The organism is Burkholderia sp. HI2714 (assembly GCF_002223085.1).
Lineage (GTDB): Bacteria > Pseudomonadota > Gammaproteobacteria > Burkholderiales > Burkholderiaceae > Burkholderia > Burkholderia lata_D.
Map to the genome: position 1 here is coordinate 56,516 of NZ_NKFM01000055.1, position 113,386 is coordinate 169,901.

The following is a 113,386-nucleotide window of genomic DNA, read 5'->3' on the forward strand; positions in this document are numbered from 1 at the left end:
AATTCCGCTCTTCGGCGACCGCGACGAAGTAGCGGAGGTGTCTCAACTCCATGTTCGATGCCTCCCGCGCAACGATCCGGCGTTCAACCCGGGCCGGATGATGTCGTCACGATACCGCAGGCGGCGCAAACCGCCACGCGCGCGGCCCCGCGCCGCCCAAAGCAAAACGGGAAGCCCGCGGGCTTCCCGTTGTTCGATCGCCGCCGCGACACGGCGGCGCGACGCGCCGTCCGTCACACCTCGGTCGCGTAGAGCGCGTCGCGCTGCGCGTCGCTCAGCGAGTCGAGCGGCACGTCCGGCAATTGGTAGCAGATCATCGTGCCGTACAGCTCGGCGAGGCAATTGCTGCCGGCGTCGAGCGCGTAGCCGTCCTCGCCGTCCGGCGCCGGCGGGTACACTTCGCGCCACGCATTGATCGCGGCTTCGAGTCGCACGATGGAAACGGGTCCGGCCTTCCGCTCGGCGGGTGATGCGCTCATGGATTCCTCTGGGTTGCGCGCTCCGCGGGCCGTATCGGCCCGGATGGAACGATGAAAACGCCGGGCGTTTCGCCGGCCGCCGCATGTCGCGCGCGCCGGATGCCGATCCGCGCGGCGCGCCTCGCGCCGGCCGGGCCGTGGCCCGGTAGGGTCGGGCAATATAACCGGCTTTGACCCCGTGCAGGCAAAAGCCGGGCAAAAAAAACGGGAAGCGCGAGGCTTCCCGTTTTCGTCGTACGTCACGCGACCACGTGCCGCGCCCGCGTCAACCCGCGGTTTCGCGGTTCGCCACCGGCTGCCGCTGCGCGCCGCGGCTCGCGGCGATCCACGGCGCGATTTCCATGTCTTCGTAGCGCACGAAGTGGCTCTTCTTCAGGAACCGGAAACCGAGCCACACGACGAGGAACAGCGGAATGCCGACGTAGGTCGCGGCGACGCCCGCCCAGTCGATCCGGTTCGCGAGGAACGCCTGATAGTCCTGCCCAAGCGCGATCACGAGGCACAGCACGAACGCGAACAGCGGGCCGAACGGGAACCACTTCGACTGGTACGGCAGCTGGTCGAGCGCGTAGCCCTGCTTCACGTAGCCCTTGCGGAACCGGTAGTGGCTGACCGCGATGCCGAGCCATGCGATGAAGCCGGTCATCCCCGACGTGTTCAGAAGCCACAGATACACGGTCTTGTCGCCGTACAGCGACGTGAAGAAGCACAACGCGCCGACGGCCGTCGTCGCGTACAGCGCGTTGCGCGGCACGCCGCCCGCCGACAGCTTCGCGAAGATCTTCGGCGCACGGCCTTCGGTCGCGAGGTTGTAGAGCATCCGCGTGGATGCGTACATGCCCGAGTTGCCGGCCGACAGCACGGCCGTCAGGATCACCGCGTTCATCACGCCGGCCGCGAACGCAAGGCCCGCGTGGCGGAACACGAGCGTGAACGGGCTCACGCCGATGTCGGTCACGTCCGTCTTCAGCAGGTTCGGGTCGGTATAGGGAATCAGCACGCCGATCACGAAGATCGCGAACACGTAGAACAGCAGGATGCGCCAGAACACTTGGCGCACCGCGCGCGGGATCGTCGTGCGCGGGTTTTCCGATTCGCCGGCCGCGACGCCGATCAGCTCGGTGCCCTGGAACGAGAAGCCGGCGATCATCGCGACACCCATCAGCGCCGGCAGGCCGCCCGCGAACGGTGCGTCGCCGATCGTCAGGTTGCCCCAGCCATTGCTCGGCGCGCCCTTCAGAATGCCGAAGATCATCAGCAGGCCGACGCCGATGAACGCAACCACGGTGACGACTTTGATCAGCGCGAACCAGTATTCCGCTTCACCGAAGCCGCGCACGGTCAGCGCGTTGAGCAGGAACATCACGCCGAGGAACGCCGCGCTCCACCACACGCCCGGCACGTCCGGAAACCAGTAATGCATCACGAGCTGCGCGGCGACCAGCTCCACCGCGATCGTCACGGCCCAGTTGTACCAGTAGTTCCAGCCGAGCGCGAAGCCGAAGCCTTCGTCCACGTATTTCGCGCCGTAGGTCGCGAACGAGCCCGACACCGGCATGAACGCGGCCATTTCGCCGAGGCTCGTCATCAGGAAATAGACCATCAGGCCGATCGCCATGTACGCGACCATCGCGCCGCCGGGGCCGGCCTGCGAGATCGACGCGCCGGACGCGACGAACAGGCCCGTGCCGATCGAGCCGCCGATGGCGATCATCGTCAGGTGGCGCGCCTTCAGCGCGCGATGAAGCTTGGGTGGGTTCGCTGACGAACCGGATGGGTCGGATTTCGGAATTGCGGACATAAACGAGACGAACGTTGAGCGGGCCGGCATCCGTAGCCGGCGCATGCGGAATCGGAGCGCGGTGCGCGTCCTGCGATGCATTCGATGCGGCCCCGATACGCGTTGCGCGGCGGGCGCCTGCGGCGAAGCGCGGATTCTACCTGATTCGTCACGAGGAGAGCTCAGGTGGAGCCGCCCGCCGCCGCCGCGGAGATTTTGCAGAATCAAGGGGTTGGCCGCGTCGGAGCGGGCCGTCGTCGCGGTCGGCTCAAAAACCCCGCGCCGTGGATGGTTATTTGATTCTCCGATCCGCCCGGTGTTTCGCCACTGTCCCGTCGCAATCCGCCCGATACCGCGCCGGCATGCATAATCGCCGGGTAATCGCGGGATTATTCAGACAATACAACCGATATCGACGATTGATTCAAATCAAATCACCCGCATGACAAGCGGTAACGATGCGTAATGGTTTGGAATCGCCGGTATCCGCATGCATGTTTTGCATGTGCAGGCGAATGTCCGGAATTCGCGCGATAATGCGGCCCGATTCAAAATAAACAGCGTACGGAATCGCCCACGACGCGAAATCCGCCGCCCGCCCCCATCGAGGATGAAGTCATTCACGCTGCCCGCCGCGCTGCGCCGCCATACCGCGTCGATCGTGGCACGCATTCTGTCGCCCCGCGGCGTACTCGTTGCGGGGATCGTGCTGCTGATGTTCAGCTGGGGGCTTTCCACGTCGCTTTTAATCGAGGCGCGGCGCGATGCATACGACCATGCGGTCGAAAATGCACGCAACCTGATGCTGCTGATCGAACGCGATATCGCGCGCAATATCGAGCTCTACGATTTGTCGCTGCAGAACGTCGTCGACGGCATTACCGATCCTGAACTGGCGACGCTGCCCCCGCACCAGCGCCACCGGCTGCTGTTCGACCGCGCGGCGACCGGCGAGTATCTCGGGTCGATCTTCGTGATGGATGCGCACGGCAATATCGTGATCGATTCGAGCGCGTCGCCCGCCCGGCAAGGCAATTTCGGCGACCGCGACTATTTCGCCGTGCATCGCGACCAGCTCGCCCAGGGCCTCTACATCAGCCGGCCGTATGCGTCCCGGCTGCGCGGCGGCGCATTGACGATCGCCCTCAGCCGCCGGATCAGCCGGCCCGACGGCGCCTTCGCCGGCATCGTCGTCGGCACGCTCAGCATCGACTACTTCCGCGCGCTGCTCGACGGCCTGGCGGTCGGCAAGCACGGCAGCGCGGCGATCGTCGAGGACAACGGCACGCTCGTGTCGCGCCTGCCGTACGACCCGCACGTGGTCGGCCTCGACCTGCACAACTCGCCGCTGTTCATCGAATCGCAGCGCGCCCGCGACGGCGCGCTGACCGGGGTCGGCGCGATCGACGGCATCCGGCGCATCTATGTTTACAAGCATCTCGCCGCCCTGCCGCTGATCGTCGACGTCGCGCCCGCCGAGATCGACATCTATGCGTCGTGGCGCCACCGCGCGATCTGGACCGTCGTGCTGATGTGCCTGTTCACCGGATTCATCGCGTGGGGGTCGCTGGCGCTGTCGCGCGAACTGAAGCGCCGCCAGGTCGCCGAATCGAAGCTGTACCGGCTCGCGCACACCGATGCGCTGACGGGGCTCGACAATCGCGGCACGTTCGACACGGTGCTCGCGAAGGAGGCGCAGCGTGCGTCGCGCAGCGGCCGCCCGCTGTCGGTGCTGTTCGTCGACGTCGATCACTTCAAGGCATTCAACGACTATTACGGCCATCCGGCCGGCGACGACGTGCTGCGGCGCGTCGCGCAAACCGCATCGCGCTGCCTGCGCCGCGACAGCGATCATGTCGCGCGCTACGGCGGCGAGGAATTCGTCGTCACGCTGCCCGACACCGATGCGCAAGGCGCGCTGACCGTCGCCGAGGGCATCCGGCGCGCGATCGCGGCGCTCGACATCGAGCACGCGAAAAGCCCGTACGGGCGCGTCACGGCGAGCATCGGCGCGGCGACCGCCACCGACGGCCGCGTGAACGCCGCGACGCTGCTGCGGCGGGCCGACGAGGCGCTGTACCGCGCGAAGTCCGGCGGCCGCAACCGCGTGCTGGAGGCGCAGCCGAGCACCGCCGGCGCATGACATCGACGTGACGTGACGTGAAATCGCGCGGCGGCCGGCCGGGCCGGATGACCGCGCGGTGGACAGGTTTCCCGCGTTCGGTTAGCGTGACTTCTGCTGCGCACGCGGCGCGGCGCCGGCCCGCGCAGGCCGCCGTGCGCATTCCGGCCACTCCCGTTCCGCCATGACCACCCCGCTCCCTACCCGGCTGCCGCCGCTCCTGCGCAACGCGCTCCGCCCGCTGCTCGACCCGTACCGCCGCTACCGGCACGCGAAGCTGATCCATGCGGCGCGCGTCTCGCTCGCGATTCTCGTGTCGATCGCGCTGTCCACCGGCCTGAACGTGCCGCACGGCGAGTGGTCGACGATCACCGTGCTGATCGTCGTCGGCGGGCTGCAGCACCACGGCAACATCCGCAAGAAGGCGGCCGAGCGCGCGCTCGGCACGTCGATCGGGGCGCTAGCCGGGCTCGGGCTGATCCTCCTCTACTCGTTCCTGCACGCGCCGTTCGCGATCTACCTGCTGATGGCCGTCGGGTGCGGTATCTGCGCGTATCACGCGATCGGTAAGGCCGGCTACATCGCGCTGCTGTCGGCGATCACGATGGTGATCGTCGCCGGGCACGGCGACAACGAGATCGTCGACGGCCTGTGGCGCGCGGTGAACGTGCTGGTCGGCATCGCGATCGCGCTGGCGTTCTCGTTCGCGTTACCGCTGTATGCCACTTACTCGTGGCGCTACAAGCTCGCCGACGCGCTGCGCGCGTGCGCAGCCGTGCATGCGCGGCTCGCGGGCGACCGCCAGGTCAGCGACGACGCGCACCTGAAGGAAATGGCCGCGCTGAGCGCGCTGCTCGTGCAGTTGCGCTCGTTGATGCCGTCGGTGTCGAAGGAATGCGATATCCCGGTCACGCAGCTCGAGGCGATCCAGCGCGGCCTGCGCCTGTGCATCGGTTATCTGGAGATCCTGTCGAGCGCGGTACCGGCCCGCGACGACCTGGCCGCCCGCGAATACATGCGGATCGAAATGAAGGCGGTGAACCGGCGCATCCGCGACACGGTGGTCGGCGCGAGCCGCGCACTCAAGTTCGGCACGCCGAGCCGGCTCTCGCCGCGCCGCCAGCCGACGGACGTGCCGCACGACGCGCCGCCGCCGCAGTTGTCCGGCTACGTGTCGATCACGGCCAAGCTGGCCGGGGAAGTCGACCAGTTGCGCGAAAAGCTGCTCGACACCGCGCAGTCGTGGAACATCTGACGTCGGCGGGAATCCGCGCCTCGCGCGCCTGCCTTTCATATGCCTTTCGGCTCGGCACATCGGCATCCTGACGGCGGGCCGCCCCGTCCGTCAGCCGATCCGGCCCCGGAAACACGGTCCGCGGCCGGGCTCGTCGATGCCTGTTTCTGCCGCGATGTCGCACCGGCGAGTGCGGTGTTCTCCACCCGGTTAACCACCCGCCAGGCCCGCCGCGACAGGCCCGACGACGGTTCCGCGCGAAAATCAGCCCTTGCCCCAACCTCCCGGACAGCCGATACTCGCATATTCCGCGAAATACGATCCCACCGGCTTCAATCCACGGTAATTCCTATGAGCACGATTCTCGAAAGCCTCCCGACCGGCCAGAAGGTCGGTATCGCCTTCTCCGGCGGCCTGGACACCAGCGCTGCACTGCACTGGATGAAACTCAAGGGCGCCGTCCCGTACGCATACACGGCGAACCTCGGCCAGCCCGACGAAGACGATTACGACGCGATCCCGAAACGCGCGATCGAATACGGCGCAGCCGGCGCCCGCCTGATCGACTGCCGCGCGCAGCTCGTCGCCGAAGGCATCGCGGCGCTGCAAAGCGGCGCGTTCCACATCACGACGGCCGGCGTCACGTACTTCAACACCACGCCGATCGGCCGCGCCGTGACGGGCACGATGCTCGTCGCCGCGATGAAGGAAGACGGCGTCAACATCTGGGGCGACGGCAGCACTTACAAGGGCAACGACATCGAGCGTTTCTACCGCTACGGCCTGCTCGTGAACCCGGATCTGAAGATCTACAAGCCGTGGCTCGACCAGACATTCATCGACGAGCTCGGCGGCCGTGCCGAAATGTCCGAATTCATGAACCAGGCCGGTTTCGCGTACAAGATGTCGGCCGAGAAGGCCTACTCGACCGATTCGAACCTGCTCGGCGCGACGCACGAAGCGAAGGATCTCGAAAGCCTCGAAAGCGGCATCAAGATCGTGAACCCGATCATGGGCGTTGCGTTCTGGCGCGACGACGTGAAGATCGCCGCCGAAGAAGTGACGGTGCGCTTCGAAGCCGGCCAGCCGGTCGCGCTGAACGGTGTCGAGTTCACCGACCCGGTCGAGCTGCTGCTGGAAGCGAACCGCATCGGCGGCCGCCACGGCCTCGGCATGAGCGACCAGATCGAGAACCGCATCATCGAGGCGAAGAGCCGCGGCATCTATGAAGCCCCGGGCCTCGCGCTGCTGTACATCGCGTACGAGCGTCTCGTCACCGGCATCCACAACGAAGACACGATCGAGCAGTATCGCGAGAACGGCCGCCGCCTCGGCCGCCTGCTGTACCAGGGCCGCTGGTTCGACCCGCAGGCGATCATGCTGCGCGAAACGGCACAACGCTGGGTCGCACGCGCGATCACCGGCGAAGTGAAGATCGAACTGCGCCGCGGCAACGACTACTCGATCCTGAGCACGAAGTCGCCGAACCTCACGTACCAGCCGGAACGCCTGTCGATGGAGAAGGTGGCGTCGACGTTCTCGCCGCGCGACCGGATCGGCCAGCTGACGATGCGCAACCTCGACATCACCGATACGCGCGACAAGCTGCGCGTGTATTCGCAAGTCGGGCTGCTGACGCCGGGTGAGGCGTCGGCGCTGCCGCAGATCAAGGGCGACGAGAAGTAAGTCGCTTCGCTCGACGCCGTATCGCATCGATGGATGCGGTACGGCCGGGCAGGCTGTGTGGGCGTATCCGCTTCGCGCACGCAACCTGCCGCTTCCCCGCCTCTCCTCCGCCTTTCTGCTTCTCCTGCCGCAATCGCATCGCGTGACGTACCAACGGCACAGCATCGCCGCACCCGTCATGGCAAGCTGCGAGCCTTCCGATTCCTGCGCTCCCCCATGACCGCCCTTACCGTCATCCACCTGAACGGCCCGATCAACAGCGGCAAGACGACGATCGGTCTCGCACTCGCGCGCGTACTGCCCGACGCCCGCTTCATCGACGGCGACGATCACGATGCGCCCGAAGACGCGCCGTTCGACGTGCAGTGGGCGATTGCGCTCGAACGTCTCGTCACGCAGATCACGAACGCACGTGAGCGTCATCTGGTCATCGCCTATCCGATCGGCGAAACGGAATTCGAGCGGCTGCGCGCCGCCTGCGACGCGCGCGACGCGCGGCTGTTCGTCGTGACGCTCGCGCCGCCCGAAGCAGTCGCGGCGTCGAATCGCGGCACGCGTGCGCTGACGGACTGGGAGCGGAACCGGATCGCCGAGATGTATCGCGAAGGCTATGCGTCACGGCCGTTCAGCCAGATGGTGCTCGATACGTCCGATGCGACACCCGATGCTTGTGCGGCGCGTATCGCACAACAAGTCGCGGCGACGGAGTCGTAACCGGCACACCTGCCCGCGCCCTTCACCTCGGCACGCGGATACCTCACATCAGCCAGCGACAAACAACTTCTCCGGCCAGAATAGGAAAACGTTTACTCTTCCGACACTTCTTGCTAGCATCGTCCTCGATCGGCCTGAGCAGTTTAACGGAAAGCCGATCGCAAGCCTTGAAAATCCCGCAATTCCCGGCATCACTGTTCCAGCTTTCGAGCCTTACCTGCTTTCTGTATTTTGGAGTGCTTTCTACGGGCAACCGATCTCGCTTCGACGATCAAGCGCCTCAATAGGAAAACGTTATCCACAACGTGGCGCCCAGCCACGGACCATCAGAGAGAGACACCATGAAGAACAGGATCATCCCGTGCGTCGTCGCCGTTCTGTCCGTTGCGTGCCTGTCCGCGTGCGGCGGCGACGATCCGGCCAGCCCGGCCGCCGCCGCGCGCCAGCAGGCCACCGCGATGGCGCTCAGCCCGTCGAACCCGCCCGGCTCGAACTTCAACCTCGCGCCGTTCACGCTGCAGTTGCCGACCGGCTCGTCCGGCAAGGTCGACACCGTGAGCGGCTCGTCGCTCGCGGGCGGCTACGTGAACCCGACGTATTTCTATACGGACGGCAGCGACGGATCGATGGTGATGATGGACCCGACGCAGGGCTGGACGACGTCCGGCTCGCTGCATCCGCGCACCGAGTTGCGCGAGAACGCGATCTGGCCCACCTCCGGTACCAACCGGCTGAACGCGACAGTGGCCGTCACGCAGGTGCCCGATCACACGACGATCGGCCAGATCTTCCAGGGCACCGGCCCGAGCAAGCCGCTGTGCGAGCTGCAATTCACGTCCGGCGGCGTCGTGCAATTACTGCTCGAAAGCACCAACCAGGGCGGCAAGTCGACGACCACGCCGATCACCACGGTCGGCGTCGGCAAGAAGTTCAGCTACACGCTGAGCCTGAGCGGCACGACGATCACCGTCACCGCGAACGGCACGACGAAGACCTTCACGATGGATTCGAGCTTCGATGGCGAAAGCTTCTACTTCAAGGCCGGCGACTACGACCAGACGGCCGTGTCCGGCACGCCGCTGACGACGCCCGGCACGATCGTGAAGTTCTATGCGCTGACGCTCACGCATAGCTGATCGCGCGGCACGATGCATGAACGCCGGGCAGGTTCGCGACGCGCGCCTGCCCGGCTATCCGGTGCTTACGAGTGATGCCGCACCCCCGGCACGACCGCTTCCCTCGCGCCCTTGCGGCTCAACATCAGCGTGACGACCGCCGACACCGCGAGCGTGCCCGCCACCACGTAGAGCCCCGCCGCATACCCGCCCGTCACGTGCTTCTACCAGCCGATCGCGAACGGCCCGACGAACCCGCCGAGATTGCCGATCGAGTTGATCATCGCGATGCCCGCCGCCGCGCCGGCGCCGGACAGGAACGCGCTCGGCATCGCCCACAACGGCGCCTTCGCGGCGCTGATTCCGATGTTGACGACCACCAGCGCGAGCACGGTCAGCAGCGCTGTGCTCGCCTGCCCCGCGAACACGAAGCCGATGCACGCGAGGACGCACGGAATCACGACGTGCCACGTGCGCTCGCCGGTGCGATCCGAATGCCGCGCCCACACGATCATCGCGACGACGGCGGCGATGCTCGGAATCCCGGTGAGCAGGCCCGTCTGCAGCGCGGTGAAGCCGAACTGCTTGACCATCAGCGGCGCCCACAGGCCGAGCGTGTACAGCCCCGCCGACGTGCCGAAGTAGATCAGCGCGAGCGCCAGCACGCGCGGGTCGCGTAGCGCCTGCCACGCGCCGGCCGTGTGCCCGGCATCCGTGTGGCGCGCGTCGGCTTCGGCTTTCAGCTTCGCGACCAGCCAGTCGCGCTCGTCCGCGCGCAGCCACGCGGCCTTCGACGGCGCATCGGTCAGGCACCTGAGCACGACGAAGCCGAGCACGAGCGCCGGCAGCGCTTCGACGATGTACAGCATCTGCCAGTCGGCGAGCCCGAACATCGGCGGCATCTGCATGATCGCGCCCGACAGCGGCGAACCGATCGCGGTCGAGATCGGCGCGGCCGCCATGAACCACGCGGCGGCCACCGCGCGCTGCTTCGCAGGAAACCACAGGCTCAGGTACAGGATGATGCCGGGGAAGAACCCTGCTTCGGCCATGCCGAGCAGGAAGCGCAGCACGTAGAAGCTCGTCGGCCCGGCCGCGAATGCGGACACGGCCGACACGATTCCCCACGTGATCATCACGCGCGCGATCCAGATGCGCGCGCCGACGCGATGAAGAATCAGGTTGGACGGCACCTCGAACAGGAAGTAGCCGATGAAGAACAGGCCGCCGCCGAACCCGAACGCGGTCGGCGACAGGCCAATCGCCTTGTTCATCGTCATCGCGGCAAATCCGACGTTGACGCGATCGAGAAAGCTGACGAAGTAAAGCAGCATCACGAACGGAATGATGCGCCACATCAGTTTCCGCGCGACGCGGGTTTCCAGATCCGCTTGCATGTGTCTCCTCCTTCGAGGTCGAGCCGTCGAGTCGTACTCGGCGTATGAATGCTCGCCGGCGCCGCGACGAAGCGCGTGGGCCGGCGCGCCCGGCTCGCGTCGGGTGCGCGAGTCGCGGGGCAGGAACATCCGGGGACGATGAACGGGCGCCGCCCGGTAACCGGTTGCGCTCGCGCGCCGCCGCGGGTCGCTGGCCGCTATGTCGCGGGCCACCTGCCCATCGCCGCGCTCGTCGTCAGGCGGCGACCGCCGCGTTCGCGACGCGCTCGCACACAGCCGCCGTCACCTGCACGGTCGTCGCGCTGCCGCCGAGATCGCGCGTATGCAGCGACGGGTCGGCCGTCACCGCCTCGATCGCCTGCATCACCCGCGCGGCGGCGGCCGTTTCGCCGAGGTGCTCGAGCAGCATCACGACCGACCAGAACGTGCCGACCGGATTCGCGAGCCCCTTGCCCATGATGTCGAACGCGGAGCCGTGGATCGGCTCGAACATCGACGGATAGCGGCGCTCGGGATCGATGTTGCCGGTCGGCGCGATGCCGAGGCTGCCGGCGAGCGCAGCCGCGAGATCGCTGAGGATGTCCGCATGCAGGTTGGTCGCGACGATCGTGTCGAGCGACGCCGGCCGGTTGACCATGCGCGCGGTCGCCGCATCAACGAGCTCCTTGTCCCACGTCACGTCGGGAAATTCCTGCGCAATCTGCTTCGCGATCTCATCCCACATCACCATCGCGTGCCGCTGCGCGTTGCTCTTCGTGATCACGGTCAGCAGCTTGCGCGGGCGCGACTGCGCGAGCCGGAACGCGAAGCGCATGATGCGTTCGACGCCGGCACGCGTGAGGATCGACACGTCGGTCGCGGCCTCGATCGGATGGCCCTGGTGCACGCGGCCGCCGACGCCCGCATATTCGCCTTCCGAGTTCTCGCGGACGATCACCCAGTTCAGGTCGTCGGGCCCGCAGCGCTTCAGCGGCGCGTCGATGCCGGGCAGGATGCGCGTCGGGCGCACGTTCGCGTACTGGTCGAAGCCATGGCAGATCTTCAGGCGCAGCCCCCACAGCGTCACGTGATCGGGCACGTCGGGGTCGCCCGCCGAGCCGAACAGGATCGCGTCCTTGCCGCGCAAGGCGTCGAGGCCGTCGGCCGGCATCATCGCGCCGTGCCGGCGGTAGTAGTCGGCGCCCCAGTCGAAATCCTCGAACTCGAATGCAAAGCGGTCGCTGCCGCGGGCCAGCGCTTCCAGCACCTGCTTGGCCGCAGGCACCACTTCCTTGCCGATCCCGTCGCCGGGAATCGTTGCGATACGGTAGGTCTTCATGCGCACATCCTCGATTGATCGTCAGCGTGGAAGCACTTTACCGAACCGGAAGTGTGGGAACCGGTGCTAGACTCAAAGCATCTTTAACCTGGATTCACGAATCCCGACATGGCGGATACCGTTCAGCCGGCCGATCTCGGCTTCTTCTCGACGCTGGCCGCGTCGGGCAGCCTGAGCGCGGCCGCGCGCGAACTCGGGCTCACCGCGGCGGCCGTCAGCAAGCGGCTCACGCAAATGGAGCGGCGCGCGGGCGTGACGCTCGTGAACCGCACGACGCGGCGAATGATGCTGACGCCCGAAGGCGACGTATATCTCGACTATGCGCGCCGGATCCTCGACCAGATGGACGAACTCGGCGAACTGCTCGGCAGCGCGAAGCAGCGCCCGAAGGGGCTGCTGCGCGTGAACGCGACGCTCGGCTTCGGGCGTAACCAGGTCGGCCCCGCGATCTCACGCTTCGTCGCGCGTTATCCGGAGGTGTCGGTACAGCTGCAGTTGTCGGTGATGCCGCCGCCGCTCACCGACGACGCGTTCGACGTATGCATCCGCTTCGGCGAGCCGCCCGATACGCGGGTCGTCGCGCGGCGGCTCGCGCCGAACCGCCGGCTGCTGTGCGCGGCGCCCGCCTATCTCGCGCGGCACGGCACACCCGTCACACCGCACGACCTGACGCGGCACAACTGCATCGGCATCCGGCAGGGAGACGAGGGTTACGGAATCTGGCGCCTGACGAGCGGGCGCGGCGCATCACGCCACACGGAGGCCGTGCGGATCAACGGCAACCTGACGACGAACGACGGTGAGATCGCCGTGAAATGGGCGCTCGACGGGCACGGGATCCTGATGCGTGCGGAATGGGATCTGCGCGACTGTCTCGCCGACGGCCGCCTGGTCGTCGTGCTGCCCGACTACGAGACGCCGAGCGCCGACATCTATGCGGTGTATGCGCAGCGTCACCAGATGTCCACGCGGATTCGCGCGTTCGTCGATTTTCTGGCGGACGAGCTGGGGCAGTGATCGGGACGCACGAAACGACGTACGTCGATTCAGGAGAGACCAACGTGCGGCTCGGTCAAAAGAGCCAATATTTCAGCTATTTCGTCAAAAAATCGCCAGAATATTGACACTTTCATATGAGCCGGCAGCGCCCGGCCGCCGCCGTCCGCTTCGCCACGGCAACCCGGCGGGATCATCGATCCGCTTCCGCAATCTCGTCGGTCAAGAGAGCGCACCCACGACGATTGCGAACCGTTGACCGCGCCTGACTCGACACTTGCTGGTCAAGCTGCGGCCATCTGGGCGTCCACCTGATCAACCCTGTCCGCGGCGCCCACCGTCGGCCGCCACACCCGTGCGGTGATCATGCCCGCATGGCCGCTCACCGCCGCCTCGAAACGCTCGCCGATCCAGTCGACGAACGCGCGCACACCGGGCGACACATGCGGCCGCTTCACGTAGACGGCCGACACCGCGATCGCGTCGGGCCGCCAGTGCGGCAGCACTTCCCGCAACCGCCCCGCGTCGATCAGCGGCTGCGCGGCGACGCGCGGCGGCTGGATCAGCCCGAGGCCGTGCATGCCGCACGCCAGATACGCTGGCTCGTCGTCCACGCTGACGATCCCGTCCATCCGCACCTTGCGCACCGCGCCATCGACGAGGAAATCGAGTTCGGCCGTGCGCTGCCCCGGCACGGACGACATGCCAACCGCGCGATGCGAGGCCAGATCGTCGAGCGTGCGCGGCACGCCGTGGCGGTCGAGATACGCGGGGCTCGCGCAGGTCACGCGCTCGAGCGTGCCGAGCCGGCGCGCGACGAGCGATGAATCGGGCAGTTCGCCGAGCCGGACACTGCAGTCGATCGCATCGCCCACGCGATCGGCCGCGCGCCCGGATACACCCAGCGTCAGCATCAGATCGGGATGCCGCGCATGAAACGCGCCAAGCGCCGGCAGCACGATCGCGTCCGCGACCGCCGCCGGCAGCTCGACGCGCAGCGGCCCGCTTGGATGCAGCGCGGCGCCGCGAATGCTGGCTTCGAGTTCGTCGACATCGGCCGTGATGCGCACGCAGCGCCGGTAATACGCATCGCCTTCGGGCGTCGCCCGCAGCGCGCGCGTCGTACGCACCAGCAAAGGCATGCCGAGCGCCGTTTCGAGCTCCTGCACGGTCCGCGTCGCGGTGGCGCGCGAAATGCCGAGCGCCTGCGCCGCACGCGTAAAGCTGTTCATTTCGACGATGCGCGTGAAGATGCGCATCGCGCGGATCGGATTGTCCACCGGACACCCCTGCATGTTTGCCGCATGCCGCGGCGCGCTTGCGCGCCGTGCATGCGTATCGAGGAACGCCGCGCCGCCGGCGCGGCAGAGACGGTTCAACCGTTCGCCGCCACGGCGCCGCGCGCCGGTTGGTCGAGCAGCCGCTGCGCCAGTGCGAGCGCGTCGTCGCGGGTGGCTGCCGCGTTCAGCGGATAGCCCCACACCTTTTCAAACGCCCCCGAAAATGCGTTGAGCGCCACGCGCCGCGCTGCGTCGGGCTCGATCGCGATCATCGCGGGGATCCACTCACGCGACTGCGCGCGGTTGGCCTTGCTCCACTTCGCGAGCTGCTTGCGCAGTTCGTGATCGTCCCCGCCGCGCTCGTCGCCGGACGGCGCATCGTCGGTCAGCAGAACGAACGGTTCGCGACGCGCCAGCAACGCGTCGAGCTCGGCAATCAGGCGGGCGGGATCGGTGTGCGTCGAACCGGTGTAACGCAACCAGACAAACGGGAATTCAGTCGTGACGATTTGCATGTCGGCCTCCAGATGAGAACGATTCTCATTTTATGGATCGAGGCCTGCGGCGTCATTTATCGTCCCGGCCAACCGCTTGCTCAATCCGGCCAATCGCGCATGCACGAAGGCGCGGCCTTCATCGTTCAGCGTTGCCGGTCGGTCAGGAATTGCGTCGGCGACTTGCCGGTCGCCTTGCGGAACATCGTCACGAAGCTGCTCGCGCTCTCGTAGCCGAGATCGATCGCGATCTGGTGCACGCGGCGGCCGGTCGTCAGCATCCGCAGCGACAGCGCGACGTGCAGCCGCCGGCGCCAGTCGCCGAGGCTCATCCCGAGCTCCTTCGCCGCGAGCCGCGTCAGGCTGCGCTCGCTGATACCCACGCGCCGCGCGAGTTCGGCCAGCGGCGACTTGTCGGCCGGATCGTCGAGCAGATGGTCGATCAGCTTGCGCAGCCGGCGATCGGCCGGCATCGGCAGGTACAGATCCTCGACCGGTGCCGCGACGAGTTCGTCGAGCAGCGTCGCCATCAGCCTCCCCTGCGGCCCGTCGACGTCGTACAGGCTCGGGAAGCTCGCCGCCTTCAGCAGCAGCTCGCGCAGCAGCGGCGACACCGACAGCGTGCAGCAGCGCGCTGGGAGGTCTAGCGCGGCGTCGGGTTCGACGAGCACCGCGTAGAACGTCGCGCCGGCCGAGCCGCGTGCTGCGTGCGGAACGTCGCCGGGAATCCACACCGTGCATTGCGGCGGCGCGCTCCACACGCCGCCGTCGATCTCGCAGTAGATGACGCCGCTCAACGTGTAGAGCAGCTGCGCCTGCGGATGGCTGTGCCGTTCCAGCCGCCATTCGGGCTCGACGACCGAGCCGCCGAACACGACGAGCGGACGCGGCACGTGGAAGACTTCGTCATCCGCTGCGGGATCGGTGGTCGGTGGAAGCTTGCGCATGAAACGGTGGACGATGGAGGAAGCCGGACGCGCTGCCCGCGCGTCCTTTCGTGCTTATACCAGAAAGGGGCCGGTGCGGCCCTGCCGCCGGGCCGCTGCCCGAGCTGCGTCTGCAGTCGGGCGGCGAAACGAATACAATGCCCCGATCCCCCGCCGCTGCGCCCACCTGCCGGAGCCGCCATGTTCGACCTGACCATGCTGACCACCTTCACGGCCGTCGTCCTGGGCCTGTTCCTGATTCCCGGCCCCGCCGTGCTGCTCGTGCTGAGCCGCACCGTGCAGGGCGGCCGCAAGACCGGCATCCTGACCGGCCTCGGCGTCGCCAGCGGCGATTTCGTGCATACGCTGTTCGCGGCGGTCGGCCTGTCGGCGCTGCTGATGACGTCGGCGCTCGCGTTCAATGTCGTGAAGGTGGTCGGCGCCGCGTACCTGATCTATCTCGGCGTGCGCGCGCTGATCGATAAGCCATCCGATCCGTCGCTGCCGAGCGTGTCGCCCGTCACGCCGCTCAAGGCATACCTGCAGGCGATTCCCGCGGAAGTGCTGAACCCGAAGACCGCGCTGTTCTTCCTCGCGTTCATGCCGCAGTTCGTGCATCCGGAACGCGGCTCGACGTTCGTGCAGTTCGCGGTGCTCGGGCTGATCTTCGTCGTGCTCAGCTCGCTCTACACGACGCTGATCGCGTGCTCGATCCGCCCGCTCGGCCGCATCGTGAAGCGGCTCACGTGGCTCACGCGCTGGCAGGGGAAGATCATCGGCTCGATTTTCATCGCGCTCGGGCTGCGCGTGGCGGTGCAGCAGCGCTAGGCGGGCGCGGCCGCATGACGTCTGCCGCCGCGCCCGCCGGCGAAGCCCTCTACACCGACCCGCGCCTCGTCGCGCTCTACGACCTGTTCAACGCAGGCGACCAGGACTTCGCGTTCTACGCCTCCGTGATCGGCGCCGCGCGGCAACGCATCCTCGATCTCGGCTGCGGCACCGGCACGTTCGCGCGCCGGCTCGCGGCGGCCGGGCATGATGTCACCGCGATCGATCCCGCGGCGGCGATGATCGAATACGCGCGGCGCCAGCCCGGCGCCGACGTCGTGCACTGGCTCGCATGCGGGCTCGACAGCCTGCCGCCCGGCGCACCACCGTTCGATGCGGTCGTGATGACCGGGCATGCGTTCCAGTGCCTGCTGACCGACACGGAAATCGACGCGACGCTGCGCGGCGTGAGGCGCGTGCTCACCGACGGTGGCCGCTTCCTGTTCGACACCCGTAATCCGCGCATCCAGCCGTGGCGTAAATGGACACCGGAACATTCGGCACGCAGCGTCGAGTCACGCGATGCGGGCATCGTCGATCTTCATCATGCGGTGCGCTCGGTGGAGGGCGCGATCGTGACGTTCGACACGCACTACCGCTTCCGTCGCGACGACACGGTGCTGACGAACACGAGCCGGCTGCGTTTCATCGCGCAACCCGACCTGCAGGCGCGCGTGATCGCAGCCGGATTCATGTCGGCCGACTGGTACGGCGACTGGCAGCACGCGCCGTTCGACGACGCGACCAGCGCGGAGATCGTCGCGATCTGCCGCGCCTGAGTGCGTGCGCGTGCTGCTACCGCGTCAGCCCGCCACGGGCAGCGTGTCCACCGCATACGCATGCCGCAGCGTGCGGCCCAGCACCGGATCTTCCAGCTCGACCTCGAACCGCTCGGCCGGCCGGATGCCGCCGATCGCGGCGAGCGTGCCGCACAGCATCGCAGTGCCGTCGACGAAGCGGCCGTCATGGCGCGCGAACTGCGCGAGCAGATCGTCCGGCGCACGCATCGCGGTCACCTTGCCTTCCTGATACAGCACGCGCTCGCCGTTGATCGTCGCGTATGCGCGCAGCACGAGCTGATCCCAGTGCCCGGCCACGTCGTCGAATTTCCACAGCGTGTTCGCGCACGGCTTGCCGCACATCTGCTTCGACACCGTGATCCCGTAGGTCTCGACCTCGCGGTCGGTGTGGTCGGACGCGATGCCCACGAAAGTCTCGCCGCCGTCGCGCACCAGCACGAATTCCGCTTCGCCGCTGCTCTGCCCGCCCGATACCTGGATCACAGACGACGGATCGAGGCGATCGGCCGCGACGCGGTAGAACACGGGCGTCGTCGCCGGGCGCTTGACGCCGAGTGCCTCCAGCTCGCGGATGTGCTTCTCCATGGCGACCGTGTCGCGGCCGGTCCAGCCCGCGATCACGAGCGTGTCGATCGCGATCACGCGCTCGGTGCGGCCGTCGCGACCGTCGATCGCGAACGTGATGGTTTTCATCGAATGCTCCTCGTGGCGGGCAGCGCACGCGCTGCGCGCTGCCGCCCGCCTTGTGTCGTTATCGGCCATTCTTACGCCGGGTCGTAGTAGTGGATCTCCAGCAGCACGCAGCCGCCGTTCGACTTGAACGGGCCGTGCCACGCGCCGGGCGGACGCACCGCGTACGTGTAGCCCTTGAACGGCGTACCGCCGTTGCCGTGCTCGTCGTTGCCGACGGTCAGGTCGCCCTCGACGAGAAACACCTCTTCCCAGTAGTCGTGCACGAACGGCTTCTTCGTATGCAGCCCGGCCGGCAGGCGCAACAGGCGCGTGCGGCTGCCGCGCTTGCGCTCGGTGTCGAGCGCGCCGGACAGGATCAGTTCCTGCGCACCGGACGCCGGGTCATAGCCCTCCGGCAGCCGCCAGTCGCGCTGCATGTCCAGCGTATGAAATTCGTCGTGAAGCTTGTTGATGGCCATCTGTCTCTCCTGTGGCGATAGCGGGTGAGTCGGACGCACGGCGACGCATCAGGCGGCATGCGGCGTCGACAGTTCCTGGTTCAGCGAATAGCTGCCGAGCATCGAATCGACGAGATGCGACGCACGCTGCCAGTCGTACGTGCGATACGCGTGCCCCTTCGTGACGAACGACGCGCCCGCATAGAACAGCTCGTACTGGTTGTGGCGCGACGCGAATTCGGAGCCGACCGCATCCCACGCGAGCTTGAAGAACTTCACGCGTTCCTCGGACGAACACACGGGCGACTTCTGCGTCTTCTCGATGATGCGCAGCAGGTCTGGGTTCTCGAAGTCGCGCACGCTCGACGGCAGCATGATCATTCCGCCGCCGGCGAGCTCGCGCAGCGTGTTGAGCACCTTCGAATAGAGCTGCTGCGTGACGACCTGCGAGCCGTACAGCATGGTGCGGTCGGGCACGTAGAAGCCGTTGACGACGGTACCCTTCGCTTCCATCCCGTAGACCCAAGCCTCGACCATCGACGCTTCGGCCGCGAGCTGGCCCAGCGTTTCGCGCACCTGCGGGAACGCATTCGTGCCGTTGACCTCGGAGATCTTCAACCCGAGCCCGACGAGAAAGCGCAGCTTCGTCATCAGCCGCACCTGGCATTGGTAGTTCTGGTACACGTGCGCGGGCGTCGCGTGGAACTGCTTCGCGCACATCGCCGTGTTGCCGGCGACGAAGATCCGCTCCCACGGCACCTTCACGTCGTCGAAATACAGCACCGCGTCGTTCTCGTCGAAGCGGCTCGACAGCGGGTTGTCGAACACCGACGTCGCGTTCTCCTCGTACGACTTGCGCGACAGGATCTTCATGCCCTTCGCGTTCATCGGCACCGCGAACGACAGCGCGTACATCTCGTCGCCTTCGCGCAGCGGCTGGATGCAGCTGCAGAACACCTCGTTCGCCATGATCCCGCTCGTCGCGAGCATCTTCGCGCCGCGCACCGTGATGCCTTCGGCATCCTGATCGACGATGCCGACCGCGAGGTACTTGTCCTCCTGCTCGTGCGCGGACTTCGACTGGTTCGCCTGCGGATTCACGATCGCGTAGGTCAGGAACAGGTCGTTGTCGCGCGCATAGCGGTAGTAGTCGCGCAGCGCGCCCGCGCGCGCCGGATCGTATTGCTCGAATACGTCGGCGCCCATATACATACCCGACAGGCACGACGCGACATGGTCAGGCGAGCGGCCCATGAAGCCGTAGTGCAGCTCCGACCACGCTTCCAGCGCGGCACGGCGTTCGACGAGTTCGTCATAGGACGTCGGCAGTTGCCAGATCCGGCTGACGCGGTTGCCCGAGTCGGGCGAGACGAACGTCATCTTCTCGACGTGCTCGTCGCGCGCCTGATAGTCGTACAGGCTCGCGTAGCTGCGAATCGAATTGCGGAATGCCGCATGCGCGGTCACGTCGCCGACCGGCTGGCCGTTCAGGTAGACCTGTCGTCCGTCGCGCAGCGACGCGATGTGCCGAGTCCCGTTCTTGATCATGATGTCCTCCAGGGTGGAATGAAGCGTGGGTTGCATTCAGGTCGACGGCGCGTGCATACCGTCGAGCGTGCGGTAGCGGCCGCCGAAGAAGATCAGCGGGCGCCCTTCCGAACGCGCGCAGTGCCGCATCACGCGGCCGACGAAGATCACGTGGTCACCGCCGTCGTACTGCGCATAGGGTTCGCATTCGAATGTCGCGAGCGCGTCGGGCAGCAGCACCGCGCCATCGTCATCGGCTGCGTCGGCACGCCAGCCCCACTTGTCGCCGTTCGCTTTCGCGAAACAGTTCGACAGGTGTTGCTGCGTCTCGTCGAGCACGTTGACCGCATAGCCGCCCGCGCCGGCCAGGTCGCCGAGGCTCAGGCTGCGACGGTCGACCGAGAACAGGATCAGCGGCGGATCCAGCGACACCGAATTGAACGACGCGACCGTGATGCCGATCGGCATCCCCTCCTTGCGCGGGGCGGTAATCACCGCGACGCCCGTCGCGAACATCGACAGTGCCGTACGAAAGCGCCGCTGCGCGTCGGCGCCCGCGCCGGTTCCGGCCTGGTTCTCGCTCATCTCGTCCTCCTTGGGTTGCATCGCCGGATTCCGCAGTCGAATCCGGCCCAACAAAGCACCGTTATTTAGCTTTATTATTTAGCTTTTATTAAATGTAAACACAAAGGCGGGTTCAAGCTGTCGTAAACCCTGACCTTGAAAGCTTTGTTTGAAAGACAACCCTACTGACGGGATGGATGTTGCGCGGCGTCCGTGAATGTCCACGTACACTGCGGCTACCCTGTTCCCCGGTGCATTCGGGCACCGCGGGAGACACCGTTTTCCGGAGCCGCATCGATGCAATCCCGTCCGATCTACATGGACTACAGCGCGACGACGCCCGTCGATCCGCGCGTGGTCGACAAAATGGTGCCGTTCCTGCACGAGCAGTTCGGCAACCCGGCTTCCCGCAGCCATAGTTACGGCTGGGAGGCCGAGCAGGCCGTCGAGGAAGCGCGCGCACACGTCGCCGCATTGCTCGGCGCCGATCCGCGCGAAATCGTGTGGACGTCCGGCGCGACCGAGGGCAACAACCTCGCGATCAAGGGTGCGGCGCACTTCTACCAGGGCAAGGGCAAGCATCTCGTCACCGTGAAGACCGAGCACAAGGCCGTACTCGACACCTGCCGCGAACTCGAACGCCAGGGCTTCGACGTCACGTATCTCGACGTGCGCGAAGACGGCCTGCTCGATCTCGATACGGTGCAGCAGGCGCTACGCGCCGACACGATCCTGGTGTCGGTGATGCTCGCGAACAATGAAACGGGCGTGATCCAGCCGGTGGCCGAGATCGGTGCGCTGTGCCGCGCGCGCGGCATCGTGTTCCATTGCGACGCGGTGCAGGCGGCGGGCAAGATTCCGGTCGACGTGAATGCGCTGAACGTCGACCTGCTGACGGTGACCGCACACAAGGTCTACGGCCCGAAGGGAATCGGCGCGCTGTATGTGCGCCGCAAGCCGCGCGTGCGGATCGAAGCGCAGATGCACGGCGGCGGCCATGAGCGCGGGATGCGCTCGGGCACGCTGCCCACGCACCAGATCGTCGGGATGGGCGAGGCGTTCCGGCTCGCGAAGGAAGAGATGGAGGAAGAAAGCCGCCGCGTCGGCTCCTTGCGCGACCGGCTGCTGGCCGGCCTGTCGACGCTCGACGAGGTCTACGTGAACGGCGATCTCGCCCGCCGGATTCCGCACAACCTGAACGTCAGCTTCAATTTCGTCGAAGGCGAATCGCTGATCATGGGGATCAAGGGTGTCGCGGTATCGTCAGGCTCCGCGTGCACGTCGGCATCGCTGGAGCCGTCGTACGTGCTGCGCGCGCTGGGCCGCAGCGACGAGCTTGCGCACAGCTCGATCCGCTTCACGCTCGGCCGCTTCACGACCGAAGCCGAAGTCGACAGCGTGATCGCGCAGGTGCGCGACACGGTCGGCAAGCTGCGTGAGCTGAGCCCGCTGTGGGACATGCATCTCGAAGGAGTCGACCTGAATACGATCGAGTGGGCCGCGCACTGAGCACAGCCGAAGCGTCAGGCCGGCCGGCGATCGCGAGCGGGCCTGACGCTCGCGCGCGTCAGCCTTTTTCCTGGCGCGCGATCAGGTGGGCGAGATCGAGCGTCGCGCGATCGCCGTTGGTGACGAGGCGGTCGATCACCGAGCAGAGCGCCTTGAATTCGGTCTTCGTCACGCCCTCGAACAGCACGTTGTTGATGCGCTGCTGCGTATCGGCGAACGCCTTCAGCAGCTTCGAGCCGGCCGGCGTGACCGTGAGCCGCATCTTGCGCTTGTCGTCGGGGTCCGAGCGTTTGTCGATCAGGCCGAGCTTCTTCAGCTTGCCGGTCTCGATCGTGACGAATGCGCCGCTCAGGTGCAGGTGATCGGCGAGACGGTTGACGGTCACGACATCGTCGTGCGACAGATGCGAGACCGAGACGAGCAGCGAATACTGGATGCCGGTGAGGCCGATCAGCGAGCCGAAGCCGTCGCGCACCGACAGCAGGCGGGCCGCGAACGGCAGCAGCCCGTTGATCAGGTGGCGAAATTCCGTGTCCGTGCCGTCGATCAGGCAGGCCGGGTTGGTAATGGTCAGAACGGACTCCTCTTGCTGCTTGGCCATGACTTCGACGCTCCGTACGGTCATGCGAATTTAGCTTTGAAACGAAATTATACGGCAAAGGCACATCCGCCCCTGGCCAGGCCCGGCCGGCGAATGTGTCCCGATTTCCCGATACAGGAGGCGCGTCCATGCCCTTTCCACTTCATCCCGCGTCGGTTCGCGCGCTGCTCGAATGCTATCTGCGCGCGAAGGACCTGAACCGGCCCGCGCTGATCGCCGATTGCTTCGCGGCCGACGCCGAGCTGAGCTTTTCGCTCGCGAACGACGATATCGATTTTCCGCCGCGCGTGACGGGTGCGGCCGCGATTGCACGCACGCTGGTGGAGGAATTCGGCGAGCGGTTCGAGCGCTGCCGGACGTATTACGTCTGCACGGAACCCGAAGTCGACTCACAGGGCGCCAGCGGGATGTCGTGGCTCGTCGTGATGCGGCAGAAGGACAACGGCGCGTTGCGGATCGGGCATGGCACGTACCGCTGGCAGTTCGCGGGCAACGGCGAAAGCGAAGGCGCCGCGCGGATTGCCGCGCTGCATATTCATATCGCACGAATGGATACGATCGACGATCCGCAGTCGGTGAAACTCGATGCGCTGCACGCGGCGTTCGGGTATCCGTGGCTGCCGGCGCACGCGTTCGCGCGCGGGCTCGCGGATGTCGCGGCAGCGCAACCGGAATGGACATTCCTGGCGCCGTTTCACGAGGCAGCGGCGGCGTAACCCATCCCGATCGATGGCCGCGTGCCAGGCCCTCCGGCAGCACGCGTCGCCCGCGCCGCCGTACTCGTCATGCCCCGCCGAGCGCCTGCCGCACCCCGTCCCAATCCAACCCGAATCGCGCGAGATACTTGCGCAGCCGGTCCGCATCGTTCGGCTGCTTCTTGCTCTGCCGCGATACCGCGAACAGCGTGCGCCCGGCTTCCGACAGGCTGGCCGACACGCGGCACACGTCGAGCACGCGTTCGAGCTGCGCACGGTCGAACAGGTCGAGGTCCGCCGCGCGCGCACCGAACACTGTATCGACGCATGCATCGGACGCACCCGCGCCGCCCGGCGACGACCACGTGCGCGTCAGCCGTTCGACTTCCTGCTCGGCGAGCGCTTCGGTGATCCGCCCGGCATCGGCCAGCGTCGCCATCCGCGTGACCGACGCGGACAGCTCGCGGAAGTTGCCGGCCCACACCGCGCGTGGCGACGCGGCGAACGCGAGATAGCGCCGCTTCGCCTCGACGTTGAACCGCACCTGCTCGCCCTGCTCGCGGCCGAAACGGTCGAGTTCGAATTCGAGGTTCGGCTCGATGTCCTCGCGCCGCTCGGCCAGCCCCGGCAATTCGTATGTCCACAGGTTGATCCGCGCGTAGAGATCCTCGCGGAACGTGCCGGCCACCACCATCTGCCGCAGGTCGCGGTGCGTACCCGCGATCAGCTCGAAATCGCTGGTCGCCTCGACGTCCGCGCCGACCGGCAGGAAACGCTTCTCCTCGATCGCCTTCAGCAGCATCGCCTGCTCGTCGAGCCCGAGCTCGCCGATCTCGTCGAGAAACAGCAGGCCGCCGTCCGCCGCGCGCAGCAGCCCGGCCCGCGCCGACTGCGCGCCCGTGAACGCGCCCTTCACGTGACCGAACAGCGTCGACATCGCCGCGTCGCCGCGCAGCGTCGCGCAGTTGATCTCGATGAACGGCCCCGCGAGCCGATGACGGCCACGCTTCAGCTCGTACACGCGCTTCGCGAGAAACGACTTGCCGGCGCCGGTCGGCCCGACCAGCAGCATCGGCGCGCGCGAACGCACGGCCACGCGTTCCAGTTGCTCGATCAGCGCGTTGAAGCGCGCGTTGCGCGTCGCAATGCCGGCCTTCAGGAACGACACCGTTTCGTCGCGTTCGCGCGTGAAACGCTGCGCGATGCGGTTGTAGCGCGACAGGTCGAGATCGATCACCGACATCGTGCCGGGCCCGCTCGGTCCTTCGTCGGTCTTCTGCGGCGGCGCCGTCTGCGCGAGACGCGCAGGCAGGTAGCGCGCCTCCGCCAGCAGGAACCAGCAGATCTGCGCGACGTGCGTGCCCGTCGTGATGTGAATCAGGTAGTCCTCGCGGTCGAGATCGAACGGATAGGCGCGCGCGAAATCGTGCAGCGTGGCGTAGACCTCCTCGAAATCCCACGGATCGCGAATCTCCATCGGGATGAGCCGCACGTCGGTGTGCGGCGACACACGCTCGAGATCCTGCTTCACGCGGTTCGCGAGACGCGCGTAGCTTGGCGCGTGCAACAGTTCGAGCCGGTCGATCGGCGTGTCGCGCTGCTCGCACAGCGAAATCGTCGGCCGCCAGTTGCGCCAGCGGCGCTGCGAGCCGCCGCCCTGGTCGAGCACGGTACCGAGAAACCCGATCGCAACAGTCTTTCGCATGTTTATCTCATAGGATAAGAAGCGATCCGATTGTATCGAATTTTTCTGATTAAGCCACCGCCGGAGATTCAGATCCATCCCGGACTAAAAATAATTTTCCCTTTTACTTCAATGGCTTGAGATTTTTATCGAGCACCGAGTCACCCGCTGGCACGCTCCTCGCTAAATAGAAAGCGCCGGATGTCCCGCTGGCCCACGAGTCAGGGTTCACCAAGCCCTGCTGGTGCGCCGCCGCCGAACCTCGTTCGTCGCGGCAGCGCATGTCGCCATGGGCAGACGAAGGCAAACGGGCGCGTACTGGAACTTCGCCCGGGTTCGAGTCCCGGGGCGCCCTCCGTTCGGTAGCTCATTTGGGTAGAGCAGCCGGCGCAAGCCGGTGTGTAGCGGGTTCGAATCCCGCTCGAACACTGTCCGCAAGGACAGTCTCTTGATAGAAGCAGTACCCGCCGGTGCGGGCCGCAAGGCCCGCCGCGCGTCGGACCGGTTGCGGTTCCGCGCGATCGGCCGGACGGCCGCACGGCCCGCGCGAAGGCGCACGACGACGCAATGCAGGATGCGTCGCCGCGCACTTCGACGCGGGGCCAGCGCGCCGCCCGCCCGGTTGCGTCGCCCCGCGATCCGCACGATGCGTGTCACCCGGCGGTCATTGAAGAAAAGGACAAGAATATGTGGATGCGACATGTTGTGAAAAAGAACGAACGCGCGCTGCTGATGAATGAGGGCGATTTCGTGAAGGTGCTGGAACCGGGCGTGTTCAAGGCCTTCGACCCGCTCAAGCGTTTGTCGGTGCAGACCGCGCGTCTCGACGCGCCGCTCGCCGACGCGGCACTGGCCGATTACCTGCGTCACGACGCGCCCGACGTGCTCGCGCAGCACTTCGTCGCGATGGATCTCGCCGATGATGAAGCGGGCCTGCGCTACGAAGACGACGTGCTCGTCGAGATCCTGGCGCCGGGCACGCGCCGGCTGTACTGGCGCGGCCTGACCGCGCATCGTCTCGAACGCGTCGATCTCGCGCAGGACAGCATGCTGCCGGCCGCGCTCGTGAAGCGCATCGCGCAACCGGCGCTGCGTGCACGCGGCGTGGCGGGCCTGACGGGCGTGCTGCTGGCGCAGGTGCCGGCGTACCACGTCGGCGTGCTGAAGATCGACGGCAAGATCGAGCGGTTGCTGGACGCGGGCGTAGAGGCGTTCTGGCGCTTCAACCGTGACGTCGCAGTCGAACTCGTCGACCTGCGTTTGCAGGCGATCGAAGTCGGCGGACAGGAAATCCTGACGCGCGACAAGGTCGCGCTGCGGCTGAACCTGTCGGCGACGTGGTGCTATGCGGACGTGCTGCATGCGTTCGGCCAGCTGCAGAAGCCGGTCGAGCACCTGTATCGCGAGCTGCAGTTCGCACTGCGGTCGGCCGTCGGCACGCGCTCGCTCGACGAACTGCTGGAAGACAAGCAGTCGATCGACGACGTCGTGATCGCGCAGGTGCGTGCCCGTCTCGGCCATTCCGGCGTGGACGTGCGCAGCGTCGGCGTGAAGGATATCGTGCTGCCGGGCGACATGAAGACGATCCTCGCGCAGGTGGTCGAAGCGGAGAAATCCGCGCAGGCGAACGTGATTCGCCGCCGCGAGGAAACGGCGGCCACGCGTTCGCTGTTGAACACCGCGAAGGTGATGGAAGAAAACCCGACCGCGCTGCGGCTCAAGGAGCTGGAAACGCTCGAGCGCGTCGCGGAACGGATCGACCGCATCTCGGTGTTCGGCGGTCTCTACCAGGTGCTGAACGGACTCGTCAGCATCAAGGGCGCGCAATGAATGGACAGGCACGGCGCACGCGCGCCGTGCCTCGTGAACAAAGCAGCAAGGTGATGAACATGAGTGAAATGGATTACCAGGTCATGGAACTGGCCAACGGCAAGCCGGTGAAGATGTGGACGCAAGGCGTCGCCGTTGAAGACGAAGCACGCGCGCAACTGCGCAATACCGCGCAGATGCCGTTCATCTTCAGCCACGTCGCGGTGATGCCGGACGTCCACCTCGGCAAGGGCTCGACGATCGGCAGCGTGATCCCGACGAAGGGCGCGATCATTCCGGCCGCGGTCGGCGTCGACATCGGCTGCGGGATGATGGCCGCGCGCACGACGCTGACGGCGTCCGACCTGCCGGATTCGCTCGCGGGCCTGCGCAGCGCGATCGAACGCGCGGTACCGCACGGCCGCGCGCCGGGCCGCCGCGATCCGGGCGCGTGGGGCGACCGCACGCCGGCCGCTGTAACCGAATCGTGGAAGTCGCTGCAGCCGGGCTTCCAGCGGATCGTCGACAAGTATCCGAAGCTGGAAAAGACGAACCACTACGCGCATCTCGGCACGCTCGGCACCGGCAACCACTTCATCGAAGTGTGCGTCGACGAAGCGGACCACGTGTGGTTCATGCTGCACAGCGGCTCGCGCGGTGTCGGCAATGCGATCGGCAGCCTGTTCATCGAACTCGCGCAGGCCGACATGCGACAGCACATCGCGAACCTGCCGGATCGCAACCTCGCGTATTTCACCGAGGGCAGCCGGCACTTCGACGACTACGTCGAAGCGGTCGGCTGGGCGCAGGACTACGCGCGCCGCAACCGGCAGGCCATGATGGACGCAGTGATCGGTGCAGCACGCGGCGTGATCGCCAAGCCGTTCGCGGTCGACGAACACGCGGTGAACTGCCACCACAACTACGTGCAGCGCGAACACCACTTCGGCGAAGACGTGCTCGTGACGCGCAAGGGTGCGGTGTCGGCGCAGAAGGGGCAGCTCGGGATCATTCCGGGCTCGATGGGGGCGAAGAGCTTCATCGTGCGCGGGCTCGGCAACCCGGACAGCTTCTGTTCGTGCAGCCACGGCGCGGGCCGGACGATGAGCCGCACCGAAGCGAAGCGCCGCTTCACCGTCGACGACCAGGTGAAGGCAACCCAGGGCGTCGAATGCCGGAAGGACGCGGGCGTCGTCGACGAAATCCCGATGGCCTACAAGGACATCGACGCGGTGATGGCGGCCCAGCGCAGCCTCGTCGAAGTGGTGCATACGCTGCGCCAGGTGGTGTGCGTGAAAGGATAGCGCGGTGCGCGGCCGATAGCCGGCGGCCGCGCACAACGAAAGGGAAACGACAACAATGAGAACGGAAAAAATGACGCCCGTGCGCAGCGCGCATCCGGTCGATCCGACCGTGCGGGCGCGCGTGATGGCGGAGCTCGCGGAAGTCGAGCGCCGTCACGACGTGAGCGTGCTGTTCGCGTGCGAATCGGGCAGCCGCGGCTGGGGGTTCGCGTCGCCGGACAGTGACTACGACGTGCGCTTCGTGTATGCGCACCGGCGCGACTGGTACCTGAGCGTCGAACCGCAACGCGACGTGATCGAGCGGCCGCTCGACGACGAGCTCGACATCAGCGGCTGGGAGTTGCGCAAGGCGTTGCAACTGCTGCGCCGCTCGAACCCGACGCTGCTCGAATGGCTCGACTCGCCCGTCGCGTATCGCGAAGACGCGCGCTGGGCGCCGCCACTCAGGTCGCTCGCGTCGGCGTTCTTCTCGCCGGTGCGCGGGCGTCACCACTACCTTGCGATGGCGAAGAAGAACTTTCGCGGCTATCTGCAAGGCGACACGGTGCGTTACAAGAAGTACCTGTACGTGCTGCGGCCGCTGCTCGCGGTGCGCTGGATCGACATGGGGCTCGGAATGCCGCCGATGCGCTTCGCGGATCTCGTCGACGGCACCGTGCACGAGCCGGCGGTGCGCGCGGAACTCGACGCATTGCTCGCGCTGAAGATGAGCGCGAACGAAAGCGGGTACGGGCCGCGCCGGCCGGCGATCCACGCGCTCGTCGAGACGATGCTCGCCGACGCCGAACACGATCGCGAATACAAGCGGCCGTGGGGCGACGTGGCGATGCTCGATGCGTTCCTGCGCGACGTGGTCGACGGTCGATGAAAAGTGAACGGCGCGATGCCTCTGGGTGTCGCGCCGTTTTCCGCATCCGCACTTGTCCGATCAATGCAGGCCAGCAATGATCATGCCCGCGGCCTATACGTCGTCGTCACGATCGCAGTCCCACTGCGGCGGTATACTCGATGCCGTTCGCCACAGCGCGCCGCCGCATGCGCCGCAGCCTTCGACCTGCCCCGCTTGCTGACGATGCGCTTGCAGCCCGACGTCTTCCGCCCGCCCATCCACAGTCGATACGAACCGTCATGTCGCACCGCCTTTCGCTCGCCATCGCCGCCCTCCTCGCCGTTTCCCCGATCGTTGCCCAGGCTCGCCCGCTCGCGCGGCCGCCAGTCGAACGCGATTTCAAGAACTGGTCGGTCGTCTGCGACAACGGCAACCGTTGCATTGCCGAAAGCCACGCCGACGATATCGACGACGCACGCACCCGCCTCATCCTGCGCGTGACACGCGATGCCGGCCCGGACGCGCAAGCCTCGCTCGACCTCTACGCGTCGGCGCCGCTGGACCTGCGCACCGCACGCGTGGATGGCCGCCCGTTCGATGCAATGGCGGCCCAATGGCATGCGTTCGGCGGCAAGCCGGACGACGACGAAGCACACCCGTTCCGGGTCCGGACCACCGATCCGGCAACGGTTGCCGCATGGCTCACCGCGTCGCGCAATGCGCAACTGCTGAGCTTCGGCGATCCGGCGTCGGCCCAAACCGCCCGCACGCCGTTGACGGGCTTGAATGCCGCGCTGCTGTTGATCGACGACACGCAGGGCCGTGTCGGCACCGTCACTGCACTGCTGCGCCCGGGCACCCGGCCCGCGTCGTCGGTGCCGGCCGCGCCGGCACTGCCGCCCGCCGTCACGCCGGCACCGGCCGTCGCGAACCTGTCGACCGCCGAGCAACGCCCGCTCGTCGACGCGGTGTTCGCGAAGTTCGGCGGCGACGTGAGGCAATGTGCGGCCAATGTCGAAGACGAAATGTCGGCGAGCGATCGCCGGAAGGCATCGCGCGCCGTGGCGATTTCCGCCGACGAAGCGCTGGTCGCGATACCGTGCCAGACCAGCAGCATGTATAACCACACCGACCTGTGGTATCGCGTGCGACGGACGGCACCGTTCACGCCGACGGCGATGAATTTCGGCGAGAACGCGAACGCGGGACTCGATTCGGCGTCGTTCACGAACGAACTGACCGAGGCCGGCTACGATCCCGCCAGCGCGACGCTGTCGAGCAAGGTGAGGCTGCGCAGCGCCGGTGATTGCGGTTCGACCGCCTCGTGGATCTTCGACGGCCGGCGCTTCATGCTCGGCGATATCGCCACGCACGGCACGTGCAACGGCCTGTTCGACGATCAGTGGCCACGCCTGTATCGACGGGCCGATGCGGCAGGAAACCACTGACGCACACATCGCACCGAAACACACCGGCAGAGATAACGCATAACAAACCGAGGGGCCGAACCATGCATCACCCGTTCATCGGCGCGTCGCGCCACGCGAGCGCGCCGTGTGGCACACGCGACTGGCGCGGCGCGCTTGCGTTCGCGCTGATCGCCATCACCGCATTCATGTCCGCGCCGGTGCGTGCGGCAAACGCCAACGATTCGGTGGAAATCCCGTTCTGGTCGCGGAACTGGACCGGCACGATCGGCAACCGGCATGTCGAAGTCACGTTGTCGCGCGTGGCCGACACGGTATCGGGCTCGTACTGCTACGCGCCCTGCACGTCCGACAAACGCTATCGGCTCGCATTGAAGGGAACGCTCGACGCGCACGGTGTCACGCTGTCGGAACGCGACAGCGGCGCGAAAGCGAACGCCGATCGCGTGACGGGTACGTGGCGCACTGCATCCCTCGACAACGCCGTGACCGGTACGTGGACATCGCCGGACGGCAAACGCACGCTGCCCGTCTCGCTCGCACCGAAACAGGACGGCAGCCCGTTCCCTTACGAGATCCGCCTCATCGCGGACAAGCTGCCGGACGACAGCGGTTCGTGCAACGACCCGCCGCACGTTTCCGCGATTCGCCTGTACGATCGCGGCCGCCTCGTGCAGACACTGCGGACCGATTCGCAAGGCACCTGCGGGCTGCCCACGCCCGAATTCGCCGACGTGAACTTCGACGGCTGGCCCGACCTGATGCTTGCGCAAGGGATGGGGGCGAGCCCGAACATTCCGTACCAGACGTGGATATACGATCCGAAGACGCGGCATTTCGTCGATGCGCCGCAAGGGCTGCAGGGCATCACGTCGCCGGACTTCGATCCCGCGCACCGGATCATCTGGACGAGCTGGCGCGCGAGCTGCTGCGAGCATGGCGTGACGACCTACCGCTGGCAAGGCAACGACGTGAAGGAAGTCGACACGGCCAGCAGCTACATGCTGCCCGTGCTCGACGGGAACACGCGTCGTTATTGCTACGTCGTGCCCGGCTACGGCGACGGTTACATCGAGTTTCCGCAGCGCATCGAGCAGACCGACACCGGGCTGCGCTCGACGCTGGGCAACCCGAAGGATTGCGAAACGAGCGACTCGCCGTCGACGACACGCGCCTATATCGACATATGGAAGCCGGGCTCACCCGGCCACGCGCCGACGCTGGCACGCACCGAAAAGGTCACGTGGAAGCGCACGCAAACGCGCGCCGGCATGAAGTTCTGCCCCGAGATGCCGTTCTACGACAACGGCCGCATCCGCCGCATCGTGTTGCGCGACGATCCCGACCAGTGCGAAGAGAAGCATCCCGACAAGAACTAGCGTGCGGTACGACCGCACGCGTGTACCGCCATCACATTACGCGCCGACGATCGAGATCGAGAACCCGTCCCAGCCCTTCTGCCCGACCGTCTGCACGGCGGTCGTCGTGAGATTCGGCGCGGCCGCGAGACGCGCGAACCCGTCGCGCACGCCGACCACGTCGGGTTCGCGATTGTCCGGATCGGCCACGCGCCCGCCGCGCACGACGTTGTCGACGACGATCACCGTGCCGGGCCGCGACAGCTTCAGCGCCGCGTCGAGATAGACCGGGTTGTTGTCCTTGTCGGCATCGATGAAGATGAAATCGAACGGCGCTTCACCCGCGTCGATGAGCCGCGCGAGGCTGTCCTTCGCGCTGCCGACCACCACCGTCACGACTTCCGCGAACCCGGCACGCGCGATGTTCTGCGTCGCGACCTTTGCATGCTCCGGGTTCAGTTCGAGCGTCACGAGCGTGCCGCCCGGCGGCAACGCGCGTGCGAGCCAGATCGTGCTGTAGCCGCCGAGCGTGCCGACCTCGAGAATCCGCCGGGCGCCGCGGATCGTCGCGAGCAGTTGCAGCAGCTTGCCCTGGTTCGGCGCGACGTTGATCGCGGGCAGCCCCGCTGCGTCGCACGCCGCGAGCGCGGCGTCGAGCGCATCGTCGGACGGCACGAGCGTCTCGGAGAAATACGCATCCACCTGGTTCCAATGATCCTGATTCATCGAGCCCCCCTTGTTTGCGGAACAGGCATTTTATGCGCCGCATTGCCATAAGCAACAAACCATTCGTTCTAAGGACAGTTGCGCACGTGCTCCTATAATCGCTCGACCATCACAACAACAGACGGAGCACCCATGACCGATCAGGCCGCATCGAACTGGCGCCTCGAAACCATCGCCGTACACGGCGGTTATCGTCCCGACCCGACCACGCGCGCGGTCGCCGTACCGATCTACCAGACCGTTGCGTACGCATTCGACGACACGCAGCACGGCGCCGACCTGTTCGACCTGAAGGTCCAGGGCAACATCTACACGCGGATCATGAACCCGACGACGGACGTGCTCGAGCAGCGCATCGCCGCGCTCGAGGGCGGCATCGGCGCGCTGGCGCTTGCATCGGGGCAATCGGCCGTCACGTATGCGATCCAGACGATCGCAGAAGCCGGCGACAACATCGTGTCCGCGAGTTCGCTGTACGGCGGCACCTACAACCTGTTCGCGCATACGCTGCCGCAATACGGAATCACGACGCGCTTCGCCGATCCGCGCGACCCCGCGTCGTTCGAGCCGCTGATCGACGCGCGCACGAAGGCGATCTTCGCGGAATCGGTCGGCAACCCGCTCGGCAACGTCACCGAGATCGCCGCGCTCGCGGAAGTCGCGCATCGCCACGGCATCCCGCTGATCGTCGACAACACGGTGCCATCGCCGTATCTGCTGCGCCCGTTCGAGCACGGTGCGGATATCGTCGTGCATTCGCTGACGAAGTATCTCGGCGGGCACGGCACAAGCCTCGGCGGCGCGATCGTCGATTCGGGCAAGTTCCCGTGGGCCGAGCATGCGGACCGCTTCAAGCGGCTGAACGAGCCCGACGTCAGCTATCACGGTGTCGTCTACACGGAAGCGTTCGGGCCGGCCGCCTATATCGGCCGAGCGCGCGTGGTGCCGCTGCGCAACATGGGCGCGGCCATTTCGCCGTTCAATGCGTTCCAGATCCTGCAGGGCATCGAAACGCTGGCGCTGCGCATAGAGCGCATCAGCGACAACGCACTGAAGATCGCGCAGCACCTCGCGCGCCACGAAAACGTCGAATGGGTGAACTATGCGGGCCTGCCCGATCACCCCGACCATCCGCTCGTCGCGCGCTACCTGTCGGGCCGCGCGCCGGGCATCCTGACGTTCGGCGTGAAGGGCGGACGTGACGGCGGCGCGAAGTTCCAGGACGCGCTGAAGCTGTTCACGCGGCTCGTCAACATCGGCGACACGAAGTCGCTCGCGACGCACCCGGCATCGACGACGCACCGGCAACTGTCGCCGGCCGAACTCGCGAAGGCCGGCGTGAAGGAGGAAACCGTGCGGCTGTCGATCGGCATCGAGCATATCGACGACCTGCTCGCCGACCTCGACCAGGCGCTCGCGCAGCTTTGACGGAAACGGGCGTGCCGGCTTGCCGGTGCGCCCTGCATCGACAGTGTTGACCTTGAAGCGGCTTCAAGGTGTTCAATCCCCGGTTGATGCCGGGGTAACGCTCGGCGTGTACGAACCACCCGTATCGTGCAGCGGGCCGCCGGACGCCGAGCCCGCTGCGGTACGCCAACCGTCCGAGAGGCCTCATGACACCGACCGCGAAGCTCGCGCTGCTCACGTTACCGCCCTTGCTGGCGGCCTGCTTCGGCGCCCTCGCGGCTGCGTGGCGCGCCCCCGGCCCGAAAACGTCGAGCGTCATCCAGCATTTCACCGGCGGCATCGTGTTCGCGGCCGCTGCGCTCGAACTGCTGCCGCAGGACCGCGCGCATGCGCTGTTTCCGGTCGTCGTCGGCTTCGTGCTCGGTATCGCGCTGATGCTCGCGATCCGTGCGCTGTCGGGCGCGATCGAGACGCGCTTCGAGGAGGCGCGGCTGCCCGTAAGCCTCATCATCGTTACGGCGATCGACCTCGTCATCGACGGCCTCGTGCTCGGCATCGCGTTCTCCGCCAGCGACGAAAGCGGCATCATCCTGACCGTCGCGCTGACGCTCGAGGTACTGTTCCTCGCGCTGTCGGTCAGCGCGGCGCTCGCAGCCGCCGGCATCGGCCGCCTGCTGTCGATCGTCGTACCGGTCGGGCTCGCGGCGCTGCTGAGCATCGCGGCCGTGGCCGGCAACGCGGCATTCGCCGGACTTCCCTCCAATATCTACGCCGCGCTGCTCGGGCTGGGTACCGTCGCGCTGCTGTACCTCGTCACCGAAGAACTGCTGGTCGAAGCGCACGAGGTACCTGAGACGCCGTTCGCGACCGCCGCGTTCTTCATCGGCTTCATCGTGTTCTTCCTGATCGAAGGATCGGTGAAGGCCGGATAAGCCGGGCGCGACGGTGCGCCGGCTACCACGTCGTCGCGCCCGCCGGATAGGTATCGACGATGCGCGTGCCGTTGACGGGCGTCACGCCTTCGTTGCGCAGCGCGGCCCACAGGTCGATCGCATGTTCGCGCGACTTGCGGCTGCCGTCGTCGGTCAGCAAGTTCAGCGCGATCACTTCGTCGCGTGTCGTCAGTTGCAGCTGCTCCTTCAGCTTGCGTGACTGATGCGATGCGGTGCGGACGTCGCCGAGCATGATCCGCTTCTCGGCCAGAGTCGAGTCGCCGCCCGCATTCGCCGGCACCAACGTCAGCCAGCCGTTGTCGACTTCGCATTGCCCGCGCGTGAACGTCGCGCTCCACTCGCCGGGCGGCACGGCCGCGAACTCGCAGCGCATCCGCTCGTTCGCGCGCCGGCCCACGTCATGCGCCGACGCGTGCGACAACGCTCGCTCCGGCCAGCCGGCCGCCATCGCGGCCGTCGACATCAGGCACGCCGCGAGCACGATTCCTTTCGCGAAGTGGCGCATGGCACTCTCCTCTTGGTATGGGGGTGCGGCTGACAGGCACCGCGCCGGTCGGCCGCGAATGAACGGTCAACGAACCGCAAAACGGTTGTCGTGCGCATCGACCAGCGGCGCCATCTCCCCGCGATGCATCGTCGCGCGATGGATCTCCTGGTTGCGCGCGATGGCGGCCGGGCTCGCCGGGTAGTCATGATTCGGACTCTGGATCACGCCGCCATGGCGCGCCTTCACCAGTTCCTGACGGACCTCCTGCCGGGTCTTCTGCTGCGCGGCCACTGCCTGAGAAAAGGCCGCCATCGACAGTGCGGCAGCAGCGATGACGATCATCGGTCGCGGATTGTTCATGTTGTTCGCTCCTTGCTTGGAAAGCCGTGACAGGAGCGTTCACTTTGAGCCGTCGGCGGTGCGGAATCGTGATCGCAGCATGACGGTTTCGTCACACGCGAACGGCGAACAGCGCACGCTCGACGGCGGCACGCAAACGGCGCAAGCGTCGATCGGCTCGTATGGGTATGGCGGAACGCGCACGCAGGGCATCGTCAATCTCGGGTTGCGCCACCGGTTCTGATCACGACGGCATGACGCTCGCCGTGTGACAAAAATTTCATGTTCCGATCAGGTTCGCGAAGCGTCGCATCGCTACGATCGGAAACGCAACGGGCAGCGCCCGTTCCAGACCACGCAAGCGGGTCGCTGCCGCACGGCACGTCACGCGTTGGGCCCGGACACGTCGAGTGCCGGGCCTTTTTTTGGGGCCGCGCCCCCGGTGATCAGGGCGTCGAATTTCGCTGCGGAAACAGGCACGTATGCGTCTTCACATACAGGTTCGGATTGCCGCAGCGATGCCCGGCGTAGTCGATCTGCTCGCCGGGCATGAGGTCGGCCGGCACCGGCTTTTTCGCCGTGGCGGGCGCGGTCTGCGCAGTTTGCGCGGTGCCGGAATGTGTCGATGCGCAGCCCGCGAACAACGGGACGATCAGGACTGCGATCAAGGCTAGGCGGATGGCGGGGCGAGGCACTTTTCGGTCCTGTGTGAAAGTCAGAACAGGGCCGCACGCTCTCCATACAGCTATCGCGAACGGCGTGAATGCCGCCAGCCGCGTCGGCCATCGGCAGGCTTCATGTTCCGCTTCCCGCTCATCGCGCCGATGACGCGAACATGACGAATGCGTCATGCCGGTCGCGTCCGAACGGCGCCTCTTCACATCACGCAATCTGACGCATTTTTCATCTCGCGACCACGATCACGCACGGCTGCTTTCGCATACTGGGTCCATGGTTCGCCACCTGGCGGCCCTGATCAAGGAGAGCACTCGATGAAAACCGCAAAACTCGCCGCACTGTTCGTCACCGCCACGCTGTCGCTCGGCATGGCCGCGCAGGGCGCATTCGCGCAGACGCAAACGCAGGGCAAGACCCGCACGCAGGTCGTCAATGAACTGAAGCAGGCGCAGCACGACGGCGTCGTGCCGGTGAGCAAGACGCAGTACCCGCCGACCGGCGAACTCGTCGCTCGCAACAAGGAGCTTCACGGGATTTCGGTGCATGGCGGCGAGAAGAAGCCGCAGACCGACAACCACGACAACCTGACCGCGCAGAAATGACGCTCGGTCATACGACCACGGGCAGCGCGCCGCGCGCGGCCGCCTCATGGCGAACGCGCGGGCGTGCCCGCCGACGGTGTCAGGTATGGATGGCCGCCGGCTGGTTCAGCTCGGCCGGCCGCCGCGGAAAGCGCAGCCAGAACGTTGTGCGCCGGCCCGGGTCGCTGTCGACGCCGCATTCGCCGCCGTGATTGTCCATGATCGACCGGACGATCGCGAGCCCCAGCCCCGTCCCCTGCGCCGAATTGTGCCGAGACGGATCGACGCGATAGAAGCGCTCGAAAATCCTTCCGACATGCCGAGCCTCGATGCCGGGCCCCGTATCCGACACCGCGATCGTCGTCGCACCGCCCTGCTCCACGCAATCGATCGTCACGATGCTGCCGCGCGGCGCGTAGGCCAGCGCATTCGACAGCAGGTTGCTCAGCGCACGCTGGTACAGCGTCAGATCCGCATCGACCCACGCATGGCCGTCGACCTTCACCGTCACGCCGGCATCCTCCGCCAGCGGCTCGTAGTAGCCCGCGACGCGCCCCGCCTCTTCCGACGCATCCAGGCGCCGCACGCTGATTGACGTGCCGGCCTGTTCCGAACGCGCCAGGAACAGCATGTCCTCGATCATGCGCGACAACCGCTGGTATTCGTCGATGCTCGATTCGATCACGTTCCGGTATTCATCCGCGCTGCGCGGCTGCGACAGCACGACCTGCGCGGCGGCCTGCAGGTTCGTGAGCGGCGTGCGCATGTCGTGCGCGAGATTCGACGAGAACTGGCTCAGCCGCGTGAACGATTCGTTCAGCCGCTCGAGCATGCCGTTGAACGCGTGCTCGAGCTCCTTCAGCTCGCCGGCCGTATCGAGCGCCGGCAGCGGATGGGCGAGCCGGCTGGTCGACATCTGCTCGGCGCGCGCCGCGAACCGCCGCAGCGGGCTCAGCCCGAGCGCCGCGATGCCGTATGCGATCACGGCCGCGAGCACCACGCCGAACACCTCGATCACGACGATCGTATAAGCGTGCGTGCGCAGCAGCAGCACGTCGGCGCTGCGGTCGTACTGCACCACGACGCGCACCACGGGCGCACTTGCGCCCGCGCCGGCCAGCGGCACCTTCGTCACCAGATACTGGTGCCGCGCGCCGGGCGGCGCGACGCCGACCGGCACGCGCCCCGCATCCAGCGACATCAGCGGCCCATACGGGCGGAAACCGGGCGTGCCGACCAGGCGCGTCCCCGTGGCATCGAAGATCGCGAGATCCATGTTCGGATGACCATGCAGCTGGTCGATCCAGATGTCGGTGTTGCGCGCGACGTCGGCCGTCGAGCGCGCTTCGGCCAGGTGCGCACCCAGCGCAGCGGATATGCCGGCCATCTGCTCGGCCGCCGTCGTGTCGACGCGATTGCTCAGCGCCTCGTACAGCGCGACGCCGCTCGACGCGAGGATCACCGACGTCGACAGGATGATCAGCGCGGTCAGGCGTCCGCGCAGCGTGCGCGGCGGCAGGCGCGCGATCATGCCGCGCTGCCGCCGCGCGCCTCGAGCACGTAGCCCATGCCGCGCACGGTGTGGATCAGCTTCGGGTCGTACGCGTCGTCGATCTTTGAGCGCAGGCGCCGGATCGCCGAATCGACGACGTTCGTGTCGCTGTTGAAATTCATGTCCCACACCTGCGACGCGATCGTCGCGCGCGGCAGGATCTCGCCCTCGCGGCGCATCAGCAGCCACAGCAGCGCGAACTCCTTCGCGGTCAGCAGGATCGTGTCGCCCTGCCGCGTAGCCTTGCGGCGCGTCAGGTCGAGTTCGAGGTCGGCCACGCGCAGCGTGTTCGAATCGCGCGGCTGGCCGCGCCGCAGGATCGACTTGATGCGCGCGGTCAGCTCGACGAAGTCGAACGGCTTCGCGAGATAGTCGTCGGCGCCGAGTTCGAGCCCCTTCACGCGATCGCCGACGTCGTCGCGCGCGGTCAGGAACAGCACGGGCGTCGACTTGCTGCGCCGCAGGTTCTGCAGCAGCGTCCAGCCGTCCTGCCCGGGCAGCATCACGTCGAGCACGAGCAGGTCGTACTCCTCGGTCTCGGCCTGATGCTGGCCCGTGATGCCGTCCTCGACCCAGTCGACGACATAGCCGGCTTCCGTCAGCCCCTTGCGCAAGTACGCGCCCGTCTTCGGTTCATCCTCGACAATCAGAATTCGCATCACGCATTACCCTTGAAGAAACCCAGCCGGCGCAGCACGCCCGAGCCGAAGCCGCCGCGCAACGCCGCGCGCCACGACACCGCATGGCTGACGCGGTACAGCACCGGCAGCACCAGCAGCGTCAGCGCCGTGGACGACAGGATACCGCCGATCACGACCGTCGCGAGCGGGCGCTGCACCTCGGCGCCGGTGCCGGTCGCGAACGCCATCGGCAGGAAGCCGAGCGACGCGACGAGCGCGGTCATCAGCACCGGCCGCAGCCGCGTGAGCGCGCCTTCGCGCACGGCGGCCTCGAGCGGCATCCCTTCGTCGCGCAGGTTGCGGATGAACGAGATCATCACGAGCCCGTTGAGCACGGCCACGCCCGATAGCGCGATGAAGCCGACCGCCGCCGTGATCGACAGCGGAATCCCGCGCAGCCACAGCGACACGACGCCGCCGCTCAGCGCGAACGGAATGCCGGTGAACACGAGCAGCCCGTCCTTCACGTTGTTGAACATCACGAACAGCAGCACGAACACCATGAACAGCGCGAGCGGCACGACGAGCTTCAGGCGCTCGCTCGCGCTTTGCAGCTGCTCGAACTGCCCGCCCCACGACACCCAGTAGCCGGCCGGCACGCGCACGTCCTGCTGCAGTTGCTCGCGCGCGTCGGCGACGAACGAACCGACGTCGCGCCCGCGCACGTTCGCGCTGACGACCACCCGCCGTTTGCCGTCCTCGCGGCTGATCTGGTTCGGGCCCGGCGCGACGTCGATCGTCGCCAGTTCCGCGAGCGGCACGTACGGCGCCGCCGCGAGCGGCGCGCTGGCGCCGGCCGCCGGTGCGGGCAGCGCGATCGGCAGCCGCTTGATCGCCTCGATGTCCGAGCGCAGCTCGTCGGGCAGCCGCACGACGATGTCGAAGCGGCGGTCGCCCTGGAACAGCGTGCCGGCCTTCTGCCCGCCGACGGCCGCGGCCACCGAGTCCTGCAGGTCGGCAACGCTCACGCCGTAGCGCGCGAGCTTGTCGCGATCGAGGTTGACGGTCAGCACCGGCAGGCCGGTGGTCTGCTCGACCTTCACTTCGGACGCGCCCGGCACCTTCTGCAGCGCGGCCGCGATCTGCTCGCCGGTCTGGTTCAGCACGGCCATGTCGTCGCCGAAGATCTTCACGGCGACGTCGCTGCGCACGCCCGAGATCAGTTCGTTGAAGCGCAGCTGGATCGGCTGCGAGAACTCGTAGGCGTTGCCCGGCAGCTCGGCGAGCGCTGCCTCGATCTCGCGCACGAGCTGGTCGCGCGGCTTCTTCGGGTCGGGCCACTGGTCGGCCGGCTTCAGCATGATGTAGCCGTCCGACAGGTTCGGCGGCATCGGGTCGGCCGCGATCTCGGCCGTGCCGGTGCGCGCGAACACGCGCTCGATCTCGGGGAAGCGCGCCTTCAGCGTCTTCTCGATCGACTTCTGCATCTCGACCGACTGCGACAGGCTCGTGCCGGGAATCCGCAAGGCGGCAACGGCCAGATCACCTTCGTTGAGGCTCGGGATGAACTCGCTGCCGAGCCGCGTGGCCAGCCCGAGCGTGGCCAGCACGATCACGCCCGCGCCGATCATCACGCGCGCCGGGCGCGTCATGAATGCGGCGAGCGCCGGCTCGTACGCGCGCCGCGCCCAGCCCATCAGCCGGTTCTCCTTCTCCTCGACACGCTCGCCGATGAAAAGTGCGACAGCCGCCGGAATGAACGTGACGGTCAGCACCATCGCGGCCGCGAGCGCCATCACGACGGTAATGGCCATCGGGTGGAACATCTTGCCTTCGACACCCGTCAGCGCAAAGATCGGCAGGTACACGACCATGGTGATCAGTTGCCCGAAGATCAGTGCGCGACGCGCTTCCTGCGACGCACCGAACACTTCCGCGAAGCGCTCGTCGCGTGTGAGCGGCCGGCCTGCGGCGGCCTGCGCATGCGCGAGCCGCCTCACGCAGTTCTCGACGATCACCACCGCGCCGTCGACGATGATCCCGAAGTCGAGCGCGCCGAGGCTCATCAGGTTCGCGCTCACCTTCGCGTTCACCATGCCGGTGAAGGTCATCAGCATCGACAGCGGGATCACGAGCGCGGTGATCAGCGCCGCGCGCATGTTGCCGAGGAACAGGAACAGCACGGCGATCACGAGGATCGCGCCTTCGAGCAGGTTCTTCTTCACCGTCGCGACGGCCTTCTCGACGAGCACCGTGCGGTCATACACGGGAATCGCCTTCACGCCGGGCGGCAGCGTGCGGTTGACTTCCTGCATCTTCGCGGCGACGGCCTTCGCGACCGTGCGGCTGTTCTCGCCCATCAACATGAAGACCGTGCCGAGCACGACCTCCTCGCCGTTCGACGTCGCCGCGCCGGTACGCAGCTCGCGGCCGATGTCGACCAGCCCGACGTCCTTCATCCGCACCGGCACGCCGCCGACGTTGGTCAGCACGATGCTGGCGATATCGTCGACGGTGCGCGCCTGGCCCGGCACGCGCACCAGATACTGCTCGCCGCGCTTCTCGATGTAGCCGGCGCCGACGTTGTCGTTGTTGCGCTCCAGCGCGCGCACGACGTCGGCGAGCGTCAGCCCGTACGACATCAGCTTCGCCGGATTCGGCGCGACGCGGTATTCCTTCACGTAGCCGCCGATCGAGTTGACCTCGGTCACGCCGCGCACGTTGCGGAGCTGCGGTCTAACGACCCAGTCCTGCAGTTCGCGCAGGTCGGCCGCCGTATAACGCGTGCCGTCGGGCTTGCGCGCATTGGCGTCGGCTTCGACGGTCCACAGGTAGATCTCGCCGAGGCCCGTCGACGTCGGCCCCATGGCGGGCGCGATACCGGCCGGCAGCTTGTCTTTCGCTTCCTGGATGCGCTCGTTGACGAGCTGCCGCGCGAAATAGATGTCGGTGCCGTCCTTGAAGATCACCGTGACCTGCGACAGCCCGTAGCGCGAGATCGAGCGCGTCTGCTCGAGGCCCGGCAGGCCGGCCATCACGGTCTCGACCGGATAGGTGATGCGCTGTTCGGCCTCCAGCGGCGAGTAGCCGGGCGCGGCCGTGTTGATCTGGACCTGTACGTTGGTGATGTCGGGCACCGCGTCGATCGGCAGTTTCTGGTAGCTGAACACGCCGAGCGCGGCCACGGCCGCGACCGCCAGCATCACGAGCCAGCGGTGCGCAATCGCAAAGCGGATCAGGCGCTCAAACATGACGGGATTCCTTGAAACGGGGCACGGTCACCCTCGACGGCCGGGCCGCCCGGCCGGTCATCCGGCGGGCCGGAAAGCGGACCGCATAGTGGGCCGCATAGCGGGCCGCGAGTCGTGCAACGGCGCACAAGCAACGCTCATTCATGCTCCGCGCTCCCCTTGCCGAGTTCGGCCTTCAGCACGAAGCTGTTCGAAGCCGCGTATTCCTGGCCCGGCTTGAGCCCCTTCAGCACTTCGGTCGCCCGTTCGTCGCGCCGCCCCGTTTCGACGGCCTGGGCGACGAAACCCTTCGACGAGCGTACGAAGACGGACGGTGCGCCGTCGACGTCCTGCAGCGCGTCGCTCGCGACCGCGAGCGGCACGCCCTGCTTGCCCGCGTCGACCGACACGTTCACGAACATCCCGGGCCGCCACACGCCGTCCGGGTTCGGCAGCACGACGCGCGCCGGCGCGGTGCGCGTCTGCTCGCCGAGCAGCGATCCGACGTACGCGATCGGGCCGCTCGAACGCGATTCGAACGCGGTCGCGACGACCGTCGCGTCGCGGCCGACGCGCACGTCGTTCAACCGATGCGCCGGCACGGCCATCTCGGCCCATACCGTCGACAGGTCGGAGATCACGAACATGCTGGCGTCGGCGGCGATCGCTTCGCCCGGCGTCGCGTGCTTCTCGACGATCGTGCCCGCGAACGGCGCGCGCAGTTCATAGCGGTTCAGCGCGCCCCCGCCGACCGGCGCATTCAGCGCGGCGAGCTTCTGCCGCGCGTTCTGCACGGCGATCTCGGCTTCACGCAACTGCACCTGCGCCTGCTGGTAGTCCTGCTCGGCCGAGATACGCTCTTTCCACAGCGTGCGTTCGCGCTCGTAGGTCGCGCGGGCGCCCGACAGCCGGCGCTCGGCCGTCAGCAGCTCGCTGCGCCGGTCGGCGAGATCGGTGCTCGCGATCACGGCCAGCACCTGTCCCTTCGCAACGTTCTGCCCGAGCGACACCGACACCTGCTCGACGATGCCGGCCACGCGCGGCACCACGTGCGCGGTGCGATCCTCGTTGAACTTGATCTCGCCGGGGAGCTGGAACGGCGTCGCGATCTGCGCGGGGCCGGCCTTTTCGAGCGCGATCTTCGAGGTCGCCAGCTGCGCGTCGGTCAGCGCGATCGCGCCGTCGGCGCGCGCAAACGGGAACGATGCCGATTCATTGCCCGCCTTCACGTCGATCGTCGCGTCGAACACGTGCGGCTTGCCGATCGACTGCGCGGATACGAACTTCTGGCCGGCCGCGTCGAAACGCAACGGTTCGTGCGTGCGGTCGTAACGGACCAGCGTGCCGGACACGGTGACGCCCTTGTCAGCCGACTTGCCGTCGACGAACGGATAGACGATGAGGCGCGCATCGCCGGGCTTCTCCGTCATCACGATTTCAACGGACAGCCTGCCGCGCTTGAGCACGACGCCGCCGCGCTCGCCGGCGGCTTCGGCGGACGAAGCGGCTGCAGCCGCCGATGCGGTCGCGCCGTTGCCGCCGCCGTTGCGCGTGACGCCGAGTGCGCCGATGACGATCCCGGCACTGCCGAGCACGACCGCCGCGATGATCAGGATTCTGCTGCGTGACATGGTGATCCTTCAGGTAAAAGAGGCGTCCGTTGCGCTATTGCGCGACCGGTGCAAGCGACGCGAGCGGCGTACCGACGAGGCGGCCGATGTCGGCGCGGGCCGCATGGGCATCGGCGAGCGCACGCACGTATTGCGACTGGCCCTGGAACAGCGTGCGCTGCGCATCGAGCACGTCGAGGAAGCTGAACTTCCCAAGCTCGTAGCCGCGCGACATCGCATCGAGTGCGAGGCGCGCGGCCGGCAGGATGTCGGCCTTCAGCCGCTGCGCTTCCTGCGCGGCGGCTTCGAAATTCGCGTACGCCTGCGTGAGGTCCAGCCGCAGGCGCGTGCGTTCGCGATCGAGATCGGCATTCGCGCGTTCGGCCTTGTGCGTCGCCTCGAGCAGCGCGCCCTTGTTCGTGTTGAACAGCGGAATCGGGATCGACACGCCGACCACCGCCTGGTTGTCCGGTACGCCGCCCGTGGTCACGCGCTTCACGCCCGCACTGATCGTCACGTCCGGAATGCGCCGCGCGCGTTCGAGCGACACGGCCGCGTTCGAGCGCAGCATCTCGGCGCGCGCGATCCGCGCAAGCGGCGCATCATCGAGCTGCGCGGTCAGCGCGGACAGCGGCTCGACCGGCGGCACGGCTTCGAGATCGCCCTGTACCGCCAGCCGCCCGTCGCGTGCTTCGCCCATCACCGCGTTCAGCTTCTCGCGTGCGACCTCGACACGGCCGCGTGCGGTCACGACTTCGATCTGCACGCCGGCCGCCGCCACGTGCGCCTTGGTCGCCTCGACCGGCGACACCTTGCCGGCCTGAGCCCGGCGGCTCGCGAGATCCGCGGAGCGCGCGGCGATCGCGGCCGATTCCTCGGTCACCTGAAGCTGGCGCTGCGCGGCGAGCAGCCCGTAGAACGCGGCGATCACGTCGGCGCGCACGATGGCGCCCTGCTCGTCGAGCGATGCATTGGCCGCTTCCCTGCCGTACGACGCGACATCGAGCCGCGCACTGCGCTTGCCGCCGAGTTCGATCGTCTGGTTGATCAACGCGGTCGACGTGCGTTCGGCGCGACGAAACCCTTCCTGCAGGAACGACACTTCGGGATTGGGACGCGCGCCGGCCTGCATCAGCGCACCGGCCGACGCATCGACGTCAGCACGCGCGCCGCGCAGCGCCGGATTGTTCCGGGCCGCAACCGATAGCGCATCGGCAAGCGTCAACGCGTTGGAAGGGGGCGCGTCGGGGGGCGGTGCGCTGATCGGCGCGACGCTGCCGGAGGCAGCCGGCGCCAGCCCCGGCGACAGCGACGGCTGCGCATGCGCCGTCGCGGCCATCGCGAAGACGATGGCCACGGCGAGGTTGAGCTTGAGCATGTTCGGTTCTGCGGTAACGGTTCGCGACCGATGCTACGGTCCGGCCGCAGTGCGAACATGAGGCGAAGATGATATTTCCGTCATGTTGGGGGCGTTGTACTCGCCGAGCCAGCATACGTATCCGCCCAGATAGCCATCTGTACGCGACGTCCAACCGCTCCCGACAATTCGATCCGATCAAGTCAAAATCCCAAATGTGACTTGCATTTCGAAATTTCGAACCGGTTCTATGGACATCTTTACTTGAACAGACGACTGTTCAAGGTTCCGGGAACACGAACGTAACGATGCTGGCCCATGCCCCAATGATGAGGACACACTCACCGGATTCGTGATCTACGGCGAAGATTTATTTTCAGAATAAGGAGCCGGAATCAGCATGAGAATTTTTATCTCGGCACTCATCGCACCCATTGCAACGTCGTTCTTTTTCTCCACAAATGCTGCAGCAGAATGCCAGGGATCACAAAATCTGCCGTCACAGCAATTTTTCGTGACCTTCTCACCCAACAGTCACGAAGTCTCCAAATCCGAACGAACGCGAATTGAACGATGGGTTTCGGCAATGAATGCCAAGTATCCAATTCAAAACTGGATCGACATCATTGGCAGTGCATCAAGAAATGAAATTGGCGCCGATCAACTTGCAACGAAACGTGCTTCCGCGACGGCGAAGGTGGTCATAGACGGTGGCCTGATAAACGCGCCACTCCAGATCAAAACGCAAATTTATCCAGCCAATAGCACAACCGAGTCAACATCGGACGCCCGCGAGGTCACCGTTCAAGTGAGCCCCGGCTGCCCCGACAACTGCTGTACGGGCCATTGACATGAACGCCGCGGCGCTTGCGTTGAACCCCACACATCCAGCGCTTTCGTGCGACGGCCCATCGGATCTATCCGGGCGAGATTTCGATGTTCGAATCGAAAATGATTCGAGCGAAATTGAGGCTATCCGGGGGGTCTCGGGAATCAAACGGCCCCTTGCTTCACCCGCCGGCGCTGCACGAGCCAATCAAGCAATTGCCGTCCGTCGCGCTCGCCGAACCAACGCGCGTGGCCGATCAGGTAGCCGTCGTACGCGATGTCGACGATGGCTGGCGCATCGATGATGCAGCCGAAATAAGCGACCTCCGACAGCGCGAACTCCGTATGCACGATCGGCAGCAGCGCGACCAGCGCCGCGTAGGCTTCGTCGCTCAGCGGTTCGAGCGATTCGTACCCGTCGAGCAGCGCATCGATCTGCGCATACTCGACGCGGCGCGCATCGGCCGGCGCCATCCAGTCGACCGTATTGCGCTCGATCGCGAGCGCGAGATCCATCACCGCGCAGGTGCGATCCGACAGCCCGAAATCCAGCACGGTCCGCACCTGCGCGCCGGATCCCGCCTCGGTCCACAGCAGGTTCGACGCATGCCAGTCGCCATGTGTCCACAACGGGGTAAGCGCGGGCAGCAAAGGCACGAGACGTGCGTGATACGGGCCGATCGCGTCGGCCACGTCGCCGCGCCAGTCACGCGCACCGAGCGCGCGCACGAGCAGCGGCTGCGCGTCGACCCAGCGTTCGAGCGCGCCCGCCAGATCGGCGGACGACAGCACGCGAAAGCTCGACAGCAGCGTCCGCACGGGCCGCGCCGGCGCATCGTAGCCGGCCGACGCGCGATGCAGCTCGGCCAGCGCGCGGCCGGCCGCGTATGCGTGCGAAGCATGCGTGAAAGGCTGCCACGACATCACGCCGCGATACGGGTCGACGCCGGGCGCCCGTACGTGCACTTCGTAGGTCCAGTCTCCGGATGCGAACGCGGTCGCACCGTCGCGATCGGCAAGAATGTCCACCACCGGCATCCCGCGCTCGCGCAGATGCGCGATGAAGCGATGCTCTTCCTCGAGCCCTTCGACATCGCGCAGGCTCACGTGATGACGCTTGACGAACAGCCCGCGCCCGTCCGTCATCTGCACCAGGACGGCCGCCGCGAACTGCCGCGGGCTGTGCCATGTGAGCCGCGCCGGCTCGCCGGCGCCGTCGATCCGTGCGAGCACCGCCGCCACCTCGTCGTGCGTCATCAGCGGCCAGTCGCGCTCGGCCTGCTCGCCGTCCACACCGAATTGCGGCGGCGCGACGTCACGCGACAGGGATCCGTCCGGCTCGAGGGGGAATGACATGAACGACGTTGCTCCGTAGTTGAATCCGAATCGGCGCGTGGATCAGCGCGCGCCGCCGCCTGTTGCCAGCGCGCCGCCGGCCGCTGCACGCAGCGCCGCGGCCGTGCGGCTCCAGTCGCGCCAGCCGACGACGGCCAGCCCGATGAACAGCGCATAGAGCCCGGCCGTCAGATACAGTTCCTTGAACACGAACATCCCGACGTACACGACGTTCACGACGATCCACAGCCCCCACGACGCGATGTAGCGCCGCGCGGTCCAGTATTGCGCGACGAGGCTGAACGCGGTCAGCGATGCATCGACGAACGGCAGCGCCGCATCGGTCCAGCGCGCCATCATGCCGCCGAGCAGCGCGCTGCCGACGACGGCCGCGATCAGGTCGGGCAGCATCTGCATCGGCCGCACGCCCGTGACGGGTGCGACATCACCGGCCGGCGCCGCGCTGCCGTCGGCCTCGCTCGCCCGCTGGGCGAGCCAGCGCTGCCAGCCGTACACCTGCAGCACCGCGAACGCGCCCTGCAGCAGCATGTCCGAGTACAGCTTCGCGTCGAAGAAGATCCAGCCGTACAGCGCGACCGACACGAGCCCGACCGGCCAGCACAGCATGCGCCGCTTCGCGGTCAGCCAGATCGCAAGCGCGCTGACGATCACGCCGGCGATTTCGAGTGGGGACATCGTCTGTGCTCTCCAGGTTGGCTGCCGGGGCCGCACATCACGCGGCCGGTTCCGGACGGTCAGAAATCATAGGTCAACGACACGCGCGCGGTGCGCGGCGCACCCGGGAACAGGTACGCATCGCCCTGCTGCTCGCCCGCGTCGCGCCAGTAGAACTTGTTGAACAGGTTGTCGACCGACACGCGCAGCACCGTGCGATGGCCGCCGATCTTCGTCGTATAGCGTGCGCCGAGGTTGAACACGAACCACGACGGCACGCGCGCGGTGCCCTCCTCGTTCGCATTGCGGGCCCCGCTGTACTCGACGCCGCCCATCACATTCAGCCCCGCGACGCCCGGCACCGCGTAGTCCGCATACAGCGACGCGCGCAGCGCCGGCACGTTGATGATCTGGTGCCCTTCGTACGCCGGCGACCCCGAATCGTACGCACGGGCGCGAATCGCCGCGACGCTGGCCGTCAGCCCCAGGCGCTCGGTCACACGCCCGGCTGCGCCGAGCTCGATCCCCTGGTGCCGCTGCGTGCCGCGCTGCACGAACGTGTAACTCGTGCCCGATGCGTCCGGGTCGGCAAACTGGAACGGCTTGCTGATCGAGAACACGGCGGCCGTGAGGCTCAGCCGGTCGAGCCAGTCGTATTTTGCGCCGACCTCGAACTGGTGCGATTCGACCGGCGGCAGGAACACATACGCGTTGGTCGCGCGCACGGGCGCCTGGTCGCCGAGCGACAGCGCCTTGCTGTACGACGCGTACAGCGCCAGCACGTTCACCGGCTTGTAGACGAGCGCCACTTGCGGCAGGAACACCGAGCGGTCGGTATGCGTCGTGTCGCCGTCGAGGCTGCTCCAGCTGCGCTGGCGCAGCAGCACTTCCTTGCCGCCCGCGAGCACCTGCCAGTGTTCGCCGATGCTGATGCGGTCAAGCCCGAACACGCCGTACTGCCATGCATCGAGGCGCGGATACGACGGGCCGGGCGAATTCGGCGACGGAGAGAACGTCGTGTCGGGCCCGTAGATGTTTTCGCTGCCTCTGATGTCGTACACGGCGTCGGCCATGCTCACGACGCGACGCTGCACGCTCACGCCGAGCGTCAGCTCGTGCCGCAGCGGCCCCGTCGCGAATTTGCCGGTCGTGACCGCACGCAGGTCGTCGTTGCGACGATATTCGCCGGGGCTGCGGAAGTCGTAGACGTCGTAGTCGCCGTTCGCGCCGAAGAAGAACGGCGACGTCGCGCCGGCCGTGCAGCTCGCCGCATACGAGCAACCGTACGCGAACGCGCTGTTGTCGTCGATCATCGTGCGGCTGCGGCCGGCGGCGATATAGGCCTTCCAGTCGTCGTTAAACTGGTAGTCGAAGCGCGCATTCAGGTTCAGCGCGTCGGTCGTCAGCGGTTTCGCCCACGGTTGCGTGCCAAGCGCCTTCGACGTCGTCTTGACCGACGGTACGACGGTGCCGCCGAGCAGCTGATAACCGGGCGCGGAACGCTGGATCCACTGCTGGAATTCGGCGTTGAGCTGCAGGCTCGCACGCGGGCTGATGTCCCAGTCGGCGGCGATCGAGCCGAACGTACGCCGTCCGTTCGTGCCGTCGATGTAAGAGTGCATGTTCTCCTTCGCGGCATTGATCCGGAAGCCGAACTGATTGTCGGGGCCGAAGCGGCGGCCGAGATCGACGGCCGCCGACGTCGAGCCGCGGCTGTCGACGCCGCCCGTCACGCTCGCGACGTTCGCCGAGCGCTTCGTCACGAAGTTGATCACGCCGCCCGGCGCGACGACGCCGCTGTCGATGCCGGCGAGCCCCTTCAGGATCTCGACGCGCTCCTTGTTCTCGAGCGGCACGTTCTGCTCGCCGGACACCGTCAGCCCGTCGATCCGGATCGCGCTCGCGAGATCGACCGGGAAGCCGCGGATCGCAAAGCCTTCGAAATAGCCGACCGGCGCATAGTCGTTGACGACCGACGCGTCATTGCGCACGACGTCGCTCAACCGCTTCGCCTGCTGGTCGTCGAGCTGCGCGCGCGTGACGACGCTCACCGACGCCGGCGTGTCGCGCAGCGGCGTGTCGTCGAGCCCCGCGACCGACGCGTTGCGTACGCGCAGCGCGTTGCCGCGCTCGCCGCTCACCGTGATCGTCGGCAGCGTCGCGCTGCCGGCTGCGTCGGCGTCCGGCGCCGGCGTATCGCCCTGCGCCGCGGCGGCCTGGGCCGCGAAAAGCGTGATGCCGAGACCGACGCCAAGCCCGACTTTCGCGCGCCGCCACCGTGCGGGCGACGCTGTTGTTCTATTCACCGTCATTGTTCTGGATGGAAAACTCGCCACTCGACCTGTCGAAACCCGTTACGAAGCTGCGAAGCGTGCCCGCGCGCGACATTCATCAGACGAACCGGACTATGCGGCACGCAAGCGGGCCGCTCGGTCGGGAAGACGCAGGATGGGACATCGGATTCAGGTGATGCACCGGGAACCGACGCGGCCGTCGACGGGTTCGTCGGGGGCGTGTCGGGTGGCCGGCTGCATCGCGCGGTCTTGTCGTGCGGGGGGACGCTTCGAACGCCTCGGTGCGGGCGCGACGCACTTGCGCGCACCGTTCGCTGGAACGGCGGCGTGCCCGTCGCGCGCGACATCGCGGCGCGGCGCGCATTTTACCCCGGGCGGGGCTGACTGACCTGGAATCGGGCGAAACGGAAGGCGGGGAAGGCGGGAATGGGGACAGCGCGATTCGCGCGGCACGACGACGGTGCCGATGGACGCGTGACTTGCGTCGTGCGCGCCGCCTCAGTGACCGGCGCCGTTACGCGCCGGCCATACGGCCGGAAACCGGAGCGAGAACGTTCGCCCGCTCGCGATCCGGCGGCCGTCCGGTCAGAACCCCTGCATCGTCACCGTCGGATCGACGACCAGGTGCACAACGCCATAGATGACCGCGCCGACGAGCACCGCGAGGATGATCGCCACGAATGGCAGCATCGTGAAGTTGGCGTTCGCGAGATCGGTTGCGTGCGCCTTGCTGTTGCGTACGCCGAAGAAACTCCACAGGACCAGTTTGATCATGCCGAGCAGTTTCATGATTGCGCTCCTTTCATCTATCGGTTGACGCTATCGTCGATCCGACCGGCATCCGAAAAAAGAAGCAGTTGTGCGCGCTTTTCGCGCAGCAGGCCGTCTGCGGCGGCATGTCGCAGGGTGCGTCAGCGGTCGAGCACGAGCGGTTCCGTCCCTTGCGCGGGCCGCGCGACGCACAGCAGCGCGCAACCGGGGGCGACCGGTGCATCGGGCGCCTGCTCGTAGTCGACCGCACCGGACAGCACGCGCGTCGCGCACGTGCCGCATGAGCCGGAGCGGCATTCGGACGGCACGTCCACGCGCTGCCCTTCCGCGAATTCGAGCAAGGAGCCGTCGGCGGGCGTCCACGCGGCTTCGCGGCCGGTGCGCCGGAAGACGACCGGCACGCTCGCCGCGGCCGGCGTGGCGGGCGTGCGCGTCGCGCTGCGTGCCACGCTCGACGGCCCGAATGCCTCGAAACGGATGCGTTCGTCCGGCACATTCAGCGCGCGCAATCCGTCGTACAAGTCGCGCATGAACGCCGACGGGCCGCAGAGGTAGAAATCGTAATCGTCGAACGAAAGGATCCGTTTCAGTTGCGCGATGTCGATGCGGCCGGCATGTGCCGCCGAGCCTTCGTGAGGATGACTGTCGAACCAGTGGAGCGACAAGCGCGCGTCGACGGCCGCGACGCGCGCCAGTTCCTCCGCGAACGGTCGATCGGCTGCTTCACGCGCACCGTGCACGAACACCACGCGGCGCGACGGTTGCGCGTCGGTCAGCGCGCGGCGCAGCAGCGCGACCATCGGCGTGATGCCGATACCGGCCGACACGAGCACGGCCGGGCGCGGGCTCGCGAGATCGAACGTGAAGCGGCCGCGCGGCATCTGCGCGTCGAGCGTCATGCCAGCGTGCGCATGATCGTGCAGCCACGCCGAGACGCGCCCTTCGCGCTTCACGGTGATCCGGTAATGCGTACCGCCCGGTGCATCGGAGAGCGTGTAGCTGCGAATCGCCGGCGAATCACTGCCCGGCAACGCGACGCGCAGCGTCAGGTGCTGCCCGGCTTCGTAGGCGGGCAGCACGCCGCCGTCCACTGGTTCGAAATAGAACGAGCGGATCGCGCGCGCTTCGTCGACGATCCTTGCGATGCGCAGTGAGCGCCATGCAGGTGCCGGTGCGATCGCCGATGCCGATGCCGATGCCGATGCCGATGCCGATGCCGATGCCGATGCCGATTCTGACGCAGATGCAGATGCTGCTTCGGATGCCGATTCGGGTACGGATGCGGACGGCACCACCATCACCACGCCTGCGTTTGCGTTTGCGTTTGCACCGACACCCGCCTCCACCGCCGCGAACTGCGGCGCACGCTCGACCGCCGACCACCGGAACGGCAACACCGCGCGCATGCGCCGCACTTCCCGCACATGGAACCGCACGACTCGCTGCGCGCCGTCGAACGACGCGACGAGCGGCCCGTCCCACACGATCTCGGCGCGCGCGGCCACATACAGCAGGTCGCCGCGGTCGAAATCGATGAACAGCAGCCCCGCGCGCGGATCTTGCTGCAGGTTGCCGAGCGTATTGAAGAAGCGGTTGCCGCTGAAATCCGGCGTCGTCAGCGTGTGCGCATCTTCGACGCGCACGAAGCCCGGCATCCCGCCGCGATGCGACACGTCCGCGCCGCGCGCGACGCCCGCATCCGCCGACGTGTTCGCGCTCGCGACGAAGAACGTATCGGCCTGCGCCAGCAGCGCGCGATCCGCATCGTTCAACGCATCCGACACGTCCGGCTCGGCGGACGCATCGGCTTCCCGTGCGACGAACGTCGGCTTGCGCCCCTGGATGTACTTCGCACAGTTGCCGAAGCTCTGCTCGACCGCGATCGTCAGCGCGTCACCGTCGACCGCGCGCACGACGCCGTTGACGCGATTGCGCCGCCGCGTATCGAATTCGATCCCGAGGCCGCCGAGCGGCACACCCGGCTGCCATGCGCCGGCCAGCGGATCGCCCGGCAGCGCGCGCGACGCGATGCGCAGCGTGCGCGCATCGGGCGACGTCACGAACCCCGGCGCGCCGGCCCGCAGCGTCGCCCAGGGCTGGCCGTGCGCATCGACGCCGCCGAGCACGAAGAACGGCAGTTGCGCGAAAAACGTCCGGTGCTGGTCCGGCATGAAGCGCCGGATCCCGCGCCGGCCGGCCGAACCCGCGGCCTCCGTCACGCCCGCGCGCTGCTGCACGGCGAGCTCGCCCGCGTGAAACGGCGCGGTGTCGAGTTCCCAGCCCGGTACGACGGCGGTCGGGACAGTCGGGGCATTCATCGCGTTCTCCCTGAACAGGCTCGGCTTCGGTCGGTATTACGCGGCGAGCAGGCCCACGCGCGTCGTCGGCATCGCGACGAAGCCCGGCAGCGCCTCGATGCGCGCCAGCCACGCACGCACGTGCGGATACGGTTCGAGCGACACGCCGCCCTCCGGCGCGTGCGCGATGTACGAATACGCGGCGATATCGGCGATCGTCGGCTGCGCGCCGGCGGCAAACGGCTTGCCGGCCAGTTCGCGGTCGATCACGTCGAGCACTTTGGCCGCCGTGCGCTTGGCGGCCTCCGGGTCGAGCTGCGCGCCGAACACGGTCACGAGCCGCGCGGCGGCCGGCCCCGATGCGATCGGCCCCGCCGCATACGACAGCCAGCGCTGCACGACCGCCGCGCCAGCCGGATCGTCGGGCAGCCAGTGCGCGTCGCCGTAGCGCTTCGCGAGGTAGACGAGGATCGCGTTCGAATCGGCGATCACCGTGCCGCCATCGTCGATCACGGGCACCTGCCCGAGCGGATTGAGCGCGAGAAACGCCGGTTCGCGCTGCGCGCCGGCGGCCAGATCGACGTCGACGGTCTCGGACGGCAGGCCGAGCAGCGACAGGAACAACCGCACGCGATGCGCGTGCCCGGACAGCAGGAACGAATAGACGCGGATCGGTGAAGCAGGCTTGTTGGCGGCAGACATGGAAACGCTCCGGAATCTCGCGCCGCCGGGAATCGGCGACGCACAACCGCAGCGTAGCGCTCGCCGTTCGTCACCAGAAGACGGATAATCGCGGAAACATTATCCTTTTATACAGGACAATCGACGATGGCCGATCTGCGCGACGTGAACCTGAACCGGCTGGCGATCTTCGTCGCGGTGGTCGACGCCGGGTCGCTGACAGCCGCGGCCGAGCGGCTCGGCCTGGCGAAGACGGTCGTCAGCATGCACATGCAGCGCCTCGAATCCGAGGTCGGCGCGAACCTGCTGGTGCGCACCACCCGGCGGCTGAGCGTGACCGATGCGGGGCGGGCGTTCTACGACGCGTGCCGCGACATCGTGCGCGCCGCCGAAAGCGCGCTCGATGCGGTGTCGTCCGATGCGGGGCCGCTGCGCGGCACACTGCGCGTGAGCGTGCCGATCGACTACGGCGCGCTGGTCGTCGCGCCTGCCGTCGTCGCCTTGCGCGACCGGCATCCGGGGCTCGATGTCGAACTCGTCGCGAACGACCGCGTGGTCGATCTCGTCGCGGACAACCTCGACGTCGCGATCCGCATCGGCCGCCTCGCCGATTCGAACTATCGGGCGGTGCAGCTCGGCACGTACGAGAAATGGCTGGTCGCGAGCCCCGCGTTCGTTGCGCGCCATGGGCGGCCGCACGATCCGGATGCGATCGCCGCGCTGCCGTTCGTGATGCTGTCGTCGCTGCCGCACGCGCATACGGTCAAACTGGAAGACGCGAACGGCAACACCGCTTCCGTGCGCTGCGTCGCGCCGATCGTGTCGAACACCGCCACCGCGTGCCGCGCGATCGTGCTCGCGGGCGGCGGCTTCGGGCTGCTGACGGATTTCTCGACCGCCGACGACGTCGCGGCGGGCCGGCTCGTGCGGCTGCTGCCGGCATGGCGCTCGGCGCCGGCCGGGATTCACGCGGTATATCCGTCGACGCGGCTGCCTTCGCCGAAGGTACGGGCGTTCGTCGACGCGATGAAGGCGAGGATCGGGGAGACGCCGGGGGCGCCGGTGGGTGCGACACGAGCGAAACACACGAGCCGCTGATTCCGGATAGCCGGCCGGTCCGGCGTGCTCGCCTGCGATCCCGTCCCTTTAACTCACCTCCAATATCCTTTCCACGGGCTTTCTCATTCAAAACGAATGCGCCCTTTATTTTTCCAAAAATCAGTTATTGCACTTCCCGTTTTTCTACTAATCTTGTTCCCAGCAATACACTGATTTGCGTTGACCGAAACGTTTCAATTCCCTGCTTTATTCAATCAAGGAGTCTGAAATGCGAAGCGCCGCAATTTCGTGGGGAACCACGCCGGTGATCCGCGTCTAGACGGCCAACGGCAACAGATCAAGCGTGCCTGGGGCGCGATGATGTTCGCGCCACGATCGGCGCAATGCGAACTGAAATTCGCATTGCGTCGCTTTTTATTCCATCCACATCGTTTTCATCAATTCATCGACATATGAAATCAGAATTGAAAACAATGAAATTTATTTAGACTGGTTTCCCAACAAAAAATCGCCGCATTTAATTTATGCAACAGGCGATTAAATCAAGCAGGAAAACGACACGACACCCGGCGCGCTATCGCTTTATTTTTCATTTTCGACCGGCGTTGCGAAAGCGCGATGCCTTCCGATTACCCGATCTCCCGCAGCGTCCCCAGCAGCACCTTCCTGCAACTCGCGACCATCTGCGCCTCCGGATCGCGATAGTCGGTGAGCAGCCACGCCGCGCCGACGTTCGTCATCGCGCCGACGAGCGCGAGCCCGATCAACCGCTGCTCGGTGCGCTCCGCCGGCGTCGCCGCTTCGCGCGGCACGCCGATCGCCGTGATCAGCTTGCCGAAGTCGATCAGCATGCGCTGGTAGGTCATGTCGGTGTCCGCGCTCACGCCCATCACCTCGAGCAGCAGCACGCGCGCCGCGCACGGGTCGCGCAGGAACGTAAAGAACGCGGCGAGTCCCGCATCGACGCTCTCGTGCAAATCGCCGCCGCGCTCGGCCACCGCCCGCGCGACCGCTTCGTGCAACTGCTGCGCGTGATGCAGGTAGGTGCAGCGCAGCAAATCCTCGGTGCTGTCGAACGCCGCATAAAAATAGCGATCATTCAGCTTCGCTTCCTGGCAGATCGACCGCACGGTCGCCTTGCGGAACCCGACCGTGCCGAACACGCGCGTCGCCGCGCGGATCAGCGCGTCACGCCGCTCCGCGGCCCGCACCTCGGGCGCCACGCCACCATACGACCGGCCCCTTTTTCCCGTTTTTTCCGTTTCGAGTGCTTTCTCCATTCCGCTATTTGACATCAGGACACCCGAAAACTAAAGTGGTGACGAACAACACCACAATAGATGCGCCGCCGGTACAGCGCAAGCGGAACGGGAGGGAACGACGGATGAAGGGGTTTTCCGGCAAGGTCGCCGCGATCACGGGCGCCGGTTCGGGCATGGGCCGCAGCCTCGCGGTCGAGCTCGCGCGGCGCGGCTGCGAGGTCGCACTCGCCGACGTCAACGACGTCGGGCTCGCCGGCACGGCGGCCGCCTGCGCGCAGCACGGCGTGCGCGTGAGCACGCGGCGACTCGACGTCGCCGACCGCGACGCGGTGTTTGCGTGGGCCGATTTCGTACGCGCCGAGCACGGCAAGGTCAACCTGGTCTTCAACAACGCGGGCGTGTCGCTGGCCGCCAGCGCCGAGACCGCGCGCATCGCCGACATCGAATGGATCGTCGGCATCAACTTCTGGGGCGTCGTGCACGGCACGCAGGCGTTCCTGCCGCATCTGCGCGCGTCGGGCGACGGGCACATCGTCAACACGTCGAGCCTGTTCGGCCTCGTCGCAATGCCCACCCAAAGCGCGTACAACGCGACCAAGTTCGCGGTGCGCGGCTTCACCGAGGCGCTGCGAATGGAGCTCGAACTCGACGGCGCGCCGGTGAGCGCGACCTGCGTGCATCCGGGCGGCGTCGCGACGAGCATCGTCGATGCGGGCCGCGTCGACACCAGCATCCATGCGCTCACGGGCCAGGACGAAGCGACCCATCGCCGCCAGGCAAACCGCCTGATCAACGCGACGACGGCCGACGATGCCGCGCGGCAGATCCTCGCGGGTGTCGAGCGCAATGCGCGCCGCGTGCTAGTCGGCGCCGACGCGCGCCGGCTCGACCGGATCGCGCGCCTGCTCGGCGCCGGCTACCAGTGGCTGATGCTGCGCCACGTGCGCCGCGCCCGTGCCCGCAACCTTGAACGCGCGCATGCCCCGGCCACGCTCCCGACCACGCCGACCAAGGACCCCGCATGACCTCGACGACGACCGACCGGCGCGACGCGCCGCCCGCCCCCGGCGCCCGCCAGGACGGCAACGACCTCGACGTGCTGATCGTCGGCGCCGGCCTGTCCGGCATCGGCGCGGCCTATCACCTGAAGCAGCGCTGCCCGTATGCGAGCGTGGCGATCGTCGAGGCGCGCGACGCGATCGGCGGCACCTGGGACCTGTTCCGCTATCCGGGCGTCCGTTCGGATTCCGACATGTTCACGCTCGGCTACAGCTTCCGGCCGTGGCACAGCGACAAGGCGATCTCGGACGGCCAGACGATCCTCGACTACATCCGCGACACCGCACGCGCATACGGCATCGACAAGACGATCCGCTACGGCCAGAAGGTGGTTGCAGCCGACTGGGACTCGAACCGCGCACGCTGGACGGTGCGCATCGAGCGCACGCGGGACGGCGCGACCGACACGCTCGTGTACACCTGCCGCTTCCTGTTCATGTGCAGCGGCTATTACGACTACGACGCCGGCTACCTGCCCGACTGGGCCGGGATGGACACGTTCGAAGGCAAGCTCGTGCATCCGCAGCACTGGCCGAAGGACCTGTCGTACGCGAACCGGCGCGTGGTCGTGATCGGCAGCGGCGCGACGGCCGTCACGCTCGTGCCGTCGATGGCGGCCGACGCGCAGCACGTGACGATGCTGCAGCGCTCGCCGACCTACATCGTGTCGCTGCCCGCGCGCGACAAGATCGCGAACGCGCTGCGCCGCGTGCTGCCGTCGCGGCTCGCGCACCGGCTCGTGCGCGTGAAGAACGTGCTGCTGACGATGTACCTGTACAACGTGTCGCGCCGCAAGCCCGACCGGACGAAGCAGTTCATCATCCGCGCGGCCAGCAAGCAGGTCGGCCCCGGCTTCGACGTCGCGAAGCACCTGACGCCGCGCTACATGCCGTGGGACCAGCGCGTGTGCCTCGTGCCGAACGGCGACCTGTTCAAGGCGATCCGCTCGGGCCGCGCGTCGATCGTCACCGACGAGATCGAGCGCTTCACGCCGACCGGCCTCAAGCTGAAGAGCGGCCAGCAGCTCGACGCGGACGTGATCGTCACCGCGACCGGGCTGAAGGTGAAGATGCTCGGCGGCGCGCGCGTCACCGTCGACGGCCGCGCGGTCGACCTGCCGGATACCGTGTCGTACAAGGGCATGATGTACAGCAACGTGCCGAACCTCGCATCGTCGTTCGGCTACACGAATGCATCGTGGACGCTGAAGGCCGAGCTGATCGCGCGCTACGTGTGCCGGCTGCTCAACCACATGCGCGCGAACGGCTACGACACGTGCGTGCCGCGGCTCGGCGCCGGCGATCTCGGCAACGTGCCGGCCGTCAACCTGAGCTCGGGCTACATCCAGCGCGCGGCCGGCATCCTGCCGAAGCAGGGGCACAGCAAGCCGTGGAAATTCCACCAGAACTACGTGCTCGATCTCGCATCGCTGAAGTTCAGCGGACTCGCCGATTCGGCGATGCAGTTCGAACGCCGCGCGAAAGCCGGCCCGGCCGCCACGGCGCCGGTTGCCGAACCCGCACTCGAAACCCGCTGAGGCCGACATGACCCCTACGCTCCATCTGATCCAGAACGTGCTGCTCGGCGTCGTCGCGGCGCTCGCCGCGCTCGCGCTGTTTACCGGTTACGTGGCCCGCCGCGTGACGCGCGCGTTTCCGCCCGAAGGCCGCTTCGTCGACATCGGCGGCGACCGCATCCACTACGTCGAATACGGCAACGGCCCGCCGATCGTGTTCGTCCACGGGCTCGCGGGGCAACTGCGCAATTTCGCGTACCTGCCGCTCGCGCGGCTCGCGCAGCAGCATCGCGTGATCCTCATCGACCGGCCGGGCGCCGGCCGCTCGCTCCGCGGCGCGGGTTCGCAAGCGAACGTGTTCGCGCAGGCCCGCATCGTCGCCGCGTTCATCGACGCGCTGAAGCTCGACAAGCCGGTGCTCGTCGGCCACTCGCTCGGCGGCGCGATCGCGCTCGCGGTCGGCCTCAATCATGCGGACCGCGTGAGCCGCCTCGCGCTGATCGCGCCGCTGTCGCACGAGCAGAGCGAGCCGCCGGCGCCGTTCAAGCCGCTGATGCTGCCGTCGCCGCTGGTGCGCCGCTTCGTATCGTGGACCTTCGCGATTCCGCTGACGATCCTGACCGGCCGCAAGGCCGTACGCCAGGTGTTCGCGCCGGAAGACGTGCCGCGCGACTTCCCGGTCAAGGGCGGCGGGCTGCTCGGGATGCGCCCGCACGTGTTTTACGCGACGGCGACCGACCTGCTGTCGGCGCCGGTCGACCTGCCCGCGATGGAGCGTCGCTATGCAGAGCTCGCGCTGCCGGTCGACGTGCTATACGGCCGCGCCGATCCGATCCTGAACTGGCGCGACCACGGCGAAGCGCTCGCGAAGAAATCGGCGCGCGTGCGGCTGAAGGTCGTCGAGGGCGGGCACATGCTGCCGGTCACGATTCCGGAAGCCACCGCCGACTGGCTGCTCGAAGTCGCCGCCGCGCCGGCCGAGGTGGCCGCACCGTCGGCACGCATCGCGTAAGCCGAGACCGCGTAACAGGGCCTGATTCCGTGCCGTGCCGCCGGCGCCGGCGCGGAATCAGGCTTCGTCGTCGGGCACCGACAGCCCGAGCTCCGATATCACCTCCCGCGCACTGCGGAATGCCTCGACCGCGGCCGGCGCGCCCGCGTACAGCGCGCTGTGCAGCAACACCTCGCGAATCTCGACGAGGCTCGCGCCGTTGTTGAGCGCGCCGCGAATGTGACCCTTCAGTTCCGTGCTGCGGCCAAGCGCCGCCAGCATCGCGCATGTGCACAGACTGCGCGTCTTCAGGTCGATTCCGCCCCGCTGCCACGTGCTGCCCCACGCGTGCTCGTTCAGCCAGTTCTGCAGCGGCCGCGAAAACCCGTCGAGGTCGCGCATCGCGCGATCGACGAACGCCGGGCCCATCACGTCGATCCGCCGCGCCTTGCCGAATTCCCTGTCCTGTTCGCTCATGTCGGTGTCCTGGTGGTTGGAGTCGTGGCCGCTGCCGCGCCGCCGGCGACCGGGGGATTTCGCGCCATGTTCAGCGGGACGGCGCATTTCGTCAAAGACGCGGCCCTCGGTTCGCGGCCGTTCGCGTAACGGGCGGTCGAACGCTACGTAACATCCCGTCGCGCGTTACGGCGCCTGACGGGAACATCGCGGCTCCGACGTTGGCGCACCGTGGGCCCCTGTCGCGCGAAACCGCTCTAATTGCGTTTAAATCGCATCGATATTCCCAATTCCCGCAACAAATCGCGACACCGTTTCGCGGAACCTGTCATGGCGCGGAATTTGCAGAGATGGCCTGGGACACACTTCCAATGTCGAGGGCAACATGCACAATCTCTTCAAGAAGACGACGGTAACGATGGCCGTCTCATCGCTGCTCGCGCTGTACGGCTGCGGCTCGGTCGACGGACCGACGACCCCGCCGACCATCAAGCCGAGCACGTCCGGGACGGGCGGCAGCTCGGGGACTTCGGGTACGTCGGGGAGCTCCGGGACTTCGGGATCGTCCGGCACGTCGGGCAGTTCCAGTTCTGGTACTTCCAGCTCGGGTACGTCTAGCTCCGGTACGTCCAGCTCGGGTACGTCTAGCTCCGGTACGTCCAGCTCCGGTACGTCCAGCTCCGGTACGTCCAGCTCGGGTACTTCCAGCTCCGGTACGTCCAGCTCGGGCACCTCCAGCTCCGGTACTTCCAGCTCGGGTACTTCCAGCTCCGGCACCTCCAGCTCCGGCACCTCCAGCTCCGGTACCTCCAGCTCCGGTACCTCCAGCTCCGGTACCTCCAGCTCCGGTACCTCCAGCTCGGGTACCTCCAGCTCGGGTACTTCCAGCTCGGGTACGTCTAGCTCCGGCACCTCCAGCTCGGGTACTTCCAGCTCGGGTACTTCCAGCTCCGGTACTTCCAGCTCGGGCACCTCCAGCTCCGGTACGTCCAGCTCGGGCACCTCCAGCTCGGGTACGTCCAGCTCGGGTACGTCCAGCTCGGGTACTTCCAGCTCGGGTACTTCCAGCTCCGGTACGTCCAGCTCCGGTACGTCCAGCTCGGGCACCTCCAGCTCCGGTACTTCGAGCTCAGGCACCTCCAGCTCCGGCACCTCCAGCTCGGGTACGTCCAGCTCCGGCACGTCCAGCTCGGGTACCTCCAGCTCCGGCACCTCCAGTTCGGGCACCTCCAGCTCCGGCACCGGCGTCACCCCGCTCGGCAACGTCCTGCAGAAATCCGGCAACCTCGTGACGGCGCTCGGCACGACGGTCGTGAACGGCGGCGCTCAGATCGGCGGCGTGCAGATCCCCGGCACGAACCCGACGACGGCCACCAGTGTCGGCAACGCGGTCGGCAGCCTCGGCAACGGCGTGCAGTCGCTCGGCAACGGCATCGCGGCCGGCCTGGGCTCGATCGGCGTGTCAGCGAACCCGCTCGGGCCGACGCTCACGTCGACCACCGGCCTGTTGACCGGCGCCGGTGGTGCGGTCAACAACCTCGGCAATGCCGTGACGAGCCTCGGCACCGGTCCGCTGTCGCCGCTCGCACCGGCGACGACGCTGGTTGGCAGTCTCGTCAACACGGTCGGCACGGCGGTCAATTCAACCGCATCGGCGCTGAACACGGCACTGAACAGCTCGCCGGTCCAGCAGCTCGAAACACAGCTCGGCAAGGCGATCAATCCGATCACGAATACGCTGACCGGCGGCGTCACGACGCCGGGCGTCACCCAAACGCTCGGCAACGCGACGCTGCTCGGCGCACCGCTCAGCGGCCTCCTCGGCACGCTCGGCAGCGGCCTGGGCCTCGCCGGCACGAAGGTCGGCGGCGCGACCGGCAACCCGGTCGGCGACGGTGTCGGCGGCAGCGTCAACCAGCTCGGCAACACGGTGACCTCGACGGGCGGTCTCCTGTACAGCGGCAGCAGCAGCTCCAGCAGCGGCACCAACCCGCTCGCCCCGATCACCGGCCTGCTCGGGTCGGTGACGGGCGCACTCGGCGGCATCGGTTCGAGCGGCACCGGCGGGACCAGCGGCACAGGCGGAACGAGCGGGACCGGCGGCACGGGTGGCGCAGGTCTCGGCGCTCTGCTCGCACCGGTCACCAACCTCGTCAACTCGCTGACGCCGCTCGGCGCGAGCCTGACCGGCACCGTCACGACGCCGGGCGGCAACGTGTCGGGCACGCTCGGCGGGGTGCTGACGAACGGCCCGGTCGGCACGGTCACGGGTGCGCTGGGGACGCCGTCCGGTTCGGCGGGTGCCACTGGCGGTGCAGGCGGCACGGCGACGACGCCGGGCGGCGGCGGCTCCGTGGTGACCGGCCTGACCGGCGGCTCCACCGGCGCCGGCGCGGGCGGCAGCGGCAACCTGCTGTCGCCGGTGACCAACCTGCTCGGCGGACTGCTGGGCGGCGGCACCAAGAAGTAAGGTTCGACGCATCACGTATCAGAACGACAGGCCAGTGGCCGGGCGCGCATCCATACATAGCCCGGCCGACGGCCGGCGTCACCCGCCAAGCGGGGGCGCCGGCCCTCATCCCGACGAGGACTCGATCATGAACTCCACCATCGACGGCATCGCCGCGGTCCAGGACCGCCCGCCCCGTTCCGCCACGCCGTTGCGGGCCGGCCTGCTCGGCATCACGGCAGGCCTCTTCGCGCTGTGGATCACGCGCGACCAGCCGGGTCTCGACGCGGCCGCGCGCGCGGTCATCGCGAGCCTCGCGATCATCGGCACGATCGCGCTGCACGAACTCTTCATCTCGCGCGCCTACCTGCGCCCGAGCGCGGGGCTGTCGAGACAGGCCGTCCGGCCGCTCGGCATCGCGCGCGTCGCGACGCGGCTCGGCGCGCTCGCGTCGGTCTACGCGGGCATCGGCATCATTTATTGGCTGCTGCCCGAATACCACGGCGCGTTCTATCTGCCGTTCTGGTCGTTGCTGCGCTCGCTCGCACCGTACGTGATCGTCGCCGCGCCGTTCTACTTCGCGTGGATGGACCGCCACCAGCGCGAGACCGACGACGCGTACCTGCTGTGGGGCCGCTTCCTGTTCCGCCGCGAGCAGCCCGCGAGCTGGAAGCCGGTGCGCGAGATGCTGGCCGGCTGGGGCGTGAAGGCGTTCTTCCTGCCGCTGATGACCGTCTATCTGTCGAAGGACGCCGATCACCTGAGCGCGTCGCTCGCGAACGCGATGCACGCGCCGATGACGATCGCGACGTTCATGTTCATGTACGACCTGTCGTTCACGATGGACCTGATGTTCGGCACCGTCGGCTACCTGTGCACGTTCCGCATCCTCGACAGCCACGTGCGCACCGTCGAACCGACGACGCTCGGCTGGGTGGCCGCGCTGGTGTGCTACCAGCCGTTCTGGTCGCTGTTCTCGAACAACTACATCCGCTACCAGGGCTCGATGTTCTGGGACACCTGGCTGCTGTCGGCGCCGACGCTGCGCATGATCTGGGGCGCGGTGATCATCCTGCTGCTGCTCACGTACGCGCTGTGCACGATCTCGTTCGGGCTGCGTTTCTCGAACCTCACCAACCGCGGGATCATCACGTCGGGCCCGTACCGCTTCACGAAGCATCCGGCGTACATCACGAAGAACCTGTCGTACTGGATGGTGTCGGTGCCGTTCGTCGAGCCGCTCGGCTGGCAGGTCGGGCTCATGCACTGCGCGGGGCTCGTCGCGGTCAACCTGATCTACTACACGCGGGCGAAGACGGAAGAGCGCCACCTGATGCGCGATCCCGACTATCGCGCGTATGCCGAATGGATCGAGCAACACGGGCTGTTCGCGCGGATCAAACAGGCATTCGGGCAGCGCGCGCCGGCCTGATACCGTGGCAAAAGGCGGAGCTAGCCGCCCCGCCACTTCATCGAAGCGCCGCGCGGCCCGACACCACAGCGCGTCGCTGCGCGCATGCTCAGTCGAACGAGACGCTGCTGTCGCGCCCGTCACGCGTGCGACCGGTCGCACGCGTCAGCCCCTGGATCGCGACGAAGCTCGCGAGGCCCATACCGAAGCAGCAGGCCGCCAGCGGCCATGCGGTAGCGCCGTCGAAGACCAGCGTCGCGAGCGTGCCCACGCCGGTGACGATCACGCCCTGCACCGCGTAGTAGAGCGCAACCGCCTTGCCGGCGGCATCGCCGAAATCGCGCAGCGCGCCGTTCGCGGACACCGACGACATCAGCACGATACCGACCGCTACCAGCCACATCGGCATCACGAACGTCGCGAACGACGGCGTCGCCAGGACCGTACAGACGGCCAGCACGATCGCACCCGTCATCATCGTGAATGCCCCTCGCGCAACGCAGCCCGCCTCGCCCCACCTCGACACGAACGTCCCTGCGAAGCGCGACGCGACGACCATCACGATCGCGACGGTCGCAAAGGCCACGCTGAACGCCTCGCGGGAATAGCCCGCCCCGCTGACCAGCACGCGCGGCGCGGTGGAGAAGAACACGAAGAACGCCCCCATCGCGGCGGCAAACGCGAGCGTATGAACCTGAAAGGGCCGGCTGCCGAGAATCGATGCGACGGACGGCCCTTGCCGGTTCGCCGTCCGCGGCCGCGTTTCGTGCCAGCGTGGCCACGCACGGCCGCACGCGAGCAGCCCCAGCAGGCCGAGCGTCGCGAAGATCGCGCGCCATCCACAGGCCGTCGCGATGGCCGCGCCGAGCAGCGGGCCCAGTGCGGGCACGAACGCCAGCATCGCGCCGAACTGGCTGTAGATCACGCGGCCTTCAGGGCGATCGGCGTAGGCATCGCGAACGGTCGCGAACGTGGCGACGAGCGCGGCAGACGCGCCCAGCGCCTGCAGCACGCGCAGTGCGACGAACAGACCGCCGCCGGTGGCCATCGCAAGTGCCAGCGAAGCCGCCGCAAAACACAGCGCACCGCCGAGCACCACCGGCCGTCTGCCGACGCGGTCCGACAACGGGCCGAAGAGCATCTGGCCCAGGCCGAGGACGACCATGTAGACGCTCAGCGTCAACTGGACGATGGCCGGCGACGTGCCCAGCGCGGACGGCATCTCCGGGATCACCGGCAGGTAAACGTCCATCGCCAGCGAAGCGAGGAGATCGAAAGGCGCCATCAACAGCAGCGCCGACGGCAACGAATAAGCCCAGACGGGCGTGGATTGTTCAGGCATGACGAGGCATCCGCTCAGAAAAGGGAATCTGGCGGCGATCTGCCTGGTCAGCGAGGGACAACGGGAGATCGCCGCAACGACCGGTTGACGAAGGTCGTTGCGGCTTAGCGATCCGTGGACGGGCCGGCTCCCATGGAGGAATCCTTGCGGTGTGCGTTGACTGCGCAGTGTAGTCGGTTCGACCGGGCGGCACCAGCCGCGTGGGCACGGCCCGGCGGCGGCTGTCAGGCCGGCCCGCGTCGCCCTCCGCTCAGGCGGCGGCACACGCTCATGCGGCCAATTGTCGCGAAACGACGCGATTCCCCGCCTTTCGTCGCTTTTCTCCCCCAGTCCGATTGCCCGCCGTAATCACGTCGCGTATGGTGCTGCCCGTCCGCGTGCGATACAGCGCCCGACCCGCGCGCTGCCGCCCGGACCTTCGACCGTCGTCCCGCACGACGGCCGCGCGGGCCGTGCCCGCCGCTCACCGTCTCCGCGATGCCGCCCGTCGGCGCCGCGCATTCATGAGGAGAGAGACGTGATCCACAAAGTCCTGATCCTGTTCGCACTCTGCATCGCGGGCCTCGCCGCGATCGCCGCCGGTTTCCAGCACATCCCCAGCTGATTCGCGGCCCCGGCTCGCTTCGCCGAGCCCGGGGGCCGCAGCCATTCCTTTCCCCGTTTGCGATGAACCACTTTCTCGGACCGCCCGGGACGGGCGACCTTTGCCATGCGTATCGACGTACAGCATTCCCAGCACGACATCGACGATGAACTCGACACGCTCTACGCGCGTCTCCACCAGCCCGGCCATCGCCTGTACGGCCTGCCGGCCGTCGCGCTCGGCCGCTCCGGCCTGATCGTCCGCCACCGCGAGGCGGACGGCGAGTACTTCCTGTATGTCGAAGATCCGGCCGCGCGCCAGCTCGCCGGCTATACGGTATTCAACCGCCTGCCCGAAATCCCGCGCCGCGCCGACCGCTACCTGCGCGCGCCGCATACGCGGCTGCGCGGGTCCGCGCAACGCAAGGGGCTCGCGACGACGCTGTATCGCTGGGGGCTCGACGCGGGCCTGTGCCTGATCAGCGGCGCGCGCCAGTCGATCGGCGCCGCGCAATTGTGGACGGCGCTCGCGCAGGATTACCGGCACGGCTTCGTCGATATCGACGGGCGTGCGCTGCGTTATCTCGGCGAAACCGTCGCCGACGACGTGCATGGCGCGCTGCATACGCGGCGGCTGATGCTCGGTCATGGATGGGAGATCGGGGAATTCGCGCGCGCGGCGGGGATGGCCGGTGCCGCCCGAACACCGGTGCGATAATCCGTGCGACCCGCGCGACGCTCACTGCTGCGCCACGCGCCAACCGACACGCCCATCGATGACCACCGATTCCCGAACCGACTCCGACCGCCACATCGACATCATCGCGCTGTGCGGCAGCCTCCGCGCGCAGTCGTACAACGCCGCGCTGCTCGATGCGGCCGCGCTCGTCGCGCCGCGCGGCATGCGCATCATGCGCTTCGATCGTCTCGGCGAATTCCCGCTGTTCAATCCCGATACCGAATATCCGTCGCCCGCCGCGGTGCGCGACCTGATCGACCGCGTGAATGCCGCCGACGGCCTGCTGATCGCCAGCCCGGAATACGCGCACGGCGTCACGGGCGTGATGAAGAATGCGCTGGACTGGATCGTGGGATGCGAGGCCGTCGTGTACAAGCCGGTCGCCGTGCTGAATGCGTCGCCGCGCGCGACGCATGCGGACGCGGCGCTGCGGGAAACGCTGTCGGTGATGTCGGCGAACATCGTCGAGCGTGCGTCGATCACGCTGCCGATCCTCGGGAGCCAGCTCGACGCGGCGGGGATCGCCGCGCATCCGCCGTTCGCGTCGGCGCTGGCCGATGCATTGCACGCACTGCGCACGGCAATCCATGAGGCAGAACCGGGCCGGTAGCAACCCGCGTTCGTTCGTGAGCGCGCGGCGTTACCGCGCCTTGGCGCGCGTCACCTTCCTCGCCGGTTTGGCCGTCTTCGCGCGCGGCGCTTCCTTCTCGGGCTGCGCACCGCCGCCGGCGAGATCCTCGAGCCACGCGAGCGCGTCAACATACGACAGGAACTGCTGCAGATAAGCAGGCGACAACTCGCGCATCGTCGCGAGCGACCGGTGCACGAGGCTGTTCGAATTGAGCGGCCCGGCGTTGCGCGGCACCTGGTCGAGCGACTGACGGTACTGCTGCTCCGTGCGGGCCTTCGACCATATCGTGCGGAAGTAGTCGACCAGCTCGGGATCGAGGCCGCGCCGGTCGACCTGCGCATCGCGCGCGAGCCGCTCGACGAGTTCCGCCAGCGCGCCGCGCATGGGCGCACCTGCCGCGCCGCTTGCCGTTGCCGTTTCACCGGCGCGCGCAACGACCTCCGCAAAGCCTTCGAGCAACGTCGCCAACCGCGCGTCGAGCAACGCGCGCGCATCGCCTTCTAGCGCGGCCGCGCGCCGTTCGAGCGCGTCGATCCTGTGAAAGCGTACCGGATCGAACCGGTCGGCGCCCTGCTCGCGCCATGCGTCGAGCGTCGCGCGAACGTCCGTCGCGTCGCCGGTCACTTCGCCTTCCCTCCGTTCGAAGCCGACTTGCGCGGTACCGGCGCGATCTCCACGCGACGGTTCTTCGCGCGGCCTTCATCGTCCGCATTCGAGCTGACTGGCTGCTCGGAGCCGAACGCAGCCGCGAACACCGACGACGCCGGCACGCCGGCGTCGATCAGCGCACGCGTGACCGTCAATGCGCGCTTGGCCGACAGCTCCCAGTTGTCCGCGAACTGGCGGTTGCCCGCATGCACCTGCTGGTCGTCGGCGAAGCCGCTGATCATCAGGATCTCGTCACGCGTCTTCAGGTACGCGCCCAGCGGCGCGGCCAGCGTCTTCAGCAGGTCGCGGCCCGCAGGCTGCAACTGGTCGGAATTCAATGCGAACAGCACGTTGCCGCTGATGCCGATGCGGCCGTTCACGAGCGTCACGCGGCCGGCCGCGAGCGGCCCGGCAAGCGCCTGCTCGAGCGACTTGCGCTGCTGCGCCTCCTGCTGGCGCGCGCGCACGGCTTCCTCGAGCTTCGACGTGAGCTGAAGCTGCATGCCGATCACGCCGACGAGGATCAGTACGAACGCGCCGAGCAGCACCGACATCAGGTCGGCGAACGCGGGCCATACCGGCGCGGAGGACGCGCCGCCGTCGATTTCGTCGTGCATGCGTTACGCTCCGACGCTCGCCCGCCGGCCGGCGAGCTGCTGCAGGTCTTCGACGATCTGCTTCTGCGACATCATGCTCAGGTCGATCACCTCGCGCGCCTGCGCGACGTAGTACTCGAGCTGCTCGTCGCTGCGCGCGAGCGACTTCTCCAGCGCGGCCTCGATGCGTTGCAGATGGGTCAGCAGCTTGTCGTTCGACTCGCCGAATACCTGTACGGCCATCCCGAACGCGTCGCCGAGGCTCGCGACCTCGACCGCGCCCGCCGTGACTTGCGCGGCCACCGAGTCGAGCTTGCGCGTTTCGGCATCGACGGTGTCGTTGAAGCGCGCGCCGACGCGGTCGAGCAGGTCGGCCGACGTGCTGACGAGCGCGTCGATCGCGGTGCGCTGTTCGGTCGATGCGTGGTTGACCGCGCCGAGCAGCGTTTCGAGCGTCGCGAGCAGGCGGCTGCGCTCCTCGAGCATCGCGGTGTCGTGCACCAGGCTGTCGGACAGGCGCTGGCGCAGCTCGGCGACGACGTCGGCCGCGGCCTTCGGCGCCTCCGACGCAGCCTGCACGAGACGCGCGATCTCGTTGATCGTGTCGCTCGCGTGCACCTGCGCCTGCGCGGTGATGTCGTTCGCGGTGCGGGCCAGCGTGTCGCAGATGTCCTGCTGGCGCGTCGCGGCCTGCGCGGTCGTCTGCGCCCATTCGTCGCGCAGCGCGGCAGCCATCGCGGCGAGCGAGTCGTTCCATGCCGCGAGGCGCTGTTCGTCGCGCGCGGACAATTGCGTCTGCAGGCCGGCATGCGAATCGCGAATCGTCGACAACAACTCGTTCGAGCGTTGTTCGAACGTCGATGCCTGTGCGGCCAGATCGCGCGTCGTTTGTGCGAGTGCGTCGCAGATTTCCTGCTGACGGCCCGCGCTGTGCACGCCTGCGCGCTGCCATTCGTCACCGAGCTTCGTGGCCATCGCGGCCAGCGAGTCGTTCCACGCAGTGAGCCGTTCTTCGTCGCGTGCAGCCAGTTGCGTCTGCAGGCCCGTGTGCGAGTCGCGGATCGTCGACAGCAGTTCGTTCGAGCGTTGTTCGAACGTCGATGCCTGTGCGGTCAGGTCGCGCGTCGTTTGTGCGAGTGCATCGCAGATTTCCTGCTGACGGCCCGCGCTGTGCACGCCTGCGCGTTGCCATTCGTCGCCGAGCTTCGTGGCCATCGCGGCCAGCGAGTCGTTCCATGCGGCGAGGCGTTCCTCGTCGCGCGCAGCCAGTTGCGTCTGCAGGCCCGTGTGCGAATCGCGGATCGTCGACAGCAACTCGTTCGAGCGTTGTTCGAACGTCGATGCCTGCGTGGTGAGATCGCGCGTCGTTTGTGCGAGTGCGTCGCAGATTTCCTGCTGACGGCCCGCACTGTGCACGCCTGCACGCTGCCATTCGTCGCCGAGCTTTGTGGCCATCGCGGCCAGCGAATCGTTCCATGCTGACAGGCGTTCTTCGTCGCGCGCAGCCAGTTGCGTCTGCAGGCCCGTGTGCGAATCGCGGATCGTCGACAGCAACTCGTTCGAGCGTCGTTCGAACGTCGAAGCCTGTGCCGTGAGATCGCGCGTCGTTTGCGCCAGTGCGTCGCAGATTTCCTGCTGGCGGCCTGCGCTGTGCGCGCCGGCGCGCTGCCATTCGTCGCCGAGCTTAGCGGCCAGCGCGGCCATCGAATCGTTCCACGCGGCGATGCGCTGCTCGTCGCGCGCCGCCAGGTCGGCCTGCAGCCCCGCGTGCGACTCGCGCATCGCGGCAAGCGCAGCGCTCGAATGGCGTTCGAACGTCGCGGCAGCCTCGCCCAGCGCGCGCGCATGCTGGCCGGCCAGCGTCTCGCCCACCTGCTCCTGGCGCGACAGCGCATCGCGCCACGCGTCCGACAGGCGGCTTTCAGTCGATTCGAGGCGCGTCGCCACGCCGTCGAGCAGGTCCGTCGAACGCTGCGAGAACGTGTCGGTGAACTGGCCGAGCGTCGTCTGCAGCTGCTGCGCGACGGCATCGCCCGCGCGGCGCTGTTCGTCGAGCGCACGGTTCCAGACGGCCGTCACGTTGCCGGTGGTCTTCTCGAAGCCGTCCGTCAGCCCGTCGAGCTGACGCTGCACGGCGCCCGTCACGGTATCGCGCAGCGCGGCCATCTCCTGCGCGAGCCCCGTCATCGTCGCGGCGACGACCGGCTGCAGCGCGGCACCGGCCACGCGCGCGCTTTCGGCGGCGCTTTCCTTCAGCGCGTCGCCGACATTCGACGCGAGGCCCGCATACGCGCGCTCGGTCCGGTCGAAAAACGCCTGCTGGCTCTCGATCTGGCGATCGTGCAGTGCGACGCTGCGCGCCTCGAGCGTCGTCATCATCGTCTGCAGCCGGTCGACCAGCGCCGGCATCACGTCGGCCTGGCGCTGCAGCAGCCGGAACGATTCGTCGCGCTGGTGTGCGGACGAATGCACGCGCAGCGTCGTCGCGATCTTCACGTCGAGCTGCTGGGCCGCGTCGATCCGCTCGCGGCGCACCAGTGCGGACAGCAGCCCGAGCATCGCGGACGTCGCGACGCCGGCGATCGACGTGCCGAATGCGAACCCGAGGCCCTTCACCGGCGCGATCAGCGATGCGCGGATCGCGTCGAGGTCGGTCGCGCTTTCGAGCGCGGCGCCCGTGCCCTTCAGCGTGACGACCATCCCGAGCAGCGTGCCGAGCATGCCGAGCAGCACGAGCAGGCCGACCAGGTAAGGCGTGAGCGACGGGCCCGGCAGCGCGACGCGCGCGCCTTCGACCCGCGCGCGCACGGCGCCGCGCAGGCCCGGGTGCAGCGTGTCGAGCCACGTGTCGAGCGTCGCGGGCGGCTCGGTCAGGCCGGCGACCGCGCGCGACAGCGTGGCGGTGGCCTGCCGGTAGCGCAGCAGTTCCCATGCGCCGGCGACGTAGCACGCGGCGATCAGCAGCGTGACGGCCGCCGCCAGCGGGTTCGACGCGACATAGCCGACGCCGATCCAGCCCACAGCGAGCAGACCGGCGACGAAGACAACGAGATCAAGGCGAATTCTGGACATAGCGTGTTGATTAGCTGGTGCGAAGGGCCGCGAGCAGCCCGTCTACCGTTTGAAACCGGACTTCGAGTTCGGCGAGCAGGACGCTTTGCATCTCGTCGCGAAACGTATCGAGCCATGCACCGGGCACGATCGCCGCGACGGCCGTGCCATCGGCCACCACCGCGCCGTCATCGGCCGGATCGGCCGTGGCTGCGGCTGCGGCCGCGGATTCGGCGTCGGCCAGCGCCTGCCGCTCCGCGTCGCGCAGCCGCCCGAAACGGGTGCTGAGCAGCGCGGGGATGGGCGACAGCAGGCTGCGCTCGCGCGCGCCGAGCACGCGCTCCATGATCGCGTCGAGCGTCGCGAGCCGCGCCATCCCGGACGAGCGCGCGGCGACCGCAACCCGCAGGCGGCCGCGCAACTGGCCGATCGCCGTTTCCATGTCCTGCTGCAGGGACAGATAACGCTGGCGGAAGTCCGCGAAATCGGCCGTGTCGGCGGCCGGCGGCGGCGGATCGCCGGGCCGGCGCCGCGCACGCGGCCGGTTGGTGGCCGTGATCGCCTGCGCGAGCTCGTGGCGCACGCGCGCGCAGTCGCGCTCCGCGTCGTAGCCGCGCACGCCGGCCGCGACGCCGGGCGGGCTCGCGTTCAGCGCGGACGACAGCGTGATCGCGTCGGTCCAGCCGAGCCACTGGCTCAGCCGGTCGGACAGCGTCTGCCGGGATTCCGCGACATCGGCATCGGCCAGGCGCGCGAGCAGCCGGACGAGCGCCGGGCCGCTCAGCGCCGGGCGCGGAGGTGCTTGCACCATGCTGCAAACCGTCAAAAAAGGCAGCAGTTTACACGCCGCCGGGCGGTCGGCCGCCAGAATCGGGGAAGCGGCGCCGATCGGCGCGGCGTGCGATACACGCGAACGCCCGCCGCGCAAGGCTCGGCGGGCGACCGGGGGCTGCTGCGGCGACGGTCCTGCCGGGCTCTTGCTCTTGCTCTTGCTCTTGCTCTTGCTCTTGCTCTTGCTCTTGCTCTTGCTCTTGCTCTTGCTCTTGCTCTTGCCCTTGCCCTTGCCCTTGCCCTTGCCCTTGCCCTTGCCCTTGCCCTTGCCCTTGCCCTTGCCCTTGCCCTTGCCCTTGACCTTGACCTTGACCTTGACCTTGACCTTGACCTTGACCTTGACCTTGACCTTGACCTTGACCTTGACCTTGCCCTTGACCTCGCCCTTGCCCTTGACGCCGCCCTTGACGTCGCCCTTGACCTCGCCCGTCGCCCGCCGCCCGCCCATCGCCCATCGCCGCCCGCCCATCGCAAATATCGTCCGACGATACCGGCCGCGTTGCACTAACATCAAAGCACCCGCCGAGCCACGCGTGCCGGCCGCGGGCGGCGCCGCCGAGACCGGGCGCCACCGACCCACGAACAACAGACGGGCCCGGCCCGACCGCACACGATGCTTGCCAATCTCGTCACGCGCCTGCGCGACCTTTTCGGCAAACCGCCGACCCCGCAGGCCTTCGCCGAACGCCTGATCGCCACGCTGCGCGCGTCGGGCGACACACGCACCTGGCGCCACGAGGACGAGAAGGGCTGCCTCGTCCAGTCGGATGTGCCGTCGAACATCATCAACCTGCACAACCTGTTCCACGACTACGCGGCCGCGAAGCCGTCCGAGCGGGACACCGTGCTGAAGCGCCAGGCGAACGCGATGCTGCAGCACGAGATCCCGACGAATTTCGCCGCCGCGCGCGCGAAGCTGCGCCCCGTGATCCGCAGCGCGACCGAGCGCTACGTGACGGCGCTGCAAACGGCCGGGCAGTTCGGCATAACGGAGCTGGCGTTCCGGCCGCTGTGCGAGAACATCGAAATCGGCATCGCATACGATGGCGAGCTCAACATCGCGCGCCTGCCGACCGCGACGCTCGACCAATGGGGTGTCTCGTTCGACGAAGCCTGCGACATCGCGATCGACAACCTGCGGGCCGAATCGTCGACGCCGTGGGCCGCGCTGCCGAACGGGGTATTCCTGTCGCAATTCGACGACTCGTACGACGCGGCGCGGCTGCTGCTGACCGACCTGCTCCACCGGCAGCCGATCGCCGGCGCGCCGGTCGTGATGGCGCCGAACCGCGCGGTGCTGCTGCTCACCGGCGACCGCAACCCGGCCGGGCTCGCCGCCATGGTCGACCTCGCCGAACAGGCGCAGGCGCAGCCGCGCGCGCTGCCGCCGCTGATGCTGCGCTGGGACGGCGCCGCCTGGCGGCGCTTCGTGCCGGCAGGGCTCGAAGCGAAGCTGCATGCGCTGCGCATCGGCGAGCTCGCGGGCGACTACCAGGATCAGCGGATGCTGCTCAGCGACGTGCATGAGCGCGACGGCACCGACATCTTCGTGGCGACCTACTCGGTGTACAAGCGCCAGGACGGCAGCCTGTTCAGCGTCGGCGTATGGAGCGAAGGCGTGCCTTCCCTGCTGCCCGAGACGGATATCGTCGCGCTTCATCGCGGCTCGACGGGGCAGTCCGCCTACGTGCCGATGGCCGAACTGCTGCGCACCTGCGGTGACCTGATGACGGCCACCGGGCATCGCCCCGTGCGGTATGAAGTGAAGGAATTTCCGGACGACACACGGTTCGCGGCGCTGCTGGCGCGGTTCAGCGAAACCTGACGCCGATGCGCGTTCGCGCGGCGCGCGCCGACGGCCGGCCACGGGAATGGCCGGCCGCCGTGCGATGCAGATCGGGAATGGAAGCGGTCAGATGCGGTCAGATGCCCGCTTTCGGGGCATTCAGGATCAGTCGCAGCCCGAGCAGCGTGATCGCGCCGGCGGCAATGCGGTCGACCCACTTCTTCGCGCGCAGGTAGAGCTCCCGCGGCCGCCGCGTGGAAAAGCACAGCGCAACGATCGTGTACCAGCCGAACTCGACGCCGAACACGAGCGGCGGCAGCGCCAGATAGCACCACAGCGGCGGATGCTGCGGGAGCAGCGCCGCGAAGATGCTGCCGTACCAGATCGCCGTCTTCGGGTTGCTGAGCTGGGTCGTCAGGCCCGTCCAGAACGACTTGCGCGCGCTGCCGCCGGCCATCGCCTGCGGATCGTCCATCGCGATCGGCCGGTCGGCGCCGCGCCAGATCTTCGACGCCATGTAGATCAGGTACGCGCCGCCCGCCACCTTGAGGCCCACGTACAGCCATTCGACGGCCTGCAGCAGCGTATAGAGCCCGGCCAGCGCGACGCCGCCGAACACGATGCCGCCGATGCCCATGCCGAGCGCGGTGGCGAGCCCGTCGCGGCGCGACAGCCCGATCGAATTGCGGGCAACCAGCACGAAGCTCGGGCCCGGAATCATCGCGCCGAGAAACAGCGCAGCCAGGATGGCGAGTACGGCAGCCGATGCAGTCATCGAAGTCTCCTTGGTGAGCGACGCCGAATCGCCAGCGCCTGCGTGTCGTTTCCGATGGTCGAGCCGCTGATTCTGGCACGCTTCGCGCATGGCCGAAAGCGGCTTTGCGCTGCTATGCTGGCCCTCTTTCCCGTCATTCGCGCCGCCACCCATGATCGAGATTCGCGCCGCCCGCTATCCCGACGACGCCCGTGTCGTCGAGGCGATCTTCCGCGAGTACATCGCCAGCCCGACCGTCAGCCTCGAATTCCAGGACTACGAGCCCGAGATCGCCGCGCTGCCCGGCAAGTACGCGGCGCCGCGCGGGCTGCTGCTGCTCGCGTGGCGAGGCGAGCGCGTGGTGGGCTGCGCGGCGTTTCGCGAGATCGACGCGACGACCTGCGAGATGAAGCGCGTCTATGTGCGCCCCGAAGCGCGCGGGCTGAACCTCGGCCGCCGGCTCGTCGAACGGCTGCTGCACGACGCGAAGGTGGCCGGCTATGCGCGCGTGTGCCTCGACGTGCTGCCCGAATTCGTCGCCGCCAGGCAACTGTATGCGTCGCTCGGCTTCACGCCCGCGCCGCCCGTCGCGTTCAACCCGGTGCCGGGCACCGAGTTTCTCGGGCGGGACTTGTAACCTCCACACCATCGGCACCGCTTTCCTCCTTTCGACCGGACACCCGTGATGCGCGTTTCCCGCCTGCCCTTCGTGCTCCTCCCGCTGCTCGCCGCGCTTTCGTTCAACGCCCGCGCCGGCGACCTGCCGAAATCGGTCGCCGCGCAGTTGCCGCCCGGCTACCAGCCGCTGCTCGCGCATGCCGGACCGGATCTCGACAACGGGCGGCACAGCTTCCTCGTCGTCGTGCATCGGGCGGTCGATACGCGCGAGCAGCCGTCGCCGCGGCCGCTGCTGATCTTCGAGGAACAACCGGATCACGCCTTCCGGCTCGTCGCGCGCAACGACCAGGTCGTGCTGCGCGCGAACGAAGGCGGCCAGTGCGACCCGTTCGATCCCGACGATGCCGCCGACAACGGCTTCGCGATCAAGGGCCGCTATTTCACCGTGCAGAACTTCGTCGCGTGCGGGCAGCACTGGAGCGACTACGTGACGTTCCGCTACGACCCGCGCACGCACGGATGGCTGTTTTCGAGCCGGATCGTCACTGAATCGTTTCCGCTCGACGACCAGCCCGACCACGTCACCGTCACGCGCGCCGACGCGCACCGGCCGGTGTCGTTCGGTCAATGGCAACGCAAGGACTGACGCGGCCGGCCCGGCGCGCTGCGACCGGTTGCATCGCACGCCGGCCGGCGCGGGCACGGCCGGATATCGTCACGTCCCGCCTCCCCCGCGCTCGCGAGCGCTCGCCAACAGGACTACCATGAACGCTCGCCGTCGCGCGACCGTGCGCCGGCCTCGCACGCGGCTCGCCCGCACGCGTTCCCTCGCTGCACCCGCACTGGAGGACGTCATGACGCAACACTTCGACGCGATCGTCATCGGCACCGGGCAGGCCGGGCCGCCACTCGCCGCGCGGCTGTCCGCCGCCGGGATGAAGGTCGCGATCATCGAGCGCGGCCGCTTCGGCGGCACCTGCGTGAACACCGGCTGCATCCCGACCAAGACGCTGATCGCGAGCGCATACGCCGCGCAGCTCGCGCGGCGCGCCGGCGAATACGGCGTGTCGGTCGGCGGCCCCGTCACCGTCGACATGAAAGCCGTGAAGGCGCGCAAGGACCAGATCTCCGGCCGCTCGAACCACGGCGTCGAGCAATGGGTGCGCGGCCTCGCGAACACCACCGTGTTTCAGGGTCACGCCCGCTTCGAGCAGGCCAACACGGTGCGCGTGGGAGACGACCTGCTCGAAGCGGAACGCATCTTCATCAACGTCGGCGGGCGCGCGCAGGTGCCGGCCATGCCGGGCCTCGACACGGTGCCGTACCTGACCAACTCGACGATGATGGACGTCGACTTCCTGCCCGAGCATCTCGTGATCGTCGGCGGCAGCTACATCGGGCTCGAGTTCGGCCAGATGTATCGCCGCTTCGGGTCGAAGGTCACGATCGTCGAGAAGGGCTCGCACCTGATCCGGCGCGAGGACGAAGACGTGTCGCAGGCGGTGCGCGAGATCCTCGAGAAGGAAGGGATCGACGTGCAGCTCGACGCGACCTGCCTGAGCGCGCGGCGCGACGGCAGCGGCATCGCGGTCGGCCTCGACTGCGCGGGCGGCGGCCGCGAGGTCGCGGGCTCGCACCTGCTGCTCGCGGTCGGACGCGTGCCGAACACCGACGATCTCGGGCTCGACCGCGCGGGCGTCTCGACCGACGCGCGCGGCTATATCGAGGTCGACGAACAATTGCGCACGAACGTGCCCGGCATCTGGGCGCTCGGCGACTGCAACGGGCGCGGCGCGTTCACGCACACCGCGTACAACGACTACGAGATCGTCGCGGCCAATCTGCTCGACAACGATCCGCGCAAGGTGCCCGATCGCTTCGCGGCGTATGCGCTGTACGTCGATCCGCCGCTCGGCCGCGTCGGCATGACGCTCGCGGAAGCGAAGCAGACGGGCCGCCGGCTGCTCGTCGGCACGCGCCCGATGACGCGCGTCGGCCGCGCGGTGGAAAAAGGCGAGAGCCTGGGCTTCATGAAGGTGATCGTCGACGCGGACAGCCACGCGATCCTCGGCGCGTCGATCCTCGGCGTGACGGGCGACGAAGTCGTGCACGGGATGCTCGACGTGATGGCCGCCGGCGCGCCGTATACGACGATCAGCCGCGCGATGCACATCCACCCGACCGTGTCGGAGCTCGTGCCGACGTTGCTGCAGGATCTGCATCCGGTCGAATGACGGGCGGCGGGCGGCGGCGCATCGGCGTCGCACGGGGGGGCGAGGGGTATGCGAAGATGGCCGCTCGCCACGACACCCGGGAACGCCATGGACCGCCTGCAAGCGATGCAGATCTACGTACAGATCGTCGAACGCGGCAACTTCACGCAGGCCGCCGACGCGCTGCAACTGCATCGACCGGCCGTGACGAAAGCCGTGCAGCAGCTCGAGCAGGAACTCGGCGTCCGGCTGCTGAACCGCAGCACGCGCCGCGTCAGCGTGACCGCCGAAGGCGAGGCGTTCCATGCGCGCTGCGTGCAGTTGCTCGGCAGCATCGACGACGCGTTCGCGTCGTTCCCGAAGCAGCGCGCGATACCGAAAGGCCGGTTGCGCATCGACATCGCGCTCGCGCTCGCGAAGACGGTCGTGATTCCGGCCCTGCCCGATTTCCAGCAGCGCTATCCGCAGATCGAGCTCGTGCTCGGCGCGAGCGACCAGCCAGCCGACCTGATCGGCGAAGGCATCGACTGTGTCGTGCGGGTCGGCAAGCTGAAGGATTCGAGCATGGTCGCGCGCACGGTCGGCGCGGTGCCGATGGTCACGTGCGCGTCGCCCGGCTATGTTGCCCGCCACGGTTTGCCGCGCACGCTCGACGATCTTCGCGCGCATCGCGCCGTCAACTTCTTTACCGGCAGCAATCGCAAGGTGCTCGAATGGACGTTCCGCCCGAACGGCGAAACGGTCGCGGTGAAGCTCGCGAGCAGCCTGCTGACCGACAACTCGGAAGCGCTGCTGTCCTGCGGGCTGGCCGGCCTCGGCATCGTGCATGCGTTGCGGCCCGCGCTGCAGCCGAGCATCGACACCGGCCAGCTGATCGAACTGCTGCCCGGCGTGCCGGCGGAGCCGAAGCCGGTGTCGGTGCTGTACCCGAACCGCGCGCATCTACCCGACAAGGTGCGCGCGTTCATCGACTGGCTGAACGAGCTGTTTGCGCGGCGTTATCCGGTGTAGAACAGGTGTGCGTCGATTGTTATTCATCGAATAACAATCAATGATCCCGCCGCGCGTTTCTCCGGCGCGGGGACCCGCCTACAGTGCTGCTTCATCGACACCCGTTCATTGAAGGAGCAACCCATGTCCCGCATCGTTCGTTTCCACCGCGTCGGCGGCCCCGAGGTCCTGCAGATCGACACCGTCGACGTACCCGCACCGGGCCCCGACGACATCCAGCTGCGCGTGAAGGCGATCGGCCTCAATCGCGCGGAAGTCATGTACCGCAGCGGCGAATATACGTTCATGCCGCGCTTGCCGGCGGCGCTCGGCTATGAGGCCGCGGGCATCGTCGCGGCGGTCGGCCGCAACGTGACGGCGTTCGCCGAGGGCGATGCGGTGAGCGTCGTGCCGGCGTTCTCGTTCGCCGACTACGGGATGTACGGCGAGGTCGTCAACGTGCCCGCGCGTGCGGCGGTCAGGCATCCGGCGAGCCTGTCGTTCGAGGAAGCGGCCGCGACGTGGATGATGTTCGTCACGGCCTGGGGCGCGCTGATCGAACTCGGCGGGCTGCAGCGCGGCGACGCGGTGCTGATCGGCGCCGCGTCGAGCAGCGTTGGGCAAGCGGCGATCCAGATCGCGAACCACGTCGGCGCGGTGCCGATCGCGCTGACGCGCGGCGAATCGAAACGCCAGGCACTGCTCGACGCGGGTGCGAAGCACGTGATCGTCGGCAGCCCTGCCGACCTGCCGCAGCAAGTGGCGGACCTCACCGGCGGCACCGGCGCGCGCCTCGTGTTCGACCCGGTCGGCGGCCCTGATGCCGCGAAGCTGCTGCGCGCGCTGGCCACGAACGGCACGTTCTTCCAGTACGGTGCGCTCGACACGCGCGACATCCCGGTTCCGGTGATGGACCTGCTCGCACGCCACCTGACGCTGCGCGGCTACGAGCTGTTCGAGATCACCGGCGACGCGCAGCGGCTCGAGCGCGCCAAGCGCTTCATCGTCGACGGGCTCGCGGCCGGCGCGCTGAAGCCGCTGATCGATCGCACGTTCGCGTTCGACGACATCGTGGAAGCGCATCGGTACATGGAAGCCGGTGCGCAGGTCGGGAAGATCGTCGTCACGGTGTGAACGATGCGAGGCGGGCGTGCCGCTTGTCTGTAAACAGCGGCACACCCGCCCCCCCGTTCAGCTTTCGAAATACCGCGGCCGGTCGATATCGGCCAGCAGCCCCGGCTGCGTCGGCGCCCAGTCGAGCGATGCACGCGTGCGCTCGCTCGTGGCCGGCGCATCCAGCCCCGCGAACATCGCGAACCAGCCGAAGTGTTCGCCGGCTTCAGCCGCCGTTTTCGCGACGACCGGCACGTTCAGCCGCCGGCCGATCACTTCCGCGATGTCCCGGAACCGCACGCCGGTATCGTCGACCGCGTGATAGCGCGCGCCGGCCGCGCCGCGTTCGATCGCGAGCCGATAGACGCGCGCCGCATCGAGCCGGTGCACGCCCGGCCAGCGGTTGCCGCCATCGCCGAGATAGGCCGATACCCCCTTCTCCCGCGCGAACGCGATCAGGCGCGGCACGAAACCGTGATCGCCGTCGCCGTGCACCGACGGCGGCAGGCGCACGACCGACGCGTGGACGCCGCGCGCTTCCAGCGCGACCGCGGTCGCTTCGGACGCACGCGGATAGGTCGACGACACCGGCACGTGCGGATCGTCCTCCGTCGCCGCGCGCCCGGGTGCGACGAGCGCGAGGCCCGACGTGACGACCAGCGGCCGCGCCGAGCCCGCGAGCACCGCACCGATCGTCTCGATCGCGCGGCGATCGAGCTCGCAGTTCTGCGCGAAGCGCGAGAAGTCGTGATTGAATCCCGTATGGATCACCGCATCGGCGGCTTCGGCGCCGCGCGTGAGGCTGTCGAGATCCTCCAGCGACCCGCGATGGACATCGGCGCCCGCCGCCGCGACCGACGACGCGGCCGCATCGGACCGCGCGAGACCGAGCACCGAGTGCCCGGCAGCAACGAGTTCGGCCACGACGGCAGCGCCGACGAAGCCCGACGCTCCAGTAACAAAGACACGCATGTTCAATACCTCCGGATGGCAGGGAGGCTTACTATCTGTCGATCGCCGCGTACGGTGAAGTCGTGACGGTTTACCGGTAAACGAACTAACAGGCTATGGCTGACGCCCCTGACAACCTGCTCGGCGCATACCTTCGGGCCCGCCGCGAGAAACTCGACCCGGCCGCGCTCGGCCTGCCGGCCACGCGCCGCCGCACGCCGGGCCTGCGGCGCGAGGAAGTCGCCCAGCGCGCGCACGTGAGCACCGCGTGGTACACGTGGCTCGAACAGGGGCGCGGCGGGGCGCCGTCGGCCGACGTGCTCGAGCGGCTCGCGCGGGCGCTGCTGCTGAACGACGCCGAGCGCGAGCATCTGTTCCTGATCGGCGTCGGCCACCTGCCGGAAGTCCGCTATCACGCGGCCGACCATGTGTCGCCGCGCGTGCAGCACGTGCTCGATTCGCTCGACGCGAGCCCGGCGATCGTGCGCTCGGCGACGTGGGACGTCGTCGCGTGGAACGACGCGGCAGCCGCGACGCTGACCGACTATGCGACGCTGTCGCCGGAACGGCGCAACATCCTGCGGCTCATCTTCGTCGATCCGCACGTGCGCGGCGTGCAGGCGAACTGGGAACGCGTCGCGCGGTTCGCGGTGGGCGCGTTTCGCGCCGACGTCGCGCGCGGCGGTGCGACGCAGGCCGTTCAGGCATTCGTCGACGAGATGCGCGCGGCGAGCGCGGAGTTCGACGCACTGTGGCGCGACCACGATGTCCGCTCGCACGAAGAAGGAACCAAGGAGATCCACCATCCTGCCGTCGGGCGCATCGCGCTCGAATACTCGGCGTTCGCGGTGAGCGGCCGGCCCGACCAGACGCTCGTGATCTTCACGCCGGAAACGGCGGCCGATCGCGCGCTCGTCCGGGCGCTGGTGGCCGCGCGCGCGCAAGCGCTGGCCGAGCAGATGCCCGTCGCATGACGGCGCGCGTTTCATCGGACGAATGTGCCGTCGCGCCGTATCGCCCACCGCCGCCAGCGGCCCCCGGCTGCCCCCGCCGCCCCGCTGCGCCCCATCGCATTCCGCACTGATTCCCAGTCGAATATTTAATTTTCACCTGACGTAGCGCGCGCTTACCCTTTCGGCATCGCATCACAGGGCCACCGGCCCCTCCCTGGAGCATTCCGATGTCCGACCCCGGCACCGCGCAAGCCGTCCACCGCCCGCATGCGGCGTCCGTGCCCTATGGCGCGCTAGCGCTGCTGGTGCTGGCCGGCCTCAATCTGCGCCCGTTCCTGACCGCGTTCGGCCCCGTGCTCGACGTCGTGCGCGCCGACACGGGCCTCGGCTTTCGCGCGGCCGCGCTGCTGACCACGCTGCCGTTCGTGCTGATGGGGGTCGTCGCCGGGGTCGGCGTCGGGCTCGCACGGCGCGTCGGCGAGCCGCGCGCGCTGAGCGTCGCGCTGGTGCTGATCGCGGCCGGCTGCACAGCGCGCCTGTGGAGCGACGGCAGCGCGGGCCTGATCGGCACCGCGATCGTCGCGGGCGCCGGCGTCGCCGTGATCCAGGCGCTCGTCCCCGGCCTCGCGAAACGCTGGTTCGTCGACCGGCTGCCGCTCGCGATGGGCCTCTACTCGGCCGCGCTGGTCGGCGGCGGCGCCTTCGGCGCGGTCGCGAGCCCGTGGCTCGCCGTGCAGGGCGGCTGGCATCTCGCGCTCGCCGTGTGGGCCGTGCCCGCGCTCGTCACGCTCGCGCTGTGGCGGGCGAAGGCGCCGCGCGACGCCGTGCGCGCGACGGCCGTAGCGGCCCCGCTCACCGCGTTCGCCCGCATTCCGCGCGCATGGCAGCTCGCGCTGTTCTTCGGGCTCAGCAACAGCGGCTACGCCAGCCTCGTCGCGTGGCTGCCCGCGTTCTACCGCGGCATCGGCATGAGTCCGCAAGCGAGCGGCAACCTGCTCGCGTGGATGGCGCTGTTCCAGGCGATCGGCGCGCTCGCGATGCCGATGCTCGCAAAACGCTCGCCGGACCGCCGCGTCGCGCTGTGGCTCACGCTCGCGCTGCAGGCGGCCGGCTTCGTCGGGTTCGCGACGCTGCCCGCGGTCGCGCCCTGGCTCTGGGTCGCGAGCGTCGGCCTCGGTCTCGGCGCCTTCTTCTCGATGAGCCTGATCGTCACGCTCGACCACCTGCCCGATGCCCGGCTCGCCGGCGCACTCGCCGCGTTCGTGCAGGGCATCGGCTTCCTGACCGTCGCGGCGAGCCCCTGGCTGATCGGCTGGCTGCGCGACGCGGGCGGCGGCTTCGCGATCGCGTGGTGGATGCATCTCGGCGTGATCGCCGCGATGGCCGCGCTGAATGCCGCGTTCGCGCCCGCCGGCTACCGGCACAGCATGGTGCGCATCACCGGCGCTGCGCGCTAAAGCCCCCTTCGAATCCGGACGTTTCGCCGGCCGCTTGCGGCGCGACGTCCAGCCGCCCGCGCATGGCCGGGCGCGGGCGGTCACGCCCATCGGCCGCTGGTTCGCTGCACGACAAACAACATCAATCGGTATTGGAGACAGACATGAAAAAGCTCGTTCTGGCCGTTGCGCTCGCGCTGACGGCCGGCGCCGCCGCCGCGAAAGGCCCAGCAGTGCTGCGCCTCGGCGTCGACCCCAGCTATGCGCCGTTCGAATCGCTCGCGCCCGACGGCAAGCTCGTCGGCTTCGACATCGATCTCGGCAATGCGATCTGCGAACGGATGAAGGTGCGCTGCGTGTGGGTCGAGAACGCGTTCGACGGGATGATCCCCGCGCTGAAGGCGCGCAAGTTCGACGGCGTGCTGTCGTCGATGAGCGTGACCGAGAAGCGCCTCGCGCAGATCGCGTTCACGGACAAGATCAACAACGTGCCGCCCCGCCTCGTCGCGCGGCGCGGCTCGAATCTGCAACCGACACCCGAATCGCTGCAGGGCAAGAGCGTCGGCGTCGAGCAGGGTTCGACGCAGGAGACTTATGCGCGCACGTACTGGGAGCCGAAGGGCGTGATCGTCCGCACGTACCAGACGCAGGATCTCGTCTACCAGGACCTGCTGTCCGGGCGGCTCGATGCGTCGCTGCAATCGTCGGTGCAGGCCGACCTCGGTTTCCTGAAAACGGCCAAGGGAGCGAACTTCGAATTCGCGGGGCCGCCGCTGCATGACCCGAAGACGCTCGGCGTGGGTTCGGCGATCGGCGTACGCAAGGATGACGACGCGCTGCGCACGCAGATCAACCAGGCGCTTGCGAGCCTGATTCAGGACGGGACGTACCGGCGGATCGCGAAGAAGTATTTCTCGTTCGACATCTACAACTGACGGGAACGAACGGACAATGCAAAGCGGTATCACGCATGCGTGCGCGACACCGCTTCTTCGTTGACCGAATGATATCGACTACGCCGCTCGCTGCAACAGGTCGGTGGCGAACGACTTCGCGTGCGCGACGGCTTCCTGCGCGTCACCGAACACACCGAGTTCATCCCAGTGTTCTTCGGCCGCGTACGTTCCCTTCACGGCGAGCGCCCGCTGAACGCTCAACTGCGCGGCGTATTTGCCGTCCTGCAACGGCCGGGCCGTTGCAACCACCTTGTGCGGCGGGCTGGCCCGCTCCGGCTGAACCAGTTCGACGGCGCCACCGGCCACGTCGACATACATCAACTCGTTCCTGGTGTTGCAGTCCGGGCAGTAGAAACACCACCCCGCGTCCTCTTGACGGGGCCTGACCTGCCCGCGAGCCAGCACGGCGCGGCATGCAACGTTTTCGCAGATGAACGGCATGGCAGTCTCCGAAGTTGTTTGTCGGAAATCCTAGCATGTCCGTCCGCCGTCAACCACCGGCATCGGCGAGATTGCCTTGCGGTCGATCAGGTTCGGGCGCGCCCGCCCCTGGCACGGCTCGCACGCAGATCGACCACGCGCTCGCAAGCCGCTCGTCAGCCGGGATACACTGTCTGCCCGCCCCACGAACCAAGCCATCCTCCATGTTGATCCGCGTTGCTACGCCGTCCGATGCCATCCCGCTTGCCGAACTGAAGCGCGACACGTTTCGCGAAACCTTTCTGCAAGACGGATTCAATATCGACTACCCGCCGCACGATCTGGCTGCGTACGAAACCCAGGCCTACTCGGTGGAAACGGTCACGGGCCAGCTCAACGATCCCCAGTGCCGCACGTGGGTCGCCGAAAGCGACGACGGCCGGCTGGTGGGGTATGCGCACGCGGGGCCGTGCAAGCTCCCGCACCCGGAAGTTACCGACGGGTCGGGGGAGATCCATCAGATCTACCTTCGGCGCGGTACGCAAGGGACCGGCGCCGGGCGCGCGTTGTTCGATTCCGCACTGGATTATCTGGCAACGGAACGCCCCGGCCCGGTGTGGCTCGGCGTGTGGTCCGGCAACGCGAAGGCCATTGCCTTCTATGAGAAAGCCGGATTCAGGAAGGTCGGCACGTACGATTTCAAGGTCGGTGAAGCGACCGATCTGGAGTTCATCTACCGTCGTTGACGCCATGGATCGAGAACCGGTGCGATTGACACGCTCCGGCCGATCGCGCTACCTTGCGTTCATGCAGCGCGATCCGATTCCCCTCGCAAGCGTCACGACCACGACGACCATCGCCAACGGCGGGTCGTCCGGAATGCGCACGCGGTAATCGTCGCGGTTGCATGCACCAGGAGCCCCGCCGCCAAGCGACGGGGCTTCTCGCGTTTACGGCGCCCCCGCTTGTTCGTCGGCATCACGCACACCAGCCAGGAGTCGCCATGAACGAAGTCGATCGTCAAAGCCGCAGCCAAGAACGCGAGGTGCTGCTCGTCATCTCGATTCAAACCCTTCCCGGCAAGCGTCACGAGCAGATTGCCGCCTATGAGCGGCTGGCACCCACGGTTCGGGCAGAACCAGGGTGCCTCCAGTACGACCTGCATCCCGTCGTCGGCGACGAGAACGGCTTTGTGCTGATCGAGCGCTGGGCATCGGCGGATGCGTTGGCCGCGCACGACATGACGCCTCACATGATCGCCAACGATGCGCAAAGCCCGACGTTCCGGGCTGCGCCGGCGAAGGTGGTGCGGCTGGCACCCGGCAGTCTCGCTTGAGCGGAACACGAGCCGGCCCGAACCGGGCCGGCGTTGCGGAACGGTCGCCGTATGCCGGCTGCCGCGTGCCCGCTCAGTAGCGGCTGCGCCCCCACAGCGTCTCCGGCTCTTCGAGCAAATGACGCAACCCGCTGCGCTCCAGCATCGTTTCCGACACCTCCACGACGCGCTCGAGAATCGCCTCCTCATCGACCGACAACACGCGCCGATCCTCCATCAGCACCCGTCCGCCGACCATCGTCATGCACACGTCGGCCGCGTTCGCGAAGCACGTCACGCGATACACCGGCATGTTCATCGGCATCATGTGTGGCCGGAACAGGTCGACGAGGATGATGTCGGCGAGCTTGCCGGCTTCGAGCGAACCGACTTCGTGATCGACCGACAGCGCCTTCGCCGCGTCGATCGTCACCATCTCAAGCACCTTGCCGTGCGGCAGCACGTCCGGGTCGCGGAAATGCCGGCGGTGGTAATGCATGCACTGCCACATATGGCGGAACATGTCGTAGCCGCGATCGGGCGCCGCGCCGTCCGACGCGATCGCCACCGTCACGCCCGCATCGATCAGCTCGGGCACCGGGCAGCGCCCGATGATCGACATGATCGCGCTCGGGTTGTGGACGATCGCGGTGCCGGTCTCGACGCATGCCGCGATGTCGTCGTCGGTCAGGTCGATGCTGTGCGACATGAACGACGTCGGGCCGAGCAAGCCGAGCTCGCGATGCGCGAACGCGAGCGTGCCCGCGCGGTGGCCGTCCTGCGTGAACGTCAGCCCGCGCTCGCGCGCCAATGCGCCGTAGCGCGCGGCCTGGTCGCGGAAATCGCGCTCGTACTGCGCGAGTTCCGGGTCGTGCTCGGGCCCGTACACAGGCAGCGTGAGCGCGATGCGGATCCGGCCGCCGGCATCGCCGTGGCATTCGTCGATGATGCTGTTGCACACTGCGTACATCGTGTCGAAGTCGATGTCGCGCGTGTCGCTGCCGTCCGGCGTGTGGCGCGTATAAGCACGCGGCGCGGGCGGACGCGACGGGCCGACCGCGACGATCGAGCGCGTGCCAGTGCGCACGACCGCATCACAATGGCGCCGTGCATAGACCGGATCGTCGACGCGCATGATCGAGTTGCCGCCGCCGAGCAGCGACACGCCCGTCGTCACGCCGGCCTTCAGCCGCTCGAGCGCGGCAAGGTGCGATTCGGTTTCCCAGAACGCCTCGTCCGATGCGCGCGTGTAGATCGCCTCGGCCGCGGCCGACCACGCGTCGCCGTCCGCGCCGCCGATCGTGCGCAGCATCGCGTGGCCCGCATGCGCATGCGCATCGATCAGGCCCGGCAGCACGGCCTTGCGACGCGCGTCGATCGTGCGTGCGGCGCGGTAGCGGGCCTGCAGTTCATCGGTGCCGCCCACGGCGACGATACGATCGCCTTTCACGGCAACCGCGCCATGCTCGATCACGCGCCGCTGCGGGTCCATCGTGATCACGCAGCCATTCGCGATCAGCGTGTCGATCGCTTCGCGGTTGTCCGCTCGGTTGTTCTCGATAGTCATCGCACAGTGTCCTGTTGTCGTTCGTTCGATTTCATTGCCGTCCAGCCGTCACGCGGAACCGACCGGCGCTGCAGCCCGCGCCTTCAGCCTGCGCTGCCCCGCGCTGATCACGATGAACACCACCGCATTCATCGCGAGCGCGACGAGCCCGGGGTTGATCGACGTCAGCGTGGTCGACGCGCCGGGGAACAGCGACGCGAGCGTCACGCCATAGTAGTTCGTCATCGCGATCACGATCGCGCCGGCGGCGATCCCCGCGAACGCGCCTTCACGCGTGCCGAACGGCCGCTTCAGGAAGCTCGAAGCAAGCATCGGCACGAGCTGCGTGAGCAGGCTCGACGAGAAGATCGCGAGCGTGACGAACGTCGCGCCGCCGCGCAGCACGAAGTAGACGACCACCAGCGTGAAGATCGGCAGCGCGATCCGCGCGACGCGCGTCACCTCGCGGTCGGTCGCGTTCGGCGCGAAACCTTCGCGGTAGATGTTGCGCGCGATCGTCGTCGACGCGTTCAACATGATCAGCGAACCCGGCACAAGCGCGGTCAGCAGGCCCGTGCCGCCGACGATGCCGACGAACCATGCGGGAAACGTCTGCTTCACGAGGCGCAGCAGCGCGAGATCAGCCTGCGCGCCTTCGAGCCCATGCACGGTCATCACGGCCGCGAAGCCGACGAGGAACAGGAACGCGATCAGCACCTGGTACAGCGGCATCAGGATCACGTTGCGACGCAGCGCGCGTTCGTCCTTCGCGACGTAGATCGCGGTGAACCCGTGCGGATACAGGTAGTAGCCAAGCGACGTGAGCAGGATCGTCGAGTTGTACCAGCTCAGGTTGAAGCCGTGCGCGGGCATGCGCAGCAGTTCGGGATGCGCGGCGTCGATCTTCGCGAACATCGCGCCGAGGCCGCCGTAGTAATGCATCGGCAGATAGAGGCCGAGGAAGATCGCGATCGCGAGGATCAGCACGTCCTTGAAGATCGCGATGCTCGCCGAGCCGTGGATGCCCGACACGACCATGTACACGGCCATCAGCGTCGCGGCGATCCAGATCGCGGCCGCCTGCGGAATCAGCCCGTACGACATCTCCGATACGATCACGCCGAGCCCGCGCAACTGGATCATCAGCAGCGACACCATCGCGAACACCGCGACGACCGACACTAGCACGCCGATCGCGCGGCTGTCGTACTTCGCCGCGAAGTAATCGGCGAACGACACGAGCCCGCGCGCCTTTGCGTAACGCCAGACGGCCGGCAGCATCCAGTAGCCGATCACGAACGCGAGGCAGCCGTACGACAGGATGTAGAACGCGGGCACGCCCTTGCTGTAGGTCCAGCCGCTCGCACCGAGGAACGAGAACGTCGAAAACGCCTCGCCGGCCATCAGCAGGAACGTGAGCAGCGAGCCGAAGCCGCGCCCGCCGACCGCCCACTGCTCGAGCGTGAGCTTGCGGCCGCGACGCGCCATCACGCCGATCGCGAGCGCGAACACGGCGAACGCCGCGATGATGAGGATCGATGCGTTCATCGCGCGTCTCCCGAGCGGCCGGCGCGGGCCGCGTCGCGCTCGTCGAGATGGAACAGGATCGCAAGGATCGCGGCGGTCGCGGCCATCCAGACCAGGTTCCACACGAGCAGGAACGGCAGCCCGAACAGCAGCGGCCGCACCTCGGCGAGCGAGCCGCCCGTGTACATTCCGACGAACGGCAACGCCGCCAGCAACAGTTTGAGTTTCATGAGTGCCTCCTCCGGAAGACGCGCGTGTGCGTCAGAACATCAGAACTTCTGGCGGATGCCGACCACCACCGCCACCTGCGACATCGTCGTCGATGCGCTGTCGGTGCCGTCGATCCACGCCTGCCCGGCACCCGACGACGCCTTCTGGTAGAAGCCGTTCACGTACACGTCGGTGCGCTTGGACAGCAGGTACTGCACGCCGGCCGATACCTGGTGGTAGTGACCGCTGTCGCTGGCGCGCGCGACCTGCGTATAGGTGTAGCCGGCCGCGGCCATCAGCGCCGGCGTGATCATGTAGCGCAGGCTGCCTTCGTAGTTGTTGAAGCGCAGCGCGCCGCCCGTCGCCTGCCCGAAGTTCGAGCCCGTGTACAGCAGGCCGAGCGTGGCCGGCCCGATCGCATAGCTGCCGCCCGCGCCCCAGATCTGCTGGCGAATCGCGCTCCCGAGGCTCGCACCGAACACCGATTCCGACGCCGGATAGTAGTTGTCCGAAGCAACGGCGCCGCTCGTGCTGACCGCGGGATGGTTCACGCGCGCATACGCGGCGCCTGCGTTGAGCGGCCCGTTCACGTACGTGACGCCCGCGCTCCAGCTGTTGTCGTTCGCGAAGCCGGTCGAGTTCGAGAAGCCGTACACGAGGTTCGCCTGCAGGCCCGCGATCGTCGGCGACACGTACTTCACCGCGTTGTTGGTGCGGAACGTGTTGTTGATGTCGTCGTTGTCGAACGGGTGCGTCGAGTACTGCGCGAGGAAGCTGCTCATCTGCAGCGAGCCGAGGATGTCCTGCGTCGAGTCGTACTGGCGGCCGAGCGTCACCGCGCCCCAGTTCGCGCCGCTCAGGCCGACCCACGCCGAACGCCCGAACATCCGGCCGCCCTGCCCGAGCGCGCCGTTCGCGACGTTGAAGCCGTTCTCGAGACGGAAGTTCGCCTTCAGGCCGCCGCCGAGATCCTCGGTGCCGATCAAGCCCCAGCGCGGGCCCGATTCATTGCCGCCCGTGAATTGCCACAATGCGTGGCCCTTCGCGTTGTTCGTGTAGGTCACACCCGCGTCGACGATCCCGTACAGCGTCACCGTCGACTGCGCGTGCGCGGCGCCGGCAACCAGCATGGCAACGGCTGCGCCCACGCCTGCGGCGCCCGTCTTCCCACCCTTCATTCGCACCATCTCCGTCTTCTCCTCTCCAAACCTGTTCATCGATGTGTTGTGTTTTTTTTAGATCCCGCCCATACGCGCCGACCGGGTTGTATAGACAGTCGCTGGATGGTATCCAGCCGCAATCACATCAAGAAATGAAATGTTCAACTGAGCGTCAGTTGAAAATCGAATGGCGGGGAGATGAGCGGGGACGGTGCACCGCTGCAAGAGAAACGAAAGCGCGCATGTCCGCTGGACGCGGCGCGCTTTGCTCAGACGTGAATGGCGTGCGTAAGCAAGCTGACGAAACGGCGACAGGCGATGTGCCGATGTGGTTTTCCCTGACAGCCCGCGCATCGCACTATCGCGGTGCGAAGCGGGCCGATAGCCGACGCGATCGCGGAGCGGCGACGCAACGCCGCCCCTCTCGTCGGGCACACCCGGTTGCAGCGCGCTAGCGCAACCGGTCGACGACCGCGCGCGCCACCATGCTCAACGCATCGCCACGTTCGAGCGCCGCACGCGGCCGTGTCGCTGCGCCTTGCGCGTCGAGCGCGCGCGGCGCGAAGTCCGGCGACGACGAGAACTTGACGATCGTCAGCGCGTGCTTCGGATCGACGAGGATCGACTGGCCGAACCGCCCCGCCGCCGCGACCGAGCCGTCGCCGTCGTTCACCTGGTACCAGTAGTCGCGATACGCATAGCCGTCCTTGCCCGCGATCACGTTGCCCTTAGCGAACAGCGCCGCGTTGTGCGCGGGCTGCAGTGCCGCGCGAATCGTCGCGGCGGACAGCGCACCGCGTGCGCCGCCGAGCCCCGTGCGCACGCGCTCGGCGAAGCGCGCCGCATCGCGCAGCGTCGTGTACAGGCCGCCGCTCGCCATCGCCATCGCATTGCGGTCGACGACGACGTACGCATCGTCTTCCGCGAAATCGCGCCACAGCCACCGCTCGACCAGCGCGCTCCACGACTGTCCCGTCGCGCGCTGCATCGCCCACGCGACGGCTTCCGGCGAGCCGTTCTGGTAGAACCACGTGCTGCCGGGCGCCACGTCCGGCACACGCTGCACGGTCAGCAGGAACTCGGCGATGCTGGCCGGCGCGCCTTCACGGTGCGGCACCAGCCCGACCGCGCCGAACAGGCCGAGATCGGGCGGGATTCCCGGTGCGTACGCGGTCGGCACTTCCATGTCCAGGTTCTGCTGCAGCGTCGCGCCGCCGAACGGCGTGTCGGCGAGTTCCGGTACCGTGCGCGCGAGCGGCGCGCCCGCGTCGAGCACGCCGGATTCGATCATCTGCGCGGCCAGCAGGCCCGTCACCGATTTCGTCATCGACGCCCACGCGTGCGGCTGGTCGGCCCGGAAGCCGTCGAAGTAGCGCTCGTAGACGATCCGGCCACGCTGCACGACGATGAAGCCGTCGGTATGCGTTGCGCGCAGGTAGGCGTCGAGCGTCAGCGTCTCGCCGCCGATCGTCACGGGCAACGTGTCGAGGCCGGATGCCGGCTGCTCGGGCAACGGCATCGGCGAAGCCGCGTGCCGGATCCCGGCCGTCGGCGCGAGCAGCCGCGTATTGCCCAACGCCCAGCGCAGGCGCGCCGGCGTGAACGCGTTGGCCTTGTTGACGACCTGGTCGGCCGGCGGCGGGAAGCCCTGCATCATGCCCGGTGTGACGGCGTCGAGTGCAGCGGACGCAGCGGGCGCGATCGCGGCGAGCGCGAGCCCGCCGGCCAGCACGAAGGTCTCGGCCAGCCGGCGAGTGCGCCGGGTAGCGGTAAAACGTCGATGAATTCGCATCGAATCATGTCTCGTAGTGGAAGGAGGACGAACGTGTGCCGGCAATCACGGCTGCTGGCCGTCGATGCGCAGCAGGTTCGACACCGACACGACCCCGTCGACGCGCCGCGCAACCGCCGCCGCGAGCGTCACCTGGTTCGTATCCGTGACCGAGCCGCTGAGCGTCACGCTGCCGTCGCGCACCCGCACGAGGATGCGCGTGACGTTCAGGTTCTTCGTGCGCGCAAGCGCCGTGCTGACACGGCGTTTCAGCTTGCGATCGGCTGCCTTGCGTTGCGCCGGCGACAGGTCAGCTGACGCAGGCACCTGCGCCGATGCCTGCACGGCCGCTTCCGCCGATGCCTGAATCGCCGCGCTCGCGGCGTCGGGTTGCGCGTGCGCGGCGACGGTCCAGCATGCCGCCGTCAGCAGCGCCGCGATCAGTCGGGATGAAGTACGCATGATCGAATCACACTCCTGAAAAATCGTTGAAAAAACCTCAGAACTGCGTCATCAGCCCGATCGACACACCGGTCGTCGCGCTCGCCCCGCGCCGCAGGTTCAGCGCCGCGATCGTCGCCGGATCGCGCATGTACGCGCCGGTCATCCCGTTGCGGTCGACCTCGACATACAGCTCGGTGCGCTTCGACAGGAAGTACTCGGCGATCGCGTAGGTCGTCAGCTTGTGTCCGTCCGCGCCCGACACGTTGCCGAGATTGCGTGCGCGGTCGTAGACCGCGGCCGCGCTCAGCTGCACCGACGGCAGCGGCTGCACGACGATGCCGAACGACGGGATATCGTCGCGCCGCGACCGCGCGCCGGCCTTGTTCGCGCTGACGTTCAGCGACGCGTAGCTCAGGTAGAAGCGCGCACGGCCGAGCTGCAGCGTGCCGCCTGCCTGGATCGTCTGCGCCGACTGCGAGCCATCCGGGCTGTACGTCTTCGCATACGACACGCCGCCCATCAGGTCCGAATACGTGTACATCGCCGCAGTCGAATAGCTGGTACCCGCATGCGAGCTGCCCGCTACGCCGCCGGGCGAATAGTTCGCACCGAACCGCAGGCCACCCACCTGCCCGAGATACTTGATCGTGTTGTTGAAACGCGAGTCGAGCGTGAAGAAGTTGCCGTCGAACTGCACACCCGGCTCGACCGCGAGCGATTGCCCGCGTCCGCCGAGCGGATCGAGCGCGATACCGAGGTCTTCCGCGACGTTGAACTGGCGGCCGAATGTCAGGCCGCCGAAATCGCCGGCCAGGCCGACATACGCGGCCTGAGAAAACAGCGTGCCGGACGTTTTCAGCGCACCGGTGCCGCTGTTGAACGCGCCGTCGAGCACGAACAGCGCCTTCAGCCCGCCGCCCAGATCCTCCTTGCCGCGAATGCCGAACTCGTTGCCCGCGATGATGTTGTTGTTGAACCCGACCTGGCTGCCGCCCGGCAGCCCGTTGACCCAGCGCACGCCGCCGCCGATCCGGCCGAACAGCGTCACGCTCGACTGCGCGTGCGCGCTCCCCCACAGCGCGCCGATCAGCGCCGCCGCGATCATCTTCTTCATGTCTCCTCCTGCCGCGTCGTCGCGCGGCGTATCGTGGTACTGCTCCCGTCGAAAGGCGCCGCTGCCCGGCTGGCGGGCCGTACGCCGAATGCGATGCAATGCGAAACGATGTGCGCGGCAGGCGCTAGCGGCCGCACGCGCCGACCGGCGGCGCAGCGCACTCCGTGTCGCCCGCGAGGCGCCGCAGCGAACGCTGCGGATCGAGGCACCAGGCGCCGAGCACCCCGCAGACGATCAGCACGACGCCGCACACGACGCTCGCCTGTTCGAAGCCGCGCGCGACCGACGCGCCGCTCGCCTCGATCAGCATCCCGGTGACGACCGGCGCACCGAGGCCCGCGAGCGACGCGAAGCCGTTGCTGAGCGCGAGCACGCCGCCGCGCTGCGCGTCCGGCGTCACCTCGGCGAGCATCGCGGGGCCGATCGAGTACATCGTCAGCGTCAGGCCGCTGCCGACCGTCAGCAGCACGAGCTTCGCCGCGCGCGGCAGCTCGGGCACCGGCAGCATCGCCAGCATGGCGCCGGCGATGGCGAGCGTGACGGCGATGAACGTGCCGCGTCCGTGCCGCGACGGCATGCCGCGCGCAAGCAAGGTTTGCGACAGCCATGCCAGCGCGAGACTGAGCGGCGACGTGACCGCGACGAACAGCGCGAACATGCGCCCCGCTTCGTGCGGCCCGAAGCCGAGCCCGAGCTGCAGGTAGGTCGGCATCCACGTGAGCGTCATCGCGAGAATCCAGTTCGCCGCGAAATGGCCGAGGAAGTTGCCGAGCACCGTGCGGTCGGTCAGCAGCCGCCCGTACGGCACGCGTTCGCCGCCCGACGCGCGCGGGCCGCGCGACAGCGTGCCCTCCTCGCCGGCCACCGCCCACGCGAGGCACCACACGGCCCCGAGCACCGCCAGCACCGCGAAGTTCGCGCGCCAGCCCCAGTGCGACGTGACGACCGGAATCGCGAGCCCCGCGATCAGCAGGCCGAGCGCGCTGCCCTGGTGCAGCAGCGCGACCGGGAGATTGCGCCGCGTATCGGGAAACCATTTGTAGATCGCGTGCGTCGCGACCGGCGACGCCGGCCCTTCGCCGATGCCGAGCAGCACGCGGCACGCGATGACGACCCAGATCGAGCTGGCGGCGAGCATCGGCAGTTGCAGCAGCGCCCATGCGGCCGCCATCGCGAACAGCAGCCATTTCGCGGGCCAGCGGTTCGCAGCGATGCCGCCCGCGACCGCCGCGACCGCGAACAGCCAGTTGAGGCTGCCGCCGATCACGCCGAACTGCGTCGGGCTCAGATGCAGGTCGCGCATCATCGGCACCGACACGAGGCCGAGCACGACCTTGTCGAGAAAATTCACCAGCATCATCAGCGCGAGCATCGTCGCGATGGACCACGCCCGTCCAGGGCGGTACTGCGCACCATTCGTCATGGCTGTCTCCTGTTTATTTATCGTCGGCGGCCGGCGGCGTCGCGCTATCCGCCGCCGTGCTCGCCGGGCGCCGGCACCCGGTCGTCACCGTCCGGCAGGCCGAGCGAGAACTTCACCGGGAAGCGCACCGCGAGCGACCGGTCGGCCGCCACCTCGCGGGCGACGCCGCGGGCGCGCACGTGCGGATCGTCGAACACCGCGCCCGCGTCGGGCACGCACGACACCGGCAGCCCGAGTGCGCCGAGCACGCGCATCCAGTCGTCCTGCGTGCGGGTCGCGAAGGTCGCGCGCAGCAGCGCGCCGAGCGCGTGCCGATGCTGCTGCCGGCCCGCGCGCTGCGCGAAGCGCGGTTCCCGCAGCGCCGGATACGCATCGCCGAGCGCATCGGCAAACGCGGCCCAGAACTTGTCCTCGAGCGTCGCGAGCACGATGTGCCGGCCATCGGCGGTCTCGAACAGGTCGTTGTCGGGCATCACCCAGCGCGCCGCGTCGGGCGTATCGCGGCCGGTGCGCAGCGCCCACGCGGCCGGTGCGGTCCACGCGAAGATCGCGTCGTGGATCGACACGTCGAGATGCTGGCCGACACCGCTCGCGCGGGCGCTCATCACGGCGACCGCCAGCGCGAGCGCGGCGTGCAGCGCGGCCGCGTGATCGGCCAGCCGCACGCGTGGCCGCGAGACGGTGTCGTGCAGTTGCGCGGGCACCGACCAGTAGCCGGCATCGGCAAGGAAGTTCAGGTCGTGGCCGGGACGGTTCGCATACGGGCCGTCCTGCCCGTAGCCGCTGATCGAGCACAGCACGACGCGCGGGTTCGCGTGCGCCAGCACGTCGTAGCCGAGCCCGAGCCGCGCCATCACGCCGGGCCGGTTGCCTTCGACCACCGCATCGGCGTCGCGCACGAGATCGAGAAAGCGTGCGCGGCCGTCGGGCGTCTTCAGGTCGAGCACGATCGAGCGCTTGCCGCGGTTGAACTGCGCGAACGTGTCGGCGCCGAACTGCCGCAACGCGTCGCCGCCCGGCGGCTCGACCTTGATCACGTCCGCGCCGAGCTGGCGCAGCAGCGCGCACGCATGCGGGCCGGGCAGCAGCTGGCCGGCATCGACGATCCGCACGCCGCGCAGGCACGACCAGGCGGGCCCATCGGCATCGGGATCGGCGGCGGGCCAGGCGTCGGCCGCGTCGTCGCGGGTCGTCATGCGCCGCCTCCCGCGCCGGCCGGCTCGAGAATCGCCTTCGCGATCGTGTTGCGCTGGATCTCGCTGGTGCCGGTCAGGATCCGGAACATCCGCAGCTTGCGGAACGTCTGCTCGACCGGATGGCCGCGCGTGACGCCGACGTTGCCGTGGATCTGCACGGCCTTGTCCGCGACCTCGAAGCAGCGCTCCGACACGTACAGCTTGCAGGCGGCAGCCGTCATCCGCAGGTCGGCGCCCGCATCGGCGAGCGCGGCCGTATGCGCAATCATGCTTTCGCATGCCCACAGCGCGGCGGCCATGTCGGCGAGCATGTGCTGAATCGCCTGGAACCGCGCGATCGGGCCGCCGAACTGCCGGCGCGTGCGCGCGTAATCGAGCGACGCCCGGTACGCCGACATCGCGAGGCCGAGCATCGTCGGGCAATGCAGCAGCCGGTTCACGTTGATGCGCGACATGCCGAGCCGGAAGCCGTTGCCGACGCCGCCGAACACGTTCTCGCGCGGCACGCGCACGCCGGAGAAGCGGATGTCCGCGTCGATATGCTGGCCGGACATCGGCACGTACTCGTGCTGAACGCTCACGCCGGGCAGGTCGAGATCGACCAGCACGGCCGTGATCTGCGGCGGCGTCGCGGTGGCGTCGGTCACGCACATCACGATCGCGAAATCGGCGAACGGCGCACCGCTGATGTAGTGCTTCGTGCCGTTGATGACGAGCGAATCGCCGTCCTCGATCGCCGTCGTGCAGATGCTCATCGCGTCCGAGCCCGAATGCGGCTCGGTCAGCGCGAAGCACGTCGATTTCTCGCCGCGCATCACCGGCTTGAAATAGCGGTCGAGCTGCGCGGGCGTCGCGTACTTCAGCATGTTGCCGACGCGCGGCGGGCCGCCGAGTTCACCGAGCACGTGCGGCGCGAGCGCTGCGCCGCTCGCGGCGAGGTCGGCCTTCAGCGCGCACACCTCGGCGATCGACAGCCCCTGTCCGCCGATCTCGACGGGCAGGCTCGCGGTATAGAAGCCGAGCGCGGCCGAGCGTTGCCAGACGCGGCGCAGCACGTCGCGCGGCCACACGCCTTCGGAGTCGAGCCGCAGCTCGCGCTCGATCGGACGCAGTTCGTCGTCGACGAAGCGCAGCACGGCCGCGCGCAGCGCGACGAATTCAGGGCGTTGCAGATGATCGAACATGGCGAATTCCTTCAGTTGACGCGGCGCGCGACACCGCGCCAGTACTGCTCGCGCACGAGCTTGCGGGCGACCTTGCCGTTCGCGTTCTTCGGCAGCTCGGCGACGAAATCGATGGAACGCGGCAGCTTGTAGTCGGCCAACTGCGCGCGGCAGTGCGCGACGAGATCGTTCGCCTGCGCGTCACGGCCGCCACGCAGCACGACCACGGCCTTCACGGCCTCGCCCCACTTGTCGTCGGGTACGCCGACCACGCACGCCTCGAGCACGCCTTCGTGCCGGTAGAGCGCCGCTTCGACTTCGGTCGGATACACGTTGAAGCCGCCCGAGATGATCATGTCGTGCTTGCGGTCGACCAGATAGATGAAGCCGTCACGATCGGTGCGCGCGAGGTCGCCCGTGTGCAGCCATCCGTCGACCAGCACCTCGCGCGTCAGCTCCGGCGCATTCCAGTAGCCCTGGAACACGTCCGCGCCGCGAATCACGATCTCGCCGATCGCGTCGCCTTCGACTTCGCGCCCGTCGGCATCGACCACCCGCACCTCGGTTTCGCCGAGCGGCCGGCCGCACGACGCGAGCCGCTCGCGGTCGTGCAGCAGCGCGTACGCGTGATCGGCGATGCCGAGCCGCGTGACGCCCGACGTCGATTCGCTCGCGCCATAGCCTTGCGACAGCACGGGGCCGATACGCGCCCATGCTTCCTCGATGCGCGCCGGCGCCATCGGCGCCGCGCCGTAGCCGAGCACCTTCAGGCTGCGCAGGTCGGCCTGCGCGAGCTCGGGCGCGTTCAGCAGCATGTTGACCATCGCCGGCACCATGAACGTGTGCGTGATGCGCTGGCGCGCGACCTCGGCGAGGAAATGCGCGGGCTCGAACGCGTCGAACAGCACGAGCGTCGCGCCGCAGAACAGGTACGGCTGCATCAGCATCCCGGACGCATGCGTGATCGGGCCGATCAGCGCAAGGCGATCGCCGGGCTGCGCGGGGCGGTCCATCCCCAGCACGATCTTGCGCAGCGACGCGAGCCGGTTGCCGTAGCTCTGCATCGCGGCCTTGATGCGCCCCGTCGAGCCGGACGAGAAATGCAGCACGGCGAGATCGTCCGGCGCCGGCAGATAATCGGGCGGCGTATCGCTGCCCTTCGCGACCAGCGTGTCGTAGTCGAGATAGCCGGCCACCGCGCCGCCGATCGACACGAACCGCTCGACCGACGCGAAGCCCGGCGAGTCGGGCGTGTAATCCGTGTAGCCGCGCCCGCCGATGAACGCGGCCGGCGCGCAGTTGCCGACGACGTCGGCGGCCTCGGCCGCCGTGAAGCGCGGATTCAGCGCGGCTTTCACGAGGCCGGCCTTGTAAAGCGCGCATTCGATCTCGACGAGCTCGATGCAGTTGCGCGCCTGGACGGCGATGCGGGTGCCGGGCGCGAAGCCGAGGCCGCGCAGCGCATTCGCGAGCCGCGTCGAGCGCTCGTCGAGCTGGCGGTACGTGACGGCGCGGTCGCGGTGGATCACGGCGGACTGGCTGCCCCAGTAGCGGGCCGCGCGCCGCAGGAAGTAGGCGAAGCTCAAAACGATTCTCCTGGTCGAACAGTGCCGCCAGTCTGTAAGATGCCCAGGCATCACCACAATGCATTACCGGATATAAAGTCATAACTGACAGGAATCCCCCAATGGACACGCGCGATCTGGAGTACCTGCTGGCCGTCGAGCGGCACGGCAGCATCGGCAAGGCCGCCGAGGCACTGGGGCTATCGCAGCCGGCGCTCACGAAAGCCGTGCAGCGGCTGGAGGCGCAAGTCGGCGTGACGCTGTTCGAGCGCACCGCGAACGGGATGACGCCGACGCCGGCCGGCGCACGCTTCGTCGCGCGTGCGCAGCGGATCGCACTCGAATTCGACGACGCGATGCAGGAGATGCGCGCGATCCGCGGCGGCGAGCAGGGCGTAGTGCGGATCGGCTACTCGCCGACCGTGCCCAATGCATTGGTGCTCGGTGCGTGCCGGCAACTGATCCGCGAACGGCCGGCCGCGCGGCTGCGGCTGCGCTGCCGGCTCGCGCGCGAACTGCTCGACCTGCTCGCGGCCGGCGAGCTCGATCTCGTCGTCGCGCCCGAACCGCAGCAGCAGGACGACGGGCTCGACACCATCGCGCTGTTCGACGACCGGCTGACCGTTCTCGCCGATGCCGCCCACCCGCTGCAGCGCAAGCGCGGGCTCACGCTCGCGGATCTCGCCGATCAGGAATGGCTGCTGCCGGAAGCGACGATTCCGGTGCGGCACCGGATCGACGACGCGTTCCGCGCACGCGGCCTGCCCGCGCCGCGCCTGCGCATCGAGACCGATTTCGGCAACACGTCGCTGCTGCAGCTGTTGCGCGGCACGCCGCTGCTGTGCGTCGGCGGCGCGGATGCGCTCGACCAGGTGACCGGATTGCGCGCACTCGACCTGCGGGCCGGTGAACTCGAACTGGACCGCCGCATCGGCGCGATGCATCGCGCGGGCGCTTACGTGCCGCCGCTGGCGCAGCGGATGATCGCGCTGCTGCGGGAAAGCGTGGGGTAGGCACGGGAAAGCGCCGCGACCATCATCAGCGGGAGTGATGTCACTCCCCTTTTTCTGCGGATTTGACCGGGGGCACGGTGCCGACAACACTAGGCCGCAGTGCTGCACAGACGGCACGCGCCTGCCGCCCCCTTCAGAGTCCGCCATGGTTCCGACCGACATCATGCAATCCCCGAGCGCCGTCCGGCCGCTCGCCGACCGGCAGCTGCGCCGGATCGTCATCGCGTCCGTCGCCGGCAACGCGATGGAGTGGTACGACTTTTTCGTGTACGGCACGGCCGCGGCGCTCGTGTTCGGCCATGTGTTCTTCCCGCCCGGCGCATCGCCGCTCGCGGGCAGCCTCGCCGCGTTCGCGGCCTTCGCGCTCGGCTTCGTCGCGCGGCCACTCGGCGGGATCGTGTTCGGCCACGTCGGCGATCGCTACGGGCGCAAGGCATCGCTCGTGTGGACGCTGCTGATCATGGGCGCATCGACCTTCGCGATCGGCCTGCTGCCGACCTATGCGCAGGTCGGCGTGTGGGCGCCGGCCGCGCTCGTCGTGCTGCGCCTGCTGCAGGGCATCGCGTCCGGCGGCGAATGGGGCGGCGGCGTGCTGATGATCAGCGAGAACGCGCCGCCGGAACAGCGCGGCTACTACGCCGCGTGGAGCCAGCTCGGCGTGGGCGGCGGCTTCGTGCTGTCGTCGGCCGCGTTTCTCGCCGCGCAGGCGCTGCCGGACGACGCGTTCCGCACCTGGGGCTGGCGGTTGCCGTTCCTCGCGAGCATCGCGATCTTCGCGATCGGCATCTATATCCGCCGCCATCTGCCGGAAAGCCGCGACTTCGAGCAAGCCGGCAAGCGCGGCGCGCACACGCACCTGCCGATCGTCGAATGCGTCCGGCGCCATCCGAAGGAAATCCTGCTCGCAATGGGACTGCGCGTGGCCGAGAACGGCGGCGCTTATATCTTCCTCGCGTTTTCGCTCGTCTACGGCAAATACGTCGGCATCCCGAACGGCGTGATGCTGACCGGCGTGATGATCGCGATGATCGTCGAGATGGGCGCGATGCTCGCGTGGGGCCGGCTGTCCGACCGGATCGGCCGCAAGCCCGTGTACCTGATCGGCGCGCTGAGCCTCGTCGCGTGCGCGTTCCCGTTCTTCTGGCTGCTCGATACGCGCGTGACGCCGCTCGTGTGGCTCGCGCTCACGGTCGGCACGGCGGTGAGCCACGGCGCGATGATCGGCACGCTGCCCGCGCTCGTCGGCGAGCTGTTCAGCACCGAGGTGCGTTACTCCGGTGTCGCGCTCGGGCATGAAGTCGCGTCGATCTTCGCGGGCGGGATGTCGCCGCTGATCGCGACCGCGCTGCTCGCGCGCTATCACGCGTCGTGGCCCGTTTCGCTGTTCCTCATCGCGCTCGGCCTCGTGACCGTCGCGACGCTGTGCGTGATGCGCGAGACGCGCGTCGCGCCCGACATCGGCACGCGCGGCGATACGGTGTGAGCGTGCTGCACGCTGCGGCCGCCTCCGTTCCCGTGCTCTTGCCCACGGATGTCGGACACACCGGCTCACGGTGCCACGTGCGCGCTTTCGTGGCACCGCGAACGCGCGCGGCCGCGACGTCCGGGCTAATCGCGCAGGTGGAGCCGCCCGCCGTCGAACACCGGCGCCAATCCCAGGTGATCGAGCAGCCGCGCGAATTCACCGAGCCGCTGCCGCATGTACGCGGGCACGTCCACGTCCGCATAGTCGTGGAAGCCGGCACCCGTGCGCACGCCATCGCGCCCGGTTTCCATGTTGCGCACGACGCTCTCGGCCGGCGCGAAGCGCGGGCCGATCTCGCCGGCCAGGTACTTCGACGCGTAGTACAGGATGTCGCAGCCGCCCCAGTCGATGAATTCGAGCAGCCCGAGCACCGCGAAGCGTGGGCCGAAACCGGTGCGGATCGCCGTGTCGATATCCTCCGCGCTCGCGACACCTTCCTCGACCATCCGCGCCGCCTCGTTCATCGCGAGCGCCTGAATGCGCGGCACGATATAGCCTGGCGCCGGCCCGCAGATCACCGGCTTCTTGCCGACGCGTTCGAGCAGCGCGGCGAGCGCATCGACCACCGCCTGGCCGGTTGCGTCGCTGCGGCTGATCTCGACGAGCGGCATCAGCAACGCGGGGTTCAGCCAGTGCGCGTTCAGCACCCGTTCGGGGTGCACGACATGACGCTGCAATTCGGTGACGACGAACGTCGACGTGGTCGACGCAATCGTTGCGCACGCATCGACACGCTCGCCGAGCCAGCGCAACGCGTCGGCCTTCGCGTCGAGCACTTCGGGCAGCGCCTCAAACACGACGTCTGCATCGCGCACGGCATCGGCAGCGCCATCCCGAGAAACGATCGCGATGCGCGCGACGACCGCATCGGCCTGCGCGGCATCGACGCGGCCGAGCGCGACCTGCGCGTGCAGCGGCCTGGCGATCTCGTCGCGCGTGCGATCGTCGAACGCGCGTTGGCCAGCCGCATCGCGCCGCTTGAAGTCGATCAGCGTCACGTCGATTCCGGCAAAGGCAAACACGAGCGCGATCCCCTGCCCCATGCGTCCCGCGCCGAGCACGTGTACACGCGTCACATCGGCGGCCGCGCTCATGCTGATACTCCCGCGACTCCGTTGTCGAGCAGCGCACGCATCGCGTCCTTCGACAGCGCCGCGATGCCGAGCCGCTCCAGCGTGCGTCCTTCCGCATACAGGTCGCGCACCGCGACCGCACTCGCGATGCTCAGCAGGCCCTGCGCAACCGGCGTCGGCACACCGGCCCAGCGCCCGCACGACACGATGAACGACAGCCCGAGCCGGGTGTCTTCGAGCATGTAGCGATGGGACCGCAGATCGATCTTCTCGCGCCAGTCGCCGCTATCGGTCAGCTTGCCGTGCGCGCCGCGCCCGTACATCCATTCGTCGCCTTCGGTCGCGTAGTGATCCGCGAGCGGGAAATGCGGCGCGCGATAGCCGAGCGCTTCGCGCACCGCGATGCGTTCGGCATCCAGCGCGTTCGTCACGCGGCGGATCGACGGCTGCGTGCCTTCGTTGTGGATGTCCCATGCGTCGAAGTGTTCGAGCGGCCCGGCGTTCATCAGGATCAGCGGCGGATGGATCACCGGCCCCGCATTCATCAACGCACCGGACAACGCATCCTCGACCGGCTCGACCGACGGATAGCCCGCGCGCAGCACGTCGAACGCCCAGCCGGCCGCATTCGCGGGAAATACACCGGTCGGCAGACGCGTCGCGTAGGCGCTGATCACGACGTCGTTGTCGCCATGCTTGCGAACGAGGTACGGCAGCGTGCCCGTCTCGGCGAATGCGACGCGCGAACGGTTGCCGGCATCGGCCGCCGCCTGCGCGAACACGAAGCTGCCGAACGTGCCGGGCGGCAGGAACACGACCTGGCCGTCCTCCAGCAAAGGCGCGACCTGCGCGGCGAGCGCGTCATGCGACGTAGCCGGCAGCGGCACCACGACGAGTTGCGCCCCGCGCAGCGCGGCCGCGAGATCGCCAGTCAGGCGGATCGCACCCGGCGCATCGCCGAGCGGCACCGCACGCTTGCCGCGATAGTCGGTCACATTCAGCACGCCAAGCTCGCGCAGCCGCGCATGCGGCTCGCGGTCGCGCCGCCACCACGTCACGTCGTGGCCCTTCTCGAGCAGGTCGATCGCCGCCGCATGGCAGCCGTGGCCGCCGCCCAGAACACATACCTTCATCGTCTTCTCTCGGTGATTGAGTGTTTCCGAAACTACGCGGCCGCCCCCGCCGCGTCGCTTCAGAACGCGCAACGGCACGCCCGTTCGCGCAACGCAATCGCGGCGATGCACATGCCGCCACGCCCGCCGCATCCGCTACGAGGTCCGTGAATGGATATCGCCCTGTCCCGCCATGCGCCGAACCGGCTCGGCATGCTGCACGCCCCCGACGAAGTCGAACGCGCGGTCGCGCACCGGCTCGGGCCGCACCGGATGGCCGCACGCGGCCGCGACCCGTTTCATGCGGAGCTGTACGAAGTGCCGCTGCATCACGGCGCGCTGCTCGAACTCTGCTACGGCCGCGAAACGCACATCGAATTCGGTGACGATGCCGAACACTTCCTGTTCCGGCTGACGCTCGCCGGCGCATGCGAGCTGCAGGCCGGCAGCGCCATTGCGCGCGCCGGCCCCGGCGAGCTGACCGTGTCGTCCCCGGCGCTCGCGAGCCGCCTGAGCACGAGCCCCGATTGCCGCAACCTCGTGCTGCGGCTGGAACGCGGCGCACTCGAACGCAAGCTGCAGGACATGCTGCAGGCCACGCTCACGCGCCCGCTGCAGTTCGATCTCGCGGCCGGCGGTGCCGGCGCGGGCGCCGCGCTGCTGCTGCCGACCTTCGAATACCTGTGCCGGCTCGGCGCGCAGCCGGGCATCGTCACGGCCGCGACGACCTTCGGCGCCGACCTCACCACGTGGCTGATGTCGCTGCTGCTCACGCACCTGCCGCATTCGTACAGCGATGCGCTCACGCGCGGCACGCCGCCGCTGCCGGCGCACGTGCGTCGCGCGTGCGATCACGTCAACGCGCACCTCGGCGAACCGCTCGCACTCGCCGCGCTGGCGGCCGTCGCGGGCGTCGCGCCGCGCACGCTGCAGCACGCGTTCCGCGCGTTCCTGCACACCACGCCGGCCGCCTACGTACGCGAATGCCGGCTCGCCGCCGTGCACGCGGCGCTGCAGCGCGGCGACGCACGCAGCGTGACCGACGTGCTGATCGCACACGGCATCCATGGCTTCGGCCATTTCGCGAAGGCGTATGCGCGGCGTTACGGCCACGTGCCTTCCGTCACCGCGAGGCAACCCCGATGACGCACGCCGCACCCGGCCGCCCGGCGGCCCCGGCCCGCGCCGAATCCGCACCGCACGACAACGACCCGTCCGAACTGCGCGTGCAGGATCTCGATCTCAACTTGCTGAAGACGTTTCGCGCCGTGTACGAAGAGCGGCACGTCGGCCGCGCGGCGCTGCGGCTCGGCGTCACGCAGCCGTCCGTCAGCTACGCGCTCGGCCGGCTGCGGCTGATGTTCCGCGACGCGCTGTTCGTGCGCACCGGCACCGGCGTCGAGCCGACGCCGCGCGCGCAGCGGCTCGCGCTGTCGGTCGACAAGGCGCTCGCGATCCTGCAGGACGTGCTCGACGAAGGCTCGCGCTTCACGCCCGACAGTACGCAGCGCGTGTTCCGCCTGCACATGAGCGATTTCGCGGCGAGCGCGTTCCTGCCGACGCTGCTCGCCGCCTTCGACCGCCGCGCGCCGGGTGCGGTGATCGAGACGCTGCACGTCGACGAATGCCAGCTCAATGTCGCACTCGAATCGGGGCGTATCGACTTCGCGCTCGGGCATTTCGCCGACGCATCGAGCCACTTCCAGCGCACCGCGCTGCTGCACGAGCGCTGCGTGCTGCTGATGCCGCGCCGCACCGCGCAGCACGTCGCGCTGCCCGACGACTACGTGCTCGATGGCGACGCGCCCGATACGCTGCGCTTCGTCGCGGTCACATCGCATCCGCAATCGATGCAGTTGCTGGAACGGCACGGGCTGATGCCGCGCGTGCGCGCGGCGCTACCCGATTTCATGGTGGTGCCCGCGCTGCTGCGGGACGGCGACTATGCGCTGATCCTGCCGGAGACGATCGCGATCACGTTCGCGGCGCGCCAACCGTGCGTGCTGTACGAGATCGCCGGTGCGAGCGAATGGGCCGTCAACGCGTACTGGCACCGGCGCTTCGACGCCGACCCCGGCCATCGCTGGCTGCGTGCGCTGCTGCTCGAACTGTTCAACATCGGCGAGCTGGCGCCGTTCGACGCATGGCTCGCGCCGCAGCCGCCCGCCTGCGCATAGGAAAGCGAACGGCTCGAGCCGAGCAAGCGCGCACCGGCGCGGGCCGGTCAGAACGCCGTGAGAATGCCCGCGACGATCGAAGTCGCGGTCGCGCCCGGCTTGGCGACCGCGACACCGCCACCCGCCGCGCCGTTCACGACGAAGCGTGCATGCGCGCCGTTGCGCACCATCGCGGCGCCCGTGTACAGCACCGTGCGCTTCGACAGCGGATAGTCGAAGCGGATGCCGTACGAATCGGCGTTGCCGTCGCTGTCCGCGACCTTGCGGTAGTGACCGACGCTCAGCAGCAGCGACGCACGCCCGATCGGCACCGTCGCGCTCAGCTCCATGATGTCGCTGTGCGGATACGCGCTCTGGCTGTCGATCGCTGTCGCGACGTCGGGGCCGCCGCGATGGCGCATGTACAGCGCGGCCACCTTCACGACGCTGAAATCGTACGAAATCGCGCCCAGCGTGTAGTTGCCGTTCGCGGCCGGGCTCGTTTCGCCGAGCGCGGACGCAGCCACCGGGCTGAACTTCTGCTGCATGTAGTCGACGTCGACCGACAGGCCGCCGCGCACGTAGTTGAGCCCCGCGCCGTACGTATCGCCGAGTGTCGCCGGCTGGCCGGCCGCGCCGTTGGTGCCGCGTGCGGCCATCGCGCGCAGCATGAAGCCCGCGTAGCGAGGCGACGTGTAGCGCATCGAGTTGCGCACGCGCAGGAACGCGGGCCCGAAGAAATTGTTCGTCGCGTTGCCCCACGCGAGCCCCGCGCCGAGGCCCGGCAGGCTGTACGTGACGAGCGTCGTGTGCAGGATCGTGTAAAGCTCGCCGAACTGCACGCCGCCGAACGGCCCCGTGATGCCGACCCACGCCTCGCGGCCGAACAGTGCGCTGCTGTTCGACAGTGCGCCGCTTGCCGCGTTGAAGCCATCTTCCAGCTTGAAGATCGTCGCGTAGCCGCCGCCGAGATCCTCGACGCCCTTCAGCCCCCACTGCGACGCCCACAGGTTGCCGCTGCCCATGCGCGTCACGTGGTTCGGCCCGGCGTTCGCGTATTCGATCGCGGTGTCGACGCGGCCGTAGAGCGTCACGCTCGATTGCGCGAAGGCGGGCAGCGCCGCGCAGGCAAGCAGCGCGGCAAGCGGTACGGCAAGCCGGTCGGCCCGCCCGTTCGGTTGGTTCATCGTCGTCGTCCCGTAGAGTTTTCGGCGCTGGTCGGCGTCGCGCCGCGTGGCATGAAGCGCGTTCGCCGCGAAGGGCCAACGCTGCCGATCAAAAACGGGCCGAGTCTAGGAACGACAATTTCGGACGTCGACGCAATGCGCTCTATAACGCTTATAGATGCGCCGCATGAGGCACGTGCGCCCCGCCCCACGCGCGCTGCGCGGCGGTCGACGTGCGAGACCCTGGTGTTTTCTTTATCCGGGTCGGTAAATGCCCGTGTGGTGCGGCTGTCACTCCGGCTATGGCGGCCGAATTTGGCCGACTACGCTGCGTCTCCGACACGTGCCCACGCACGCTTTCGCGCCGCGACGGCGCCCGGCCCGCCAGGCCGCTGCCGCGCGTTTCCACCGCCCGCTCCTGGAGAATCCGCATGTCCGCATCCACGGCCCGCGCTGCCGACGGCAAGCGCTATACGTACGAATGGTATGTCGTCGTCATCTGCATGCTCGCGTACGTCTTTTCGTTCGTCGACCGCCAGGTCCTCGTGCTGATGATCGAGCCGATCAAGCGCGACCTGCACCTGTCCGACACGCAGTTCAGTCTGCTGAACGGCTTCGCGTTCTCGCTGTTCTACGCGGTGATGGGACTGCCCGTCGCCTATCTCGCCGACCGTTACGCGCGGCCGCGGATCATCTCCCTCGGCATCGCGCTGTGGAGCGTTGCGACCGCCGCATGCGGGCTCAGCCAGCATTTCGTGCAGATGTTCATCGCGCGGATGGGCGTCGGTGTCGGCGAAGCCGCGCTGTCGCCCGGCGCGTATTCGATGCTCGCCGACTACTTCCCGAAGGAGAAGCTCGGGCGCGCGATCGCCGTGTATTCGCTCGGCTCGTTCATCGGCGGCGGCGTCGCGTTCCTGATCGGCGGCTACGTGATCGCGCTGCTCAAGCATGCGAATGCGTTCACGCTGCCGGTGGTCGGGCAGGTGCATGCGTGGCAGGTCACGTTCCTGATCGTCGGGCTGCCGGGGATCCTCGTCGCGCTGCTGTTCGCCGCGACCGTGCGCGACCCGCAGCGCAAGGGGCTCGCGCAGGATCGCTCGGGCGCCGTGCGGCGCGTGTCGATGCGCGATTCGCTGCGCTTCGTCGGCACGCATCGCGCGACCTTCTCGTGCCACTACCTCGGCTTCTCGTTCTACGCGATGACGCTGTACTGCCTGCTGAGCTGGACGCCCGCGTTCTATATCCGCCACTTCGGGATGACGGCCGTCGAAGCCGGCTACACGCTCGGCATCGTGCTGCTGGTCGCGAACACGGCCGGCGTGTTCTGCGGCGGCTGGCTCAACGACTGGCTGCTGCGGCGCGGCCGCGACGATGCGCCGATGCGCGCCGGTGCAATCGGCGCCGCATGCATGGTGATCCCCGCGACGCTGTTCACGCAGCTCGACTCGCTGCCTGCGTCGCTCGCGATGCTCGTCGTCGCGATGTTCTTCGCGTCATTCCCGATGCCGACGTCCACCGCCGCGATGCAGACGCTCGCGCCGAACCAGATGCGCGCGCAGATCTCCGCGCTGTTCCTGCTCGTGTCGAACCTGATCGCGCTCGGGATCGGCACGACCGTCGTCGCGCTGTTCACCGACCGCGTGTTCGGCGCGCCGACGGCGGTCGGCCATTCGATGTCGATCGTCAACGTCGCGGCGGCCACGCTCGCCGCGCTGCTGCTCGCCGCCGGGTGCCGGCACTATCGCCGCAGCCTCGACCGCGAACGCGGCCTTGCCTCGGCAGCCACGCCGCCCACGGCCGAGGCAGGCAGCGCGATCGCCGCGCGCTGAACACCGGGCGTAATCGGCAGCAATCGGCCACCCGACCATCATCCATCCCGCTGATTCAGGCATCGCTTTTTAATCGATTTGATTTATGCGATGCCCATCCCTATTCTCGATCGCATGACGGCGCGGTATCTGCCGCGCCGCGTTTCCCCTACCCCACGGATTGACCCATGCAAGCGAACCGCCACCAAGTCCGGATCGACGCGCTGATCGACGCGGCCCAGGACATCCGCTGTTTCCGGGTTTCGCGCGTCGACGGCCAGCCATTCGACACGTACGAACCGGGCGCCCATATCGATGTGACCGCGCCGTCCGGCATCACGCGGCAATACTCGCTGTGCGGTGACCCCGACGAGCGCGGCAGCTACCTGTTCGCGGTAAAGAAGGAAGCGCGGTCGCGCGGCGGCTCGCGTTCGCTGCACGACGACGTGCAAGTCGGCGCCGAGCTGTCGATCGGCGCGCCGCGCAACCTGTTTCGTCTGACGGATGACGCGAGCGAGCACGTGCTGATCGCGGCCGGCATCGGCATCACGCCGCTGCTGTCGATGGCCTATGCGCTACGCCAGCGCGGCGTGCGCTACCGGTTGCACTACTTCGCGCGCAGCCGCGAGCACGCGGCCTTCGTCGCCGAACTGTCGGCCGAGCCGTTCGCGTCGCACGTGACGTTCCACTACGGCGTCGAGCCCGACGCGCTCGCGGCCGAGCTGGGCCGCTGCGTCGAATCGATCGACGCGCACGCTCACGTCTACACGTGCGGCCCGGGGCCGTTCATGGATGCGGTCGTTGCGGCAGCCGCGACACGCTTGCCTGAAGATTCGATCCATCTCGAACGCTTCGCGGCGGAACCGGCCGCCGCCGGTACGGGCAACGCCGATGCCGGCGCCGGCCCGGCCGCCGACGGTTTCGAAGTGCGCCTGCAGCGCAGCGGGCAATCGGTACGCGTCACGCCCGACACGTCGATCGTCGACGCGCTCGCGCGTATCGGCATCGAAGTCGACACGTCATGCGGCGAAGGCGTGTGCGGCACCTGCATGGTGCCCGTGATCGACGGCGAGCCCGATCATCGCGACCATTGCCTCAGCAAGGCCGAGCGCGCGAGCAACACGGTGATCTGCTGCTGCGTGTCGCGTGCGCGCTCCGCGGTGCTCGTGCTCGATCTTTGATGCGCGCGGTACGCGCGGCGTCCGTTCAAAACGTCGCACGTCGTCGAATCACCCGACGACCTCGGGCAGCAACGCACGCATCCAGCGCGCTGCCCTCGACCTCATGGGTCACGCGTCGTTGAATCGCTCGACGACCTCGGCCAGCGACGCGCGCATTCAGCGTGCTGCCCTCGTCCTCATGAATCACGCGTCGCAGAATCGCTCGACGACCTCGGCCAGCGACGCGCGCATCCAGCGTGCTGCCCTCGTCCTCATGGTCACGCGTCGTCGAATCGCTCGACGACCTCGCCCAGCAATGCACGCATCCAGCGCGCCGCCCTCGTCCCCATGAATCACGCGTCGTCGAACCGCTCGACAAGCTCGGCCAGCAACGTGCGCATCCACGCATTGCCTTCGTCTTCGTGAAAATGCTCGTGCCAGTGCATCGTCACCGGCGCGGGCGGCAGCGTGACGGGCAGCTCGTACAGGCGAAACGCATTGTCGCGGTTCAGGATCTGCGCGAGCCGCTTCGGCAGCGTCGCATACAGATCGGTGACCGACAGCACGCTCGGCAGCGCGACGAAGTGCGGCACTTCGAGCGCGATGTTGCGGCCCACGCCCTGCGCGCGCAGCGCATCGTCGAGCGCGTGGTGGCTGTGCTCGACCGATTTCACGTTGACGTGCGCGGCGCGCACGAATTGCTCGAGGCTCAGCGCGGCGCCGCTCGGCACCCCGCGCCGGCGGCCCGTCATGCACACGTAGGTTTCCTCGAACAGCACCTGGTGGCGCGTGCACGGCATCAGCTCCGGCAGGTTGCCGATCGCGAAATCCAGCCGGCTCGCGCGCAGCGCTTCCTCGATCTCCTCCACCGGCAGCGGCTGCACGCTCAGCGTCACGCGCGGCGCGCGCTCGCGCAGCGCCTGGCAGATCGCCGGCAGGTACGCCATCTCGCCCGCATCCGACAACGACAGCCGGAACGTGCGCGTGCTGGTGGCCGGGTCGAAGCGCTCCGCATAGCGCAGCGCCACGCGCACCATGTCGAGCGCCTTGCCGACGATGCCCGCGAGTTCGAGCGCGACCGGCGTCGGCTGCATGCCCGAGCGCGTGCGCACGAACAGCGGATCGTCGAACAGCGTGCGCAACCGGCCGAGCGAATAGCTGACGGCCGGCTGCGACAGCGCGAGCCGCTCGCCGGCCTTCGTCAGGCTGCGCTCCTCGACGATCGCCTGGAACACACGCAACAGGTTCAGATCGAGATGATCGACCGATGTCATCGTAGCCTCCATCATTTGCCGTATTTATTGACTGGCCAATTTTAGATCAATTTGACGGATATGTAGTGGAAGACGAGACTGGGTACTCGACACCGCGCGTGACGCGGCCCGATTTCGCGACTCTTTCCCCACGACAACGATGAGCGACATTTCCTACCAGACGATCGACACCAGCGCGTTGCATGGCCTCGCGCAACCCGACCGCATCGCGCCCGCGATGTATCACGATCCCGCGCTGTTCGAAGCCGAGCTCGACCGCATCTTCTACCGCACCTGGATCTGGGTCGCGCACGAAAGCGAGCTGCCGAACCCGGGCGACTTCATCACGACGACGATCGGCCGCCAGCCGGTGATCGTCGTGCGCGACAAGACCGGTGAAATCAACGTGCTGCAGAACCGCTGCCGCCATCGCGGCGCGACCGTGTGCGAGTCGCACAAGGGCAACGCGAAGGGCTTCACGTGCCCGTATCACAGCTGGTCCTACGCGCTCGACGGCACGCTGCGCGCGCTGCCGTACGGCGACGGCTACGAAGGCGTGTGCGAAAAAGGCGACCTGCCGCTCGTGAAGCTGCGCGTCGGCGTGTACCGGGGGCTGATCTTCGCGAGCTTCAACGACGCGATCGAACCGCTCGAGGATTTCCTCGGCGGCGCGAAGCCGTGGATCGACCTGTTCATGAAACAGGGCGCCGGCTACCCGATCAAGGCGAACGGCGAGCACAAGTTCAAGTTCAAGGGCAACTGGAAGATCCAGCTCGAGAACACGACCGACCTCTATCACTTCCCGGTCGTGCACAAGTCGTGGATGAAGTCGATCGACGACGAGACGGCCGCCGCGATCACGAGCTTCATGACGAGCGAGGACGCGTTCTGTCGCGGGCTCGGCAACGGCCACAGCCTCGCGGTGCTGATGCCCGAGCTGATCGACCTCGACGAAGACGACGGCGCGCCGCTGCCCGAGCGCTTCGCGCCGCTCGCGGCGACGCTCGCCGAGCGTCATACGCCGGACGAAGTGCGCCGCATCGTGCGTTCGCTGATGGGCGTCGGCTTCAACCTGAACCTGTTCCCGAACCTCGCGCTGTCGATGGCGTTCTTCCGCGTGCTGCGGCCGATCTCCGCGAACGAAACCGAGATCCGCCACGTCGCGCTCGCGATGGACGGTGGCCCCGACGAAGCGAACCGCGAGCGGCTGCGCATCCACGAGCACTTCCAGGGCCCGTTCGGTTTCGGTAGCCCCGACGACGCGGAAGCATGGGAGCGTGTACAACGCGGCGCGCATGCGGGCCGCGACGTGCCGATCCTCGTGAATCGCGGGCTGAACCGCGAGACGACTGCCGCGAACGGCGAAAAGACCGCGCATGCGACCGACGAGACCGGCATGCGCGAGGCCTACCAGCAATGGCGCAAGATGATGGAGCAACAATAATGGACGACCGCAACGCCCTCTTTTCCGAGCAGACCTTCGCCCGCGCGGTCGAATTCGTGTGGCGCGAAGCCGAGATGCTCGATCGCCGCGACTATCGCGCGTGGCTCGACCTGTGGGATTCGGCCGGCCACTACGTGGTGCCGATCGATCCCGACACGACCGACTTCGCCGCGACGCTGAACTACGTATTCGACGACCAGGACATGCGCGAGAAGCGCGTGCAGCGAATGATGTCCGGCTATTCGGCGTCGGCGACCGACGCGGCGCGCACGGTGCGCACCGTGTCGCGCTTCACGCTGGAAAGCGGCAGCGCCGGCACCGTCGAGCTGAAATCGGCGCAGGTCGTCGTCGCGTACAAGCGCGGCGTCGCGACGCTGTTCGCGGCCGACGTCACGCACAAGC

99 protein-coding genes, 1 tRNA gene and 2 pseudogenes (2 of these 102 cut by a window edge) are annotated in these 113,386 nt (G+C 68.0%); 48 read left to right on the plus strand and 54 right to left on the minus strand.

The genetic code is table 11. The annotated features are described in order from the left end of the window. From CFB82_RS29640 to CFB82_RS29650, 3 genes are all read right to left on the minus strand, one after another. Positions 1–52, minus strand: partial view of a LysR family transcriptional regulator gene (locus CFB82_RS29640; protein ID WP_069250953.1) — the start only. It extends 866 nt beyond the left edge of the window; only the first 52 of its 918 coding nucleotides appear in the window; it begins with the start codon at positions 50–52; its stop codon lies beyond the left edge, outside the window. 181 nt (positions 53–233) lie between these two features. After that, the gene (locus tag CFB82_RS29645; RefSeq protein ID WP_043178075.1) at positions 234–479 is read right to left on the minus strand and encodes a DUF3717 domain-containing protein; all 246 of its coding nucleotides are present in this window, start codon (positions 477–479) and stop codon (positions 234–236) included. A 265-nt stretch (positions 480–744) separates the two neighbouring features. Continuing rightward, positions 745–2,280: an amino acid permease gene (locus tag CFB82_RS29650; protein ID WP_089486349.1), complete on the minus strand. Its 1,536-nt coding sequence runs from the start codon at positions 2,278–2,280 to the stop codon at positions 745–747. Between the two features lie 589 nt (positions 2,281–2,869). On the opposite strand from CFB82_RS29650, the gene CFB82_RS29655 reads away from it, so the two are divergent. The 5 genes from CFB82_RS29655 to CFB82_RS29675 all read left to right on the plus strand — a co-directional run bounded on the left by CFB82_RS29655 (position 2,870) and on the right by CFB82_RS29675 (position 9,151). After that, a complete protein-coding gene (locus tag CFB82_RS29655) occupies positions 2,870–4,402 on the plus strand; it encodes a GGDEF domain-containing protein (RefSeq protein ID WP_089486350.1) in 1,533 nt (510 codons plus the stop codon). Positions 4,403–4,565: 163 nt separating this feature from the next. Continuing rightward, positions 4,566–5,636 carry an FUSC family protein gene (locus tag CFB82_RS29660; RefSeq protein WP_089486351.1) on the plus strand — a complete coding sequence of 357 codons (1,071 nt, stop codon included), beginning with the start codon at positions 4,566–4,568 and terminating at the stop codon, positions 5,634–5,636. Positions 5,637–5,966: 330 nt separating this feature from the next. Further along, positions 5,967–7,301 (plus strand): argininosuccinate synthase, encoded by a 1,335-nt coding sequence (gene argG / locus CFB82_RS29665; protein WP_069250949.1) that lies wholly within the window; start codon positions 5,967–5,969, stop codon positions 7,299–7,301. A 216-nt stretch (positions 7,302–7,517) separates the two neighbouring features. Next, complete coding sequence (locus CFB82_RS29670) at positions 7,518–8,015, plus strand: shikimate kinase (RefSeq protein WP_089486352.1); 498 nt, start codon at positions 7,518–7,520, stop codon at positions 8,013–8,015. Between the two features lie 341 nt (positions 8,016–8,356). Further along, on the plus strand, positions 8,357–9,151 hold the full coding sequence (locus CFB82_RS29675; RefSeq protein WP_089486353.1) for a polysaccharide lyase family 7 protein: 795 nt from the start codon (positions 8,357–8,359) through the stop codon (positions 9,149–9,151). Between the two features lie 65 nt (positions 9,152–9,216). On the opposite strand, the pseudogene CFB82_RS29680 reads toward CFB82_RS29675, so the two are convergent. Further along, a pseudogene (locus CFB82_RS29680) lies at positions 9,217–10,527 on the minus strand (MFS transporter). A 235-nt stretch (positions 10,528–10,762) separates the two neighbouring features. Next, positions 10,763–11,845 (minus strand): tartrate dehydrogenase, encoded by a 1,083-nt coding sequence (locus CFB82_RS29685; protein WP_089486354.1) that lies wholly within the window; start codon positions 11,843–11,845, stop codon positions 10,763–10,765. Positions 11,846–11,953: 108 nt separating this feature from the next. Between CFB82_RS29685 and CFB82_RS29690 the strand changes: the two genes are divergently transcribed. Beyond that, entirely contained in the window at positions 11,954–12,862 is a 909-nt protein-coding gene (locus CFB82_RS29690) for a LysR substrate-binding domain-containing protein (protein ID WP_089486355.1), read from the plus strand. A 263-nt stretch (positions 12,863–13,125) separates the two neighbouring features. Here CFB82_RS29690 and CFB82_RS29695 read toward each other — a convergent pair whose 3' ends face one another. The 3 genes from CFB82_RS29695 to CFB82_RS29705 form a co-directional block, all read right to left on the minus strand. Next, a complete protein-coding gene (locus tag CFB82_RS29695) occupies positions 13,126–14,121 on the minus strand; it encodes a LysR family transcriptional regulator (RefSeq protein WP_256990518.1) in 996 nt (331 codons plus the stop codon). Positions 14,122–14,216: 95 nt separating this feature from the next. Further along, positions 14,217–14,636 carry an ATP--cob(I)alamin adenosyltransferase gene (locus tag CFB82_RS29700; protein ID WP_089486356.1) on the minus strand — a complete coding sequence of 140 codons (420 nt, stop codon included), beginning with the start codon at positions 14,634–14,636 and terminating at the stop codon, positions 14,217–14,219. Between the two features lie 125 nt (positions 14,637–14,761). Next, complete coding sequence (locus tag CFB82_RS29705; RefSeq protein WP_089486357.1) at positions 14,762–15,562, minus strand: AraC family transcriptional regulator; 801 nt, start codon at positions 15,560–15,562, stop codon at positions 14,762–14,764. A gap of 180 nt (positions 15,563–15,742) precedes the next feature. Between CFB82_RS29705 and CFB82_RS29710 the strand changes: the two genes are divergently transcribed. Continuing rightward, positions 15,743–16,369, plus strand: coding sequence for a LysE family translocator (locus tag CFB82_RS29710; protein ID WP_089486358.1), 627 nt, complete (start codon positions 15,743–15,745; stop codon positions 16,367–16,369). Between the two features lie 14 nt (positions 16,370–16,383). Beyond that, the gene (locus CFB82_RS29715) at positions 16,384–17,148 is read left to right on the plus strand and encodes a class I SAM-dependent methyltransferase (protein ID WP_089486359.1); all 765 of its coding nucleotides are present in this window, start codon (positions 16,384–16,386) and stop codon (positions 17,146–17,148) included. Positions 17,149–17,172: 24 nt separating this feature from the next. Here CFB82_RS29715 and CFB82_RS29720 read toward each other — a convergent pair whose 3' ends face one another. The 4 genes from CFB82_RS29720 to CFB82_RS29735 form a co-directional block, all read right to left on the minus strand. After that, positions 17,173–17,862, minus strand: coding sequence for a DUF2848 domain-containing protein (locus CFB82_RS29720; protein WP_089486360.1), 690 nt, complete (start codon positions 17,860–17,862; stop codon positions 17,173–17,175). Between the two features lie 71 nt (positions 17,863–17,933). After that, the gene (locus CFB82_RS29725; RefSeq protein ID WP_011356002.1) at positions 17,934–18,320 is read right to left on the minus strand and encodes a hypothetical protein; all 387 of its coding nucleotides are present in this window, start codon (positions 18,318–18,320) and stop codon (positions 17,934–17,936) included. Positions 18,321–18,368: 48 nt separating this feature from the next. Next, positions 18,369–19,847: a 4-hydroxyphenylacetate 3-hydroxylase family protein gene (locus tag CFB82_RS29730; RefSeq protein WP_089486361.1), complete on the minus strand. Its 1,479-nt coding sequence runs from the start codon at positions 19,845–19,847 to the stop codon at positions 18,369–18,371. A 36-nt stretch (positions 19,848–19,883) separates the two neighbouring features. Further along, entirely contained in the window at positions 19,884–20,432 is a 549-nt protein-coding gene (locus CFB82_RS29735; RefSeq protein WP_089486362.1) for a flavin reductase family protein, read from the minus strand. Between the two features lie 255 nt (positions 20,433–20,687). On the opposite strand from CFB82_RS29735, the gene CFB82_RS29740 reads away from it, so the two are divergent. Continuing rightward, entirely contained in the window at positions 20,688–21,899 is a 1,212-nt protein-coding gene (locus CFB82_RS29740; RefSeq protein ID WP_089486363.1) for an IscS subfamily cysteine desulfurase, read from the plus strand. Between the two features lie 58 nt (positions 21,900–21,957). On the opposite strand, the gene CFB82_RS29745 is transcribed toward CFB82_RS29740, so the two are convergent. Further along, positions 21,958–22,500 (minus strand): MarR family winged helix-turn-helix transcriptional regulator, encoded by a 543-nt coding sequence (locus tag CFB82_RS29745; RefSeq protein ID WP_069252868.1) that lies wholly within the window; start codon positions 22,498–22,500, stop codon positions 21,958–21,960. 128 nt (positions 22,501–22,628) lie between these two features. Here CFB82_RS29745 and CFB82_RS29750 point away from each other — a divergent pair, with 128 nt between their 5' ends. After that, positions 22,629–23,216, plus strand: a complete 588-nt coding sequence (locus CFB82_RS29750) for a nuclear transport factor 2 family protein (RefSeq protein ID WP_089486364.1) — start codon at positions 22,629–22,631, stop codon at positions 23,214–23,216. Positions 23,217–23,283: 67 nt separating this feature from the next. Here CFB82_RS29750 and rtcR read toward each other — a convergent pair whose 3' ends face one another. Continuing rightward, a complete protein-coding gene (rtcR, locus tag CFB82_RS29755; protein ID WP_089486365.1) occupies positions 23,284–24,900 on the minus strand; it encodes an RNA repair transcriptional activator RtcR in 1,617 nt (538 codons plus the stop codon). A 335-nt stretch (positions 24,901–25,235) separates the two neighbouring features. Here rtcR and CFB82_RS29760 point away from each other — a divergent pair. The 6 genes from CFB82_RS29760 to CFB82_RS29785 all read left to right on the plus strand — a co-directional run bounded on the left by CFB82_RS29760 (position 25,236) and on the right by CFB82_RS29785 (position 31,627). Further along, positions 25,236–25,308, plus strand: a tRNA-Cys gene (locus CFB82_RS29760). 258 nt (positions 25,309–25,566) lie between these two features. Next, positions 25,567–26,709, plus strand: coding sequence for a slipin family protein (locus CFB82_RS29765; RefSeq protein ID WP_089486496.1), 1,143 nt, complete (start codon positions 25,567–25,569; stop codon positions 26,707–26,709). A 59-nt stretch (positions 26,710–26,768) separates the two neighbouring features. Beyond that, positions 26,769–27,992 (plus strand): RtcB family protein, encoded by a 1,224-nt coding sequence (locus CFB82_RS29770; RefSeq protein WP_089486497.1) that lies wholly within the window; start codon positions 26,769–26,771, stop codon positions 27,990–27,992. Between the two features lie 55 nt (positions 27,993–28,047). Further along, positions 28,048–28,860, plus strand: coding sequence for a nucleotidyltransferase domain-containing protein (locus CFB82_RS29775; RefSeq protein WP_089486366.1), 813 nt, complete (start codon positions 28,048–28,050; stop codon positions 28,858–28,860). A gap of 260 nt (positions 28,861–29,120) precedes the next feature. Continuing rightward, positions 29,121–30,269 carry a DUF1176 domain-containing protein gene (locus CFB82_RS29780; RefSeq protein WP_179255470.1) on the plus strand — a complete coding sequence of 383 codons (1,149 nt, stop codon included), beginning with the start codon at positions 29,121–29,123 and terminating at the stop codon, positions 30,267–30,269. A 62-nt stretch (positions 30,270–30,331) separates the two neighbouring features. Beyond that, positions 30,332–31,627 carry an XAC2610-related protein gene (locus CFB82_RS29785; protein ID WP_089486368.1) on the plus strand — a complete coding sequence of 432 codons (1,296 nt, stop codon included), beginning with the start codon at positions 30,332–30,334 and terminating at the stop codon, positions 31,625–31,627. 36 nt (positions 31,628–31,663) lie between these two features. Here the strand turns inward: CFB82_RS29785 and CFB82_RS29790 are convergent, their stop codons facing one another. Next, positions 31,664–32,332: an O-methyltransferase gene (locus CFB82_RS29790; RefSeq protein ID WP_089486369.1), complete on the minus strand. Its 669-nt coding sequence runs from the start codon at positions 32,330–32,332 to the stop codon at positions 31,664–31,666. A gap of 132 nt (positions 32,333–32,464) precedes the next feature. On the opposite strand from CFB82_RS29790, the gene CFB82_RS29795 reads away from it, so the two are divergent. Together CFB82_RS29795 and CFB82_RS29800 are read left to right on the plus strand one after the other, a co-directional pair. Next, positions 32,465–33,760, plus strand: a complete 1,296-nt coding sequence (locus tag CFB82_RS29795; protein ID WP_089486370.1) for an O-acetylhomoserine aminocarboxypropyltransferase/cysteine synthase family protein — start codon at positions 32,465–32,467, stop codon at positions 33,758–33,760. A gap of 185 nt (positions 33,761–33,945) precedes the next feature. Beyond that, positions 33,946–34,671, plus strand: coding sequence for a ZIP family metal transporter (locus tag CFB82_RS29800; protein WP_089428165.1), 726 nt, complete (start codon positions 33,946–33,948; stop codon positions 34,669–34,671). A gap of 22 nt (positions 34,672–34,693) precedes the next feature. Here the strand turns inward: CFB82_RS29800 and CFB82_RS29805 are convergent, their stop codons facing one another. Both CFB82_RS29805 and CFB82_RS29810 read right to left on the minus strand, forming a co-directional pair. Further along, the gene (locus CFB82_RS29805) at positions 34,694–35,197 is read right to left on the minus strand and encodes a hypothetical protein (RefSeq protein ID WP_089486371.1); all 504 of its coding nucleotides are present in this window, start codon (positions 35,195–35,197) and stop codon (positions 34,694–34,696) included. Positions 35,198–35,263: 66 nt separating this feature from the next. Then, a complete protein-coding gene (locus CFB82_RS29810) occupies positions 35,264–35,521 on the minus strand; it encodes a DUF4148 domain-containing protein (protein ID WP_235986534.1) in 258 nt (85 codons plus the stop codon). Between the two features lie 115 nt (positions 35,522–35,636). On the opposite strand from CFB82_RS29810, the pseudogene CFB82_RS42500 reads away from it, so the two are divergent. Next, positions 35,637–35,762 (plus strand): annotated as a pseudogene (locus tag CFB82_RS42500) (porin); the annotation flags it as partial. 202 nt (positions 35,763–35,964) lie between these two features. Here the strand turns inward: CFB82_RS42500 and CFB82_RS29815 are convergent. Next, positions 35,965–36,213 carry a hypothetical protein gene (locus CFB82_RS29815; RefSeq protein ID WP_256990522.1) on the minus strand — a complete coding sequence of 83 codons (249 nt, stop codon included), beginning with the start codon at positions 36,211–36,213 and terminating at the stop codon, positions 35,965–35,967. A 297-nt stretch (positions 36,214–36,510) separates the two neighbouring features. On the opposite strand from CFB82_RS29815, the gene CFB82_RS29820 reads away from it, so the two are divergent. Continuing rightward, positions 36,511–36,798: a DUF4148 domain-containing protein gene (locus CFB82_RS29820; protein WP_089486373.1), complete on the plus strand. Its 288-nt coding sequence runs from the start codon at positions 36,511–36,513 to the stop codon at positions 36,796–36,798. Positions 36,799–36,877: 79 nt separating this feature from the next. Here the strand turns inward: CFB82_RS29820 and CFB82_RS29825 are convergent, their stop codons facing one another. The 5 genes from CFB82_RS29825 to CFB82_RS29845 form a co-directional block, all read right to left on the minus strand. Then, positions 36,878–38,308, minus strand: coding sequence for a heavy metal sensor histidine kinase (locus tag CFB82_RS29825; RefSeq protein WP_089486374.1), 1,431 nt, complete (start codon positions 38,306–38,308; stop codon positions 36,878–36,880). Next, the gene (gene irlR, locus CFB82_RS29830) at positions 38,305–38,988 is read right to left on the minus strand and encodes a heavy metal response regulator transcription factor IrlR (RefSeq protein WP_039349341.1); all 684 of its coding nucleotides are present in this window, start codon (positions 38,986–38,988) and stop codon (positions 38,305–38,307) included. Before irlR ends, CFB82_RS29825 begins: the two co-directional genes overlap by 4 nt. Then, entirely contained in the window at positions 38,988–42,200 is a 3,213-nt protein-coding gene (locus CFB82_RS29835; protein ID WP_089486375.1) for an efflux RND transporter permease subunit, read from the minus strand. Before CFB82_RS29835 ends, irlR begins: the two co-directional genes overlap by 1 nt. Before the next feature lie 137 nt (positions 42,201–42,337). Continuing rightward, a complete protein-coding gene (locus CFB82_RS29840; RefSeq protein ID WP_089486376.1) occupies positions 42,338–43,810 on the minus strand; it encodes an efflux RND transporter periplasmic adaptor subunit in 1,473 nt (490 codons plus the stop codon). Positions 43,811–43,844: 34 nt separating this feature from the next. Next, positions 43,845–45,167 (minus strand): TolC family protein, encoded by a 1,323-nt coding sequence (locus tag CFB82_RS29845; protein WP_089486377.1) that lies wholly within the window; start codon positions 45,165–45,167, stop codon positions 43,845–43,847. A gap of 379 nt (positions 45,168–45,546) precedes the next feature. Here CFB82_RS29845 and CFB82_RS29850 point away from each other — a divergent pair, with 379 nt between their 5' ends. Next, positions 45,547–45,996, plus strand: coding sequence for an OmpA family protein (locus CFB82_RS29850; RefSeq protein ID WP_089486378.1), 450 nt, complete (start codon positions 45,547–45,549; stop codon positions 45,994–45,996). 143 nt (positions 45,997–46,139) lie between these two features. Here the strand turns inward: CFB82_RS29850 and CFB82_RS29855 are convergent, their stop codons facing one another. The 6 genes from CFB82_RS29855 to CFB82_RS29880 form a co-directional block, all read right to left on the minus strand. Further along, the gene (locus CFB82_RS29855; RefSeq protein WP_089486379.1) at positions 46,140–47,330 is read right to left on the minus strand and encodes a phosphotransferase enzyme family protein; all 1,191 of its coding nucleotides are present in this window, start codon (positions 47,328–47,330) and stop codon (positions 46,140–46,142) included. Positions 47,331–47,372: 42 nt separating this feature from the next. Next, complete coding sequence (pnuC, locus tag CFB82_RS29860; RefSeq protein ID WP_011356028.1) at positions 47,373–48,005, minus strand: nicotinamide riboside transporter PnuC; 633 nt, start codon at positions 48,003–48,005, stop codon at positions 47,373–47,375. A 59-nt stretch (positions 48,006–48,064) separates the two neighbouring features. Then, positions 48,065–50,296 carry a TonB-dependent siderophore receptor gene (locus tag CFB82_RS29865; RefSeq protein ID WP_089486380.1) on the minus strand — a complete coding sequence of 744 codons (2,232 nt, stop codon included), beginning with the start codon at positions 50,294–50,296 and terminating at the stop codon, positions 48,065–48,067. Between the two features lie 567 nt (positions 50,297–50,863). Continuing rightward, a complete protein-coding gene (locus CFB82_RS29870) occupies positions 50,864–51,067 on the minus strand; it encodes a DUF2970 domain-containing protein (RefSeq protein WP_043178166.1) in 204 nt (67 codons plus the stop codon). Positions 51,068–51,189: 122 nt separating this feature from the next. Further along, entirely contained in the window at positions 51,190–53,367 is a 2,178-nt protein-coding gene (locus CFB82_RS29875) for a pyridoxamine 5'-phosphate oxidase family protein (RefSeq protein ID WP_089486381.1), read from the minus strand. 36 nt (positions 53,368–53,403) lie between these two features. Beyond that, positions 53,404–54,048, minus strand: coding sequence for a glutathione S-transferase family protein (locus CFB82_RS29880; protein WP_089486382.1), 645 nt, complete (start codon positions 54,046–54,048; stop codon positions 53,404–53,406). Between the two features lie 126 nt (positions 54,049–54,174). Between CFB82_RS29880 and CFB82_RS29885 the strand changes: the two genes are divergently transcribed. Beyond that, on the plus strand, positions 54,175–55,125 hold the full coding sequence (locus tag CFB82_RS29885; protein ID WP_089486383.1) for a LysR family transcriptional regulator: 951 nt from the start codon (positions 54,175–54,177) through the stop codon (positions 55,123–55,125). A 590-nt stretch (positions 55,126–55,715) separates the two neighbouring features. Here the strand turns inward: CFB82_RS29885 and CFB82_RS29890 are convergent. After that, entirely contained in the window at positions 55,716–56,366 is a 651-nt protein-coding gene (locus CFB82_RS29890) for a TetR/AcrR family transcriptional regulator (RefSeq protein WP_235986536.1), read from the minus strand. A 104-nt stretch (positions 56,367–56,470) separates the two neighbouring features. On the opposite strand from CFB82_RS29890, the gene CFB82_RS29895 reads away from it, so the two are divergent. From CFB82_RS29895 to CFB82_RS29905, 3 genes are read left to right on the plus strand one after another with little or no spacing between them, the layout of a single operon-like run. Then, positions 56,471–57,373 (plus strand): SDR family NAD(P)-dependent oxidoreductase, encoded by a 903-nt coding sequence (locus tag CFB82_RS29895; RefSeq protein ID WP_089486385.1) that lies wholly within the window; start codon positions 56,471–56,473, stop codon positions 57,371–57,373. Further along, entirely contained in the window at positions 57,370–58,944 is a 1,575-nt protein-coding gene (locus tag CFB82_RS29900) for a flavin-containing monooxygenase (protein ID WP_089486386.1), read from the plus strand. Before CFB82_RS29895 ends, CFB82_RS29900 begins: the two co-directional genes overlap by 4 nt. A gap of 7 nt (positions 58,945–58,951) precedes the next feature. Continuing rightward, positions 58,952–59,935: an alpha/beta fold hydrolase gene (locus CFB82_RS29905; RefSeq protein WP_089486387.1), complete on the plus strand. Its 984-nt coding sequence runs from the start codon at positions 58,952–58,954 to the stop codon at positions 59,933–59,935. 57 nt (positions 59,936–59,992) lie between these two features. Here CFB82_RS29905 and CFB82_RS29910 read toward each other — a convergent pair whose 3' ends face one another. Then, positions 59,993–60,391, minus strand: coding sequence for a carboxymuconolactone decarboxylase family protein (locus tag CFB82_RS29910; RefSeq protein WP_089486388.1), 399 nt, complete (start codon positions 60,389–60,391; stop codon positions 59,993–59,995). Between the two features lie 364 nt (positions 60,392–60,755). On the opposite strand from CFB82_RS29910, the gene CFB82_RS44710 reads away from it, so the two are divergent. Both CFB82_RS44710 and CFB82_RS29925 read left to right on the plus strand, forming a co-directional pair. Further along, positions 60,756–62,840 (plus strand): collagen-like triple helix repeat-containing protein, encoded by a 2,085-nt coding sequence (locus tag CFB82_RS44710; protein WP_441300175.1) that lies wholly within the window; start codon positions 60,756–60,758, stop codon positions 62,838–62,840. A 127-nt stretch (positions 62,841–62,967) separates the two neighbouring features. Beyond that, positions 62,968–64,251 carry an isoprenylcysteine carboxylmethyltransferase family protein gene (locus CFB82_RS29925; RefSeq protein ID WP_089486390.1) on the plus strand — a complete coding sequence of 428 codons (1,284 nt, stop codon included), beginning with the start codon at positions 62,968–62,970 and terminating at the stop codon, positions 64,249–64,251. A gap of 88 nt (positions 64,252–64,339) precedes the next feature. On the opposite strand, the gene cml is transcribed toward CFB82_RS29925, so the two are convergent. Next, the gene (gene cml / locus CFB82_RS29930; RefSeq protein WP_089486391.1) at positions 64,340–65,572 is read right to left on the minus strand and encodes a CmlA/FloR family chloramphenicol efflux MFS transporter; all 1,233 of its coding nucleotides are present in this window, start codon (positions 65,570–65,572) and stop codon (positions 64,340–64,342) included. Positions 65,573–66,281: 709 nt separating this feature from the next. On the opposite strand from cml, the gene CFB82_RS29935 reads away from it, so the two are divergent. Both CFB82_RS29935 and CFB82_RS29940 read left to right on the plus strand, forming a co-directional pair. Beyond that, positions 66,282–66,872, plus strand: coding sequence for a histone acetyltransferase (locus CFB82_RS29935; RefSeq protein WP_089486392.1), 591 nt, complete (start codon positions 66,282–66,284; stop codon positions 66,870–66,872). 58 nt (positions 66,873–66,930) lie between these two features. Then, entirely contained in the window at positions 66,931–67,503 is a 573-nt protein-coding gene (locus CFB82_RS29940) for an NADPH-dependent FMN reductase (RefSeq protein ID WP_089486393.1), read from the plus strand. 30 nt (positions 67,504–67,533) lie between these two features. On the opposite strand, the gene CFB82_RS29945 is transcribed toward CFB82_RS29940, so the two are convergent. The 4 genes from CFB82_RS29945 to CFB82_RS29960 are packed head-to-tail and all read right to left on the minus strand — an operon-like array spanning position 67,534 to position 72,630. Beyond that, positions 67,534–68,148 carry a DUF2894 domain-containing protein gene (locus CFB82_RS29945; RefSeq protein WP_089486394.1) on the minus strand — a complete coding sequence of 205 codons (615 nt, stop codon included), beginning with the start codon at positions 68,146–68,148 and terminating at the stop codon, positions 67,534–67,536. After that, positions 68,145–68,789, minus strand: coding sequence for an OmpA family protein (locus CFB82_RS29950; protein WP_069250901.1), 645 nt, complete (start codon positions 68,787–68,789; stop codon positions 68,145–68,147). The genes CFB82_RS29945 and CFB82_RS29950 overlap by 4 nt, the downstream gene beginning before the upstream one ends. Before the next feature lie 3 nt (positions 68,790–68,792). Beyond that, positions 68,793–71,840, minus strand: a complete 3,048-nt coding sequence (locus CFB82_RS29955) for a DUF802 domain-containing protein (protein ID WP_089486395.1) — start codon at positions 71,838–71,840, stop codon at positions 68,793–68,795. Positions 71,841–71,850: 10 nt separating this feature from the next. Further along, complete coding sequence (locus tag CFB82_RS29960) at positions 71,851–72,630, minus strand: DUF3348 domain-containing protein (protein WP_089486498.1); 780 nt, start codon at positions 72,628–72,630, stop codon at positions 71,851–71,853. A 633-nt stretch (positions 72,631–73,263) separates the two neighbouring features. On the opposite strand from CFB82_RS29960, the gene CFB82_RS29970 reads away from it, so the two are divergent. Beyond that, positions 73,264–74,475, plus strand: coding sequence for a hypothetical protein (locus CFB82_RS29970; RefSeq protein ID WP_089486396.1), 1,212 nt, complete (start codon positions 73,264–73,266; stop codon positions 74,473–74,475). A gap of 97 nt (positions 74,476–74,572) precedes the next feature. On the opposite strand, the gene CFB82_RS29975 is transcribed toward CFB82_RS29970, so the two are convergent. Continuing rightward, complete coding sequence (locus CFB82_RS29975; RefSeq protein WP_069252865.1) at positions 74,573–75,211, minus strand: LysE family translocator; 639 nt, start codon at positions 75,209–75,211, stop codon at positions 74,573–74,575. Between the two features lie 151 nt (positions 75,212–75,362). Between CFB82_RS29975 and CFB82_RS29980 the strand changes: the two genes are divergently transcribed. The 5 genes from CFB82_RS29980 (at position 75,363) to CFB82_RS30000 (ending at position 80,145) form a co-directional block, all read left to right on the plus strand. Continuing rightward, entirely contained in the window at positions 75,363–75,827 is a 465-nt protein-coding gene (locus CFB82_RS29980; RefSeq protein WP_089486397.1) for a GNAT family N-acetyltransferase, read from the plus strand. Between the two features lie 48 nt (positions 75,828–75,875). Beyond that, on the plus strand, positions 75,876–76,454 hold the full coding sequence (locus CFB82_RS29985) for a hypothetical protein (protein ID WP_089486398.1): 579 nt from the start codon (positions 75,876–75,878) through the stop codon (positions 76,452–76,454). 208 nt (positions 76,455–76,662) lie between these two features. Continuing rightward, entirely contained in the window at positions 76,663–78,042 is a 1,380-nt protein-coding gene (locus CFB82_RS29990) for an FAD-containing oxidoreductase (protein ID WP_089486399.1), read from the plus strand. Between the two features lie 87 nt (positions 78,043–78,129). Then, positions 78,130–79,032 (plus strand): LysR family transcriptional regulator, encoded by a 903-nt coding sequence (locus CFB82_RS29995; protein ID WP_089486400.1) that lies wholly within the window; start codon positions 78,130–78,132, stop codon positions 79,030–79,032. Between the two features lie 123 nt (positions 79,033–79,155). Next, the gene (locus tag CFB82_RS30000; protein WP_089486401.1) at positions 79,156–80,145 is read left to right on the plus strand and encodes a zinc-dependent alcohol dehydrogenase family protein; all 990 of its coding nucleotides are present in this window, start codon (positions 79,156–79,158) and stop codon (positions 80,143–80,145) included. 57 nt (positions 80,146–80,202) lie between these two features. Here the strand turns inward: CFB82_RS30000 and CFB82_RS30005 are convergent, their stop codons facing one another. After that, positions 80,203–81,096, minus strand: coding sequence for an SDR family oxidoreductase (locus CFB82_RS30005; protein ID WP_069252864.1), 894 nt, complete (start codon positions 81,094–81,096; stop codon positions 80,203–80,205). A gap of 95 nt (positions 81,097–81,191) precedes the next feature. Between CFB82_RS30005 and CFB82_RS30010 the strand changes: the two genes are divergently transcribed. The 3 genes from CFB82_RS30010 (at position 81,192) to CFB82_RS30020 (ending at position 84,399) form a co-directional block, all read left to right on the plus strand. After that, complete coding sequence (locus CFB82_RS30010) at positions 81,192–82,049, plus strand: helix-turn-helix transcriptional regulator (protein ID WP_089486402.1); 858 nt, start codon at positions 81,192–81,194, stop codon at positions 82,047–82,049. A 206-nt stretch (positions 82,050–82,255) separates the two neighbouring features. Further along, positions 82,256–83,485 carry a cyanate transporter gene (locus CFB82_RS30015; RefSeq protein WP_089486403.1) on the plus strand — a complete coding sequence of 410 codons (1,230 nt, stop codon included), beginning with the start codon at positions 82,256–82,258 and terminating at the stop codon, positions 83,483–83,485. A 143-nt stretch (positions 83,486–83,628) separates the two neighbouring features. After that, the gene (locus CFB82_RS30020; RefSeq protein WP_089486404.1) at positions 83,629–84,399 is read left to right on the plus strand and encodes an ABC transporter substrate-binding protein; all 771 of its coding nucleotides are present in this window, start codon (positions 83,629–83,631) and stop codon (positions 84,397–84,399) included. A gap of 78 nt (positions 84,400–84,477) precedes the next feature. On the opposite strand, the gene CFB82_RS30025 is transcribed toward CFB82_RS30020, so the two are convergent. Further along, complete coding sequence (locus CFB82_RS30025; protein WP_089486405.1) at positions 84,478–84,861, minus strand: hypothetical protein; 384 nt, start codon at positions 84,859–84,861, stop codon at positions 84,478–84,480. Between the two features lie 203 nt (positions 84,862–85,064). On the opposite strand from CFB82_RS30025, the gene CFB82_RS30030 reads away from it, so the two are divergent. After that, positions 85,065–85,586, plus strand: coding sequence for a GNAT family N-acetyltransferase (locus CFB82_RS30030; protein ID WP_089486406.1), 522 nt, complete (start codon positions 85,065–85,067; stop codon positions 85,584–85,586). A gap of 257 nt (positions 85,587–85,843) precedes the next feature. Then, positions 85,844–86,176: a putative quinol monooxygenase gene (locus CFB82_RS30035; RefSeq protein ID WP_089486407.1), complete on the plus strand. Its 333-nt coding sequence runs from the start codon at positions 85,844–85,846 to the stop codon at positions 86,174–86,176. Positions 86,177–86,249: 73 nt separating this feature from the next. On the opposite strand, the gene CFB82_RS30040 is transcribed toward CFB82_RS30035, so the two are convergent. The 11 genes from CFB82_RS30040 to CFB82_RS30090 all read right to left on the minus strand — a co-directional run bounded on the left by CFB82_RS30040 (position 86,250) and on the right by CFB82_RS30090 (position 99,295). Next, the gene (locus tag CFB82_RS30040; RefSeq protein WP_089486408.1) at positions 86,250–87,722 is read right to left on the minus strand and encodes an amidohydrolase family protein; all 1,473 of its coding nucleotides are present in this window, start codon (positions 87,720–87,722) and stop codon (positions 86,250–86,252) included. A 48-nt stretch (positions 87,723–87,770) separates the two neighbouring features. Next, positions 87,771–89,249, minus strand: coding sequence for a sodium:solute symporter family protein (locus tag CFB82_RS30045; RefSeq protein WP_089486409.1), 1,479 nt, complete (start codon positions 89,247–89,249; stop codon positions 87,771–87,773). Continuing rightward, positions 89,246–89,458 carry a DUF3311 domain-containing protein gene (locus tag CFB82_RS30050; RefSeq protein WP_069250887.1) on the minus strand — a complete coding sequence of 71 codons (213 nt, stop codon included), beginning with the start codon at positions 89,456–89,458 and terminating at the stop codon, positions 89,246–89,248. The genes CFB82_RS30045 and CFB82_RS30050 overlap by 4 nt, the downstream gene beginning before the upstream one ends. Before the next feature lie 39 nt (positions 89,459–89,497). Further along, positions 89,498–90,625, minus strand: coding sequence for a porin (locus tag CFB82_RS30055; protein WP_143750984.1), 1,128 nt, complete (start codon positions 90,623–90,625; stop codon positions 89,498–89,500). Between the two features lie 424 nt (positions 90,626–91,049). Beyond that, on the minus strand, positions 91,050–92,390 hold the full coding sequence (locus tag CFB82_RS30060; protein ID WP_089486411.1) for a serine hydrolase domain-containing protein: 1,341 nt from the start codon (positions 92,388–92,390) through the stop codon (positions 91,050–91,052). Positions 92,391–92,435: 45 nt separating this feature from the next. Then, positions 92,436–92,831: a BON domain-containing protein gene (locus CFB82_RS30065; protein ID WP_089486412.1), complete on the minus strand. Its 396-nt coding sequence runs from the start codon at positions 92,829–92,831 to the stop codon at positions 92,436–92,438. A 37-nt stretch (positions 92,832–92,868) separates the two neighbouring features. Next, positions 92,869–93,927, minus strand: a complete 1,059-nt coding sequence (locus tag CFB82_RS30070; RefSeq protein WP_089486413.1) for a porin — start codon at positions 93,925–93,927, stop codon at positions 92,869–92,871. A 124-nt stretch (positions 93,928–94,051) separates the two neighbouring features. Next, positions 94,052–95,350, minus strand: a complete 1,299-nt coding sequence (locus CFB82_RS30075; protein WP_089486414.1) for an MFS transporter — start codon at positions 95,348–95,350, stop codon at positions 94,052–94,054. Positions 95,351–95,394: 44 nt separating this feature from the next. After that, positions 95,395–96,546, minus strand: coding sequence for a CaiB/BaiF CoA transferase family protein (locus tag CFB82_RS30080; RefSeq protein WP_089486415.1), 1,152 nt, complete (start codon positions 96,544–96,546; stop codon positions 95,395–95,397). Further along, positions 96,543–97,730 (minus strand): acyl-CoA dehydrogenase family protein, encoded by a 1,188-nt coding sequence (locus CFB82_RS30085; RefSeq protein WP_089486416.1) that lies wholly within the window; start codon positions 97,728–97,730, stop codon positions 96,543–96,545. Before CFB82_RS30085 ends, CFB82_RS30080 begins: the two co-directional genes overlap by 4 nt. An 11-nt stretch (positions 97,731–97,741) precedes the next feature. Beyond that, positions 97,742–99,295: an AMP-binding protein gene (locus tag CFB82_RS30090; RefSeq protein ID WP_089486417.1), complete on the minus strand. Its 1,554-nt coding sequence runs from the start codon at positions 99,293–99,295 to the stop codon at positions 97,742–97,744. A gap of 101 nt (positions 99,296–99,396) precedes the next feature. On the opposite strand from CFB82_RS30090, the gene CFB82_RS30095 reads away from it, so the two are divergent. Together CFB82_RS30095 and CFB82_RS30100 are read left to right on the plus strand one after the other, a co-directional pair. Further along, entirely contained in the window at positions 99,397–100,287 is an 891-nt protein-coding gene (locus CFB82_RS30095) for a LysR family transcriptional regulator (RefSeq protein ID WP_089486418.1), read from the plus strand. A gap of 145 nt (positions 100,288–100,432) precedes the next feature. Then, a complete protein-coding gene (locus CFB82_RS30100) occupies positions 100,433–101,770 on the plus strand; it encodes an MFS transporter (protein WP_089486419.1) in 1,338 nt (445 codons plus the stop codon). 125 nt (positions 101,771–101,895) lie between these two features. Here CFB82_RS30100 and CFB82_RS30105 read toward each other — a convergent pair whose 3' ends face one another. Together CFB82_RS30105 and CFB82_RS30110 are read right to left on the minus strand one after the other, a co-directional pair. After that, on the minus strand, positions 101,896–102,906 hold the full coding sequence (locus tag CFB82_RS30105; RefSeq protein WP_089486420.1) for a 3-hydroxybutyryl-CoA dehydrogenase: 1,011 nt from the start codon (positions 102,904–102,906) through the stop codon (positions 101,896–101,898). Beyond that, on the minus strand, positions 102,903–104,018 hold the full coding sequence (locus tag CFB82_RS30110; protein ID WP_089486421.1) for an NAD/NADP-dependent octopine/nopaline dehydrogenase family protein: 1,116 nt from the start codon (positions 104,016–104,018) through the stop codon (positions 102,903–102,905). The genes CFB82_RS30105 and CFB82_RS30110 overlap by 4 nt, the downstream gene beginning before the upstream one ends. Positions 104,019–104,168: 150 nt before the next feature. Here CFB82_RS30110 and CFB82_RS30115 point away from each other — a divergent pair, with 150 nt between their 5' ends. Both CFB82_RS30115 and CFB82_RS30120 read left to right on the plus strand, forming a co-directional pair. Then, positions 104,169–105,143, plus strand: coding sequence for an AraC family transcriptional regulator (locus CFB82_RS30115; RefSeq protein ID WP_089486422.1), 975 nt, complete (start codon positions 104,169–104,171; stop codon positions 105,141–105,143). Then, entirely contained in the window at positions 105,140–106,174 is a 1,035-nt protein-coding gene (locus CFB82_RS30120) for a LysR family transcriptional regulator (RefSeq protein WP_089486423.1), read from the plus strand. Before CFB82_RS30115 ends, CFB82_RS30120 begins: the two co-directional genes overlap by 4 nt. A 47-nt stretch (positions 106,175–106,221) precedes the next feature. Here CFB82_RS30120 and CFB82_RS30125 read toward each other — a convergent pair whose 3' ends face one another. Next, on the minus strand, positions 106,222–107,340 hold the full coding sequence (locus CFB82_RS30125; RefSeq protein WP_089486424.1) for a porin: 1,119 nt from the start codon (positions 107,338–107,340) through the stop codon (positions 106,222–106,224). A 410-nt stretch (positions 107,341–107,750) separates the two neighbouring features. On the opposite strand from CFB82_RS30125, the gene CFB82_RS30130 reads away from it, so the two are divergent. Next, the gene (locus CFB82_RS30130; RefSeq protein WP_089486425.1) at positions 107,751–109,148 is read left to right on the plus strand and encodes a spinster family MFS transporter; all 1,398 of its coding nucleotides are present in this window, start codon (positions 107,751–107,753) and stop codon (positions 109,146–109,148) included. Between the two features lie 167 nt (positions 109,149–109,315). Then, entirely contained in the window at positions 109,316–110,308 is a 993-nt protein-coding gene (locus CFB82_RS30135; protein WP_089486426.1) for a PDR/VanB family oxidoreductase, read from the plus strand. Positions 110,309–110,640: 332 nt separating this feature from the next. On the opposite strand, the gene CFB82_RS30140 is transcribed toward CFB82_RS30135, so the two are convergent. Next, positions 110,641–111,561 (minus strand): LysR family transcriptional regulator, encoded by a 921-nt coding sequence (locus tag CFB82_RS30140; RefSeq protein WP_089486427.1) that lies wholly within the window; start codon positions 111,559–111,561, stop codon positions 110,641–110,643. 139 nt (positions 111,562–111,700) lie between these two features. Between CFB82_RS30140 and CFB82_RS30145 the strand changes: the two genes are divergently transcribed. Further along, positions 111,701–112,984, plus strand: a complete 1,284-nt coding sequence (locus CFB82_RS30145; protein WP_089486428.1) for an aromatic ring-hydroxylating oxygenase subunit alpha — start codon at positions 111,701–111,703, stop codon at positions 112,982–112,984. Then, positions 112,981–113,386: the 5' portion of an aromatic-ring-hydroxylating dioxygenase subunit beta gene (locus CFB82_RS30150; RefSeq protein ID WP_089486499.1), read on the plus strand. The gene runs 98 nt beyond the window's last position; only the first 406 of its 504 coding nucleotides appear in the window; the start codon lies at positions 112,981–112,983; its stop codon lies beyond the right edge, outside the window. Before CFB82_RS30145 ends, CFB82_RS30150 begins: the two co-directional genes overlap by 4 nt.

What these genes read in the sequence shown, in the direction of transcription:
- CFB82_RS29735 (WP_089486362.1), bottom strand. Translation starts at nt 20,432, where the DNA reads ATGCAACCCAAGGAGGACGAGATGAGCGAGAACCAGGCCGGAACCGGC.
- CFB82_RS30125 (WP_089486424.1), bottom strand. Translation starts at nt 107,340, where the DNA reads ATGAACCAACCGAACGGGCGGGCCGACCGGCTTGCCGTACCGCTTGCC.
- CFB82_RS29720 (WP_089486360.1), bottom strand. Translation starts at nt 17,862, where the DNA reads ATGAAAACCATCACGTTCGCGATCGACGGTCGCGACGGCCGCACCGAG.
- CFB82_RS30105 (WP_089486420.1), bottom strand. Translation starts at nt 102,906, where the DNA reads ATGAGCGCGGCCGCCGATGTGACGCGTGTACACGTGCTCGGCGCGGGA.
- CFB82_RS44710 (WP_441300175.1), top strand. Translation starts at nt 60,756, where the DNA reads ATGCACAATCTCTTCAAGAAGACGACGGTAACGATGGCCGTCTCATCG.
- CFB82_RS29795 (WP_089486370.1), top strand. Translation starts at nt 32,465, where the DNA reads ATGACCGATCAGGCCGCATCGAACTGGCGCCTCGAAACCATCGCCGTA.
- pnuC (WP_011356028.1), bottom strand. Translation starts at nt 48,005, where the DNA reads ATGTCCCCACTCGAAATCGCCGGCGTGATCGTCAGCGCGCTTGCGATC.
- CFB82_RS29850 (WP_089486378.1), top strand. Translation starts at nt 45,547, where the DNA reads ATGAGAATTTTTATCTCGGCACTCATCGCACCCATTGCAACGTCGTTC.
- CFB82_RS30030 (WP_089486406.1), top strand. Translation starts at nt 85,065, where the DNA reads ATGTTGATCCGCGTTGCTACGCCGTCCGATGCCATCCCGCTTGCCGAA.
- CFB82_RS29810 (WP_235986534.1), bottom strand. Translation starts at nt 35,521, where the DNA reads ATGATCGTCATCGCTGCTGCCGCACTGTCGATGGCGGCCTTTTCTCAG.
- CFB82_RS29800 (WP_089428165.1), top strand. Translation starts at nt 33,946, where the DNA reads ATGACACCGACCGCGAAGCTCGCGCTGCTCACGTTACCGCCCTTGCTG.
- CFB82_RS30120 (WP_089486423.1), top strand. Translation starts at nt 105,140, where the DNA reads ATGACGCACGCCGCACCCGGCCGCCCGGCGGCCCCGGCCCGCGCCGAA.
- CFB82_RS30075 (WP_089486414.1), bottom strand. Translation starts at nt 95,350, where the DNA reads ATGACGAATGGTGCGCAGTACCGCCCTGGACGGGCGTGGTCCATCGCG.
- CFB82_RS29730 (WP_089486361.1), bottom strand. Translation starts at nt 19,847, where the DNA reads ATGATCAAGAACGGGACTCGGCACATCGCGTCGCTGCGCGACGGACGA.
- CFB82_RS29845 (WP_089486377.1), bottom strand. Translation starts at nt 45,167, where the DNA reads ATGCTCAAGCTCAACCTCGCCGTGGCCATCGTCTTCGCGATGGCCGCG.
- CFB82_RS29700 (WP_089486356.1), bottom strand. Translation starts at nt 14,636, where the DNA reads ATGCAAATCGTCACGACTGAATTCCCGTTTGTCTGGTTGCGTTACACC.
- CFB82_RS30095 (WP_089486418.1), top strand. Translation starts at nt 99,397, where the DNA reads ATGGACACGCGCGATCTGGAGTACCTGCTGGCCGTCGAGCGGCACGGC.
- CFB82_RS30035 (WP_089486407.1), top strand. Translation starts at nt 85,844, where the DNA reads ATGAACGAAGTCGATCGTCAAAGCCGCAGCCAAGAACGCGAGGTGCTG.
- CFB82_RS29980 (WP_089486397.1), top strand. Translation starts at nt 75,363, where the DNA reads ATGATCGAGATTCGCGCCGCCCGCTATCCCGACGACGCCCGTGTCGTC.
- CFB82_RS30100 (WP_089486419.1), top strand. Translation starts at nt 100,433, where the DNA reads ATGGTTCCGACCGACATCATGCAATCCCCGAGCGCCGTCCGGCCGCTC.
- CFB82_RS29705 (WP_089486357.1), bottom strand. Translation starts at nt 15,562, where the DNA reads ATGCGCAAGCTTCCACCGACCACCGATCCCGCAGCGGATGACGAAGTC.
- CFB82_RS29995 (WP_089486400.1), top strand. Translation starts at nt 78,130, where the DNA reads ATGGACCGCCTGCAAGCGATGCAGATCTACGTACAGATCGTCGAACGC.
- CFB82_RS29820 (WP_089486373.1), top strand. Translation starts at nt 36,511, where the DNA reads ATGAAAACCGCAAAACTCGCCGCACTGTTCGTCACCGCCACGCTGTCG.
- CFB82_RS30020 (WP_089486404.1), top strand. Translation starts at nt 83,629, where the DNA reads ATGAAAAAGCTCGTTCTGGCCGTTGCGCTCGCGCTGACGGCCGGCGCC.
- CFB82_RS30060 (WP_089486411.1), bottom strand. Translation starts at nt 92,390, where the DNA reads ATGCGAATTCATCGACGTTTTACCGCTACCCGGCGCACTCGCCGGCTG.
- CFB82_RS29950 (WP_069250901.1), bottom strand. Translation starts at nt 68,789, where the DNA reads ATGCACGACGAAATCGACGGCGGCGCGTCCTCCGCGCCGGTATGGCCC.
- CFB82_RS29745 (WP_069252868.1), bottom strand. Translation starts at nt 22,500, where the DNA reads ATGGCCAAGCAGCAAGAGGAGTCCGTTCTGACCATTACCAACCCGGCC.
- CFB82_RS29885 (WP_089486383.1), top strand. Translation starts at nt 54,175, where the DNA reads ATGGCCGATCTGCGCGACGTGAACCTGAACCGGCTGGCGATCTTCGTC.
- CFB82_RS30055 (WP_143750984.1), bottom strand. Translation starts at nt 90,625, where the DNA reads ATGGTGCGAATGAAGGGTGGGAAGACGGGCGCCGCAGGCGTGGGCGCA.
- CFB82_RS30010 (WP_089486402.1), top strand. Translation starts at nt 81,192, where the DNA reads ATGGCTGACGCCCCTGACAACCTGCTCGGCGCATACCTTCGGGCCCGC.
- CFB82_RS29900 (WP_089486386.1), top strand. Translation starts at nt 57,370, where the DNA reads ATGACCTCGACGACGACCGACCGGCGCGACGCGCCGCCCGCCCCCGGC.
- CFB82_RS30085 (WP_089486416.1), bottom strand. Translation starts at nt 97,730, where the DNA reads ATGTTCGATCATCTGCAACGCCCTGAATTCGTCGCGCTGCGCGCGGCC.
- CFB82_RS29865 (WP_089486380.1), bottom strand. Translation starts at nt 50,296, where the DNA reads ATGACGGTGAATAGAACAACAGCGTCGCCCGCACGGTGGCGGCGCGCG.
- CFB82_RS29825 (WP_089486374.1), bottom strand. Translation starts at nt 38,308, where the DNA reads ATGATCGCGCGCCTGCCGCCGCGCACGCTGCGCGGACGCCTGACCGCG.
- CFB82_RS29645 (WP_043178075.1), bottom strand. Translation starts at nt 479, where the DNA reads ATGAGCGCATCACCCGCCGAGCGGAAGGCCGGACCCGTTTCCATCGTG.
- CFB82_RS29780 (WP_179255470.1), top strand. Translation starts at nt 29,121, where the DNA reads ATGTCGCACCGCCTTTCGCTCGCCATCGCCGCCCTCCTCGCCGTTTCC.
- CFB82_RS30135 (WP_089486426.1), top strand. Translation starts at nt 109,316, where the DNA reads ATGCAAGCGAACCGCCACCAAGTCCGGATCGACGCGCTGATCGACGCG.
- CFB82_RS30145 (WP_089486428.1), top strand. Translation starts at nt 111,701, where the DNA reads ATGAGCGACATTTCCTACCAGACGATCGACACCAGCGCGTTGCATGGC.
- CFB82_RS29785 (WP_089486368.1), top strand. Translation starts at nt 30,332, where the DNA reads ATGCATCACCCGTTCATCGGCGCGTCGCGCCACGCGAGCGCGCCGTGT.
- CFB82_RS29670 (WP_089486352.1), top strand. Translation starts at nt 7,518, where the DNA reads ATGACCGCCCTTACCGTCATCCACCTGAACGGCCCGATCAACAGCGGC.
- CFB82_RS30115 (WP_089486422.1), top strand. Translation starts at nt 104,169, where the DNA reads ATGGATATCGCCCTGTCCCGCCATGCGCCGAACCGGCTCGGCATGCTG.
- CFB82_RS29690 (WP_089486355.1), top strand. Translation starts at nt 11,954, where the DNA reads ATGGCGGATACCGTTCAGCCGGCCGATCTCGGCTTCTTCTCGACGCTG.
- CFB82_RS29725 (WP_011356002.1), bottom strand. Translation starts at nt 18,320, where the DNA reads ATGGCCATCAACAAGCTTCACGACGAATTTCATACGCTGGACATGCAG.
- CFB82_RS29855 (WP_089486379.1), bottom strand. Translation starts at nt 47,330, where the DNA reads ATGTCATTCCCCCTCGAGCCGGACGGATCCCTGTCGCGTGACGTCGCG.
- CFB82_RS30110 (WP_089486421.1), bottom strand. Translation starts at nt 104,018, where the DNA reads ATGAAGGTATGTGTTCTGGGCGGCGGCCACGGCTGCCATGCGGCGGCG.
- CFB82_RS29985 (WP_089486398.1), top strand. Translation starts at nt 75,876, where the DNA reads ATGCGCGTTTCCCGCCTGCCCTTCGTGCTCCTCCCGCTGCTCGCCGCG.
- CFB82_RS29790 (WP_089486369.1), bottom strand. Translation starts at nt 32,332, where the DNA reads ATGAATCAGGATCATTGGAACCAGGTGGATGCGTATTTCTCCGAGACG.
- CFB82_RS29940 (WP_089486393.1), top strand. Translation starts at nt 66,931, where the DNA reads ATGACCACCGATTCCCGAACCGACTCCGACCGCCACATCGACATCATC.
- CFB82_RS29955 (WP_089486395.1), bottom strand. Translation starts at nt 71,840, where the DNA reads ATGTCCAGAATTCGCCTTGATCTCGTTGTCTTCGTCGCCGGTCTGCTC.
- CFB82_RS30065 (WP_089486412.1), bottom strand. Translation starts at nt 92,831, where the DNA reads ATGCGTACTTCATCCCGACTGATCGCGGCGCTGCTGACGGCGGCATGC.
- irlR (WP_039349341.1), bottom strand. Translation starts at nt 38,988, where the DNA reads ATGCGAATTCTGATTGTCGAGGATGAACCGAAGACGGGCGCGTACTTG.
- CFB82_RS29675 (WP_089486353.1), top strand. Translation starts at nt 8,357, where the DNA reads ATGAAGAACAGGATCATCCCGTGCGTCGTCGCCGTTCTGTCCGTTGCG.
- CFB82_RS29835 (WP_089486375.1), bottom strand. Translation starts at nt 42,200, where the DNA reads ATGTTTGAGCGCCTGATCCGCTTTGCGATTGCGCACCGCTGGCTCGTG.
- CFB82_RS29895 (WP_089486385.1), top strand. Translation starts at nt 56,471, where the DNA reads ATGAAGGGGTTTTCCGGCAAGGTCGCCGCGATCACGGGCGCCGGTTCG.
- CFB82_RS30070 (WP_089486413.1), bottom strand. Translation starts at nt 93,927, where the DNA reads ATGAAGAAGATGATCGCGGCGGCGCTGATCGGCGCGCTGTGGGGGAGC.
- CFB82_RS29935 (WP_089486392.1), top strand. Translation starts at nt 66,282, where the DNA reads ATGCGTATCGACGTACAGCATTCCCAGCACGACATCGACGATGAACTC.
- CFB82_RS29710 (WP_089486358.1), top strand. Translation starts at nt 15,743, where the DNA reads ATGTTCGACCTGACCATGCTGACCACCTTCACGGCCGTCGTCCTGGGC.
- CFB82_RS29775 (WP_089486366.1), top strand. Translation starts at nt 28,048, where the DNA reads ATGAGAACGGAAAAAATGACGCCCGTGCGCAGCGCGCATCCGGTCGAT.
- CFB82_RS29880 (WP_089486382.1), bottom strand. Translation starts at nt 54,048, where the DNA reads ATGTCTGCCGCCAACAAGCCTGCTTCACCGATCCGCGTCTATTCGTTC.
- CFB82_RS29975 (WP_069252865.1), bottom strand. Translation starts at nt 75,211, where the DNA reads ATGACTGCATCGGCTGCCGTACTCGCCATCCTGGCTGCGCTGTTTCTC.
- CFB82_RS29870 (WP_043178166.1), bottom strand. Translation starts at nt 51,067, where the DNA reads ATGAAACTGCTCGGCATGATCAAACTGGTCCTGTGGAGTTTCTTCGGC.
- CFB82_RS29875 (WP_089486381.1), bottom strand. Translation starts at nt 53,367, where the DNA reads ATGAATGCCCCGACTGTCCCGACCGCCGTCGTACCGGGCTGGGAACTC.
- CFB82_RS29990 (WP_089486399.1), top strand. Translation starts at nt 76,663, where the DNA reads ATGACGCAACACTTCGACGCGATCGTCATCGGCACCGGGCAGGCCGGG.
- CFB82_RS29715 (WP_089486359.1), top strand. Translation starts at nt 16,384, where the DNA reads ATGACGTCTGCCGCCGCGCCCGCCGGCGAAGCCCTCTACACCGACCCG.
- CFB82_RS29925 (WP_089486390.1), top strand. Translation starts at nt 62,968, where the DNA reads ATGAACTCCACCATCGACGGCATCGCCGCGGTCCAGGACCGCCCGCCC.
- CFB82_RS30080 (WP_089486415.1), bottom strand. Translation starts at nt 96,546, where the DNA reads ATGACGACCCGCGACGACGCGGCCGACGCCTGGCCCGCCGCCGATCCC.
- CFB82_RS29685 (WP_089486354.1), bottom strand. Translation starts at nt 11,845, where the DNA reads ATGAAGACCTACCGTATCGCAACGATTCCCGGCGACGGGATCGGCAAG.
- CFB82_RS30140 (WP_089486427.1), bottom strand. Translation starts at nt 111,561, where the DNA reads ATGACATCGGTCGATCATCTCGATCTGAACCTGTTGCGTGTGTTCCAG.
- CFB82_RS30000 (WP_089486401.1), top strand. Translation starts at nt 79,156, where the DNA reads ATGTCCCGCATCGTTCGTTTCCACCGCGTCGGCGGCCCCGAGGTCCTG.
- CFB82_RS29750 (WP_089486364.1), top strand. Translation starts at nt 22,629, where the DNA reads ATGCCCTTTCCACTTCATCCCGCGTCGGTTCGCGCGCTGCTCGAATGC.
- CFB82_RS30005 (WP_069252864.1), bottom strand. Translation starts at nt 81,096, where the DNA reads ATGCGTGTCTTTGTTACTGGAGCGTCGGGCTTCGTCGGCGCTGCCGTC.
- CFB82_RS29765 (WP_089486496.1), top strand. Translation starts at nt 25,567, where the DNA reads ATGTGGATGCGACATGTTGTGAAAAAGAACGAACGCGCGCTGCTGATG.
- CFB82_RS29650 (WP_089486349.1), bottom strand. Translation starts at nt 2,280, where the DNA reads ATGTCCGCAATTCCGAAATCCGACCCATCCGGTTCGTCAGCGAACCCA.
- CFB82_RS29840 (WP_089486376.1), bottom strand. Translation starts at nt 43,810, where the DNA reads ATGTCACGCAGCAGAATCCTGATCATCGCGGCGGTCGTGCTCGGCAGT.
- CFB82_RS30130 (WP_089486425.1), top strand. Translation starts at nt 107,751, where the DNA reads ATGTCCGCATCCACGGCCCGCGCTGCCGACGGCAAGCGCTATACGTAC.
- CFB82_RS29660 (WP_089486351.1), top strand. Translation starts at nt 4,566, where the DNA reads ATGACCACCCCGCTCCCTACCCGGCTGCCGCCGCTCCTGCGCAACGCG.
- cml (WP_089486391.1), bottom strand. Translation starts at nt 65,572, where the DNA reads ATGCCTGAACAATCCACGCCCGTCTGGGCTTATTCGTTGCCGTCGGCG.
- CFB82_RS29905 (WP_089486387.1), top strand. Translation starts at nt 58,952, where the DNA reads ATGACCCCTACGCTCCATCTGATCCAGAACGTGCTGCTCGGCGTCGTC.
- CFB82_RS29910 (WP_089486388.1), bottom strand. Translation starts at nt 60,391, where the DNA reads ATGAGCGAACAGGACAGGGAATTCGGCAAGGCGCGGCGGATCGACGTG.
- CFB82_RS30045 (WP_089486409.1), bottom strand. Translation starts at nt 89,249, where the DNA reads ATGAACGCATCGATCCTCATCATCGCGGCGTTCGCCGTGTTCGCGCTC.
- CFB82_RS29770 (WP_089486497.1), top strand. Translation starts at nt 26,769, where the DNA reads ATGAGTGAAATGGATTACCAGGTCATGGAACTGGCCAACGGCAAGCCG.
- CFB82_RS29960 (WP_089486498.1), bottom strand. Translation starts at nt 72,630, where the DNA reads ATGGTGCAAGCACCTCCGCGCCCGGCGCTGAGCGGCCCGGCGCTCGTC.
- CFB82_RS30050 (WP_069250887.1), bottom strand. Translation starts at nt 89,458, where the DNA reads ATGAAACTCAAACTGTTGCTGGCGGCGTTGCCGTTCGTCGGAATGTAC.
- CFB82_RS30025 (WP_089486405.1), bottom strand. Translation starts at nt 84,861, where the DNA reads ATGCCGTTCATCTGCGAAAACGTTGCATGCCGCGCCGTGCTGGCTCGC.
- CFB82_RS29805 (WP_089486371.1), bottom strand. Translation starts at nt 35,197, where the DNA reads ATGCGCCACTTCGCGAAAGGAATCGTGCTCGCGGCGTGCCTGATGTCG.
- CFB82_RS29740 (WP_089486363.1), top strand. Translation starts at nt 20,688, where the DNA reads ATGCAATCCCGTCCGATCTACATGGACTACAGCGCGACGACGCCCGTC.
- CFB82_RS29655 (WP_089486350.1), top strand. Translation starts at nt 2,870, where the DNA reads ATGAAGTCATTCACGCTGCCCGCCGCGCTGCGCCGCCATACCGCGTCG.
- rtcR (WP_089486365.1), bottom strand. Translation starts at nt 24,900, where the DNA reads ATGCGAAAGACTGTTGCGATCGGGTTTCTCGGTACCGTGCTCGACCAG.
- CFB82_RS30040 (WP_089486408.1), bottom strand. Translation starts at nt 87,722, where the DNA reads ATGACTATCGAGAACAACCGAGCGGACAACCGCGAAGCGATCGACACG.
- CFB82_RS29970 (WP_089486396.1), top strand. Translation starts at nt 73,264, where the DNA reads ATGCTTGCCAATCTCGTCACGCGCCTGCGCGACCTTTTCGGCAAACCG.
- CFB82_RS29890 (WP_235986536.1), bottom strand. Translation starts at nt 56,366, where the DNA reads ATGGAGAAAGCACTCGAAACGGAAAAAACGGGAAAAAGGGGCCGGTCG.
- argG (WP_069250949.1), top strand. Translation starts at nt 5,967, where the DNA reads ATGAGCACGATTCTCGAAAGCCTCCCGACCGGCCAGAAGGTCGGTATC.
- CFB82_RS30015 (WP_089486403.1), top strand. Translation starts at nt 82,256, where the DNA reads ATGTCCGACCCCGGCACCGCGCAAGCCGTCCACCGCCCGCATGCGGCG.